Source organism: Pseudomonas sp. S2_A05 (assembly GCF_054668485.1).
Genome location: NZ_CP162775.1, coordinates 1 through 114,184, shown reverse-complemented (window position 1 = coordinate 114,184; position 114,184 = coordinate 1). Strand labels below are relative to the sequence as shown.

The following is a 114,184-nucleotide window of genomic DNA, read 5'->3' as shown; positions in this document are numbered from 1 at the left end:
TTTTCTCCTGAGGGATCGGCTTAAAACCGATTCAGGGAGTAAAGACCGGAGTTTTAATCTCCGCCAGCAATAGGCCACCGCTGTTTGCGACCGTGTTCAAAGGGGTTTGCCTCTTTGGGCGAAAACCGCCGCCACCGGGCGCTTTGCCGACGCGGTCTGGCAGGCTAGTCTTGGCGGTCTGACTGAGGAGCTTCGATGAACGTCGCCATTTCTTCGCGCACGCCACAACAGGCGTTGGCCGCTTTGCTGGATCGCTACGCCCCGGCCCGACTGCTGCTGATCGGCGCCAGCGAGTTTCCCGCCTTGAGCGCTTTCAAGGACGCGCATCCAGACACCGTGGTCGCTCATGCCGCGCCCGGCGCGTTGCCCGCCGAATTGGCTGCGCAACGCTTCGATCTGGCGCTGGTAGTCGATTGCCTGGAACATTTGCCCAAACGCGATGGCCTGAATCTGTTGGGCGGCATCCGCAATCTCAACGCCAGTCGCATCGCGGTGCTGGCGGATCTGGCCGCCAGTGGCTGGCAGGAAACCGATTTCTATTCGCTGGCACTGCAGGCCAGCGAGCGTTTTCAGCGCGACGCGCAGGTGCTGACCCTGTTCACCTACGATCTGCTTGACTACAAACAAGTCCCCGACTGGCTCAATTCACGCTTCTGGGCCAATCCGGAAAACTTCGGGAAATACTGGTGGTAATGCAATGAGTACAGCCATTTGCCCTTGCGGCAGCGGCAATCTGCTGGATGCCTGCTGCGGCCCTTATCATGACGGCCACCCGGCGCCGTGTGCCGAAGCCTTGATGCGTTCGCGCTACAGCGCTTATGTGCTGGGCCTGATCGACTATCTGGTGGCGACCACCCTGCCCGCGCAGCAGGCGGGGCTGAACCGACAATCGATCAGCGACTGGAGTGCGCAAAGCACCTGGCTTGGTCTTGAGGTGGAAAGCTCGGAAGTGTTCGGCGGCCAGCCGGAACACGCTTTTGTGACCTTCACCGCACGCTGGCATGACAGCCAGGGCGAGCACAGCCATCGCGAGCGCTCATCCTTTGTACAAAACGCCGGGCGCTGGTACTTCATCGATCCCACGGTGCAGATGAAGCTGGGGCGCAATGACGGCTGCCCGTGTGGCAGCGGCCAGAAGTTCAAGAAGTGTTGTTCGGGTTATTTCGGCGCTTGAGCTGAAGATCAAAAGATCGTCCGATCGCGGCCCGAGCCTTCGGCCGCTCCTACACGGGATTAGCCGAAGGCTGAAATCTTTTAAGGTCTAGACTGGGCACAAAGGGAGTCAATTTCATGCTCGGTCGTCGGCGCACATTACATTTCCTGCTGTTGATGCTGATCGTAAACCTCGGCGGCTGTGCCTCGTGGTTCAGCGATGACAGCGTCGAGCCTGCCGTGCATCTGGTGAAAGTCGAGGTGGTGCGGGCCAAACTGCTCGAGCAAAAATTCATCCTGCACTTTCGCGTCGACAATTCCAACGACAGCGATCTGACCGTGCGCGGCCTCGAATACCGGATTCACCTGGCGGACATGCTGCTCACCGAGGGCGAGCATGAGCACTGGTTTACCGTCGGGCCAAAGCGCAGCGCTTACTTCAAAGTGCCGATCCGCACCAACCTGTGGCCGAAGGTCAAACAGGTGGTGAAACTGCTGAAAAATCCGAACCAGCAGATTCCCTATCGATTGCAGGGGGAAATGGAAACCGGTTTATTCATCGCCCACTACGTGCACCTTGAGCGCAATGGCGTGATAATCCCCGCCGATCTAACTCCGGAGTGACCTCGATGACCCAGCAACCCCATGTCCATGGCCCTGACTGCAACCACGATCATGACCACCATCATGATCACGACCATGGCCATGTCCACGGCCCGAACTGCGGCCACGCCCACCAGGAACCGGTGCGCAACGCCCTGAAAGACGTCGGCCGCAACGACCCTTGCCCATGCGGCAACGGCAAGAAATTCAAGAAGTGCCACGGCGCTTGATGTCACGGGCGAAGATCTTCTTCGCCTGACACACCGCTTCGCGAGCAGGCTCGCTCCCACAGTGAATTGCATTCCTTCTGACGAAATGCGCTCGAATGTGGGAGCGAGCCTGCTCGCGAAGGCGGCGGCACATACGCTACAAAATTTCAGCCCGCCGCCAGAATCTGTGAAGAGCCGACCACCGTCGCATACTCCCCATGCAGATTGCCCAGCGACATCCCGTGCACCTCTTCAGCGGTACGCGGTTTGCCGAAATAATCGGCTTTGTCGAAGGTAAAGCACGCATCCTCTGCCACCCATGTGTCGAAACCCAGATTGCCCGCAGTGCGCGCCGTCGACTCAACAGAGTTATTGGTCGCCACACCAACGATGATCAGTTGCCCGATCCCGGCCTCACGCAACTGCGCCTCCAGCCCACTGGCACAAAACGCGTCCGGCACCTGTTTCTGGATCAGCCATTCCCCGCCCTGAGGGACAAAACGCTCTTGAAACTCGACTCCGTCCTGCTCCGGCCAGAACACCGAGTCAGGTGAGCGCGACAAATGCTGCACGTGAATCACCGGGCGCCCGCGCAGGCGCCACAGCGCCAATAACTCAAGCATTCGCTCTTCGGCCTGAGGATTATTCCGCCGCCCCAGACGCGGATGCAGAATGCCTTTCTGCTGGTCGATGATGATCAGCGCAGCGTTGCTTTGAAGCTCCATAGCGATCTTTCTCCTGACAGGTCTGGGGACTCATTCCGCAGTTCAACATCAGCGCTTTCCCACAAGCAACTGTCACGCCTCTGACCGATCAGCCGACAACTGCATAAATAACCACTCGCCCCGCTTGCGCGGCCCTCGCGCCGTCACTAACGTAGCGGCTTTATTGCGCCCCCAGCCTTATACCCCCGCAGGAGCTTCGCCATGGCCTCGCCAGCCCTTACACATTTTCTTCCCCGGTTCGGCGTTGCCGCAGCAGTGGCCGGTGTTCTCGGCCTGTCCGGTTGCCAGACCTGGAACGCCCAGGACAGCCTGCCGCCGACCTCCGGCGTACAACCGCTCAAGGGCCTGGCGCAGAGCGTGTCGGTGCGGCGCAATGCGATGGGCATGCCGTTGATCGAGAGCAACAGCTTCCATGACGCGCTGTTCAGCCTCGGCTATGTCCACGCCAGCGACCGCATCAACCAGATGGTCACCCTGCGCCTGTTGGCCCAGGGCCGGCTGGCGGAAATGTCCGGCGCGTCGATGCTCGATGCCGACCGCTACATGCGCGCGGTCAATCTGAAGAAGAGCGCCGGCGAGCTGTACAAGGCCTCGTCGCCACGGCTCAAGCGCTTCTTCGAAGTCTACGCACGAGGCGTCAACGCTTATCTGTTCCGCTATGCCGACAAGTTGCCGGGCGACCTCGCCGCCAGCGGTTACAAGCCCGAATACTGGAAACCGGAAGATTCGGCGCTGATTTTCGCCCTGCTGAATTTCAGCCAGTCGGCCAACCTGCCGGAGGAAATCCAGTCGCTGGTGCTCGCGCAAACCGTGACCACTGACAAACTCGCCTGGCTGAGCCCGTCGGCGCCTGATGAAAACCTGCCAGTGGCTGAAGCCGACAAGCTGCAAGGCCTCAAGCTCAATGGGCAGATTCCGGGGCTGACCGAACTGAGCAGCGCCAGCCAGCAACTGTCGGCGCTGAACCTGCTCGCCACGCCGACTGCGAACAACTGGGCAATCGCCCCGCAACGCAGCCGTAGCGGCAAGAGCCTGCTGGCCAGCGATGCGCACGGGCCGCTGGCAGCGCCGTCGTTGTGGAGTTTCGTGCAGATCCGCGCGCCGAAATATCAGGCAGCCGGCGTCACGGTTGCCGGTCTGCCGATGGTGCTCGGCGGCTTCAACGGCAAAGTGGCGTGGAGCATGACCAGCGTGCTCGGCGACAATCAGGACCTGTTCCTCGAGAAAATCCGCCGTCAGGGCAGCAGCCTCACTTATGAAGTCAACGGCAAATGGCAGCCGTTGGGCGTGCGCAACGAAACCTATTTCGTCAAAGGCCAGCGGCCGATTCGCGAAGCCGTGTACGAAACCCGCCACGGCGCGCTGCTCAACAGTGCCCAGGCAGCGGCGCAAGGCAACGGTTTCGGCCTCGCCTTGCAGACGCCAAGCTTCACTGACGACAAAACCCTGGATGCCTTCTTCGACCTGACCCGCGCGCAGAACGTCGAGCGCGCCTCGAGACGCCAGCCGTGAAATCCGCGCCATTACCCTGAATCTGGTCTTTGCCGATGCAAGCAATATCGGCTGGCAAGTCACCGGGCGCTTCCCCAACCGTCGCGAAGGTGAAGGCCTGCTGCCCTCGCCGGGTTGGGACGGTCGCTACGACTGGGACGGTTACGCCGACCCGATGCTGCACCCCTACGATCAGGACCCGGCACAAGGCTGGCTCGGCACCGCCAACCAGCGTGTAATTCCCGACGGCTACGGCATGCAGTTGTCGAAATCCTGGGCGGCACCGGAGCGCGGCGAGCGCCTGGCGGAAATGGCCGGCAGCGGCAAGCACGACAGCCGCAGCGTGATCGCCATGCAGTACGACCAGACCACCACGTTCGCCGCCAAGCTGAAAAAAGTCTTCGAAGCACCGGGGATGAAGCAACCGCTGAAACAGGCGATCGACGCCCTGCCGGACGCTGAGCGCAGCAAAGCCCGTGAAGCCTTCACGCGCTTGATGGCGTTCGACGGCAAGCTCAGCCCGACCTCGGCGGATGCGGCGATTTATGAACTGTTTCTGCAGGAAAGCATGAAGCAGATCTTCCTCGATGAACTGGGTCCTGAGTCGAGCCCGGCGTGGAAGGCCTTTGTCGCCAATGGCGATCTGTCCTACGCGGCGCAGGCCGATCATCTCTTGGGGCGTGAGGACAGTCCGTTCTGGGATGACCTGCGCACGCCGCAGAAGGAAGACAAATCCGTGATTCTCGCCCGTAGCCTCGCTGCGGCGATTACTGCCGGTGACAGCCAGTTGGGCGGCGATCATCGCGCCTGGCAGTGGGGCAAATTGCACAGCTATGCGTGGAAAAACAGCAACGGCCAGACCGTGCGCGGACCACTGGCAGCCGGTGGCGATCACACCACGCTGAACAACTCGGCGTTTGCCTGGGGCCAGGACTTCGTTACCACGCGCGCGCCGTCGATGCGTTTTATCGTCGACTTCGGCCAGAGCGAGCCACTGATGGCGCAGAACGGTACGGGGCAGTCGGGCAATCCACTGAGTCCGAACTACCTGAACGGGATCGATGCATGGCTGAAAGGTCAGTACATCGGCTTGCCGATGCAGCCGCAGAACTTTGATCGGGTGTATGGCAAGACCCGCTTGACCCTCACCCCCGGGAAATAGAGCAAAGATCAACAGCCCCTCACCCTAGCCCTCTCCCGGAGGGGAGAGGGGACTGATTGGGGGATGCTTGGGTCTTGCGCCGACCTGAAAGAGAGATGGTGAATCCAACATTGGATCAGGCTCAAGGCTGTGCCGGATCCATATTCAACTCGGCCCCCCAGGTCGATGTACCTCACCAGACACCTCGGTCGGCCCCTCTACAAAGCGAGGTGAATCCAACATTGGATCAGGTTCAAGGCTGTGCCGGATCCATATTCAACTCGGTCCCCCAGGTCGATGTACCTCACCAGACACCTCGGTCGGCCCCCTCTCCCTCTGGGAGAGGGCTGGGGTAAGGGTAGCGCTTCAAAGCCGATCGAACTTCCAGCCTCACGCCCGCCTCATAGCTAACAAGCCCCCCATTCCGGTCACGACATGGATCTTGTTATTGCCCGACCTGAAGGTCTCTACTGCCCCGCCGGAGATTTCTATATCGATCCGTGGCGGCCGGTCGAGCGTTCGGTGATCACCCATGCCCATGGCGATCACGCGCGCACCGGTAATCAGCACTACCTGTCGAGCAGCGCCAGCGCCGGGATTCTGCGCGCGCGTCTGGGTCAGGACATCCAGTTGCAAACACTCGACTACGGCCAGCGCCTGACCCATCACGGCGTGACCCTGAGCTTTCACCCCGCCGGGCATGTCCTCGGTTCGGCGCAGGTGCGCCTGGAATACGGCGGCGAAGTCTGGGTCGCGTCGGGGGATTACAAGGTCGAGCCGGATGGCACGTGCGCCCCATTCGAACCGGTGCGCTGCCACACCTTCATCACCGAATCGACCTTCGGCCTGCCTATCTACCGCTGGCAGCCGCAGGCGCAGATCTTCGCCGAGATCAATCGGTGGTGGGCGGCCAATATCGCCGCCGGCAAGGCCAGCGTGCTGTTCTGCTATTCCTTCGGCAAGGCCCAACGCATCCTCCACGGCATCGACGAAACCCTCGGGCCGATCCTCAGCCACGGCGCGGTCGAACCGTTGAACCGTGTGTACCGCGATGCCGGTGTGTACCTGCCGCCGACGATCTATGCGGGCGACGTGAAAAAAAGCGATCCGATCATGCGCCAGGCTTTGGTCATTGCTCCGCCGTCGGCGGGCGGCAGCACGTGGATGCGCCGTTTTGGCGACTTCAGCGATGCCTTCGCCAGCGGCTGGATGCGCTTGCGCGGGACCCGGCGGCGGCGCGGCGTCGATCGCGGTTTCGTCCTCTCCGATCACGCCGACTGGCCCGGCCTGCTCTGGGCGATCAACCAGACCGGCGCGGAGCGGGTGATGGTCACTCATGGCTCGATCGGCGTGCTCGTACGTCATCTGCGCGAACAGGGTCTTGATGCACAAGGCTTCACCACTGAATACGGCGATGACGAAGACGACAACATCGCCACCGAACCCACCGTTGCCGAGACGTCCCCATGAAAGCGTTCGCCGAGTTATATGCCGAACTCGACGCCACCACGTCGAGCAACGCCAAGCTGGCGGCGATGCAGGTGTACTTCGCGCAGGCCGCGCCGGAAGATGCCGCATGGGCGGTGTATTTCCTCTCCGGTGGTCGGCCTCGTCAACTGGTGCCGGTGCGCATCCTCCGTGAGCTGGCGGTAGAAGTTTCAGGGTTGGAGCCGTGGCTGTTCGAAGAAAGCTATCAGGCCGTCGGCGATCTGGCCGAGACCATTTCTCTGGTGCTGCCGGAAAATTCCCACAGCTCCGAGGCCGGTCTAGCCGAATGGATCGAAGACAAGCTGCTGCCACTTCGCGGTGAAACCCCGGAATATCTGGCGCGCCAACTGCCGATGTTGTGGGCGCAACTGGATCGGCCGAGCCTGATGCTGTGCATCAAGCTGATCACCGGCAGTTTCCGCGTCGGCGTGTCGAAGTTGCTGGTCACCCGCGCCCTGGCGTCGATGGCCGGCCTCGACAGCAAACGCGTCGCTCAGCGTCTGGTCGGTTACACCGATCTGTCGAACCGGCCCAACGCCGCGAGTTACCTGAAACTCATCGCCCCGGAATCCGCCGACGAACATGCCCAGCGCGGCGGCCAGCCCTACCCGTTCTTTCTTGCCCACGCCTTGGCGCAACCGGTCGAGGAATTCGAAGCCCTGCTCGGCCCCGCCAGCGACTGGCAGGTGGAATGGAAGTGGGACGGTATCCGCGCGCAAGTAGTCAAGCGCGACGGCAAGCTGTGGGTGTGGTCGCGCGGCGAGGAATTGGTGACCGAGCGCTTCCCCGAGTTCGATGTGCTGGTCCACGGCTTGCCCGACGGGACGGTGATCGACGGCGAAATCGTCGTGTGGAAGAGCACCCATCCGACTACGGAAGATGCCTTCGATCCGCAATCCGATGAGCCGCCGGCCGTGCAACCGTTCGCCCTGCTGCAACAACGCATCGGTCGCAAGACGCTCGACAAGAAAATTCTCGAAGAAGTGCCGGTGGTGGTGCTGGCCTACGACCTGCTGGAATGGCAGGGCGAAGACTGGCGCAACCAGCCGCAGGTCAAGCGTCGGGCGCAACTCGAGGAAGTCATCGCGCGCTGCAACAGCCCGGTACTGCTGCCCTCCCCCGTATTGACCGGCGAAGACTGGCTCGACCTCGGCCGCCAGCGCGAAGCGTCACGCAAACTCGGCGTCGAAGGCATGATGCTCAAGGCCCGCGAATCGCTTTATGGCGTCGGCCGGACCAAGGACATGGGCGTGTGGTGGAAGTGGAAGGTCGACCCGTTCAGCGTCGACGCGGTACTGATTTATGCCCAGCGCGGACACGGTCGTCGCGCCAGTCTGTACAGCGATTACACCTTCGCCGTGTGGGACGGCCCGCCGGAATCCAGTCAACGCTCGCTGGTGCCGTTCGCCAAGGCGTATTCGGGGCTGACCGATGAAGAGATGCGTCAGGTCGACAGCATCGTGCGCAAGACCACCGTGGAGAAATTCGGCCCGGTCAGCAGCGTGAAACCGAGCCTGGTGTTCGAACTGGGCTTCGAAGGCATCGCCCTGTCGCGCCGGCACAAGAGCGGCATCGCCGTGCGTTTCCCGCGCATGCTGCGCTGGCGCAAGGACAAGACCGTCGAAGAAGCGGACAGCCTCGCTACCCTTCAGGATCTGTTGGCCTAAACCCTTTTCACTGATCGTTCCCACGCTCTGCGTGGGAACGCAGCCCGGGACGCTCTGCGTCCCCCCCAGAGCCGAACGCGGAGCGTCCGTTGATGCATTCCCACGCAGGAGCGTGGGAACGATCAGTCATCGGGGACAATTCCTTTCCACAGTTTTCCCTGCTCTGAGCTACGCGTTTGAACCGAAACAGTGCATGCAAACAGCAATGCCCGTTTCCGTGCATTCAACTACCCTTGCCTCTCTCCGCTCAACCTTTTAAAACACCTGTTCGGCACTCTGGTTCGGAAATTGCTACTTTCTATAGGTCGTAAGCGTTGCAGTAACAATAATTCTGCGCCACAAGCGCTCATATTGGTTCTTAGGGATTGAATAATGAAAAAAGCATTGCTGACCCTTTCTGCACTGGCGTTGTGCATGGCCGCCGGCTCCGCGCTGGCCAAGGAATACAAAGAGCTGCGCTTTGGCGTTGACCCTTCGTACGCACCGTTCGAGTCGAAAGCGGCCGATGGCAGCCTGGTCGGGTTCGATATCGATCTGGGCAACGCGATCTGCGCCGAACTGAAGGTCAAGTGCAAATGGGTCGAAAGCGATTTCGACGGCATGATTCCGGGCCTCAAGGCCAACAAGTTCGACGGTGTGATCTCGTCGATGACCGTGACCCCGGCTCGCGAGAAGGTCATCGACTTCTCCAGCGAACTGTTTTCCGGCCCGACCGCTTACGTGTTCAAGAAAGGCTCCGGCATCACCGCCGACGTCACTTCACTCAAGGGCAAAACCGTCGGTTACGAGCAAGGCACCATTCAGGAAGCCTACGCCAAAGCCGTGCTGGACAAGGCTGGCGTGAAAACCCAGGCTTATCAGAACCAGGATCAGGTGTATTCCGACCTGACCTCCGGTCGTCTCGACGCCGGTATCCAGGACATGCTGCAAGCCGAACTGGGCTTTCTGGAAGTCGCCAAAAGGCGCTGATTATGAAATCAGCCAGCCGGTCGACAGCGAATTGCTGCCAGCCAAAACCGCTGTCGGTATCAAGAAAGGTAACACTGAGCTGAAAGCACTTTTGGATAAAGGTATCAAAGCGTTACACGACGACGGCAAATACGCCGAGATTCAAAAGAAACACTTTGGTGACCTGAATCTGTACAGCGGCAAATAATGCCCCGGCGCCCATCCTCGATGGGCGCCTTTTCCATCCGCTCAGGTTGCTGATTTATGTTTGAAACCCTCCTGCAAAATCTGGGGCTGGCCTCGTTCAGTCTGCAGGGCTTCGGCCCGTTGCTGCTGCAAGGCACCTGGATGACCATCAAATTATCGGCGATGTCGCTGCTGGTGGCCGTGTTGCTCGGCCTGCTCGGCGCCAGTGCCAAACTGTCGAAAGTCAAACTGGTGCGCCTGCCCGCGCAGCTCTACACCACGCTGATTCGCGGCGTGCCGGATCTCGTGCTGATGCTGTTGATCTTCTACAGCCTGCAAACCTGGCTGACGTCGCTGACCGACTATATGGAATGGGAATACATCGAAATCGACCCGTTCAGCGCCGGCGTGCTGACGCTGGGCTTCATTTATGGCGCGTATTTCACCGAGACCTTCCGTGGCGCCATCCTCGCGGTGCCGCGTGGTCAGGTCGAAGCCGCCACCGCGTATGGCCTCAAACGTGGCCAGCGCTTTCGCTTCGTGGTGTTTCCGCAAATGATGCGCTTCGCCCTGCCCGGCATCGGCAACAACTGGATGGTCATGCTCAAAGCCACCGCGCTGGTGTCGATCATTGGCCTGGCCGATCTGGTCAAGGCTGCCCAGGACGCCGGTAAAAGCACCTATCAACTGTTCTACTTTCTGGTCCTCGCCGCCTTGATCTATCTGCTGATCACCAGTGCTTCGAACTTCATCCTGCGCTGGCTCGAACGCCGCTACGCCGCTGGTGCCCGGGAGGCCGTACGATGATCGAACTCCTGCAGGAATACTGGAAAGCCTTCCTTTATACCGACGGCCAGAACATCACTGGGCTGGCGATGACGATGTGGCTGCTCACCGCGTCGATCGGCATCGGCTTCATCGTCTCGATTCCGCTGTCGATCGCCCGGGTTTCGCCGCACTTCTACATCCGCTGGCCGGTGCAGTTCTACACCTACCTGTTCCGGGGCACGCCGCTGTATATCCAGCTGCTGATCTGCTACACCGGTATCTACAGCCTCGCCGCCGTACGCGAGCAGCCGATCCTCGACAGCTTCTTTCGCGATGCGATGAACTGCACGATCCTCGCCTTCGCCCTCAACACCTGCGCGTACACCACGGAGATTTTCGCCGGGGCGATTCGCAGCATGAACCACGGCGAAGTCGAAGCGGCCAAGGCCTACGGTCTGACCGGCTGGAAGTTGTACGCCTACGTGATCATGCCGTCAGCCCTGCGCCGTTCGTTGCCTTACTACAGCAACGAAGTGATTCTGATGCTGCACTCGACCACGGTGGCGTTCACCGCGACCATTCCCGATATCCTGAAAGTCGCGCGGGACGCCAACTCGGCGACGTTCCTGACTTTCCAGTCGTTCGGCATCGCCGCGCTGATCTACCTGACCATTACTTTTGCGCTGGTCGGTCTGTTCCGCCTCGCCGAACGCCGCTGGCTGGCCTTCCTCGGGCCGACTCACTAGCACCGGTTTGAAAAAAAGAGATAACAATGCGCCACCAGATCCATGACTTGCTGGCCCCGCTGCCGGGGACCGCACGGCAGATTCACAGCTTCCACTTCGGCCCACCGCAGGCCAAGGGCAAGGTTTACATCCAGGCGTCGCTGCACGCTGACGAACTGCCGGGCATGCTGGTCGCCTGGCACCTGAAACAGCGTCTGGCCGAACTGGAAGCTGCCGGCCGCCTGCGCAGCGAAATCGTCCTGGTGCCGGTGGCCAACCCGGTCGGCCTCGAACAAGTGCTGATGGACGTGCCGCTGGGCCGTTACGACCTGGAGAGCGGGCAGAACTTCAATCGCTGGTTCGTCGACCTCAGCGAAGAAATCGGCAACGCCATCGAAGGCCAACTCAACGACGATGCGCAGCACAACCTCGAACTGATCCGTGCCAGCCTGCGCAACGCCCTCGACCGTCAGAAGCCGACCACACAACTGCAATCCCAGCGTCTGACCCTGCAACGCCTGGCCTGCGATGCCGACATGGTGCTGGACTTGCACTGCGACTTCGAATCGGTGGTGCACCTGTACACCACGCCCGAGGCGTGGCCACAGGTCGAGCCCTTGGCGCGCTACATGGAAGCGCAGGCCAGCCTGCTTGCTACAGACTCTGGCGGGCAGTCGTTCGACGAGTGCTTCACCCTGCTCTGGTGGCAACTACGCGAACGCTTCGGCGAACAGTTCGAGATTCCGCTGGGCAGCTTCTCGGTGACCGTCGAATTGCGCGGCCAGGGCGACGTCAATCACCCGCTGGCCAGCCGCGATTGTCAGGCGCTGATCGACTATCTGATCCAGTTCGATGCCATCGTCGGCGAGACCAAGCCGCAACCGCCACTGCCGTACCCTGCCACGCCGCTGGCCGGGGTCGAACCGGTGACCACACCAGTCGGCGGCCTGCTGGTGTACTGCGCCACGCCCGGCCAATACCTGGAAGCCGGCCAGCAGATCGCAGAAATCATCGACCCGGTCCACGACAAGGTCACCCCCATTCATTGCACCGCCCCCGGCCTGCTGTATGCGCGCTCGCTGCGGCGCATGGCCACTGCCGGCATGGTCATCGCCCACGTCGCGGGCGCCCAGGCCTATCGCAGCGGCTACCTACTTTCGCCTTGAGGATGCTCGTCCATGTACAAACTGACCGTTGAAGGCCTGCACAAAAGCTATGGCGATCATCAGGTGCTCAAAGGCGTTTCGCTCAAGGCCAAAACCGGCGACGTGATCAGCCTGATCGGCGCCAGCGGCTCGGGCAAAAGCACCTTTTTGCGCTGCATCAATTTCCTTGAACAACCGAATGACGGCGCCATGAGCCTTGATGGCCAGGCGATCCGCATGGTCACCGACCGCCACGGCATGCACGTTGCCGACGCCGATGAACTGCAACGCCTGCGCACGCGGCTGGCGATGGTGTTCCAGCATTTCAACCTGTGGAGCCACATGACCGTGCTGGAAAACATCACCATGGCCCCGCGCCGGGTGCTGGGCTGCAGCAAACAGGAAGCCGAGGATCGCGCCCGACGTTATCTGGACAAAGTCGGCTTGCCGGCGCGGGTCGCCGATCAATACCCGGCGTTTCTCTCCGGCGGTCAGCAACAGCGCGTGGCGATCGCCCGGGCACTGGCGATGGAGCCGGAAGTGATGCTGTTCGACGAACCGACCTCGGCACTCGACCCGGAACTGGTCGGCGAAGTGCTGAAAGTGATTCAGGGTCTGGCCGAGGAAGGCCGGACGATGATCATGGTCACCCACGAAATGAGTTTTGCGCGCAAGGTGTCGAATCAGGTGCTGTTTCTGCATCAGGGTCTGGTGGAAGAAGAAGGTGCGCCCGAAGAAGTGCTGGGCAATCCCAAGAGTGAACGCCTGAAGCAGTTCCTCAGCGGCAATCTTAAATAAGGTTGGCAACCCACCCCTCTGTGGGAGCGAGCCTGCTCGCGAAAGCGGTTTATCAGTCAACATCAATGTTGAATGTGCAATCGCATTCGCGAGCAGGCTCGCTCCCACAGGGGGAATCCATCGACCGACAAAGTTAAACTTGTCGCCCCGCTTCGCTGTCTCTGAAACAACACCTCCAGAGCGCACGCAGCCGGCATGGCGAAATCCCCCGACTTTGCAAAAACCTGGTTCAGCGCCCGCGACTGGAAGCCGTTCGCCTTTCAGAAACAGGTGTGGGCGGCGGTGAAAAACGGCGAATCCGGGTTGCTCCACGCCAGCACCGGCGCCGGCAAAACTTATGCGGTATGGTTTGCTGCGCTCAACCGCTTCGCCCGCCTGCAACCGCCCGTGGCTACACCGCGCAAACGCAAACCGCCGGCCGAACCGCTGACGGTGCTGTGGATCACGCCGATGCGCGCCCTCGCCGCCGATACCGCCCGCGCGTTGCAGATTCCGGTGGATGACTTACAGATTCCGTGGTCCATCGGCCTGCGCACCGGCGATACCAGCAGCAGCGAACGCGCGCGTCAGGGCCGGCGTTTGCCAACGACGCTGATCACCACCCCGGAAAGCCTCACTCTGCTACTAGCCCGCGCCGATGCGCGCACGGCGTTGTCGACCCTGCGCATGATCGTCGTGGATGAATGGCACGAATTGCTCGGCAACAAACGCGGCGTGCAATTGCAACTGGCCCTCGCCCGCCTGCGTCATTGGCAGCCGGAACTGATTGTCTGGGGGGTATCCGCCACCCTCGGCAATCAATCCCACGCGGAGCAAGTGCTGATCCCACAGGGCGGCGGCGTCAGCGTCCAAGGCAAAAGCGAAAAAACCCTGCAAGTCGACACCCTGCTGCCACCGGCCATCGAGCGTTTTCCCTGGGCCGGCCACATCGGTCTGAAGATGCTGCCGCAGGTGGTGGCCGAACTTGACGCCTGTGCCAGCAGCCTGGTGTTCACCAACACCCGCGCGCAATCGGAGATCTGGTATCAGGCACTGCTGGAAGCACGGCCGGACTGGGCCGGGTTGATCGCGCTGCACCACAGCTCACTGTCACGCGATACCCGCGACTGGGTCGAGCAGGCGTTGAAGAATGGCCAGTTGAAAGCGGTGGTGTGCACCTCGAGCCTGGATCTGGGCGTAGATTTCCTGCCGGTCGAACGCGTGCTGCAGATCGGCTCGGCCAAAGGCGTTGCGCGCTTGATGCAACGTGCCGGGCGCTCCGGCCACGCACCGGGGCGCACCTCGCGGGTGACGCTGGTGCCGACCCACAGCCTGGAACTGATCGAAGCGGTTGCCGCACGCGATGCCGTCGAGCAACGGCGCATCGAGCCGCGCCTGTCACCGCTCAAGCCGCTGGATGTGCTGGTCCAGCATTTGGTCAGCATGGCCCTTGGCGGTGGCTTTATTCCTGGAGACTTGTACGAAGAAGTCCGAGGCGCCTGGGCCTATCGCGACCTGACAGCGGCAGACTGGGCCTGGGCGCTGGCGTTCGTACGCCATGGCGGGATGTCTCTTACAGCGTATCCGGATTACCGCCGGGTCGAGCCGGACGAACACGGCGTCTGGCGTGTGCCGGATGCGCGTCTGGCGCGGCGCCATCGCATGAGCATTGGCACCATCGTCAGCGACGCGAGCATCAACCTGAAATTCTGGAGCAAGGGCGGCGGCGGCAAACAGCTGGGCAGCGTCGAGGAAGGCTTTATCGCGCGACTGAAACCCGGCGATGGTTTCCTCTTCGCCGGCCGCCTGCTGGAACTGGTGCGGGTGGAAAACATGACAGCCTACGTCAAACGCAGCACCGCGAAAAAGGCTGCCGTGCCGCGCTGGAATGGCGGACGCATGCCGTTATCCAACGAACTGGCCGAAGCGGTGGTCACGCGCTTCAGCGCCGCTGCTCAAGGTCAGTTCAAAGGCCCGGAAATGCACGCGCTGCGTCCGCTGCTGGAGACGCAGATACGCTGGTCCGGCTTGCCCACCACGGAAAATCTGCTCGCCGAGGTGCTGAAATCCCGCGAAGGCTGGCATCTTTTTCTCTATCCGTTCGCCGGGCGACAAGTGCATCTGGGACTGGCGAGCCTGTTGGCATGGCGCGTAAGTCAGCGCCAGCCGGTGACCTTCTCGATTGCCGTGAATGATTACGGCCTGGAACTGCTCAGCGCCACGCCGGTGGATTGGGCCACGCATCTGGACGCGCACCTGTTCAATGCCGATGACTTGTTGCTGGACGTGCTCGCCAGTCTCAATGCCGGTGAACTGGCGTTGCGCCGTTTCCGCGAAATCGCGCGGATCGCCGGGCTGGTGTTCGCCGGGTATCCGGGCGCACCAAAGAGTACCCGCCAGGTGCAGGCGTCGAGTGGCTTGTTTTTCCAGGTGTTCAAACAATACGACGCCGACAATCTGCTCTTGGCCCAGGCCGGGGAAGAAGTCCTACGCGAGGAACTGGATATTCGTCGTCTGGAACAGACACTGGAGCGCATCAATCAGATGAAACTGGACGTGCATCAGGTTAAACGTCCTACACCACTGGGTTTTCCGCTGCTGGTGGAGCGGATGCGCGAGAGCATGAGTTCGGAAAAACTGGCTGACAGGATCAGAAGAATGGTCGGTGACCTGGAAAAAACCGCTGATAACGGAAAATCGTCGTGAGTGCGTACCCGGTGCGTTTGGCCGGTGAGGAGTTATGGCTGCTGCCGGAGAAAGCCCTGTACTGGCCAGCGCAGGAAGCATTGCTGATCGCCGATGTGCATTTCGGTAAAGCGGCGGCCTATCGCAGCCTCGGCCAGCCGGTGCCGCATGGCACGACAGCGAGCAACATCGAGGTGATCGACGCATTGCTGGCGCGGCTGCCGTGTCGCCAGTTGATTTTTCTCGGGGATTTCCTGCATGGGCCTGGCTCACATGTCCCGACCACACTGAATGCGCTGGCAGAGTGGCGAGCGCGCCACGCTGACCTGCCGATGACGCTGATTCGCGGCAACCACGACAAACGCGCGGGCGACCCACCGGCATCGCTGAATATCCGCGTGGTGCCAGAGCCGCTGTTATTGGGGCCGTTTGCCTTGCAGCATGAGCCCGATGCGCATCCGGAACGGCACGTGCTCGCCGGCCACGTGCACCCGGTCTATCGGCTGCATGGCAAAGGTCGGCAGAGTCTGCGCCTGGCTTGTTTCAGACTCGGTGAGCGCATCAGCCTGATGCCGGCATTCGGTGCGTTTACCGGCGGCTATCAGGTCGAGCGCGACGACAGTTGCAAAGTCTTCGTGATCGGCGACAACGAAATATGGCCCGTCAGCTAGATCGCAAATCGATCAGACTGACGGGCCATATTCAGGACAGTGGGTCAGGCGACAGGTGCCGGAGGCGGCTCGTCCGGCAGCGTCGGTTCGCCTGGTTCGGTCGGTTGTTCGTTGGGAGTATCGGGATCGGGCTGGCCGGGCACGCCGCCGGACAGGCTCAAAGACGGATTCGCCAGTAACGACCAGGCCAGAACGCCTATCTGATTGGGCTCAAGCCTTGCCAGTTCAGCGCTGATTCGCGGGTCGATCTTCATAGGGCACTCCTCAGTGAAGGCCCGAATTTGTGTGTAACAAAAACGGGCAGTACACCCCATAGAGTGTCTGCCCGCCAAAGAATTCCCGACATCCGTCGGATGGTCGATCAGGTACGCGGCAAGGTTACGCCACGCTGGCCCTGATATTTGCCGCCACGATCCTTGTAGGAAACTTCACATTCTTCATCGGATTCGAGGAAGAGCATCTGCGCCACGCCTTCGTTGGCGTAGATTTTCGCCGGCAGGTTGGTGGTGTTGGAAAATTCCAGGGTCACATGACCTTCCCACTCAGGCTCGAGAGGAGTGACGTTGACGATGATGCCGCAGCGCGCGTAGGTGCTTTTACCCAGGCAGATGGTCAGCACGTTGCGCGGAATGCGGAAGTATTCGACGGTGCTAGCCAGCGCGAAGGAGTTCGGCGGAATGATGCAGACGTCGCTGTGGATGTCGACGAAGCTGCCGGCGTCGAAGTTCTTCGGGTCAACAATGGCCGAGTTGATGTTGGTGAACACCTTGAAGTGGTTGGTGCAACGCACGTCGTAGCCGTAGCTCGACACGCCGTAGGAAATCACCCGGCTGTCGTCGCTGCCGCGCATCTGGCGCTCGACGAACGGTTCGATCATGCCGTGTTCCTGCGCCATGCGGCGAATCCACTTGTCCGATTTGATGCTCATGGCGGGTTTGTCCTGAATAGCGAGGTGGAAAAATTCTGTCCGGCATCTTACCGGGCGCGTCGTCTCGTTCAAAGTGCGCAACGCAATTCTCGGCGAACACCCCGTATTTACGCGATGTGGCGACGAACCGTCGCACCGCCGATCCCTAAAACACAGAATCCTTTGCAAGAAACATTGGCACGTTCCGGAAAAAGGGTTAAGGTGGCGTCACTGTGTTGCTTGTGTCACTGAGAATCTCTACACGATATGTTGAATTTCGATCCAACCATCTACAAGAATTTTTCCTGCTCTTTGCACTCAGTCTCGGCCAGGGTTCTTCCTGAGTCGCAGTTATCTTTGTTCAAGGAGTTACACCATGTCTAATCGCCAAACCGGTACCGTTAAGTGGTTCAACGATGAAAAAGGCTTCGGCTTCATCACTCCACAATCCGGTGACGACCTGTTCGTTCACTTCAAAGCTATCCAATCCGACGGCTTCAAAAGCCTGAAAGAAGGCCAACAGGTTTCTTTCATCGCTACCCGCGGTCAGAAAGGCATGCAAGCTGAAGAAGTACAAGTTATCTAACTTGTAGCTTCTTTAGAAAAGAGCCCCGCCCTTAAAAGCGGGGCTTTTTTGTGGGCGCCTGTTTTGCGCTGGCAAAAAAAATCGCGACCCCTTGGGCCGCGATTTTTTGTTTCTGCCCTTACCAGGCGACGCCAAACCCTGCGGTATAACGGGTCTTGTTCAGATCCGCATCGTTGGTGCCACTGATGATGTCGCGCTCGGCCTTGAGGTTGAGCGATGCCCAGTCGGTGACCTTGTAGCGCAGGCCCAGCTCGGCATCCAGTGCGTAATCGGCAACACCCGACAGCGGCTTGCCGACTTCGCCATTGGTGAAGAACTCGACCTTCTTGCCGATCAGGTAGCGGTTGTAGTCCCACTTCATCGCGACGGAGTAGAAGTTGTCCTTGCTGCCATCGCGGTATTCATAGTCGGTGCGGTTGAGCAACGAGCCCAGCGAGAACGCACCCAGCTCATCGTCCCAGAACTGGTAACCCGGACCGGTACCGACCACACGCTGACGCGCCAGCTCTTCGATGTGATCACGCTTGTAGTTGATGCGCCCTTGCCAGAACCACTGATCGGTAAGGAAGCGGTCGAGGGAATATTCGGCGCGCCAGTTGTTGGTGGTGGTTTCCGTATCCTGCACTTCGCGGTTGTACTCGCCCTCGCCGGTATGGCGCCAGCGACCATGGCGAGCCGAAGTCTTGAAGGCTACGTCGTAATCGTCGGTGTCCTTTTCGGCGCGCTGATAGTCCAGCGCCAGATCGACGTTACCCTTCCATACCAGGTCGGTGACGATCGGCTTGGGCTTGAGGATCTGCTGAATGCTCGCCAATTCGACAGTCTTCGGCGCCTCGCCGTTAGCCAGGGTGACCTTGCCATCGTCGGCCGCGGTGAGCGACTTCGACACTTCGCCGGCATAGGCGTCCTGCTTGACCAGCAGATGCTGATCGCTGTCGAGGGTCTTGACCTCTTTCCAGTCAATCGCCACTGCGCCGGCGTATTTGGTCTGGATCAACAGCTTGCCGCCGTCGAAAACCATGATAGTGCCACTCAGCTTGTCGCCGTTTTTCAACCAGACGGTGTCGGCAAGCAGGGGCGTGGACGCGCTGAAAACAGCAAGGCACAACAGGGTTCTGGGGAACATAAGCAGATCGGGGGCTCAGAGTTGGCGAAAAGGGTCGGCATTATCCGTAGGATTTTGCCCATGACAAGGACTGACCGGACTATTTCAATTGAGTTCATTTCTCAACTGCGCCACGAGCGATTACCCTTGTCGCCATAATCACACCAATGCTCAGGAGCCGCGTACGTGAAAGACCCGCTCGACAGCGTCGAAAACGATGCGCAAATCCGACGCACGGCACTCTACTCGACGCTCGCACAAGTGCCCGAAGGCAAAGTCGTCAGTTATGGCCAGTTGGCCGAACTCGCCGGACTTGGCCGCGCCGCGCGCTGGGTCGGACGGACCTTGAGCCAGTTGCCCGGCGACACCAGGCTGCCCTGGCACCGCGTGCTCGGCGCCGGCGGACGCATCAGCCTGCCGGTCGGCAGCCCTTCCGGTGACGAACAACGTGCGCGATTGCGCATGGAAGGCATCACCGTCCAGAACAATCGTGTGGATATTCGGCGCCATGGCTGGCGTCCGGTAGAGCACAGCGGTTAGAGTGCGCGCTTTGTTTTCGCAATTTTGAGGCAGACTTCAGCCCATGCCCCGTAAAACCTGGCGCGCCGCGCTCGCCGCCTATGCCAGTCCTTCGACGCTCGTGCTGTTGTTGCTCGGTTTTGCCGCCGGCCTGCCGTACATGCTGGTGTTCTCGACGCTCTCCGTATGGCTGCGTGAAGCAGGCGTGGCCCGTGAAACCATTGGCTATGCCAGCCTGATCGGCCTGGCGTACGCGTTCAAATGGGTCTGGTCGCCGCTGCTCGATCAATGGCGCCTGCCCTTGCTGGGCAAACTCGGCCGCCGCCGTTCCTGGCTGGTGCTCTCCCAGGCACTGGTGATTCTCGGCCTGATCGGCATGGGTTTCTGTGATCCGCAGAAGCATTTATCCTGGCTGATCGCCATTGCCGTCGTGGTTGCCTTCGCCTCCGCCACGCAAGATATCGCGGTCGACGCCTATCGCCTGGAAATCGCCGATGACAGCCGCCAGGCCGCTCTCGCCGCCAGCTACATGTCCGGTTACCGCGTCGCCGCCCTGCTCGCCACCGCCGGCGCGCTATTCTTCGCCGAAGGTTTCGGCTCCACCGGCTTCAACTATAAGCACGCAGCTTGGACCGGCACCTATGTGCTGTTCGGCGCATTGATGGTGCCCGCGCTGCTGACCACGCTGTTCATGCGTGAACCACCCGTACCGCTGCGCACGCAGTTGCAGGCCGGGCGCTACACGTTCATGCATCAATTGATGTCGGTGTTCGTGCTGATCGTTCTGCTGGTTTCCGTACCGGCGATGTTCACCCAGCTATACAACACCGACTTCGCCGGCGTGCTGTTCGGCGACATGAGCCCACTCGATTTGCTGCTCGAAGACCGCGCCTTCCTGCGTGCCATCCTCTATACGTTGCTGACGGGGATGTGTCTGTCGGCCATGGGCCGGCGCGGACTGGCGCCGGTACTGACGCCGATCAATGACTTCATCCTGCGTTATCGCTGGCAGGCGCTGCTGCTGCTGGGCCTGATCGCCACTTACCGGATGTCCGACACGGTAATGGGCGTCATGGCCAACGTGTTTTATATTGACCAGGGTTTCACCAAGGATCAGATCGCCAGTGTCAGCAAGATTTTCGGCCTGATCATGACCCTCGTCGGCGCCGGCATGGGTGGCCTGTTGATCGTGCGTTTCGGCATTCTGCCGATTCTGTTTATCGGTGGTGTGTCTTCGGCAGCGACCAACCTGCTGTTCGTCATGCTCGCGGACATGGGCCCGAACCTGCAGATGCTGGTGGTGACCATTTCCCTCGACAACTTCAGCTCGGGCCTGGCGACATCGGCGTTCGTTGCCTACCTGTCGAGCCTGACCAACCTGAAGTTTTCCGCTACGCAATATGCCCTGCTCAGCTCGATCATGTTGCTGCTGCCGCGCCTGATGGGCGGCTATTCCGGCGTGCTGGTCGAGAAGTTCGGCTATCACAGCTTCTTCCTCATTACCGCCCTGCTCGGCGTGCCGACGCTGCTACTGATCGCGCTCCACTGGTTTCAGGAGCGCCGCCGCGAAGGACAAACACCGACGCCCGAGCCTGCACCGACGCCCGTCACCGAAGAATCGTAGGACGCTTCGCCAATGGCGGGAGGAATCCCGCCGCTGGCGCCTTCCGCCGGCCACACTTCTGTACGTCAGCAAAACTCGCCGGTACACTGCTCCGTCATTTCCAGTCATAGCAACCGACAACGGCCAACCATGCGCACCAGTCAATTTTTGCTCGCCACACAGAAAGAAACGCCTTCCGACGCGGTCGTGATCAGCCACCAGCTGATGCTGCGCGCCGGCATGATCCGCAAGCTTGCCTCGGGCCTGTACACCTGGCTGCCGATGGGCCTGCGGGTCATGCGCAAGGTCGAAGCCATCGTTCGCGAAGAGATGAACGCTGCCGGTTCTCTGGAAGTGTTGATGCCGAGCACCCAACCGGCCGAGCTGTGGCAGGAATCGGGGCGCTGGGAAGAATACGGCCCTGAGCTGCTGCGCATCAAAGACCGCCATGGTCGTGATTTCTGCGCGGGCCCGACTCACGAAGAAGTGATCACCGATCTGATGCGCAACGAGTTGAGCAGCTACAAACAGCTGCCAATCAACCTGTATCAGATCCAGACCAAATTCCGCGACGAAATCCGCCCACGCTTCGGTTTGATGCGCGGCCGCGAATTCATCATGAAGGACGCCTACTCCTTCCACGCTGATCAGGCGTCGCTGCAGGTCACCTACGACCGCATGCATGAAGCCTACTGCAACATCTTCACGCGCCTGGGCCTGAAATTCCGCCCGGTAGAAGCCGACAACGGTTCGATCGGTGGTGCCGGTTCCCACGAATTCCACGTGCTGGCCGAGTCCGGCGAAGACGATATCGTCTTCAGCAACGGCTCCGACTACGCGGCGAACATCGAAAAAGCCGAAGCGGTGCCACGGGAAACCTCGCGCCCTGCGCCAACCGAAGAGCTGCGTCTGGTCGACACACCGGACACGAAAACCATCGCCGCCCTGGTGGAAAAATTCAATCTGCCGATTGAAAAGACCATCAAGACCCTGATCGTCCATGCCGAAGAAGAAGGCAAGCTGATCGCGCTGGTGATTCGTGGCGACCACGAACTGAACGAGATCAAGGCTGCCAACCAGCCTGGCGTGGCCAGCCCGCTGGTGATGGCCTCCGATGCAGAACTGCGTGACGCGATTGGCGCCGGCGCCGGCTCGCTCGGCCCGCTGAACCTGCCGCTGCCGACCATCATCGACCGCTCGGTGGCGATGATGAGCGACTTCGGCATTGGCGCGAACATCGACGACAAGCACTATTTCGGCGTGAACTGGGAGCGTGATCTGCCGGTTCCGACCGTTGCCGACCTGCGCAACGTCGTCGCCGGCGACCCAAGCCCGGACGGCAAAGGCACGCTGGAAATCAAGCGCGGCATCGAAGTCGGACACATCTTCCAGCTGGGCAACAAGTACAGCAAGGCGATGAAGTGCGAAGTGCTGGGCGAAAACGGCAAGCCGGTGACTCTGGAAATGGGTTGCTACGGCATTGGCGTATCGCGCGTGGTGGCTGCTGCCATCGAGCAGAACAACGACGCCAACGGCATCATCTGGAGCGACACTCTGGCGCCATTCCAGATCGCGCTGGTACCGCTGCGCTATGAAACCGAACAGGTGCGCGAAGCCACCGACAAGCTCTATGCCGAACTGACGGCGGCCGGCTTCGAAGTGCTGCTGGACGATCGCGACAAGAAAACCAGCCCGGGCATCAAGTTCGCGGACATGGAGCTGATCGGCATTCCACACCGGATCGTGGTCAGCGACCGCGGCCTCGCCGAAGGCAACCTGGAATACAAGAGTCGTTCCGAAGCAGAGGCGCAAGCACTGCCGGTGGCCGATGTTGTGTCCTTCCTTCAGGCCCGTATCCGCCGCTGAAACCAGATAGAGACGTCATGTTCAAGCGAAACACCTTAGGCCTCGGTGGCGCCGCCCTGTGCGGCGCCCTGCTGGTCAGCGGCTGCGCCAATCACATGTCACAACGCAGCGAGCACGAAGAGCGGGTCGAGCGAAAGTTGCTCGATCACAGCCTGCAGATCGATGTCGGCGAGCCCAAGGTGCTCGAGCTGCCGCAGCGACGCGTGAAGATAAACGAGCAGAAGACTTTCGAAGTCACCGAGTTCGAGGTCACCCGTCGCTACGACCGCTACACGCCTTACCAACCCTGGCGCGAAGTCTACGAGATTCCGCTGGGCGCGGTGGCCGTGGTCGGTGGTGTCGGTGCCAATGTGGTCAACGTGTTTGCCCTCGGTAACCTGCCGGATAGCGTCACCCGGGATTGGCTGAGCTACGGTTTCGCCGGGCTCAACCCGTTCATGAACGTGCAGTCCAATGGTCGCGCGCAGCAAAACCTCGCGGGCATCGACGAAGTCCAGCGCGACAAGCGCACGGAGTATTCGAGCCTGCCGTGGAGCGAACGACCGGTGCAGGTCAAGGCCGGCAAGCAGACGTTCGACATGACCACTGATCGCAACGGTGTGCTGCGCTTGAATCTGCTCGATAGCCCTTTCGCCGAACATGACCTCAACCATGTCGGCCGCTTGCAGATCAGTGTCGAAGACGCCAAGGACGATGTGCATTCCGACTCGACCCTGATGCTCAGCGGCCACCTGCGCGGCAAGTTGATTGAGGCGCACGGGCTGATTTATGACGATCTGGAAGATGACGAGGTGAGCCAGTGGGTACACCGGGTTAAACGCCTGTCGGAGCTGGGTCTGGAAGAAGAAGCCAGTGAGCTGGAACAGAGCCTGATCGAACTGACGCGCAATGATCCTGAGTTGCAGGCTGAGTTTCTCAAGTCTTTGGCCAAGGATGCCGGGCGCCTGGTTGCAGATCCGGGACCGAATTAAAAGCTAAAGGCATCGCGGGCAAGCCCGCTCCCACAGGGTTTATGGGTGTTCACACAATATGTGTTTCACCATCGATCAATGTGGGAGCGGGCTTGCCCGCGATGATTATCTGAATACGCCGCGAATCTACCGCTCAAACAACTCCATCTGCTCAAACCCGCCGCGCAAATCCTCCAGCCTCACTCCCACCCCCAACAGCCGCACCGGCTTGCCGCCGCGATTGAACGCCTGCGTCAGCATCAACTGATAACTGCCAAGGTCGCGCCCTACCCCAGCCTGCTCCAGCGTGGTCTGGGTGAAATCATGAAATTTGACTTTGACGAACGGCTTGCCCGGTCGATAACTGCCGTCGATCCGGGCCATGCGGGTTTTCAGGGTATCGAGCAGCTCGGGCAATTTGTCCAGGCAACTGCGCAGGTCAGGCAGATCTACGTCGTAGGTGTTTTCCACGCTGATCGACTGACGGCGGCTGTCGTTGTGCACCAGACGGTCATCGATCCCACGAGCCAGATTCCACAAGCGCTCGCCGAAACTGCCGAATTCGCGCACCAGCGCCAGCCTGCCCCACTCGCGCAGATGCTGGCAGTCAACGATGCCGAGCTTGCCGAGCTTGTCGGCGGTGACCTTGCCGACGCCGTGCAGCTTGCTCACCGGCAGACCACTGACGAACTCCTCGACCTGATCCGGGGTGATCACGAACAAACCGTTGGGTTTTTCCAGTCGCTGGCGATCTTCGCCAGAAATTTGTTTGGCGCAACGCCAGCCGAGACGGTGATGTGCAATTGGTTGGAGACCCGGCGGCGAATGTCCTGGGCGATGCGCGTAGCGCTGCCGCCGAAATGCGCGCTGTCGGACACATCCAGATAGGCCTCGTCCAGCGACAGCGGCTCGATCAGATCGGTGTAGTCGGCGAAGATCGTATGAATTTCTTTCGAAGCTTCGCGATAAGCGTCCATGCGCGGCTTGACGATGGTCAGGTCCGGACACAGCTTTAATGCATGCCCGGAAGCCATGGCCGAGCGCACACCATAGGCGCGCGCTTCATAGTTGCAGGTGGCGATCACCCCGCGTCGATCCGCTGAACCACCCACCGCCAGTGGCTTGCCGGCCAGACGCGGGTCATCGCGCATCTCGATGGCGGCATAGAAACAGTCACAGTCGACGTGGATGATTTTTCGCTGGGTCATGTCGGAAAAAGACAACGTGGCAAGCCGGAGCGGCAGTATCTCATTGGTACCTGTATATAGCACCAGTGGTTGAATGTTCTTTTCCGACCGTAGGAGATTTCCGATGAATTTATTTTTTCAATCAAAGATCCGCGCGCAATAGAGCTGAAAGCCTTGCGCCACTTGCCCTGCGCGCCGCCCTCCCGCCGCGAAAATACGCTAAGCGCTTGAACCTCAACAGATTTATCCGGATCTACGGTTGACACGCTCGCGAACCTCTGTAGAATGCCGCCACACAGACGCGGGATGGAGCAGTCTGGTAGCTCGTCGGGCTCATAACCCGAAGGTCGTCGGTTCAAATCCGGCTCCCGCAACCAAACATCAGAAAAGGCTACTCGAAAGAGTGGCCTTTTTTGTGCGCGTCTGTTTTGCAAACGCGCGCCCTGCTCAATCGCCAGCGAAACGGCAATTTGTTGCATTTCCGAAACTTACGCATTACCTGCGACCGTTCGCCGCGATTTCGCAGTTATTTGGCCCATTCCAGGATTAGCGGTTGACACCTCGTCGTTCGCCTGTAGAATGCCGCCACACAGACGCGGGATGGAGCAGTCTGGTAGCTCGTCGGGCTCATAACCCGAAGGTCGTCGGTTCAAATCCGGCTCCCGCAACCAAACATCAAAAAAGGCTACTCGAAAGAGTGGCCTTTTTTGTATCTGTTGAAAAAGTCCTTTCGCAACAATGATCTGTCACTGTGCAGTGAACCGCTGGGGATCATCAGAACCACTGACTTGCGACTATGCTTGAGTCGCAGACAGGGTTTCTGCAATCCAGGAACTGCCCTCGCCGATGCCCGACGAGAGGCGTAGTATTTTGTGATTATTTTTTTCTACAGGGATTGGTAACTTGGCTGGATACCTCCATCCTGTCGCGCACAATCCAAGAGGTGATTGATGCGCGCCAACTCGTCTGATCCACAAGACACCGTTACAGCAGAACAACCGATCAAACCCGAGCGTTTGCGCTGGCTGGATCGATTAAGCAAATACCGTCAGCCGATCGGTCTGGCCGTCACGTTGCTGCTGTTTGCCATTGCCCTGATTGCCTGCCGCCATCTGCTCGCCGAGCTCGATCTCTATGCGTTGCATGACTCGATTCTCGACGTGCCGAAACCGGCCCTGCTCGGCGCCATCGGTGCGACCGTGGTCGGTTTCATCATTCTGCTCGGCTATGAATGGTCGGCCAGCCGCTACGCTGGCGTGAAACTGCCGCCGCGCACGCTCGCGCTCGGCGGCTTCACCGCATTTGCGATTGGCAATGCGATCGGCCTGTCGCTGCTGTCCGGCGGCTCGGTTCGTTATCGTTTATATGCGCGACTGGGCGTCGGTGCGTCGGAAGTTGCGCACATGACGCTATTTGCCAGCCTCTCGCTGGGCTGCGCCTTGCCGCCACTGGCAGCGCTGGCCACCCTGAGCAACCTGCCCGCCGCCTCGCAAGCGCTGGGGCTGTCCGAAATCTTGCTGGGCTCGGTCGCCGCTGCCGTATTGATCCTTGGTACGGTGCTGGCGATCGGCATCTATCGTCGTCGTCTGCCGGAACAACCCTACCCCGACAATCTGCTGGTCCGTGCCGGGCGGCGCACCCTGCGCCTGCCGGGTCGACGCCTGACCTTTCTGCAACTGGTGATCACCGCCCTCGATGTCGCGGCTGCCGCCACCGTTCTCTACTTGTTGCTGCCGGAAGCGCCGCCGTTTGCGCCGTTCCTGCTGGTGTATCTGCTGGCGCTGGCCGCCGGCGTGCTCAGTCATGTGCCGGGCGGCGTCGGTGTGTTCGAAGCGATTCTGCTTGCTGCATTTGCCGACAAGCTTGGCGCCGCGCCGCTGGCCGCTGCACTGCTGCTGTATCGCCTGATCTACGTGGTGCTGCCGCTGCTGGTCGCCTGCGTATTACTGCTGATCAACGAAGGCCAGCGCCTGTTTCAATCCCAGACCATGCGCGCGGCGTCCGGTCTGGCCGCGCCGGTTCTGGCGGTGTTGGTGTTCCTGTCTGGCGTGGTGCTGCTGTTTTCCGGCGCGACCCCGGAAATCGACACGCGCCTGGAGCACATCGGTTTTCTGATCCCGCATCGCCTGGTCGACGCCTCGCACTTCGGCGCCAGCCTGATCGGCGTCCTCTGTCTGTTGCTCGCCCAAGGTCTGCGTCGACGCCTGTCGGCGGCGTGGATGCTGACCACCATTCTGCTGCTGGTTGGCGCCCTGCTCTCGCTGCTCAAAGGCTTCGACTGGGAAGAAGCCACGCTGATGACGTTGACGGCCGCGCTGCTCGGCGTGTTCCGCCGCTCCTTCTACCGTCCGAGCCGTTTGACCGAACTGCCGTTTTCGCCGCTGTATCTGGTCGCCAGCCTGTGCGTACTGGGCGCTTCGGCCTGGTTGCTGCTGTTTGCCTATCAGGACGTACCCTACAGCCATCAGCTGTGGTGGCAGTTCACCCTCGACGCTGACGCGCCGCGCGGTCTGCGCTCGCTGCTCGGTGCGGCGGTGTTGCTGGTGATCATCTCGCTGACCTGGCTGCTGCGCACGGCGCGCCCGGTGATTCATTTGCCGACGCCGGACGAACTGGATCGCGCGGCGAAAATCCTCATGGCCTCGTCGCAACCCGACGGCGGCCTCGCGCTGACCGGTGACAAGGCGTTGCTGTTTCACCCCAACGATGAGGCGTTCCTGATGTACGCCCGCCGTGGCCGCAGTCTGGTGGCGCTGTACGACCCGATCGGGCCGAGCCAGCAACGCGCGGAAATGATCTGGCAGTTCCGCGATCTCTGCGACATCCATCACACCCGCCCCGTGTTCTATCAGGTGCGCGCGGAGAATCTGCCGTACTACATGGACATCGGCCTGACAGCGATCAAGCTCGGCGAAGAAGCCGGGGTCGATCTGCAACGCTTCGACCTGGAAGCCAAGGGCAAGGAGATGAAGGATCTGCGCTACACCTGGAACCGTGGCACTCGCGATGGTCTGTCGCTGGAAATCCATGAGCCGGGCCAGGCGCCGATGGACGAGCTGAAAGTGATTTCCGATGCCTGGCTGACCGGCAAGAACGTGCGCGAGAAAGGCTTCTCCCTCGGCCGTTTCAGCGACGATTACCTAAAGCATTTCCGCATTGCGGTGATTCGCTTCGAAGGCCGCCCGGTAGCATTCGCCAATCTGCTCGAGACCTACAGCCACGACCTGGCCAGTCTCGACCTGATGCGCGCGCACCCGGAAGCGCCGAAGCTGACCATGGAATTCATGATGGTCGGCCTGATTCAACACTATAAGTGTCACGGATACGCGCGCTTCAGCCTGGGCATGGTGCCGTTGTCGGGGCTGCAACCCCGGCGCGGCGCACCGCTGACCCAGCGCCTGGGTTCGATGGTTTTCCGCCGTGGTGAGCAGCTGTACAACTTCCAAGGCTTGCGCCGCTTCAAAGACAAGTTCCAGCCCGACTGGGAACCCCGTTATATGGCCGTGCCCGCCGGACTCGATCCGCTCGTGGCGCTGGCCGATACTGCTGCCCTGATCGCGGGCGGCTTGACTGGATTGGTGAAACGCTGATGATTCAACGCTCCCTGAAGTACATCCTGGCCGCCCTGCTGGTGCTGGCCGTGATTGCCGGCGGCGGTTACTGGTACCTCAAACGCCCGGCACCGGAACCGACCGTCGAACAGCTCAAACCCGCCGATGGCACGGTCATGACCCGCGTGATCCCCGGCAACAAGCCGAAGGCTCAGGTGCTGGTGGCCGTCACCGACGAACAGAAGCTTTCCGAGAAACAACTGACCACCCTCAGCCGCAGCGCTTCGGCGCAGATCGTTCAGGTGATTCTGCCCAAGGACTGCCTGCTGCAAAGCCGCGCCCTGCAATCGGGCCTGCGCGAACTGAATGGCCCGGCCACTCTGGTCAGCGGCATCGGCCCAGGCGCTGTGCTGGCGTGGCGCTGGCTGGCGGAACAGAAAGACGACAAGGCCCAGGCCGTCTCCGTCGATCTGGCCCTGGAAAAACCCGGCTGCACTCACCTGCTGCCGAAATCCGCCGCCCACGGCCACTGGCTGGTGGCGTGGAACGACAACCCGGACGACGCCAGCGCGGGCTTCGTGCGCGATCAGCCGAACGCCGAAACCAGCATCAGCGACTACGACATCAATCTGCCGCAAGTGCTGAACAACGAACTGCGCAAAATCCTCGTCGGCGGCGACAAGGCCAACGGCGGCCTGGCGATCCCGGTCGTGGAAGTGCCGGCCGGTCAGGCCAACGACACCGTGACCCTGTTCCTCTCCGGCGATGGCGGCTGGCGCGACCTCGACCGTGACGTGGCGGGCGAAATGGCCAAGATCGGCTACCCGGTCGTCGGCATCGACACCCTGCGCTACTACTGGCAGCACAAGAGCCCGGAGCAAAGCGCACTCGACCTCACCGAACTGATGCAGCACTACCGGCAGAAATGGGGCACCAAGCGCTTCATCCTCACCGGCTATTCGTTCGGCGCTGACGTCCTGCCGGCGATCTACAACCGCCTGCCAGAGAACGAACAGCAACGCGTCGACGCGATCATCCTGCTCGCCTTCGCCCGCACCGGCAGCTTCGAAATCGAAGTCGAAGGCTGGCTGGGCAACGCCGGCAAAGAAGCCGCGACCGGCCCGGAAATGGCCAAGCTGCCAGCGGCCAAGGTTGTGTGCATCTATGGCGAAGAAGAGACGGATGAAAGTGGCTGCACCGACAAGACTGCTGTCGGCGAAGCGGTGAAACTGCCCGGCGGGCATCACTTCGATGAGAACTATCCAGCGCTGGCCAAGCGTTTGGTGGACTTGATTCAGAAGCGCCAGAGCAAGGACTCGGTCGCCGAAGAGTGATCTGAAGCGCATCCACAAAAAAGCCCCCGCAACTTCACGGTTGCGGGGGCTTTTTACATCCCAACAGCCACCAAAATCCCTGTGGGAGCGAGCCTGCTCGCGAAAGCGGTGGGTCAGTTTACAGATTCGGCGACTGACACTACGCCTTCGCGAGCAGGCTCGCTCCCACAGAGAAAAAAGTGCCAAGTGTTTACTTTCGTTTACTTCCAGTCTCGCAATATCAGATGACGCCCACAGACCTTGTAGGCAAACTCCGAAACTCTTGTTGGGGCGCTGTGCCGCTCTATTGCGCTGTTTTTCGACGGGATACTCTCCGGAGGTCGCTGACCCATTCAGCGATCGGGTGTGGTAACCCGGAGAAACCATCGCAACAGCGCGCTCATCGAGTTATGGCGGCTGTGCGTGGGACGCCTTCTGGCGTGCCGGTTTCCTTGGTTCCCGGTTTACCACCCTGCGTACAGCTGCCTCCCTTTCGCGTGGTAACGAAAGTCTCGGCACTTCGAACCAAGGAGTAACACGATGACCGAAACTGATCTGCACGGACTCGCAAACGTTAAAACCATCGGCTTCACCCCTTTCCTCTACAACTCGGATCAAGCGTTCTTCAATGTCCGCTCCGGCGTCCCGATCATCAATGCCTTGTCCCAATCCTCCGACCTGCTGTCCCTTGCCAAATCCTTCGCAGAAGACGCCGCCTTCATCAGAGACACCGACCGCCATGCCTGGGCTGCGCATTACCTGACGGTGATGGGCAAAGCCTTGGTTGATGACGTGATCCAAGCGCTGATCCCACGACCTGCGCGGACGAAGACTGAATCTGAAGCTGATCTGTCTGAACGCACCTCTTGATTCAACCCAATACCCTGTGGGAGCGAGCCTGCTCGCGAATGCGGTGGTTCAGCCACCACATGCTTCGACTGACACTACGCCTTCGCGAGCAGGCTCGCTCCCACAGGGAATCAGCGGTGGTTTGAGGGATTGGGCACAGGCACAAAAAAGCCCCCGCCAACCACAAGGCTGACAGGGGCTTTTCAGTTGAGGTCAGGCTTACATCTCCACCTGCGTCCCCAACTCAATCACCCGGTTCAACGGCAAATTAAAGAACCGCAAATTGCCATTGGCATTCTTCAACATGAACGCAAACAACGCCTCACGCCAACGCGCCATGCCTTCCAGCTTCGAAGCAATCACCGTCTCGCGGCTGAGGAAGTAGGTGGTACGCATCGGACTGAAGTCCAGATCATCCAGATGACACAGCTTCAACGCCTGCGGCACGTCTGGCTCGTCGGTGAAACCGAAGTGCAGGATCACCCGGAAGAAGCCTTCGCCGTGCGCTTCGACCTCGAAGCGCCGCGATGGCGGTACGCGCGGGATGTCTTCGTAGACCACCGTCAGCAACACCACTTGCTCATGCAACACCTGGTTATGCAGCAGATTGTGCAACAACGCGTGCGGTACGGCGTCGGAGCGTGCGGTGAGGAACACCGCGGTGCCTTGCACCCGATGCGGCGGTTGCACGCGGATGCTGCTGATGAAGATCGGCAGCGGCAGCGCGCCTTCGTCGAGGCGTTCGACCAGCAGCTGTTTGCCGCGCTTCCAGGTGGTCATCAGCACGAACAGGGCGATACCGGCGATCACCGGGAAGGCGCCGCCCTGAACGATCTTCGGCACGTTGGCAGCGAAATACAGACCATCCACCAACAGGAAGCCGATCAACACCGGCACCGCAAGGATCGGTGGCCATTTCCACAGCAGCAGCATGACCGCCGACACCAGAATGGTGGTCATCAGCATAGTGCCGGTCACTGCGACGCCGTAGGCCGAGGCCAGTGCACCGGAGGATTCGAAGCCCAGCACCAACAGCACCACGCCGACCATCAGCGCCCAGTTCACCGCGCCGATGTAGATCTGGCCTTGTTCGTCGCTGGAGGTGTGCTGGATGTACATGCGCGGGATGTAACCGAGCTGGATCGCCTGACGGGTCAGGGAGAACGCGCCGGAAATCACCGCTTGCGAAGCGATCACCGTGGCCAGGGTCGACAGGCCGACCAGCGGAATCAGCGCCCAGCTCGGCGCCAGCAGATAGAACGGGTTGCGCGCGGCTTCCGGGTTTTCCAGCAGCAATGCGCCCTGGCCGAAGTAGTTGAGCACCAGCGCCGGCAGCACCAGCAGAAACCAGGCGCGGGCGATCGGCTTGCGACCGAAGTGGCCCATGTCGGCGTACAGCGCTTCCGCGCCGGTCAGCGCCAGCACTACCGCGCCGAGGATCGCTACGCCCATGCCTGGGTGCACGACGAAAAAATTCACCGCCCACATCGGGTTAAGCGCATGCAGCACTTCCGGCGTGTGGCTGATGCCGTACACACCGAGCGCGCCGAGGACGAGGAACCAGGTGACCATGATCGGCCCGAACAGAATGCCGATCCGCGCGGTGCCGTGGCGCTGAATCAGAAACAAGGCGACCAGCACCACCAGCGACAGCGGCACCACCCAGTGATCAATGCCGTCAAACGCCAGGCCAAGGCCTTCGATCGCCGACAGCACCGAAATGGCCGGGGTGATCATGCTGTCGCCATAGAACAGCGCCGCGCCGATCAGCCCGCACACCACCAACAGCGTGCGCAGGCGCTTGCGCCCCGCCGCTGCCCGCCGTGCCAGTGCGGTGAGGGCCATAATCCCACCCTCGCCCTGGTTGTCGGCGCGCAGGACGAACATCATGTACTTGATCGAGACCACCCAGATCAGCGACCAGAAGATCAACGACAGAATGCCCAGCACGCCGTCGTGATTGACCGCCACACCGTAACCGCCGGAAAACACTTCCTTGAGGGTGTACAACGGGCTCGTGCCGATGTCGCCATAAACCACCCCGACCGCCGCGACCAGCATGCTCAGCGGTCTGCTTGCCGAACCCTCGGCGCCCGCCGCATGACTACTTGCCTGACCCATCCAACACTCCTGATCTCGATACCGGCTTCTTTGATGGAAGCACTATGCTTTGAGTTGCAGCATGCGCTGTTTTACCTGTTGTTACAGACCAATGATTGACTGCACGAAATCGGTAAAGCTCAACGGCGCGAAGCATAGCGCAGCACTCGTCGTATTTCCCCGTATAAAGCTGGTCAAGTGCGTTGCCCGCCGCTAGAATTGCGCACTTTTTGATCAGAGGCGCGCCCTAAGCGCCCATCCGTCGGCTTGCGCACCAAGCAAGCGACGTCACAAAACACCGAGGTTAGACATGTCCACCACTCCTGCGCCGGCCAATCCAAAGGTTGGCTTTGTATCTCTGGGTTGCCCGAAAGCACTGGTCGACTCCGAGCGCATCCTGACCCAGCTGCGCATGGAAGGCTATGACGTGGTGTCCACCTATCAGGACGCCGACGTCGTGGTGGTCAACACCTGCGGTTTCATCGATTCGGCCAAGGCCGAGTCGCTGGAAGTGATCGGCGAAGCGATCAAGGAAAACGGCAAGGTCATCGTTACCGGCTGCATGGGCGTGGAAGAAGGCAACATCCGCGACGTACACCCGAGCGTGCTGGCCGTGACCGGCCCGCAGCAGTACGAGCAAGTGGTCAACGCCGTGCACGAAGTGGTGCCGCCGCGTCAGGATCACAACCCGCTGATCGACCTGGTGCCGCCGCAAGGCATCAAACTGACCCCGCGCCACTACGCGTACCTGAAGATTTCCGAAGGCTGCAACCACAGCTGCTCGTTCTGCATCATCCCGTCGATGCGCGGCAAACTGGTCAGCCGTCCGGTCGGTGATGTGCTCGACGAGGCGCAGCGCCTGGTCAAATCCGGCGTCAAAGAGCTGCTGGTGATCTCGCAAGACACCAGCGCCTACGGCGTCGACGTGAAATACCGCACCGGCTTCTGGAACGGCGCGCCGGTGAAAACCCGCATGACCGAACTGTGCGAAGCGCTGAGCACGCTGGGCGTCTGGGTCCGCCTGCACTACGTTTACCCGTACCCGCACGTCGACGAGCTGATCCCGCTGATGGCCGCCGGCAAGATCCTGCCGTACCTGGATATCCCGTTCCAGCACGCCAGCCCGAAAGTGTTGAAGTCGATGAAACGCCCGGCGTTCGAAGACAAGACCCTGGCGCGGATCAAGAACTGGCGCGAAATCTGCCCGGACCTGATCATCCGTTCGACCTTCATCGTCGGCTTCCCGGGCGAAACCGAAGAAGACTTCCAGTACCTGCTCAACTGGCTGACCGAGGCCCAGCTCGACCGCGTCGGCTGCTTCCAGTACTCGCCGGTGGATGGCGCACCGGCCAACGATCTGGATCTGGAAGTGGTCCCGGACGACGTCAAGCAAGACCGTTGGGAACGCTTCATGGCGCACCAGCAGGCGATCAGCTCGGCACGTCTGCAGATGCGCATTGGTCGTGAGATTGAAGTGCTGGTGGATGAGGTGGACGAGCAAGGCGCGGTCGGCCGTTGCTTCTTCGACGCCCCGGAAATCGATGGCAACGTGTTTATCGACAACGGCAGCAATCTGAAGCCGGGCGACAAGGTCTGGTGCAAGGTGACTGACGCTGACGAATATGATCTGTGGGCTGAGCAGATCTGATCTGAAGATCAAAAGCCCCTCACCCCAGCCCTCTCCCAGAGGGAGAGGGGAGCTGACCGTGTTGTTCTTTCTAGGTACATCGACCTGAGCTATCCGGTCGAACTCAGGTTTGAAAAGCACGAAGTTCAGCTCCCTTCCCCCTCGCCCCCTCTGGGGAGAGGGTTGGGGTGAGGGGGAGAGATCTTGCTGGCGACAGAAATAGCCAGCCAGACACCGCAACAAATCCAAAAAGCCCCGCTCTTTTCCGAGATACGGGGCTTTTTTGCGGCTATCGTTTAGCGGGGGACGGACTCCCTTGAACCGCACAAGAGGCACACGCACATGCGTCAGCATTCGGTCATCCACACACCGAAACTCAGCGATTACCAGGAACTGACCCGGGTCTGGGAGGCCTCGGTTCGCGCGACACATGATTTTCTGCCGGACAGCTATATCGAGCTGCTGCGCAATCTGGTGCTCACCCGCTATCTCGATGCGGTAATGCTGATCTGCACCAAGGACCGCCAGCAGCGCATCACCGGGTTTGCCGGTGTCGCGGCGGGCAAGATTGAAATGCTGTTCATCGATCCCGACCATCGTGGTCAGGGACTGGGCAAGCAGTTGCTGCGCTATGCGATCGAACGGCTCAACGCCGATGAACTCGACGTCAACGAACAGAATCCGCAAGCCTTGGGTTTTTACGAGAAACAGGGCTTCGAGGTGATCGGCCGCTCCGACGTCGATGGCATGGGCCAGCCGTATCCGCTGCTGCATATGCGCTTGCGGCAGTCCCAACAGCGCGCGAACCATGCCTGACACAACCTGGAACCCTGTGGGAGCTGGCTTGCCAGCGATGCAGACGCCGCGGTGTACGAGAAATACCGAGTTGATACCATCGCAGGCAAGCCAGCTCCCACAGGGAATACCAACACCCTGCAAATGGAACCGGGCTTAACCGCTTCCACACAGGTACAATGCCCACCCCTTTTTTGTTACGGCCCCGTCATGACTGACCCGATCCGCCTCTCCAAACGCCTCATCGAACTGGTCGGTTGCTCCCGCCGGGAGGCCGAGCTGTTCATCGAGGGCGGCTGGGTCACCGTGGACGGCGAAGTCATCGATGAGCCGCAATTCAAGGTCGGCGAGCAAAAGGTCGAGCTCGACAAGGACGCCAAGGCCACCGCGCCGGAGCCGGTGACCATCCTGCTTAACGCGCCCGCCGGCATGGATGTCGACAGCGCCATGCAATCGCTCAGCGCCGAAACCCTCAGCGAAGAGCATCGCTACGGCAAGCGTCCGTTGCGCGGGCATTTCCTGCGCCTGACCGCCAGCGCCGACCTGCAGCCCAAGGCCAGCGGCCTGCTGGTGTTCACCCAAGACTGGAAAATCCTGCGCAAACTCACCGCCGACGCGGCGAAGATCGAGCAGGAATACATCGTCGAAGTCGAAGGTGAGATGGCTGCCCACGGCCTCAACCGCCTGCAACATGGCCTGACGCACAAGGGCAAGGAGCTGCCGCCGGTCAAGGCCAGTTGGCAGAACGAAAACCGTCTGCGCTTCGCCATGAAAAATCCGCAGCCGGGGATCATCGCGCAGTTCTGCGAAGCGGTCGGCCTGAAGGTCATCGGCATCCGCCGCATCCGCATCGGCGGCGTCTCGATCGGCAAGGTCCCGCTCGGTCAGTGGCGCTACCTGTCCGGCAAAGAGAAGTTCTAGAACTTCCACTGCCGCCACACATTTCGGCAGTGCTTACGAGCGCTGCCCACAACGCATCAGGAATACCGACATGGTTCATAACGACGTACTGCGCAGCGTGCGCTACATGCTCGACATCAGCGACAAGAAGGTTGTCGAGATCATCAAACTGGGCGGCATGGACGTCACGCTCGCCGATGTCATCACCTGGCTCGACAAGAAAGAAGAAGACGAAGAAGGCTTCGTACGCTGCCCGGACGAAGTCATCGCGCACTTCCTCGACGGCCTGGTGATCTTCAAGCGCGGCAAGGACGAAAGCCGTCCGCCACAGCCGATCGAAGTGCCGGTGACCAACAACATCATCCTGAAAAAACTGCGCGTGGCCTTCGAACTGAAAGAAGACGACATGCACGCGATCCTCAAAGCCGCCGAGTTTCCGGTATCCAAACCCGAACTGAGCGCGCTGTTCCGCAAGGTCGGCCACACCAACTACCGTCCTTGTGGCGACCAGTTGCTGCGTAACTTCCTCAAAGGGCTCACGCTGCGCGTGAGAGCGTAAAGCAGCTGCAAGCTGCAAGCTGCAAGTTAGCCCCTGCTTTAACTTGCCGCTTGTGGCTTGCAACTCGAAGCTGGCCGCATGGCCCCTCATTCCCTGCAAAAATAGTGGCTCCGCTTTTCGCGGCTGACGACTAGGGTGTATCGATCCCTAATCTTCAGGACTCGCCATGCATCCCTACTTCTCCCTGCAAGGCCGCACCGCTCTGGTGACTGGCGGTACTCGTGGTATCGGCAAGATGATCGCCAAGGCGTTCGTCGAGGCCGGCGCCCATGTCTACGTGTGCTCGCGCGACGTCGAAGCCTGCCAGCAAACCGCCGAAGAACTTGGCGCGCTGGGCAGTTGCCACGGCGTGGCGGCGAATCTGGCGACCGAAGAAGGCGTGCGGGAACTGGCCACGCGCCTGGGTGAGCAGATCACTCATCTGGACATTCTGGTGAACAACGCCGGCACCACGTGGGGCGCGCCGCTGGAGAGTTATCCGGTCAAGGGCTGGGAAAAGGTCATGCAGCTCAACGTGACGTCGGTGTTCAGTTGCATCCAGCAGTTTCTGCCGTTGCTGCGCAGGGCTGGCTCGGCGGCGAATCCGGCGCGGATCATCAATATCGGTTCTGTGGCGGGGATTTCTTCGTTTGGCGAGCAGGCGTATGCCTATGGGCCGAGCAAAGCGGCACTGCATCAGTTATCGCGCATTCTGGCGCGGGAACTGGTGAGCCAGCACATCAACGTCAACGTGATTGCGCCGGGTCGCTTTCCGAGCAAGATGACCCACCATATTGGTAATGATGAACAGGCATTGGCTGAGGATACTGCGCTGATTCCGATGAAGCGCTGGGGGCGTGAGGAAGAGATGGCGGCGCTGGCGATCAGCCTGGCGAGTACGGCGGGGGCTTATATGACCGGGAATATCATTCCTCTTGATGGTGGGTTCAGCCTCTGACATCGGCGGTGTGACTATCGCTGGCAAGCCAGCTCCCACAGGGTTCTTGGGTGTTTGAACAATCCGGGTTCACTCAAAAACCTGTGGGAGCTGGCTTGCCAGCGATGGCGTCCGCCCTGTCACCACCAGACTTGAAGCGAGCCGGGTTATCATGCCCGCCCTACCCGCTTCGATCCCAGACCATGACTTACAGCGTCTCCCCCATCGGCTTCGTGCGCTCCTGCTTCAAGGAGAAGTTCGCCATCCCCCGCCAGCCACAACTGGCCCCGGCCGCCCGTGGCGTGCTGGAACTGGTCGCGCCGTTCGACCAGGGTGACGCCGTGCAGGGGCTGGAGCAGGTCAGCCATGTGTGGCTGTTGTTTCTGTTCCACCAAGCCCTGGAAGACAAACCGCGACTGAAAGTGCGCCCGCCACGCCTGGGCGGCAACAAGTCGATGGGCGTGTTCGCCACCCGCGCCACGCACCGGCCGAACGGCATTGGCCAGTCGGTGGTGAAGCTGGACAGGGTCGAAGGTAATCGGCTGTTTATCTCCGGGATCGATCTGCTCGACGGCACGCCGGTGCTGGATATCAAACCGTACGTGCCGTACGCCGACATCATCCCCGGGGCAACCAATGACATCGCCAGCGCGGCGCCGCAGTTGATCGACGTCCAGTGGGCGGAGTCAGCCTTGAAACAAGCGCACACCCACGCTCAGCGGCTTGAAGAGCCATTGGTTGAGCTGATTGAACAGTGCCTGGCTCAGGATCCGCGCCCGGCGTATCAGACACCGGCAGCGGAACGTGAATATGGTGCGCAGTTCTGGGATCTGGACGTGCGCTGGCATTACCCGACGCCCGAACAGATCCGCGTGCTGGAAGTCATCCCGGCCACAGCCTGAAACCGCGCCCAGTGTAGGAGCTGCCGAAGGCTGCGATCTTTTGATCTTGATTTTAAAAAGCAAGATCAAAAGATCGCAGCCTTCGGCAGCTCCTTGGATCGTGGCAGGCATGAAGGAAATGCTTCGGGCATAAAAAAGCCCCCATTGCCTGCCAAGGCAATGGGGGCTCTCTGTGGCGCTTACTTCTCTACGAACGCACGCTCGATCAGGTAATCACCCGGCTCGCGCATCCGCGCCGAGATTTTCAGGCCGAAGCTGTCGAGCACTTCGCTGGTCTCGTCGAGCATGCTCGGGCTGCCGCAGATCATCGCGCGATCGTCCTGCGGGTTGATCGGTGGCAGGCCGATGTCGCTGAACAGCTTGCCGCTGCGCATCAGGTCAGTCAGGCGTCCCTGATTCTCGAACGGCTCGCGGGTCACGGTCGGGTAGTAGATCAGCTTGTCACGCAGCGCTTCGCCGAAGAACTCGTTCTGCGGCAGGTGCTCAGTGATGAATTCGCGGTAAGCGACTTCGTTGACGTAGCGCACACCGTGAACCAGGATCACTTTCTCAAAGCGCTCGTAGGTTTCCGGGTCCTGAATCACGCTCATGAAAGGCGCCAGACCGGTGCCGGTGCTCAGCAGGTACAGGTGCTTGCCCGGGTTCAGGTCATCAAGAACCAGCGTGCCGGTAGGCTTCTTCGAGATGATGATCTCGTCGCCTTCCTTCAAGTGCTGCAATTGGGAGGTCAGCGGACCGTCCTGCACTTTGATGCTGAAGAACTCGAGATGCTCTTCCCAGTTCGGGCTGGCGATCGAGTAAGCGCGCATAAGCGGGCGGCCATTGGGCTGTTGCAGGCCGATCATCACGAACTGACCGTTCTCGAAGCGCAGGCCCGGATCGCGGGTGCACTTGAAGCTGAACAGAGTGTCGTTCCAGTGATGAACACTGAGGACACGCTCGTGGTTCATGTTGCTCATGTACGTTTGACTCCTGGAGATTGGTCTGCGCGGCTCAATGAGGCTTAACGTGCGCAATTGCATCGCATTCTAATAGCGACGACAATATCTGTTAACTGGATTATTAAGATAAGGGTTATCGGTTATATCGATATGCGATTTACTCTCCGTCAACTGCAAGTCTTCGTTGCCGTCGCCCAGCAGGAAAGCGTATCCCGTGCTGCGGGTCTGCTCAACCTCTCGCAATCGGCGGCCAGCACTTCGATCACCGAGCTCGAGCGCCAGTCCAGCTGCCAGCTGTTCGACCGCGCCGGCAAACGCCTGAGCCTCAACGCCCTCGGCAAACAGCTGTTGCCGCAAGCGGTGGCCCTGCTCGACCAGGCCAAGGAAATCGAAGACCTGCTTAATGGCAAATCCGGTTTCGGCTCGTTATCAGTGGGGGCGACGCTGACCATTGGCAACTATCTGGCCACCCTGCTGATCGGCAGCTTCATGCAGCGCCACCCGGAAAGTCAGGTCAAGCTGCACGTGCAGAACACTGCCAATATCGTGCAGCAGGTCGCCCACTACGAAATTGATCTAGGTCTAATCGAAGGCGATTGCAGCCACCCTGACATCGAAGTGCAGAGTTGGGTCGAGGATGAGCTGGTGGTGTTTTGCGCGCCGCAGCATCCGTTGGCCAAACGCGGCAGTGCGACGATGGAAGAGCTGACCCATGAGGCATGGATTCTGCGGGAACAGGGTTCCGGCACGCGGCTGACCTTCGACCAGGCCATGCGTCACCATCGCAGCGCGCTGAATATTCGTCTCGAGCTGGAACACACCGAAGCGATCAAACGTGCAGTGGAATCTGGCTTGGGGATTGGCTGCATTTCGCGGCTGGCGCTGCGCGATGCCTTCCGGCGCGGCAGTCTGGTGCCGGTGGAGACGCCGGATCTGGACCTGGCCCGGCAGTTCTATTTCATCTGGCACAAACAGAAGTACCAGACTTCAGCGATGCGCGAGTTTCTCGAGCTGTGCCGAGCATTCACCGCCGGGGTGCAGCGCAGCGACGAGATCGTCTTGCCGACCATCGCTTAAAGCAGAATCACCGCCCACACCAGTCCGATCATGCTCAGCGCCACGAACTGCGCGGCGCTGCCCATGTCCTTGGCGTTCTTCGACAGCGGATGCAATTCCAGCGAGATGCGGTCAATGGCCGCTTCCACCGCCGAATTGAGCAGCTCGACAATCAGCGCCAGCAAGCAAACCGCGATCAACACCGCCTGCTCGACCCGGCTGACATTGAGGAAGAATGTCAGCGGAATCAGCACCACGTTGAGCAGCACCAGTTGGCGGAATGCCGCTTCGCCAGTGAAGGCGGCGCGCAGGCCATCGAGCGAATAGCCGGACGCGTTGAGGATGCGTTTCAGGCCGGTCTGGCCCTTGAAAGGTGACATAAGAAAGAAACCAGCCAAAAAGGTGTGGGGAAGCTAGATCAACGAAAGTCAAAAAAGCGTGAAACCGCCAGCCATCACTGGCTCGGAATTGACTCAAGTTGTTGCAGCAGTAAAGCCGCTTGCGTGCGAGTGCGCACGTTCAATTTGCGAAAGATCGCCGTGACGTGGGCCTTGATGGTCGCTTCCGACACGCTCAGCTCATAAGCGATCTGCTTGTTCAGCAGACCTTCGCAGACCATGGTCAGCACCCGGAACTGTTGCGGCGTCAGGCTGGCGAGGCCATCACTGGCAGCTTTGGCCTCATCCGACACGCTGACTGCTTCGAACGCTTGCGGCGGCCAGAACACGTCGCCATCGAGCACCTTGCGCACCGCTACCTGAATCACGCTCAGATCGCTGGACTTGGGAATGAAACCACTGGCGCCGAACTCGCGGGATTTGACCATCACCGAGGCTTCTTCCTGGGCAGAGACCATCACCACCGGAATCTGCGGATACTGCCCGCGCAGCAGCACCAGCCCGGAAAAACCGTAGGCGCCGGGCATATTCAGATCCAGCAGGACCAGATCCCAGTCAGCCTTTTCAGTCAGGCGAGCTTCCAGTTCGGCAATGCTCGCCACCTCCACCAGTCGCACGTCCGGGCCAAGGCCCAGCGTCACCGCTTGGTGCAGGGCGCTGCGAAACAGGGGGTGATCATCGGCAATCAGGATGTCGTATGTGGCCATTTTTCAAATGATCCTGTTTTTGATGGCAGACGCGGTAGATTCCGGTCTGGCCAAAGCAACTCGAGACAACGCTTGGAAGCGATATCCACAGGGGCACGTTCGACGCCAATCAACAGCAAACACGGCGTCTCAAACCTTGGCCGCACCCTAATCGGCGCCAAGCATGCCCAGCGCAGCCGGGGTGGTCAAGCAAGATGGCCAGCGCTGTCGACAGTATGGGCCACTATCGGGCCAACTCCGGCTGCGGCTTTCGTATATAGGGCAGCAGCTCGGCATGGGCGGGCGTTGATTCATTCATGTCCAGTTGCTGCTTGGCACCGAGGTAATGCTGGCTGAACACATCGAAATAGGCGTCCAGCGCCGAAGCGGCATCGCTGTCACCGGCCAGCTCCAGGCACAACGCCGCAACTTCAGCGGTGCACAGGTGCTCGCTGCGGGTCGAACGGCGCAAGCGATAGCGCGAGAGTTTGTCGGGCAGCAGGCTGAGGATTGGCAAGCGGTCGAAATACGGACTCTTGCGAAAGATCTTGCGCGCCTCCGTCCAGGTCGCATCGAGCAGAATGAACAGCGGGCGCTTGCTGCTATCGACTGCCACCGTGTTGGTCACCCGCGACGGTTCGACATACTCGCCCGGAAACACCAGGTACGGCTGCCATTGCGGATCGTTGAGCAGTGCAAGCATCTGCGGGTCGGGCTCGGTGCGTGACCAGATGAACGCATGGTTGTCGCGCACCACATCGGCAATCAGCCAACCGGTGTTGCTTGGCTTGAACACTTCCTTGCCGGTCATGATCAGGCACACGCCGGAACGGGTGTCGACGCTTGGCCGCCACGCGCACAGGCAATGACTGATGATGACCCGGCAATCGCGGCAACGCTCGGAGCGAAAGCCGCGCGCCTGAATCGGCTTGATGCCTTCGTCCTCGCGCTGATCGCGCAGGCGGGCCACGGCGTTGGGGGCATGGTTCATCGCAGGCAACACCGGCAGACAGGGAAACTCGACACGAACGACACTCGGCAGGGCAATAAAGGCCGGCAGTTTACCAGAGCGACGGCCACAAGCCTGTACCGTCCAGACCGGCTCCCCTATAATTCGCCGCCACTGAACGCACCGCCCCGTGACGGGTCGAACCACCAGTCACCGAATCAGGAGAGTTTCATGCTGCGCCTTATCGTTCCCACCGCTGCCATTCTGCTGGCGTCGTCCTTTACCGCTCAGGCTGCGTCCCTGAGTGAGCAGAATCTGAACCGAGAGCTGCGCAACGTCGCCGCCCAAAGCAGCGTCGGCACGCCACGGGCGATCAATGAAGACATTCTTGATCAAGGCTACACCGTCGAAGGCACGCAGCTGATCAACCATCTGAGCGTGCAAAAGAGCCACGCCGACAAGATGCGCGCCGATCCCAAGGCTGTGTATTTCCAGTTGGGCGCGTCGGTGTGCAACAACCCGTCGTACCGCAAGCTGATGGCCAAGGGCGCGATCATGCGTTACGACTTCACCGAAGTGAAAACCAACAAAGCGATCGGCTCGGCCAGTTACCAGGAATCCGATTGCCCGAAAGCCGCGCCAGCGAAGAAGAAGTAATCAGCGCGAAGCCTTGGCGCGCCGCTGCTCATCCTCGGCGCGCAATTCCGCCACTAGCGCCTGCAGATAGCGCGAGCGACGCTCGCCGCCGGCCAATCGTCGGCAGCACTCTTCTTCGAGACTCAATTGATGCGTCTCGGCCGACTCCTGCAACATTCGATACAGCTGCGTATCGATCTCCAGAACCACTCTGACCATGCATCCCGCCTCCTTGCCACCCACGAATCCTTGAATTGCTTTGCCTTGCGCAAGCGCAAGGTTGTCTTGCGACGTCTGTATTTGAGTAAATCAGAGTGATGGCCCTTTGCGATACGTTCAGACGAGCGGCGGGGCTTTGGCGCAAATCAGTAAGCGGTTGCCAGACAAAACGTTACAGCGCACTGTTCAAGTCAGCGCGAATGCGTGCGAGGGTCTAGATTGAGAGTATTCCCGATCATTTGTTAACGGCAGAAATGGAACTGCCGGCCCTGTGTGTTTTTGCAGTGCGACCCGGACGCTGGTTGTCCGGGCTACCCGCCCTGTACAGAAGGAGACGTTGAATGCCTTATCAACCGAATGACCTCTTGAGCCGTCATTTTCAGGAAAGCGGCGACCTTGTCAGCCAGGTCGAAGCCCAACTCAGTCATATTTCCACCAACAGCCCGAACATCCCCATCTACCGTGACATGATCCTGACCGTGCTGCGCATGGCTCAGGAAGACCACAACCGCTGGAACGCCAAGATCACCCTGCAAGCCCTGCGTGAACTGGAGCAAGCATTTCGTGTACTCGAGCAATTCAAGGGGCGGCGCAAAGTTACCGTGTTCGGCTCGGCACGTACGCCAGTGGAGCATCCGCTGTATGCAATGGCCCGCGAACTCGGCGCAGCACTGACACGCGCAGAGATGATGGTCATCACCGGCGCCGGCGGCGGCATCATGGCCGCCGCCCACGAAGGAGCCGGACGTGACCACAGCCTGGGTTTCAATATCACCCTGCCCTTCGAGCAACATGCCAATCCCACCGTCGACGGCACCGACAATCTGTTGCCCTTCCACTTTTTCTTCACCCGAAAACTGTTCTTCGTCAAAGAGGCTGACGCGCTGGTGCTGTGCCCGGGCGGGTTTGGCACCCTTGATGAAGCGCTGGAAGTGCTGACGCTGATTCAGACCGGCAAAAGCCCATTGGTGCCGGTGGTGTTGCTGGATGTTCCGGGCGGGACGTTCTGGCAAGGCGCGCTGGACTTCATCCGCAATCAGCTGGAAGAAAACCGCTACATCCTGCCGACCGATATGAAGCTGATGCGACTGGTCTACAGCGTTGAAGAAGCGGTGGAAGAGATCAATCAGTTCTACAGCAACTTCCACTCCAGCCGCTGGCTCAAGCGGCAATTTGTGATTCGCATGAACCACAAGCTCAGCGACCACGCACTGGCGCGGATGCAGGAGGAGTTTGCTGATCTGTGCCTGAGCGACCAGTTCCACCAACATGCCTACAGCGGCGAAGAACACGACGATGCGCAGTTCAGCCATCTGGCACGGCTGGCCTTTGCCTTCAATGGCCGTACCCATGGTCGTCTGAGGGAGTTGGTGGACTTTATCAATCTGCCGGAAAACTGGGCCGATTCAAAACCGCCCACTGCACAACGCTCACGCGAGCCTTTCAACGTGATTTGAAGGCAAAAAAAAGGCCCGCTATTTTCTAAAAAATAGCGGGCCTTTTTTGTTGAATCGGTCTAATCGTCCATCCCTCGACCGCTGAACAAGCGGTTGATCATCTCCATCGAGAACCCCCGATACGCCAGAAACCGGCCTTGCCTGGCCCGTTCTTTCGCATCAATCGGTAAATGTCCGGAGAACTTGCGTTGCCACGTATCCTGAAGCTGCGCCTGCCAATTGATACCACTTTCGCGCAGGGCGATTTCGATATCGGTACGTTGCAAACCCCGCTGGCTGAGCTCCTCGCGAATTCGCAGGGGGCCATAGCCAGAACGGGCACGGTAGGAGACAAAACTTTCAAGGTAACGGGCTTCGGAAAGCAGACCCTCTTCCGTCAAACGGTCGAGGGCTGTTTCGATCAGCTCCGCCTCGGCGCCGCGCTGACGCAGTTTACGCGTCAACTCGACTCGACCATGCTCGCGACGTGCGAGCAGGTCCATGGCGGTTCGCCGCACCGCGACGAGGGTATCCAGTACGGCGGTGGTCATCGCTGGTATCAGAGATCAGCATCGGCCAGGTCGTCTTCGGTCTCTTTGACCGCCGAGGCCTTGGAATCCGCGATCACCGCTGGCGACAGCAGCTTGTCACGCAGCTGCTTCTCGAGCTTCGCGGCGATTTCCGGGTTGTCCGCCAGGAACTTGGCCGAGTTGGCCTTGCCCTGACCGATCTTGGTGCCTTCGTAGGCGTACCAGGCGCCGGACTTCTCGACGAAACCGTGCAGCACACCCAGGTCGATCATCTCGCCGTTGAGGTAGATGCCTTTGCCGTAAAGAATCTGGAACTCGGCCTGACGGAACGGCGAAGCCACCTTGTTCTTCACAACCTTGACGCGGGTTTCGCTGCCGACCACTTCGTCGCCTTCCTTCACCGCGCCGGTACGGCGGATGTCGAGACGAACCGAAGCGTAGAACTTCAACGCGTTACCACCGGTGGTGGTTTCCGGGCTGCCGAACATCACGCCGATTTTCATACGGATCTGGTTGATGAAGATGACCAGGCAGTTGGCGTTCTTGATGTTACCGGTGATTTTACGCAGCGCCTGAGACATCAGACGTGCTTGCAGGCCGACGTGCATGTCGCCCATTTCACCTTCGATTTCAGCCTTCGGCACCAGTGCGGCCACGGAGTCGACGATGATCACGTCAACGGCGTTGGAGCGCACCAGCATGTCGGTGATTTCCAGGGCCTGTTCGCCGGTGTCCGGCTGGGAAACCAGCAGGTCGTCAACGTTGACGCCCAGCTTGCCGGCGTACTCTGGATCGAGCGCGTGCTCGGCGTCGACGAATGCGCAGGTCGCGCCGGCTTTTTGCGCCTGGGCGATCACGGACAAGGTCAGTGTGGTTTTACCGGAGGATTCAGGACCGTAGATTTCAACAATACGGCCTTTTGGCAGACCGCCGATGCCGAGTGCGATGTCCAGACCCAGAGAGCCAGTAGAGATGGCCGGGATCGCCTGACGGTCCTGATCGCCCATACGCATTACGGCACCCTTGCCGAATTGACGTTCGATCTGACCCAGGGCCGCAGCCAAGGCTTTCTTCTTGTTGTCGTCCATTAAAGTCCTCACGTAATCAATAAGGCCTGACGGCCAACACCTGTATAAGTAGCCAGTATTATTCCACAGCGTTCGAAGATCGCCTACCCCTGATTTTCGATTTCTCGTGCCGCTAGTCGCACAAGCCCCTCTAGCGCGGCCTTCACCGTTTGTCGGCGGACTTCATCACGGCCGCCGGGGAAGTGCTGAACTTCAGTGTAAACCTCATCGCCCACACCCCAGGCCAGCCACACCGTGCCCACCGGTTTGTTCGGCGTGCCGCCGTCGGGACCGGCTACACCGCTGACCGCCACGGCAAAATGCGCCAGGCTGTGCCGCTGCGCCCCGCGCACCATGGCCTCGACCACTTCACGACTGACCGCCCCTACCGTCTCGAACAAATCGCCTGGCACATCCAGCTGCCGGGTTTTCTGCCGATTGGAGTAAGTCACGTAACCCGCTTCAAACCAGGCCGAACTGCCCGGAATCCGCGTAATCGCTTCGGCGATACCGCCACCGGTACAGGACTCGGCGGTAGTGACATGAGCATTGAGCACTTGCAGACGTCGGCCCAGTTCTGCGGCCAGTTGGGTGGTCTCTTTCACGGCGAGCTCCGGATCGTGTGGAATGCCTCCACCGTACACGAGCCGGACGCGCTTTCAATACACAGAATCATTCAAGATGTTCGGGCGCCAGCGCTCTGACATAGGCCTGACAGGCCTGCAACGCAATCAATCCACGGTCGCCGGTGTCGGTGATGGCGATAATTCGTTGAGCATGCGCCGGGTCAAGTCGGGCGCGTACGGTTGCAGAATCCACGCCGCCGGTGCCGGCGGCGGCTGGCACCGCACAGCCGTGGGCAACGTCGCCGGCATCGAGAAGGACTGACAGCCGCACATCGGCAGTAGCAAGGCGATCGCGCAAGCGATCCTGATCACGTTGGGCATCGCTCAGCGCTCGATAATGGGTTTGCTCACTGGCCGCGAGCCGCTGCTCCAGTGCCAGGCGTCTATCCTGCTCGGCCTGTTGCGCGGCGGCGGCGGTCTGCGTCAGTTGATTGAGGGTTTCGGCGTTTAACCGCGCCTGCTCGGCCAATTGCCGCTCGTAGCGCCAGTCCTGAAACTGCCATGCCGCTGCAAACGCCCCGGCCACCAGCAGCAACAGACCCATCACGCGCCAGGAGCCGGACATAGCACCGCCCTCGCCCGCGCCCAAATCTCGAGGCGATCCTGCAAGCCGTTCAACCCGCCGTTGATGCGCCGGGTGATGGTGTTGAACTGGTCCGCGTCGGCCAGTTCATTCAAGCCCTTCTGCCCCCAGAACCACGCCGCCGATTCGGCCGCCCATTGCGGTTGCTCGAGCAATTCGGGCAACGACAAAAGACGCTCATCGCCAAACAAGCCGTGGCTGCACTGACGATAATTTGCCCGGCCGGTGATCTGAATCAGTCCACGCCCGCGATACTTTTGCCCGTCGCCGTCGGCTTCCGGAGTATTGCCCAGACGCAGCGCCAGCGTGCCGGTGTCGTATTTGCTCAGGTACTGGTTGTTGCCCAGTTCGCGCACGTAACGCAATTGGCCCGACTCGTGACCGACCTGTGCCAGAAAAGCCGCGATACGTCTTGGCGTATCGATGCGATGCCTGGCCATCGCGGCGTTGAGTGGTGAAACAAAAACGCCCGCTTGGGAGCGGGCGTTGGGCATGATGTCGATAAGGTGTTTTTCAGTTAATTGCATGATGCTTGATCCTCCCTGGATGTTGTCCCGATTGAATCACGGCTGGCGGTTGATGCTTGCCAGCCATTGTTTTCCGGAGTTTTCCGCGAAAGTATTCGTGAAGTGACGCTGGGTCAGAGCGCCGCTACCAACCAGCGCGGCGCCACCGGGCGATGTTCGCTGAAGGGAAAAGAGGACCCTTGCGGCCAATCGCGTAATTCACGTCGATAGGCTTGCAGTTCAGCATATTGTTCAGTAGTCAGCGTCGTGCCACCGCCATCCTCCAGTTCATCGCGATCGCGTGCAACCATGCCATCGGTGGCTGCCAATTGCGCATCACGCCATAGACGCTCCATGTCCTCGACTTCTTTTGCCGAGGGTGGAGGTGGATCAACCAGAATCGGGTAGCCGTTGTCCGCACGCACCCCGATCATTTTCGCGCTGACCGCCAGTTGCTGCAGCAGCGAGATCCAGTAGCCCTGAGGAATTTCGATGACGTCGTCGGGGATGTCCGTCGAGTTGATGCCGGGTACGTAAACACCCCGGGTGGTGGCGCTGAATAAAACGTTGAAGTTGTCCATTCAATAGCCCTTTACAAAATAGTTGACGGTGCAATTGGCAGCCAACTGCGCATTCGCGTCGCGAATTTTCAAGGTGCAGCCCTGCTGATTGGCGGCATTCAGCACGATCATTGCGGTGTCACCTCCCGCATGTGTGGCCACGAGCGAGAAATAGGCCCTCGGAAACGAGATTGGGAATGTCACGTAGACCAGTCCCGCAGCATTCGACAGACCTGAGCCCCATTGATCGATATTGCCGCTGGCATGTTTTTGATATCCCTGGGCACTCGTCAATCCGGAAAAAAGCGAGGCATATTTCAGACTCGCCGTCCCGTGTACCGCCCAGGCTCCACTTTCCCTCACGATGGTGGCGCTCTCGCCACTGTTGATCACGATCGAGCTCAACAAGACGCCTTGCGGGCTTATTTTTGCGGCACCCGGGTGAGCAATCGTGACAGGAGCATTGCTGCGGCAGTGAAAGACGATGGCGGCGCCCATAGGAACCTTGTCAATTTCCGGCAGGGTCACGGTGTAAGGCGAGTTACCACCCAGACCTAACGACCAGCCCAAGTCAGCGAGCGTCAGTTGCGTAGTAGCAAGGATGTCACGCGCCCCCGCGTAGCTGCCAAGAGCTCGCTGAACAAACTCGCAAGTCGCCGCCGAACGGCTGACATCAAAAGGTGCTGCGGTCTTGAACAACTGAGCGCCGCGCAGTGCGCCTAGCAATTGCGCGTTGGACGCCTCACTCGGCGTCAACCCGCCGGCTTGAACGACGCTCAGGATTTCCTGGGTAACACCATTGCCCCAACTTGCCGGAATCAGCGATCCCGGTCTGCCGTTCAGCGGGTCTTCATCAACAAAGCTACCGTCCACCAACCCTGCGCTGGGGACGCTTTTTGGGTAATCCATTACTGTTCTCCTGTTTTGATAGCGAGCCATGCGGGTGCCAGAGGGCGGGCATCCAACGCCGGGAAAAGCGCTGAGTCAGGCCAGTCGCGCAATGCCTGTCGGTACTCAAGCAGTTCCAGATACTGCGTGGGCTTGAGCGATGTGCCGCGTCCCATATCCTGTTCATCGCGATGCCGCGTGACTAACCATTCGGTCGTGGCCAGAGAGGCTTGGCGCCAGACAAGTGCGGCCGCAGGTTCCTCTTCCGCAACAATGGGAGCCTGAGCTACCACACGGCTCTGCTGTGCAGGCAGTTCTTCGGCGCCTGTCGGAAGCCCGGTGATCGGCGCACCGATCTCGACCTCTTGACCCTCCGGCACGCGAACCATCGTCTCGACGAAGGATGGAGCAAACAGCTCGCAGATGGCGTACTCACCGGCGTCGATCCGTTCGACGACCACGCCGTTCTCGACCCGTGCATAAATGGCCATTATTCATACTCCCAGATTTCACAGAATGCGTTGCCGCCGGCGCCACTGAGTACGGCAGCCGAAGCGTTGGTCGAACAGGAGCCGCTGCCGCCGGAACCGCGTCCGCCGGTGATGCCAATCCCGTTGACCCCCACTCGGGTACCACCGCCGTCATACGGGCTGGCACCGCCCGCACCCGAGAGGACGCCCCAATTGGCGTTGTACATTGCGTATTCGCCGGGTGCGCCCCGAGCATTCGCAAGATTGCCGCCTGTGACTGCTTGCCCTCCTGCACCGCCCTGAACGAAACCAACTGTTGTGGCTGTTACGGCGACGGTAAGGACCTGCCCGCCTCCACCGCCCGCAGCGCTCATGTAGGTGCCGAACGAAGCACCTCCGCCGGCCAGCCCCATCACATTACTCGCAGCGCCACCGCCACCCAGCGTAACGGGCACGCCTGCAAGTATTTCCGGGGTCACGTCGTACAGGCTTTGAGCAAAGGCCCCAGAGCCTCCGCCACCACCAATACCCTGATAACCGGCGGCAACGGGCGAACACCCACCACCGCTCCCCCCCGCGCCGACCAGCCGCACATGGATCCTCTTGGCTTTGGGGTTTGGCTTGTAAAGCGTAATCCCGACCTTCTCGAACTGCCTGACCGCCAACAGCCGCCCCACCGCATCGGTGATGCCGTAACCGGCCAATGTGGTCGGGGTATTTTTCAGTTTGGTGAAATCGACCAGTGCACCGATCGCACTGGCGAGTTGATCCGTTTTGGCCTCATCGGGTGTCAACCCGGCCGCCTTGATCACGTTGAGAATCTCTTGTGTAACGCTGTTGCCCCACACCGCCGGAATCAACGAACCCGGTGTCCCCGCCACCGGGTTTTCATCGACGAAGCGGCCATCGACCAGTCCGACGCTGGGTACGCTTTTTGGATAATCCATAAGATGTTCGCTCCTTTGAAATGACAAATGACCGGCATCGGCATCGGCAAAACGTTCTTCGCCTACCTGTTCACGGTCTGTTTTCAGAAATAAAAAAGCCCACATCGAAGTGGGCTTGGGTGACGCAGAACTGAGGTTTTTGATTTAGCTGGATGGACCGTTGACCAGTTCGCGAATGGCGACAAATGCTTCGTCAGCAGAGCTGCGCGCCAGATCCATGTTGCCCTTGGCAGCTTGGGCGCGAATCTGCGCTTTGGCCTTCAGGCGCAGGGTACGCAGCGCCAACAGATGGTCGGTCAGTTGATCGGCCATGCTCAGAATCTGCTCGGTGGCCTGTTTGGCGCTGCGGCCTTTGACAACCCACGCGGCGACCGACAGCGGCACTTCTTTTTTTGGGTAACCGGCGTCCTGATAAGCATGCGCGTCGGCGGCGGCCTGGGCGTATTCCATGGCTTTGAGCGGGTCGCCGGCCAGCACCGAGCGGACGTTATCAGCAGCGGCGTCGATCATGCCGCAGAGGCGTTCGGCTTCCAGCAGTTCCAGTTCGGCGACCCTGCCCGCATTGAGCTGCCATGCTTCACCGACCCACTCATGGGCAGGAGAAGGCTGTGCAGCACGCAAACCGTCCTCGAACTGATGCATTTCTTGAATGATGATCATCGGATCAACTCCCAGGAAAGATTGATATTCACCGCTGCTGTAAAATTGATCGCAATACCGTTGGAGTAGTCGCTTGGAAGGATATTTTTAATACCCATGCTCAACAGCAATTCGTCACTTGTTCCGCTATCAGCACCGAAGGCGTGTTCGGCTTGATAGGTCTGCCACAGGGAACGCAACATGCTGTGGTCGAAGCTGGCGGTCAATGTCGAAACGGTTGTGTCATTCACCTCGTTGTTGGTAATAACCCGCACCGTCTCACCCGCATTGGCCCAGCCGTCCCAGTTGCTCGACGTGGCAACCTTCGGGTTGAGAAAACAGTAGTTGGCGCCCAGCCATCCGGGTGTAGCAAAATTCACAGCTGTGACTTGCGTCGGATGCGGCGTCGCGTTGCCCACCACCAGACGAGCGGCACGAGCATGCGGGTCAAGTGGCAGGTACACCACACCATTACCGCTGATTGTTTGCGTCCACGACAAGCGACTGCGGTTATAAATCGGCCGGACAATTGGTACCGAGCCGGGACCAGCCGTCACCACCCATGCCAGACAAAGATCCAGCGTCGTCGATTGGAAACCGCCTCCCGCCGCTCCATTGTTCGTGCCCTTCAAACCCTCCGGTGTAGCGTCATAAATCGTGCCGCGCTGCATGTAGAAGGTCAGCAGGCCCGCAACCACTTGCGCACGCAGAAAGTAACCAGAGTTGGGCAAAAGATCGGCACTGCTCCACGCTTGTGTCGTAAATGTGCGCGGACGACCCAACTGACCTGCCAGCACTTCTTGGCCCAGGCTGATCAGTACGCCGGGCAGAATAGATAACCGACCGCCACTGGTAGCAAACGCGGTCGGTGTGATTGGCAATCGCCCGTCCGCCGTAGCGACGGTGGCGGTTGGCAAGGCGCCAATCGGCAACGCCGAATCCAAATTCCAGCCCTTGGCCGAAACGCTCTGAATCGCCTGCAACAACTGATCGTATTTCTTCTCGTCAGGCGTCAGGTCCGCCGCCTTGATCACGTTGAGAATTTCCTGCGTAACTCCGTTACCCCAGTCCGCCGGGATCAACGATCCCGGCGTCCCCGTCATGGGGTTCTCATCCACAAATTTGCCATTCACCAGCCCGGCGCTGGGCACGCTATTCGGATAGTCCATCTGCTCATCCCTCCCTAGTCATAATTGATGTGCACCTTGGTATGCGCCGGCGCGCTGCGGTGGATCAGGCATTCCAGCGCCGAGCCCGGGTTGACGCCGAAGCGCTCGCCCCAGTAGCTCGCGCCGTAACGGCGGCCGAGCAGCAGGCGGCCGCCGGTGTTGAGCGTCCACATGAACTGCGCTTCCCAAGTGCCCCAATGCGCCGAGCCGAAGCGGGCGCGGCCCATGCGTGGGGCTTCGTGTTCGGTGATGCTGGCGTTGGGGTAACCCTGGCTTTTGGCGATGTCGAGGTAGTAGCCGACAGCCTGGCTGCCGACCGCGAGCAAGCGGCGGCGTACGGCGAGGCGGCGGTCGTCGAACAGTGGCGTGGCGCCCAGGCACGGGTCGGGCAGGTTCATCACCCGCTCCCAGTCCGGCACCAGTTCGCTGACGCCGGCCGGGTCCATCTCGTTGAGCAGGTCGGCGGCGCGGGCGTCGAGGCGGGCCAGTTCGACGGCGACGCCTTGCAACACTTCCTCAAGCTCGGGCACCCGCTCCGGATCCCATGCCGGGCCACTGGGCAGCAAGGCGCGCAACTGCGCCTGGTATTGCGCGGCGGTTCTTATGCCCCCCATACGCAGCCTCCGAAGGTGAGCAGTTCGCTCTGCCCGGCCGGCACGTCAGCGGCCGGAGCAGTGAGCGTGTGATCGTATTCGCCGCCGGCGCTGCTGATGGCTTCGCGGATATGGCTGATCAGCAACGGCACGCCGAGGTCAGCCTCGCGGTTGTGCAGATCGCGCAACTGCGCTTCAACGGCGGCGCGCACGGCGGTAGTGTCCGGATTGACGCTCTTGAAGCGATACACCACCGGCACCTGAACCGGTCGCTGCACGTGCACTTCCGCGGTCACCGGACGCAGCGGTTCGATGTACTCCTGAACCTCCGCCAACTGCTCATCGTTCGGCACCGGTTGCGGGTCTTCATCACGCATGATGAACACCGTCACCGTGCCCGGCCCGAGCAGGCCGCCCCGGCACCACGCCCGCGTCACACCCGGCACTTCCAGCGCCCAGGTTTCGTAGTCGCTGGCCGCGCCACCGTGGGGAATCACGCGGTAGGAACGGATGACCCGCGAGCGCAGCGATTCGAGGCTTTCCCGCGCCACACCGCCGCTGAGGCCCGGCGCCAGCACCACGAAGCTGTTGCCGACAATCCCGGCAATCGGCTGCACCTGGGTCAGCGTCAAACCCGCATCAGCGTTGCCCAGACTGCCGGCCTCCAGCGCCGCAATCGTGGTGCTGTTGCTGCCATTGACCGTGGTGCGCGCCGTGGTGACTTTGTAGGTGCGGCCATCGTTCGCTTGCAGCAGAGTGTCGACGTCGAGCACGGCGCCGGGAGTGGCGGTAAAACTGACGCTGCCGGTAGCCACCTGCGCGGCTTTGCGCGGCTGATTCAGGCGCAGCGCGGCGATGCGTTCCAGGGTTGACTCATCGGCTTTGTCGGGCAGGATCTGCTCGGCAATCCAGTCGAGATAACCGTACAAGCCATAAGCGGCGCCGCCGAGGGTGCGGGCGAGCACTTGCGCATCGGACTGGCGCAGCGAATCGCCGGCCAGGTCGCTTTGGGTGCGCTTGATCAGCACCGGCAGCGAAGGGGTTTCAAACGGCATAGATCACCTGCCAACTGTTATCGGGGTTGATGTCCAGACGTTCGCCGTCGGCCAGCGTGAGGATCGTGCGCAGGTTGAGGCGCTGGGCGTCGAGGCGTTCGCTGATGATGTCGATGGCGCTGCAGTGGCCGTCGTCGAGCAGCCATTGCAGGGCTTCGCGGGCATAAAATTCGGCGTCCATTTGCGTCTGCCGGGTCAGCTTGACCCGGCGCAGCAGCCACAGCCGCGAGCCGATGCGATCGTCGGCAACCGTGGGAAAACTGTCGCCCCACCAGCCGAAGCGTTCTTCGTCATCGAGGGCGTCGTCATCAGCGGCGCGACGCCAGGTGAACAGACTGATGAGCACGGCGCGGGTCAGCGCGGCGTGGAGGTTCTGGCTGATGAACATCACTGGCCTCCTGCCGGCGCGCCGGTCTGACCGTTGCCGGCCTGCACGCCAACATGCACGTGTTTGATCTGGCTGATGCCGCCAGCCAGTTGATCACCGGTGGAAACGATCTTGCCGGTCTGGTTTATCACCGGCGTTTCGAAGTTCACCGCGCTGCTGGCGCGGATGTTCAGCGTGGCGGTTTCGATGTCGATGATCCGCCCGCGCTTGAAATGAATTTTGTCGCCCTCGTCGGTGTAGATCGCCACTTCACCGGCAGCGAGCGCTTGCAGGCGATAGCGACGGTCGGCGATGACCAGGGCGATGGCGTGGGAACGGTCGCCGCCGATGAAGGTGACGACCCCTTCAGCGCCAGCCAGCGGATGGCTGGTGAAACCGTAGGGTTCGAAGTGTTCGAGGTCGTCGTTGACTTCACCGGCGGTGAGGCGCATTTGCAGCGATTGCAGCTTGGTTGCCGAATTGGCGAGCACGACAGTGCCGCGCGCCAGCAGGCGTGTCAGTAGGCTCATGGGTTTCCTTAGACTTTTTCGACACAAACCCTGTGGGAGCGGGCTTGCCCGCGATGGCGGTGTGTCAGGGAAAAAATGTATTTGTTGTCACGACCGCTATCGCGGGCAAGCCCGCTCCCACAGGGGCCATTGTCGCCAGCAGGATCCTGCGTCAGGCCTGGGATTGCTTCGGGGGCGTCGGATCAGGATCAAAGGTATGCGGCGGGGCAACTTGCAGCGTGGTCACCGAACCTTGCGCCGACAACGAATAAGTGACCTTGGAAATCAGCATGTCACCATCGAAATCGAGCACCGGATCCTTGACCTTCACTAGCGTGTTATGGCGCCACAAATCGCCATTGCTCTGCCGCCAGCCCTGCACCTGATAGGTGGTGGTCTGCGCACGGCCCATGCGAGTCGCGCTTTCCCATTGGGCACGCTGCTGCGCCAACTCAAAGGTCAGTTGCGTGCCTTCGTTGATCACCGTGGTGCGCCGCCGTTTGAAACTCAGGTCGGCCGCCGTCGACTCGACTTCGCTGACCGCCGCGCCGCTTTTCGCATCCGAGCCTTTCTGCTGGCCGATCACCCGATACTCGGAGAACACCTGGCTGAAATCCATTGGCGCATTGGCCGACAGGATGTTCTTGCCCAACTCCAGCGCATCGCTGGCGCGGCCACCGCTGCCGGGTTTGGCCAACACCAACTGGCCCAGCTCGTTGTCGGTGGAAAACACCCGCAGCAGCGACAGCAATCGGTCGATCGACTGGAATGCCGTTTCACCCGGCACGATGGTGTGTTTGGTCAGGCGTGTGGTGTCGCTGATTTCATTGACGACCCACAGTCCATATTCGCTCGCCAGATCGCGGACGATAGTCAGCAAGGGTTGTTGCTGCCATTGGCTGGGCAGATTACGGGCGGCGCAATCGACCAGATCCTGGGTTTTCGAACTGCCTTCGATGGTCAGGCTGACCTGCCGCCCGTCATAGCGGATCGGCGCCTTGAACACGTAGCCGGTAAGCACCAGATCCTTGCCGATTTTCACTTCACAGGGGTCACCGGGTTTAATCGGTTTGCTCACCGCCTGCCCCGGCCATTGCCAGGTAATGTCGAGCTTGAAGGTGCGGAACTGACGCTCGAGATCGGCGGTGATTTCGACGCTTTTCCAGCCGCCGTATTCCATGTTGTTGACCGTCAGCGTGACGTGATTGTCCATCTCGTTCATGGCGTCACTCCCGCGAGACTTTCACATCGTTGGGCGAGAAACCGGGATGGGTAATCGCGTTGCGCTGAGTCACTTCTTCGACTCGCGTGGCGTCGCCGAACTGCTTGTAGGCCACGACCACTGCCGGAAAGCTTTCCTGAAACGATTTGCTGACTTGCCGCACGCCAGAAGACGCCACCGCTTTGAGATGAGCCACCAGCGCTTCCTTTACATCGTTGATGGCCTGGAAGTGCGCAGGTCCGGCTTTCGCCAGCATCGGGTCGATGGCTGCAGTCACCGCCGTGCGCAGCGCTTGCATGTCATCGCTGACGGGGACTTCCTGACGACTCACCGGCGACGTCGACTGTTGAGCCAGCGACGGTGTCGACGCCAGTTTCACCGGCGTGGTCGCCACTGGCATCGACGCGACCCACTGCGCGACTTTGACCAGCATCGTGTCTTGCACCAGATCGGCCATCGCCTGCGCTGCGGCATTGGTGTCCTTGCCGGTAGTGATCTTCGGCGCATCGGCCTTGCGAATCGCTTCGAGTTGCTGCGACACGTCGGCGATCACGCCCCGGTAGCCTTCCTTGGCGAACGCCTTCAGCTCCTTGATATCGCCGAGCAAACCCTTGAATTCCGCCGCCACTTCCTTGGGCAACTCCTTCACGGCCTTGACCAGTTCAGTGATCTGCCGGTACTGCTCGATCAAAGGTTTCAGTTGCTCCTTGATCACTTCATATACGCCGGTAAGGCTGTTGCGCAGGTTGGTGATGCCGATCCGCGCGGCCTTGATCAGCGTCATCGCCTGTTCGAAACGCGCCACCGCCGAACCCAGCAGCCCGTCGGCCTTGGCCAGCAGCACTTTCTGCGTGCTGACCGTGGCGGTCGGAAACGGCAGGGGTTGGTCGGGATAGAACTTCAAGGCGAACGTCACCAGCCCACCGTCCTGGCGGGTGTGAGTCATGTCGCATTCGCCGACCTTGACCTGCAGGCGTCCAAGCCACGGATGCACCAGTTCGCCACGGCCCTGCTCCAGCGCCTTGAGCAGCTTGTCGCGCTGCTCAAGGCAATCGGGGCCGATGATGAACGCGGTCAGATCGTGAGTCTTGGCCTGCTGGCCGAGGTCCTCGAAAAACGGCAGGTCGCGTTGCGGGTATTCATGCAACTGCCCTTTGCGACCGACCGGGGTTTTCGCCTGGTCGATCCAGAAACCGACACCGCGAAAGGATGCCGGCAATAAACGGTCACGCCAGTTCATTGGGAACCTCCCATCGACAGTGAGCGATAGCCGATACGTGAAGACACGGCCAGGCCCGGTTGATTGGTTTGCGGTTGTTCGGTGCGCAGGCCCGCCGGCGCATTTTCGAAGCGCACGGTCAGACCGCCTTCGAGTTGCGTACGGTTGTTGGCGGCACTTTGCTGGATCAGCGCGCTGGAGGTTTGTGGCAACGAACCGCTTTGCAGTGCGCCGTTGCCAGCAGGCGCCGGACTGGCAGCGAAGAACGCCGGTGCCAGTTCGCCTTTGCCTTCGGCATTGGTCTCGCGTTGCGCTTGGGTCAGCGTTTCGACCTTGCCGGTGACCTTGGCGATCAGTCCGGCGAAGCCACCCTCGAACAACTCCTTGATCGGCGCAATGACGGTTTGCAGCTTTTGCCACAACTCGCCGAACCACTCAGTGATCGGCCCCCAACTCTCGATGATCTGATCCAGAGGTTTCCATTCGAACAGACTGTGCAGAAAATCCACGACCGGCGCGGAAAGCGCCAACACGACGCCCCAGATCGCCGAAAAGACCTCACCGATCGGCTGCCAATACTGAGCAATCTGCTCCAGCGGCGACCACTCGAACAGGCTGGTGAAAAAGCCTCTGACCCGCTGCACAGAAGTTTGCAGCGCCATCCAGATCGGTTCGAAAAACCCGACAACCCCACCCCAGGCGCTGGTGAGCATTTGCATCGGGAAAAAATCGAACAGTGCCCGCAAAGTATCCCGGGTGCTTTGCACAGCCGATTGCAGCGTCGTCAATATCGGCTGGAAATACGCAACAATGCCTCCCCAGGCGCTGGTGATCATCTGCATTGGCGAGAAGTCGAACAGCGACACGAGGAGTTCTTTAGCCGGTAGCGCGACTTCTCGCAGGCCGCTGAACATCGGTTCGAAGAACGCGACAACACCACCCCACGCATCGGTAAGCATCTGCATCGGCGAGAAATCGAACAGGTTTCTAAGAAATGCCATCACCGGCACACTCAAGGCCTTGAGCAATTCCCAGATCGCCGAGAACAGGCCGGTCAGCGGCCCCCAGTTTTCAATGATCATCCCCGCAGGCGACCACGAGAAAACCGACTTGAAGAAGTCGATCACTGGCGCCGTCACGACCGTGACCTTGTCCCAGATAGCCGAGAAATATCCCGTGACCGGTTCCCACAACGCCGCCAGTGCCGCCAAAGGTCGCCAGTCGAGTACCGAGCGCAACGTCGCCATCGCACTCGCCCCGATGTTTTTCACGCCCTCCCACATCCCTGTGAAGAACGCGCTGATCGGCGTCCAGTTGGCCACGATCAAACCGGCCGCCACGGCAATGCCCATGGCGATCAGCATGATCGGGTTGGTCTTGAGCACCATGCTCATGACGTCCATCACCTGCGTCATACCGGTGACCGCGGTTTGCATAGCGGAGAAGGCAATTGCCCCCGCCGCCAGGCCTTCAACCAGTTTCGGATTGTCGGCGAGCAGACTGCCGACCTGCGTCAGCATCGGTTCCAGCCCGACCACCAAGGCCCCCACCGCCGGCACCAGCGCGGCGTCCACCGCCGCCGAAACCTTCTGCATCGACGCACTGAACACGTTCATGTTCTGCGTCGCTGCTGTCGGCGCGGCGGGCAGATCGACGGTTTTCGCCGTGTCGCTGACTTCGCTCAATTTGCCCTGGAACGCTGCGGCCGATTTGATGCCGTCTACAAACGGCGTGATCACGCTGCCGCCGTTGAACAGACCACTGATGTCCAGTTTGCCGAGGCCGGTCTGCTCGAGATTATTTTTAAAACTCTCAACCTTCATGCGCAGGGCGCCCAGTTTGGGCGAGAGTTCATCGATGCCGGTGATCAGCACCGGTTTCGGGGTTTTCTTCTCTTCGTCTGCCATCACTGCACCTGCTGCATCGCATTGATCCGTTGCGCGTGCTCCAGCGATTCGCGAAGCACATCCAGTGGCCTGGCCATCATCTGTTCGGGGTCAACCTTCCAGAACCAGGCCAGGTCATAGGCGACGGCGATCAGGTCGGTGATGGCGCCGACGCCGCACTCATGAAAAAACTCGCAACAGCCCAGCTCAGCGCATTGAGGTCAGCCAGATCCAACTGGTTGACCGACGACGGCGGGATGCCCGCGCACACAGCGATGTATTTGGCCGCCACGTCCATGTCGAGGCTGACTTCTTCGCTCTTGTCGATCTTGTACGGCAGCGCCTTGATCGCTCGCACTTCCTGCACCGTCGGGCGGCGCAGAACGAGTTCGGTCAGAGGCTCGCCGTGGGCTTCGATCGCTACCTGAAGCTTCACGGCGCCGCTCATTGCCGGTCCCCTTGATGCCTTCGAACTTCAGTTCGATGGTGGCGTCGTCGCCCTTGGAAACTGGCTCCTCGACCAGATAGGCGCCGGCCAGCACGTAGACTTTGCCGTTGCTGAATTCGCAGGTGACGGTGATATCAGTGCCTTCGATCAGCTTCTTCAGCGGGAAGTCGGCGGTGTGCAGCGCGGTCACTTTGAACGACGGTGCGATGTCGGTTTCCTTGTAGAAACCGGGCACGACGGTTTCACGTTTGACGGCCATCAGCGGGGCTTCGCAGCCGCCATTGATGGTCAGTTGTGCGCCGTCGACCTTGACGTAGCAGGTGCCTGCAATCAGTTGACCCATGGTGTTTCTCCCTTCAAATAAAAAGCCCACGCGAGGTGGGCTGAATGCTTAGCGCCGACTGCGCGGATCAGGCCGCGTCGTCGTACTGCAGACGGAACTGGTTGAGCAGTGCGAACACGCGCAGGCCGTTGATGTAATCCGGCGGGAACAGCACGTTCACGCGGCTCGGGTCCTGCACGTCGCGCTCGACGATCAGGTGTTCGGCGAACAGCTCGGCGTTCTCCACATGGCCTTCCAGCTCTAGCTTGGCGTACTGCGCAATCAGCTCGCCGCGAATGGTCGCAGGCGTGACGATCGGCTGACCGGCGCCGAAACGGGTACCGTCGGAGGCCAGTTTGTGGCGTCCGTATTTGCTGGTGATCACGCTTTGCAGACGACGCACGATGAACGCCGACTGGTGCATGGTTTCGCTGTCCAGATAGGAGTTGTCGGCCTGGCCGTAGGCGTTCTTCTGGTAGGTGGTGATCGAACGCTGGATGCGCACGTAACCGCCTTCGTAGTACGCAGTAGCGATGCCGTAGTTGAGAAGCGACTGACGCTCGGTCAGGGTGAAGCGCTCGCTGGCCGGCGCCGGGTCAACACCCGGCAGGCTGCCGCTTTGCGTCGGACGGCTGGCATCGGCGGAGATGAACACCGCCGTGCGCGCAGCCAGTGCCGCCGCTTGTACCCAGAACGGTTGCGGTACGCCCGGCTCCAGCGCCTGGATGGTCATGTGCTGATCGTTGCGCGCCTGGCCGGCAGCGACCAGCGTACCGACCGTGCCGCGTTTGGCGCTGTAGACGTGACCGAACAATTGCTTGGCCCACGACCAGCGCCCGGTGCTGTCATCCATCACCGCTTGCCAGGTGTTGAGGGTGGCCAGGTCGGACCACGGCAAGGCGATGAATTCGAATGGCTCATCGCCTAGAGCCGCGACGGCGGCGATCTGATCCGGCACACCGGCGCCGCCGGTCATGGCGGTGATTGCGCTGGTCAGACCGGCCGGAGTTTCTTCGCCGTTGCTCTTGCCCAGGCGATTGAATTGCAGGCTGATGTCATTGCCGCTGTCGCCGGTCCATTTGGCGGTCAGGGTGACCACGCCTTCGGCAGTGGCTGCGCTGACTGGCAGGTCGGCAGTGGCGTTGATTTTCTGCGCCAGTGCCGTGGCCGCTTGAGCGGCGGTGGCGCCATTGACCACGGTGGCCTGCACGCGCACGCCGCCGACATATAGATTGAGCATGCCCGCTTGAGTCGCGGTACCGGTCAGGGTCAACACACCCTTGGCGATGGCGCCTTCGGTGTTGTGCAGCGGCAGGCACCAGATCTCGCCGATCGGGTCAGCCTTGCGGAAGGTCTCGTACATCGAAGCGAGCATCGAGCCCTGGCCGCCGATGCTTTTCGCCAGCGCCACGCTGGAAACCAGCACCAGTTTGCCGACCTCAGTCGGGGCAATATTGTCGTTGACCTGCGCGACGATCAAACGGCGCATGGCCGAGGTCGCGCTGTTGGCGGCCGAGTTGTCCATTTCGGCATAGAACAGCGGCACACGAATGTCCGCCGGGATGTTGCTGAATCCGATCGCCATTATTTGGCTCCCTGTGGTTTAGCCGCTTTTGCGGTTTTGAGTGTGATATCGCCGTCGGCCAGACGCCGGCGCCACCAGGCGCTGTCCAGCACTTCACGGCCTGCGGCCGGCAGCAAGTCGCCGGCCTCCGGGTCAGGTACGACACGGCCAGCGGCCGGCACTACGGTGATGCGGTTGCTCATGGGGTTACGTCTCCAGAGAAAGTCATTTCCACCCGGCCATCCGGACCCGGGCGTTGCAGATTGGGGTCGGCCGGATCGATCGCATCGACCCGCACCGTCATCCCGGTAAAGGACGACAAAGCGTCCAGTTCGCGCTCGTGCCAACTCTCCGCAGGCTGACTTGGCAGATTGCGGCCGAGCTGGAACTCGGCATAAAAACGCAGCCGATAGAAGGCGCGGCTGCTGTTGATCGAGACCATCTCGCCGCCGTCGTAGACGATGGCGCTGTAGTCGGAATCGGGTTTGAACCCCACCAGCGCGCGCCACAGTTCGGCGCGCAGGTCGTGCAACCCATCCAGCGCTTTTGTCGCGTCGGTAGCGTCAAGCACCAGAACGATTTCGAAGCGCTCGCGGATCGGTTGGGTGGTGAGGTTTTGGGTGGTGCCAGGACTGGCCAGATCGGCCAGCGGCAGTACGTGAGCCGAGGGCGTCGGTAGATCGGGGTTGCCTTGCAGCAACGCCAGATCGACACCCACCGAAATATGATTGGCAAGGCCAGGGCATTGCCCACGCAGTTGCGTGAGGATCGGGGTGATCTTCATGGGGGTGTTCCGAAGTAAGAGAAATTACAGTGAACGCCGCAGTCCCTGTGGGAGCGAGCCTGCTCGCGAAAGCGGTCGATCAGTCACATCGATACTGAAGCTGACGTCCCTTTCGCGAGCAGGCTCGCTCGCATAGGGCTATGCGTAAAGAGTTAAGGCTGGTCGCGCGGCGGCACTTCGCAGACGCCGATACGCTTGGCCGCCCAGCGTTCGTAAAGACCTATAGCGACATCAGCGCCGGCCATCGCCGTCAGGCAGCCAAACGCGCCAGCGGCCCAGATCGACATGCCGGCGGCATACAGCAGCATGATCGCTGACACGCCGCAGATCATGCAGGCGCCGGAACGCAGAGCCAGACGCCGCACAAGTGACCAGCCGCGGGCGCCCTCCTTGTCGGCGCGCCACATTTCGCCGGACACCCCGCCGACGACAGCGAGGAGGATGACCAGCCAGATCGGCATGTCCGCCAACGCTTGTTGCTCGTTTGTCATGTCACGCCTCCGTGGGTGATTGATGAGTGATGGGTTGGGTTCAAACGGTTTCTCTTGAGGCAGGCATTCCAAAAAGCCCGGCGCTTGCACACCGGGCTTTTCAGTAATGCGCTCCTTCGCCTTCCTTCCAATCCTGTGTTCGAGAAGGAAGCTGACTTTTCGGCGCTACTGGCGCGGTACGAGTCCATTCAGATTGTTTTTCCGACCGCGGTCCCTGCCCGCCGGATAACTGCTTCTGGTGCTTTACGCTGCACACCCGGGTCAGTTGCCAACCCTCTGAACCGTTGAGGCCGGTTCATCGCTGCCTGTTCTTGTGGAACTAAAGAGCTTGTCTTGCCAGCCGCTTTGTCGAGCGGCTTGGTGGCAAGAATATGCATGGATGCATATACAGTCAATGCGTAAATGCATTTATTTATGCATTAAATTTGCGCATATGCATGAAACCCAAGCGGGCCAAGGGGTGGGGAGATTTCTGCAGGCGAAAAAAACCTGCCGAGGGGCAGGTTTCAGTTGGATGAACAAGAGTCAGCGGGCGTACATGCCCCACCAGAAGACGTGACCGAGGATGACGATCTGCTCTTCCTGGATTTCCTGGAAGCTGTAGTCCTCATCTGGATGCTCGTCTCGATTGAAGCTGCGCAGACGGATGCCGGTGGGCAGGCGATAGAGTTGCTTCACGCGCAATTGGCCGTTGTGATTGATCGCATACAGGTCGCCATCGATGATGTCGCCGATGCCGCACTTGCCGGCATTGACGCCGACGGTGGCGCCATCGCGCAGAACCGGCAACATGCTGTTGCCGCGCACCGTCACGCATTTGGCCTGGTCGAACTGCACACCGTTGTGGCGCAGGCTGCGTTTGCCGAAGCGCAGGCTGGAGCGCTCGCTCTCTTCGATGACGAATCTTCCTGATCCAGCAGCCAATTCAACCTCACGTAGAAAGGGCACCGACACCTCGTCGTCATCGACGGGGGTGTCGTCGTCCCACAGGCTTATGTCCTTGAGTTCCGCATGCACGTCAGCGCGCGTGCCGGCCGCCGTTGGTGCGACATCCGCGCGCCCGCGCAACTGATCGGTGCTGACGTTGAAATATTCAGCGATCTTCGAGATGTGTTTATCCGAAGGATCGACAATCTTCCCGCTGAGAATCCGCGAGAGCGTTGATTGAGGCACGCCGGTGCGACGGTGGAGCTCCGTGGGGGAGATCCCGTGCTGGTCGAGCAGTGCTCTTAAAACGGAGGAAACGTTGCGTTTTTGCATAACGCGCATAGTGCTTGAAGTTTTTCGTGAAGACAAATGCTGATTTGCATAAATCGTGCATAGATCAACTTTTCCCTGCCAATAAATGCTCACCCGACCGCAGCGCCTGCGTCGGGCAGACTGGCCATGGTAACCTTGCGCCCATCGCGGAAAAGCCCGGCCACTGCCCGCGCTTTGCCCTACATCTTTTAACGAGTTGCCCGACAATCCGATGAATAAAGCCGTCTCCGACCTGTCCTCCCACACTCCGATGATGCAGCAATACTGGCGCCTGAAGAATCAGCACCCGGACCAGCTGATGTTCTATCGCATGGGCGATTTCTACGAAATCTTCTACGAAGATGCGAAGAAAGCCGCCAAATTGCTGGACATCACCCTGACCGCGCGCGGGCAGTCGGCGGGCCAGGCGATTCCGATGTGTGGGATTCCCTACCATGCGGCGGAAGGTTACCTGGCGAAACTGGTCAAGCTCGGCGAATCGGTAGTGATTTGCGAGCAAGTCGGCGACCCGGCCACCAGCAAAGGCCCGGTGGAGCGCCAGGTCGTACGGATCATCACGCCGGGGACGGTCAGTGACGAGGCGCTGCTGGATGAACGCCGCGATAACCTGATCGCAGCGGTGTTGGGCGACGAGCGACTATTCGGTCTGGCGGTGCTGGACATCACCAGCGGCAACTTCACCGTGCTCGAGATCAAAGGCTGGGAAAACCTGCTCGCCGAACTGGAGCGGGTCAACCCGGTGGAATTGCTGATTCCGGATGACTGGCCGAAAGACCTGCCGGCGGAAAAACGCCGTGGCGTACGCCGTCGCGCGCCGTGGGATTTCGAGCGCGATTCGGCGCTGAAAAGTCTCTGCCAGCAGTTTTCCACCCAAGACCTGAAAGGCTTCGGCTGCGAGAACCTGACCCTGGCCATTGGCGCTGCCGGTTGCCTGTTGGCCTACGCCAAGGAAACCCAGCGCACTGCCCTGCCCCATTTGCGTAGCCTGCGTCACGAACGTCTCGATGACACCGTGGTGCTCGACGGCGCCAGCCGGCGCAATCTGGAACTCGACACCAATCTGGCCGGTGGCCGCGACAACACGCTGCAATCGGTGGTCGATCGCTGCCAGACCGCCATGGGCAGCCGTTTACTGACCCGCTGGCTGAACCGGCCGTTGCGCGACCTCACCGTGCTGCTGGCACGCCAGACTTCGATCCGCTGCCTGCTCGACGGCTATCGCTTCGAAAAGCTGCAACCGCAGCTCAAGGAAATCGGCGACATCGAGCGGATTCTGGCGCGTATCGGTCTGCGCAATGCACGACCACGTGACCTTGCGCGTCTGCGTGACGCTCTCGGTGCACTGCCCGAACTGCAAGTGGCGATGACCGATCTGGAAGCGCCGCACCTGCAGCATCTGGCGGCCACCACCAGCACCTATCCGGAACTGGCCGCATTGCTGGAAAAAGCCATCATCGACAATCCGCCAGCGGTGATCCGTGACGGCGGCGTGCTGAAAACCGGTTACGACAGCGAACTCGACGAACTGCAATCACTGAGCGAAAACGCCGGCCAGTTCCTCATCGATCTCGAAGCCCGGGAGAAAGCCCGTACTGGTCTGGCCAACCTCAAAGTCGGCTACAACCGTATCCACGGCTACTTCATCGAATTGCCGAGCAAGCAGGCTGAATCGGCGCCGGCCGACTATATCCGCCGGCAGACGCTCAAAGGCGCCGAGCGCTTCATCACGCCCGAGCTGAAAGAATTCGAAGACAAGGCACTGTCCGCCAAGAGTCGCGCGCTGGCCCGGGAAAAAATGCTTTACGAGGCGCTGCTCGAAGACTTGATCAGCCAGCTGCCACCGCTGCAGGACACCGCCGGCGCATTGGCCGAACTGGATGTGCTGAGCAACCTTGCCGAGCGTGCGCTGAATCTCGACCTCAATTGCCCGCGTTTCGTCAGCGAGCCGTGCATGCGCATCACCCGGGGTCGTCACCCTGTGGTTGAGCAAGTGCTGACCACGCCGTTCGTGGCCAACGATCTGAGCCTGGACGACAATACGCGCATGCTGGTCATCACCGGCCCGAACATGGGCGGTAAATCCACTTACATGCGGCAAACCGCGTTGATCGTGTTGCTAGCGCATATTGGCAGTTTCGTGCCGGCCGCCAGTTGCGAGCTGTCGCTGGTCGACCGCATCTTCACCCGTATCGGCTCAAGCGATGATCTGGCCGGCGGTCGCTCGACCTTCATGGTCGAGATGAGCGAAACCGCCAACATCCTGCATAACGCGACCGAGCGCAGTCTGGTCCTGATGGACGAAGTCGGGCGCGGTACCAGCACCTTTGACGGTCTGTCGCTGGCGTGGGCGGCGGCCGAGCGCTTGGCCCATTTGCGCGCCTACACCCTGTTTGCTACGCACTATTTTGAGCTGACCGTGCTGCCGGAAGCCGAACCTCTTGTCGCTAACGTGCATCTCAATGCCACCGAGCACAACGAACGGATCGTGTTCCTGCACCATGTTCTGCCTGGGCCTGCCAGTCAGAGCTATGGCTTGGCAGTCGCACAACTGGCCGGCGTGCCGAGCGAGGTGATTCTGCGAGCGCGCGAGCATCTGAGTCGCCTGGAAGACACTGCCCTGCCCCACGAGGCGCCGAAACCGGCGGCCAAGGGCAAGCCGTCGACACCGCAGCAAAGCGACATGTTCGCCTCACTGCCACATCCGGTGCTCGATGAATTGGCGAAAGTGGATCTGGACGACATGACGCCACGCCGTGCGCTGGAAATGCTCTATGCACTGAAGAACCGGATATAAGCACTGAAGAAGCGGATATAACGCAATTCGCTTCAAGCTGTTAGAATCTCGCGCGGTTCGGGATGCTGCTGGCTCATAGCCTGGTCAGCAGGTATCGCTCCCGAACCTGGCGACCCCAACCGTGAAGGGGCAACGCTGCCGCCGCCTGAGGAGAAAATTAGAAATGACCTTCGTCGTCACCGACAACTGCATCAAGTGCAAGTACACCGACTGCGTAGAAGTCTGTCCGGTGGACTGCTTTTACGAAGGCCCGAACTTCCTGGTGATTCACCCGGACGAGTGCATCGACTGCGCGCTGTGTGAACCAGAATGCCCGGCTGTGGCGATCTTCTCGGAAGACGAGATCCCAAGCGGCATGGAAAACTTCATCGAGCTCAATGCCGAGCTGGCGGATATCTGGCCGAACATCACCGAGAAAAAAGAATCGCTGCCGGATGCCGAAGAGTGGGATGGCCAGCCGAACAAGATCAAACACCTCGAACGCTGATCTACCCCGAGCTCGACTGAAAGGCCCCTTGCGGGCCTTTTTGCTTTTGCAGGTTTTACTTTTCTGCAGACGAAAAAAGGGGCGGTATGACCCGCCCACATTTTTTCCCTATTCCCTGTAGTCCTTTTCATCGTCCTGATGAATCGCCTCCTGCGATGTCCGTTCCCCTCTTCCGTGAAGGGCGTGTCTGTCCGTCGACACAGTTGAGATATTAGAGAGTTTCTGGAGACGAGCAATTGGCCCACGGCGTACGCGCGCTCTGTCACAAGGACATAACATTTACGAAATAATTAACAAAATCAAAAAGTTGCTCACTGAGAGTGAGCGCGATCGCCTTCCACCGAAGTGTAAAAATAACGAACACTTACGACACAGTAAGCAAAGGCTTACAGCGCGAGACTACAAATTCAGAAATTGACGACCGCTTGTCTGGTGGCTGCCGAAAGCCCGATTTGCTGCACGCGAAAAACAAAAAAGCCCCGACTGATCGAATCAGCCGGGGCTTTTGCGGGCGGAGGATAAGGCGCTTATTGAAACAGCGACTCGCTCGACAGGCCGTTCTTTTCAAGGATCTCGCGAAGGCGCTTGAGCCCTTCCACCTGAATCTGCCGTACCCGCTCGCGGGTCAGGCCGATCTCCAGGCCGACATCTTCCAGCGTGCTGCTTTCGTGACCACGCAGGCCGAAGCGGCGAATCACCACCTCGCGCTGCTTGTCGGTCAGCTCCGACAGCCATTGATCGATGCTCTGCGACAGGTCATCGTCCTGCAGCAGTTCGCACGGATCGGTCGGACGATCGTCAGTGAGTGTGTCCAGCAGGGTTTTATCCGAATCCGGACCCAGCGAGACGTCGACCGAAGAAACCCTTTCGTTGAGGCCCAGCATGCGCTTGACCTCCCCCACCGGTTTTTCCAGCAGGTTGGCGATTTCTTCGGGTGAAGGTTCGTGGTCGAGCTTTTGCGTCAGCTCCCGTGCGGCCCGCAGGTACACGTTGAGCTCCTTGACCACGTGAATCGGCAACCGGATGGTCCGGGTCTGATTCATGATCGCGCGTTCGATGGTCTGACGGATCCACCACGTGGCGTAGGTCGAGAAGCGGAAGCCGCGCTCGGGATCGAACTTTTCCACCGCGCGGATCAATCCGAGGTTGCCCTCTTCGATCAGATCCAGCAGCGACAGCCCCCGATTGACGTAACGCCGGGCGATCTTGACCACCAGCCGCAGGTTACTTTCGATCATGCGCTTGCGCCCGGCCGGATCGCCACTTTGCGACAAGCGCGCAAAATGAACTTCTTCTTCCGGGGAGAGCAGAGGGGAAAAGCCGATTTCGTTGAGATACAGCTGCGTGGCATCAAGTGCCCGAGTGTAGTCGATGTATTTATGTTGTTTGAGTGTGGCGGAGTGTCTGGATTTGGAACGAACGGAAGGTGGAGCAGCCCCTTCATCATTCAACATCGAATCCGAATCGATGCCGGTCTCCATAAGGAGAACCTCATCGTCGATGTCAAACTCCGGCACTTCTTTACTGAGAGCCATTGTTATAGTCCTTTGGTGAGTTCGACCCCAAGCTCAAGCGACGCCTTTATCCTTGGCAACGCTGGAGCCTGTCCCCTCTACGCGACGGAACAGGCTGGCCTTCAAATCAACGTCTTGGCAGGAACTGCAGCGGATCCACAGGTTTACCTTGGCGGCGAATCTCAAAATGCAGTTTCACCCGGTCTGTACCCGTTGACCCCATTTCGGCAATTGTCTGTCCGACCTTGACCTGCTGCCCCTCCCGAACCAACAGCCTGCGGTTATGTCCGTAAGCACTGACGTAGGTTTCGCTGTGTTTGATGATGACCAATTCGCCGTAGCCCCTTAAGCCACTCCCGGCGTATACGACCGTCCCATCAGACGCAGCTAAAACAGGCTGTCCCAAATCTCCGGCGATATCAATTCCTTTATTCAAACTACCGTTTGAAGAGAATTTTCCAATCAGAACGCCATTAGATGGCCATCCCCAGCCGGTCGGGGCCGGGCCTGCCGGAGGCAGTGGAACGGGTGCAGGTTTGCTCGCGACGGACGGTACAACCCCTTTGGAACCGGTGGTTGTAGTGGTTGTGGTGCCATTCGCCTGGCGCCGGATTACCGTGGTTTTACTCGACGAAGAAGGCGAGGAACTGGAGTTGCTCACCACCGCTGTCGGCGTTGAACCGCTGCGCCCGTCGAAGCGAATTGTCTGACCCGGATGGATCGTATACGGCGTAGGAATATTGTTCCGTGCGGCGAGGGTTTTGTAGTCCCAGCCGTAACGAAAGGCGATCGAAAACAAGGTATCGCCGGGACGGACTACATACTGCCCGGTGGTAACGGTAGGACGTTGCGCCACCGCATTGTTGCGATCAACAACGCGCACGTTGCTCGATTTGGTGCTGGAGCAACCGACCAGCAAGGTGCTCAAGACAAGGCCAGTCACCAGGCGCTGAAAGCTCGTGTTACCCATACGCTGCGCAATGACTGTGAGACTCACCCGCCGCTCCCTTTGTGGTGGCTGAAAAATTCTGAATGCCGCATTGCGGCATGAGGTGTCGCAAGTATAACGGGCCGAACCGGCTTTACCTTTAATGAAGCGAAATCACCGGACGCACACGTTTGCCAGGGGCAAGTACGCTGCGTTTAAACTCTGGCTGCCGGTGTAAGACCGGCGCCGTTGAAAGGAATTCAGCCCTGTTTGCAAATGCTCAGGCCAGTGGCCCGTTGAGCAACGGCACGAAACGCACAGCGCCCAGAACGTGTCGGGAAAAGCCATGTTCCTCGCGCACGATCAGCATCAGTTGTTGCACTTCACCCGAGCCAACCGGAATTACCATGCGCCCACCGGGGGCCAGTTGATCCAGCAAAGCCTGCGGTACATCGGTGGCAACGGCGGTGACGATGATGCCGTTGTATGGTGCCAGCGCCGGCCAGCCTTCCCAGCCATCGCCCCAGCGAAACACCACGTTGCGCAGGTTCAGCTCGACCAGGCGCTCCTTGGCGCGGTCCTGCAGCACCTTGATGCGTTCGACCGAAAACACCCGTTCGACCAGTTGCGACAACACCGCCGTCTGGTAGCCGGAACCGGTGCCGATCTCCAACACTTTATCCAGCGGGCCGGCCTCTAGCAGCAGCTCGCTCATGCGCGCCACCATATAAGGCTGGGAAATGGTCTGGTTGTTGCCGATCGGCAGCGCGGTGTCTTCATAAGCGCGATGCGCCAGCGCCTCGTCGACAAACAGATGACGCGGCGTGCGGCGGATCACTTCCAGCACCTTGGCGTTCGACACGCCTTCTTCATATAGACGCTGGATCAGGCGCTCGCGCGTACGTTGGGAGGTCATGCCTATGCCGCTGCGCAGGCGGTCGTCGTGTTCGCGCATCAGCTCAGCCCTCCCAGCCAGCCATCCAGACTTCTGAAGGCATCATTGAAAGTGCGATCGAGCTGCAACGGCGTGATGGACACATAGCCCTGCATCACGGCATGAAAATCGGTGCCCGGGCCGCCGTCTTCAGCGTCGCCGGCAGCGGCAATCCAGTAACCGGCCTTGCCGCGCGGATCGACCACTTTCATCGGCGCCGCCGCGCGGGCGCGATGACCGAGGCGGGTCAACTGAATGCCACGGATGTGATCGATGGGCAGATTGGGGATGTTCACGTTGAGCACCGTGCGCGGTGGCAGATCCAGCCCGGCGTGGGCCTCGACCAGTTTGCGCGCAAAGTAGGCCGCAGTCGGCAGATTGTCCACCTGACGCGAAACCAGTGAGAAGGCAAAAGATGGGCGCTCGAGAAATCGTCCTTCCAGCGCTGCCGCCACGGTTCCGGAATACAGCACGTCGTCACCAAGATTGGCGCCCAGATTAATGCCGGATACCACCATGTCCGCTTCGCGCTCAAGCAAGCCGTTAAGGCCCAGGTGAATGCAATCGGTCGGTGTGCCGTTGAGGCTGATAAAGCCGTTCGCCAGGTATTGCGGGTGCAGCGGACGGTCGAGCGTCAGCGAACTGCTGGCGCCGCTTTTGTCCTGCTCCGGGGCGATAACCACGCATTCGGTGTAATCCGCCAGCGCAGCATAAAGCGCGGCGAGACCGGGCGCGGTTACCCCATCGTCGTTAGAAATCAGAATACGCATGGGCTGTCCGTCTGCCCCACCGGCACCAGATCAACGAGCTCGCGCACCAATACGGTGGCAAAGCATCCGGCCGGGAGGACGAATTCCAGTTGCAGAATGTCAGGTTGGGGATAATGCCACGTCAACCCGCCAATGGGCAGCCGCAGGATGCGACGTTCATGGCTCATGCCGGCGTGGATCAACCAGTCGCGCAGATCCGCTTCGCGGGCGGCGATCGCCTGCTCCAGTTCATGGACTGCGCCAGCGGTGGGCGAGTCACCTTCGCCCCACTGCGGACCGGTCGGGTGCAGGTCGAGAATTGCCAGACGCGGGTCGCTGCATTCGGCTTCGCCGGCCGGGAAAAAGCTGCGGCTGTCGGTGAAGGCCAGCAGATCGCCAACCAGCGCGGTGTTCCAGGTGCCTTCGGCGACGCGCGCCGCGAGCACCTGGTTGAACAGAAAGCTACGCGCCGTCGACAGCAACCGCGAACGCACATTGCGCTGTTCCGGCAAAGCCTTGCGCGCCGCCCACGCCCGGGCATCGACAACGTTGCCGCCGTCATGGCCGAAGCGCTGGGCGCCGAAATAATTGGGGATGCCTTGTTTGGCGATCAGTTGCAGCCGCTGTTCAATCGCATCTTTGTCGCCATTGAATTGCGTCAGGCGCAGGGTGAAACCGTTGGCCGAATGCGCACCGCGTTGCAGCTTGCGCTTGTGGCGCGTGGTCTTGAGGATCTTCAGCGTGTCGTTTTCCGCGGCCGACAGATCCGGATCGGCCTTGCCCGGCAACTGCACGCTGAACCACTGTCGGGTCAGGGCCTGACGGTCCTTCAGCCCGGCATAGCTGACGGTACGCAACGGCACGCCGGCTGCCTTGGCAATACGCCGCGCCGCTTCTTCGGTATTGAGGCCGCGCTTTTCCACCCAGATCCACAGGTGTTCGCCGTCACCGCTGAACGGAATATCCAGCACTTCATCGACCTGGAAATCTTCGGCGATGGCTTTCAGTACCGCTGTGCCGAGGGGTTCGCCATAGGCCCGTGAGCCGAGTAATTGCAGTTCATTCATGCGCGCAGCAACAAGGCAACGGAGTGCACGGCGATGCCTTCTTCGCGACCGACAAAGCCAAGCTTTTCGGTGGTGGTAGCTTTGACGTTCACTTGATCCAACTCAACTTGAAGATCCGCCGCGATCAGCGCGCGCATCGATTCGATATGCGGCGCCATTTTTGGCGCCTGGGCAACGATGGTGTTGTCGACGTTGCCGACTTTCCAGCCCTTGGCGTGGATCAGACTGACCACATGACGCAACAGCACACGGCTGTCGGCGCCCTTGAATTGCGGATCGGTGTCCGGGAAGTGTTTGCCGATATCACCCAGCGCCGCCGCGCCGAGCAAGGCATCGCTCAAGGCGTGCAGCAGGACGTCACCGTCGGAATGAGCGAGCAGCCCGAAGCTGTGTGCAATCTGCACGCCGCCCAGAGTAATGAAATCGCCTTCAGCGAAACGGTGCACATCGTAGCCGTGGCCAATACGCATAAAAAAACGCCCCGATTTTTGTCAGGGCGTGATTCTACCTGCATTAACCGCGCAGAGCGCGTGCGTGATGCTGCAAGTGGTCGTCAATGAAGCTTGAGATGAAGAAATAGCTGTGGTCGTAGCCCGGTTGCAGGCGCAGCTCCAGCGGATGCCCCGCTTGTTTTGCGGCGTGTTGCAGGGCTTCGGGTTTCAGCTGGGTGGCGAGGAAATCGTCACGATCACCTTGATCGACCAGCAACGGCAACTTCTCCGTCGCCTCTGCGATCAGCACACAGGCGTCCCACTCCTTCCACTTCGAACGGTCTTCGCCCAAATAGTTGGAAAAGGCCTTCTGACCCCACGGGCAATCGATTGGATGGGTAATCGGCGAGAACGCCGACACTGACTGATAACGCCCGGGATTGCGCAGCGCGCAGACCAATGCGCCGTGGCCGCCCATGGAGTGACCGCTGATACTGCGTTTGTCGGAAGCGGGGAAATGCGCTTCGACCAGAGCAGGCAGTTCCTGCACGACATAGTCATGCATCTGATAGTGCCGCGCCCACGGTTCCTGCGTGGCGTTCAGATAAAACCCGGCGCCGAGACCGAAATCCCAAGCTTTGTCGGCATCATCCGGGACATCCGCGCCACGCGGACTGGTATCCGGGGCGACGATGATCAACCCGAGCTCGGCAGCCATGCGCATCGCACCGGCCTTCTGCATGAAGTTCTCATCGGTGCAGGTCAGGCCTGACAACCAGTACAACACCGGCAGCTTGCCGCCCTGCTCCGCTTGTGGCGGCAGGTACACGGCAAAGACCATGTCGCAATCAAGCACTTCGGAGCGATGGCGATAACGCTTGTGCCAGCCACCAAAACTCTTCTGACAGGAAATGTTTTCCAGATTCATAGCACTTCAGCCGCAAGATGCGAGCTTCAAGCTGCAAGAGGGAATTGCGCCTGCTTGCAGCTTGTGGCTTGTAGCTTGCCGCTGCTCCTTAGAAATGAATGACTGTGCGGATGCTCTTGCCTTCGTGCATCAGGTCGAACGCCTTGTTGATATCTTCCAGGCCCATGGTGTGGGTGATGAAGGTATCCAGCGGGATTTCGCCGCTCTGGGCCATGTCGACGTAGCTTGGCAATTCAGTACGGCCACGCACGCCGCCGAACGCCGAACCGCGCCAGACGCGACCGGTGACCAATTGGAATGGACGGGTAGCGATTTCCTGGCCGGCACCGGCGACACCGATGATGACCGACTCGCCCCAGCCTTTGTGGCAGCACTCAAGCGCAGCGCGCATCAGTTGCACATTGCCGATGCACTCGAAGGAGAAGTCGACGCCACCATCGGTCATGTCGACGATCACTTCCTGGATCGGACGATCGTAATCTTTCGGGTTCACGCAATCGGTGGCACCGAGTTGTTTGGCGATTTCGAACTTGGCTGGATTGATGTCGATGGCGATGATCCGCGCAGCCTTGGCTTTCACCGCGCCGATCACGGCCGACAAGCCAATACCGCCGAGACCGAAGATGGCTACGGTGTCACCCGGTTTGACCTTGGCGGTGTTGAGCACGGCACCGATACCGGTGGTGACGCCGCAACCGAGCAGGCAAACCTTCTCCAGCGGCGCGTCTTTGGAGATCTTCGCTACGGAAATTTCCGGCAGTACGGTGTACTCCGAGAACGTCGAAGTGCCCATGTAGTGGAAAATCGTTTCGCCCTTGTAGGAAAAGCGCGAAGTGCCATCCGGCATCAGGCCCTTGCCTTGGGTGGCGCGAATCGCCTGGCAGAGGTTGGTCTTGCCCGACTTGCAGAATTTGCACTGGCCGCATTCCGGGGTGTACAGCGGAATGACGTGATCGCCGACGGCAACCGAGGTCACGCCCTCGCCGATCGCTTCAACGATGGCGCCACCTTCGTGGCCAAGGATCGACGGGAAGATGCCTTCCGGGTCAGCACCGGACAACGTGTAGGCATCGGTGTGGCAAACCCCGGAAGCGACGACGCGCAGCAATACTTCACCGGCCTTGGGCATGGCGACATCGACTTCTACGATTTCCAGCGGCTTCTTGGCCTCGAAGGCAACGGCGGCGCGCGACTTGATCATGCTGACTCTCCAATGAATCCAGTAAATAAAAAAGCAGACAGACAGTGTAGTTCAGCGCGTCCTGAGGAATAATCCGGACCAAAGCAAAACATTATTGCCATACAGGGATAATCCAAGTGTCGGAAAACCGCTGGGAAGGCATCGATGAGTTCGTTGCCGTCGCCGAATGCAATCAATTCACCGCCGCTGCCGAGCGTCTTGGGGTTTCTTCCTCACACATCAGTCGACAAATCGTACGGCTCGAAGAGCGTTTGCAGACGCGGCTGCTCTACCGCAGCACCCGGCGGGTGACGCTGACAGAGGCCGGGCAGACTTTCCTGCAACATTGCCAGCGCCTGCAGGACGGCCGCGAAGAAGCGTTGCGCGCGGTGGGCGATCTGACCAGTGAACCGAAAGGCATGCTGCGCATGACCTGCGCGGTGGCCTATGGCGAACGCTTTATCGTGCCGCTGGTGACTCGTTTCATGGGGCTTTACCCGCAGCTGCGTATCGATATCGAGCTGAGCAATCGCCAACTGGATCTGGTGCATGAAGGGCTGGATCTGGCGATCCGTCTGGGACGGTTACAAGATTCGCGCTTGGTCGCGACACGTCTGGCACCACGGAGAATGTACCTGTGCGCATCGCCGTCCTACCTGGAACGGCACGGGCGCCCACACAGCTTGTCGGAATTGAGTCGGCACAATTGCCTGATTGGCAGTTCGGATATCTGGCAACTGGAACAGAACGGGCGGGAATTTTCCCAACGGGTGCAGGGCAACTGGCGTTGCAACAGTGGGCAAGCGGTGCTGGATGCGGCGCTTCAGGGCGTCGGGTTGTGTCAGTTGCCGGACTATTACGTGCTCGAGCATCTGCACAGTGGCGCGCTGATTTCCTTGCTGGAGGCGCATCAGCCGCCGAATACGGCGGTGTGGGCGTTGTATCCGCAGCAGCGGCATCTGTCGCCGAAGGTGCGCAAGTTGGTGGATTATTTGAAGGTGGGACTGGCTGAAAGGCCGGAGTACAAACTTTGAGTTATTGGTTGCCTGTGCGACCGTTTTCGCGAGCAGGCTCGCTCCCACAATTGACCGAGTTCGACAGCTGAATGCATTCCCTCTGTGGGAGCGAGCCTGCTCGCGAAGGCAATGCCACAGCGACCCCAAATCTCAGCGGCGATTCGCCCAACGCTGGCGCAACCACTCCAGATCTTCCGGCCGGGTCACCTTGAGGTTATCCGCCCGCCCTTCGATCAGACGCGGTGCCAGACCGGCCCATTCCATCGCAGAAGCTTCATCGGTAATCACGGCATCCGCAACCAGGCTGTCGGCCAACGCCCGATGCAACGCGCCGAGGCGAAACATCTGCGGCGTATACGCCTGCCAGATCACACTGCGATCCACCGTTTCAACCACACGACCGTTTTTATCAACGAGTTTGAGCGTGTCGCGAGCGGGCACCGCCAACAGACCACCGACCGGGTCATCCGCCAGTTCGGCAAGCAACTTGTCGAGATCATCGCGACTCAGATTCGGCCGGGCCGCATCGTGCACCAGCACCCAATCGTCATCGTCGGCACCTTGCGCATGCAGATGCAGCAAGGCATTGAGCACCGAAGCAGAACGCTCCGCCCCGCCGCCGACCCGCTGAATGCGTGGATCGCTGACGCAAGCCAGATTCGGCCAATAGGGATCGTCAACAGCAAGACTGACCACCAGGCCCTTGAGGCTCGGGTGATCGAGGAAACAGCCGAGGCTGTGTTCGAGAATTGTGCGCCCGCCCAGTTGCAGATATTGCTTGGGACGGTCCGCGGCCATTCGGGCACCGACGCCCGCGGCAGGAATCACGGCCCAGAAGGCCGGCAGGGAATCGATCATTGGGCCAACTGGTAAAGGGTTTCGCCGTCCTTGACCATGCCCAGTTCGTGACGAGCCCGCTCTTCAACGGTCTCCATGCCTTTTTTCAGTTCGCTGACTTCAGCGTCCATCACTCGGTTGCGCTCCAGCAGGCCTTCGTTCTCGGCATGTTGCTCGGCGATCTGCTGTTTCAGCTCGGCGACCTGCGCCAGACTGCCATTGCCCACCCACAGGCGGTACTGCAGACCGGCCAGCAGCAAGAGCAAAACGAGAAACAACCAGTAAGGACTGCGCATCGAATATCAGGTATCCAGTGAAAAAAGACAGCCACGCATAATGTTGCAGCATCTGATAGCACGAAGCCTGGAAAGATCCAGGCTTGTGCTTAAGGCATCAGATTAGTGGCAAATCCATCGCTGTCACGACTTTTCCGACACAATCCGGTGTCCTTTGATCAGGTTGCGCTTAACCGCGGAACTCGGCACGGCCGTTGTACTTGGCCTTGCCGTTCAACTGCTCTTCGATACGCAGCAGTTGGTTGTACTTGGAAACGCGGTCGGAGCGGCACAGCGAACCGGTCTTGATCTGGCCAGCCGAGGTGCCCACAGCCAGGTCGGCAATGGTCGAATCTTCGGTTTCGCCAGAGCGGTGCGAGATCACGGCGGTGTAGCCGGCAGCCTTGGCCATCTGGATGGCTTCCAGGGTTTCGGTCAGGGTGCCGATCTGGTTGAACTTGATCAGGATCGAGTTGGCGATCTTTTTATCGATGCCTTCTTTCAGGATCTTGGTATTGGTCACGAACAGGTCGTCGCCCACCAGTTGGGTCTTCTCGCCGATCTTGTCGGTGAGGATTTTCCAGCCGGCCCAGTCGGACTCGTCCAGACCGTCTTCGATGGAGATGATCGGGTAACGCTCGGTCAGACCTTTGAGGTAGTCGGCGAAACCTTCAGCAGTGAACACCGGCCTTCGCCGGACAGGTTGTACTTGCCGTCTTCGTAGAACTCGCTCGCGGCGCAGTCCAGCGCCAGGGTCACGTCGGTGCCCAGCTTGTAACCGGCGTTGGCCACGGCTTCGGAGATCACTTTCAGCGCGTCTTCGTTGGAAGCCAGGTTCGGTGCGAAACCGCCTTCGTCACCAACGGCGGTGCTCAGGCCACGGGCCTTCAGCACAGCTTTCAAGTGATGGAAAATCTCGGTGCCCATGCGCAGACCTTCCGAGAACGACTTGGCGCCGACCGGCTGCACCATGAATTCCTGGATGTCGACGTTGTTATCGGCGTGCTCGCCACCGTTGATGATGTTCATCATCGGGACCGGCATCGAGTACACACCCGGGGTGCCGTTGAGGTTGGCGATGTGTGCGTACAGCGGCAGATCCTGATCCTGCGCAGCCGCCTTGGCCGCAGCCAGGGACACGGCGAGGATGGCGTTGGCGCCCAGGGTCGCCTTGTTTTCGGTACCGTCGAGCTTGATCATCGCTTGGTCGAGGGCTTTCTGGTCGCTCGGGTCGGTGCCCAGCAGCAGATCGCGGATCGGACCGTTGATGTTGGCTACCGCCTTGAGCACGCCCTTGCCCAGGTAACGGCTCTTGTCGCCATCACGCAGCTCGAGCGCTTCACGCGAGCCAGTGGATGCACCGGACGGCGCGCAGGCGCTGCCGATGATGCCGTTGTCGAGAAGCACGTCCGCTTCCACGGTGGGATTGCCACGGGAGTCGAGAACTTCACGACCTTTGATGTCGACGATTTTTGCCATTGTTGTAAACACTCCAAAGTTGACGAAAACGACGCAGCTAGAGGAAATCTTTATCGTCGGCAAGCGAAGTACAGCGGGCAGACTTGCAGACGACAACGCTCACGCCCGAGGGCATGAGCGACAAATCGTGCGGTACTTTACCGGAGAATCGAGCGTTACGCGGTTTCTACCGTCGGAAAACTCTTCACCAGTTCGTCCAGAGCCTTGAGCTGGGCCAGGAATGGCTCCAGTTTGTCCAGACGCAAGGCGCAAGGGCCGTCGCATTTGGCGTTGTCCGGATCCGGATGCGCTTCGAGAAACAGACCCGCCAGCGACTGGCTCATGCCGGCCTTGGCCAGATCGGTGACCTGCGCGCGGCGACCGCCGGCGGAGTCGGAACGACCGCCAGGCATTTGCAACGAGTGGGTCACGTCGAAGAACACCGGGTATTCGAACTGCTTCATGATGCCGAAGCCGAGCATGTCGACCACGAGGTTGTTGTAGCCGAAGCTCGAACCACGCTCGCAGAGGATCAACTGATCGTTACCGGCTTCCACGCACTTGTTCAGGATGTGTTTCATTTCCTGAGGCGCGAGGAACTGGGCTTTCTTGATGTTGATCACGGCATTGGTCTTGGCCATCGCGACAACCAGATCGGTCTGGCGCGACAGGAAGGCCGGCAGTTGAATGATGTCGCAGACCTCAGCGACGACCGCGGCCTGATGCGGCTCGTGGACGTCGGTGATGATCGGCACGCCGAAGGCTTGTTTGATGTCCTGGAAGATGCGCATGCCCTCTTCCAGGCCAGGACCGCGATACGAGGTCACAGAAGAACGGTTGGCCTTGTCGAAGCTGGCCTTGAACACGTAAGGGATACCGAGTTTTTCGGTGACCTTCACGTACTCTTCGCAAACCTGCATGGCCATGTCACGGCTTTCCAGCACGTTCATGCCGCCGAACAGCACCATGGGTTTGTCGTTGGCAATCTCGATGTCGCCGACGCGGATGATCTTCTGTGCCATCGGGTTACGCCTTCTTCTGGTGTTGAGCCAACGCGGCTTTGACAAAACCGCTGAACAGCGGATGGCCGTCGCGTGGGGTCGAGGTGAACTCAGGGTGGAACTGGCAGGCGACGAACCATGGATGATCCGGCGCTTCAACCACTTCGACCAGCGCAGCATCGGCGGAGCGACCGGAAATCTTCAGGCCGGCTTCGATGATCTGCGGCAGCAGGTTGTTGTTCACTTCGTACCGGTGACGGTGACGCTCGACAATCACGTCCTTGCCGTAGCAATCATGGACTTTGGAGCCCGGCTCGAGCAGGCATTCCTGCGCGCCGAGACGCATGGTGCCGCCCAGATCGGACGCTTCGGTACGTACTTCGACAGCGCCGGTGGCGTCTTCCCACTCGGTGATCAGACCGACAACCGGATGGCCGCTGGCACGATCGAACTCGGTGGAGTTGGCGTCTTTCCAGCCCAGTACGTTACGGGCGAATTCGATGACCGCCACTTGCATGCCCAGGCAGATGCCGAGGTACGGAACCTTGTTTTCGCGAGCGTACTGAACAGCGGTGATCTTGCCTTCAACGCCACGCAGACCGAAGCCGCCCGGCACCAGAATCGCGTCGACACCTTCGAGCAGCGCAGTGCCCTGGTTCTCGATGTCTTCGGAATCGATGTAGCGCAGGTTGACCTTGGTGCGGTTGCTGATGCCGGCATGACTCATCGCTTCGATCAGCGACTTGTAGGCGTCGAGCAGTTCCATGTACTTGCCGACCATGGCGATGGTCACTTCGTGTTCCGGGTTCAGCTTGGCATCGACCACTGCGTCCCACTCGGACAGATCGGCGCTGCCGCACTGCAGACCGAAACGCTCGACGACGAAATCGTCCAGGCCCTGCGAGTGCAGGATGCCCGGGATCTTGTAGATGGTATCGGCGTCTTCCAGCGCGATTACCGCACGCTCTTCAACGTTGGTGAATTGCGCGATCTTGCGACGCGAGGACACATCGATCGGGTGATCGGAGCGGCACACCAGCACGTCTGGCTGCAGACCGATCGAGCGCAGTTCCTTGACGGAGTGCTGGGTCGGTTTGGTCTTGGTTTCGCCAGCGGTGGCGATGTACGGCACCAGCGTCAGGTGCATCAGCATCGCGCGCTTGGCGCCGACTTCGAAACGCAACTGGCGGATGGCTTCGAGGAATGGTTGCGACTCGATGTCACCGACGGTGCCACCGATTTCAACCATCGCCACGTCAGCGTCACCGGCACCTTTGATGATGCGACGTTTGATTTCGTCGGTGATGTGCGGGATCACCTGGATGGTTGCACCCAGGTAGTCGCCACGGCGCTCTTTGCGCAGCACGTGCTCGTAGACACGGCCGGTGGTGAAGTTGTTGTTCTGGGTCATGGTCGTGCGGATGAACCGCTCGTAGTGCCCCAGATCCAGATCGGTCTCGGCGCCGTCGTGGGTGACGAACACTTCACCGTGCTGGAACGGACTCATGGTGCCTGGATCGACGTTGATGTACGGATCCAGCTTCAGCATGGTGACCTTAAGCCCCCGCGCCTCCAGGATAGCCGCCAATGAAGCCGAGGCAATGCCTTTCCCCAATGAAGAAACAACACCGCCCGTGACGAATATGTAGCGCGTCATGAAAAACCCTAGAAGTCTGCGTTAAAGCGGAACGAGCCGCCGGGGAAAGCGAAGGAAGGCCGAAGCCCCCGATCACCTGCATTAATCACAGTGCACCTTTCGAAAAAACCGCCGCGTTGTGACAGACCGGCAGATGAAACACCGGTACGTTGCTCGCTACACATTTTTTGGAATCGCCCAGCAAAGACTGCTTGGTAATCGGCAACTCCTGCAATTCAGGCGAATCCACAGAAGTTGTATCAAGAAGGGAGCGTAGTCTACCGGAATGCTCCTTTCAGCTCAAACCTTGATCTTCGTCTGTTGGCTGCCAGTGCAATGTCCAGCCTTCGTCCATCTGACCAGCAAGACCCGGCAGGTTCGCCACGGCGAGCAATTCTTCGCCACGAAACAGCAGCGGCAATCTGCCACGCACGAAGGCCGGGACCGCGCGCTCGTTGAGCAGACGCTTGAGATCACGACTGCCGCGCTCGGCCAGTTGCATGACCTCACCGCCTTGCCGATAGGCAATACGCAAAGGCCCGGATGGAGCTTGCCCGTGGAGCATTACGCGTCCGTTATCCGGCAAGCGTAGCGCTGAAGTCGGGGTCTGCCAGTCGGCGCCGATCACTGGCGCGCCCAACCAATTGCCGCTCAGCCACCAGACGCGACGGCCGCTGCGGTGCAGCTCTCCGTCGGCCAGACGCCAGATCGGAGAAGCGTCGGCGCCGGCATTGCACAGTGTTGTCCAACCCGACCAATGGTCAGCATCTGGCAGCCGGGTCAATGGTTCGAGCCAGTGGCTGAGGGCATTTCGCTGGCGCGCGTCAGACAATGCCCTCAATGATGTCAGCTCCAGGGATGGCACACCCAGCCAAGCGAATTCATGGACCGTTTCGGCTTGTGCGAGATCGATCTGCGCCAGCTCATCGAGCAAGCCCTGCGCCTCACGCAGATGCGCAGCCGTGCGCGCCATGCTGGCCTGCGCTTGCGGCCAGCGTTCGGTGAGGACCGGCATGACTTGATGGCGCAGATAGTTGCGCGAAAACTGCCGGTCCTGGTTCGACGGGTCTTCGATCCAGCGCAACTGATGCGCCTGTGCATAACCTTCCAGCTCAGCACGGCTGACATCCAGCAACGGTCGAACCAGCGTGCCCTGCCCCACTGGGCGCCGCTGCGGCATCGCCCCGAGCCCGCGTACACCGGCACCGCGCAACAGCCGAAAAAGCAGCGTTTCCGCTTGGTCATCGCGGTGCTGGCCAGTCAGCAACACGTCATTGGTCTGCGTCAGCGAACTGAACGCGGCATAACGCGCATCCCGCGCCGCCCGCTCCAGGCTCGCCCCGCCCTTTACGGTCACCCGCTTCACTTGCAACGGCACGCCCAGCGCATTACAAACGGCCTGGCAATGTTGCGGCCATGCATCGGCCGCAGCCTGAAGGCCGTGGTGGATATGAATGGCGCTGAGCGCAGGGAGGGATTCGGTGTTCGCCAGAGTGGCGAGCAGATGCAGGAGGACGGTGGAATCGAGGCCACCGGAGAAGGCGATGCGCCAGTGAGCGGCGTGGCGCCAAGGCTCAAGATTCAGCAGAAGACGGGATGGCAAATCAATCGGGGACTGGCCCATATCTGCACCTTTGCCTAACCCTCTGTGGGAGCGAGCCTGCTCGCGAAAGCGATTTAACATTCAACAATTTCGTCGACTGTCATACCGGTTTCGCGAGCAGGCTCGCTCCCACAGGGATAATGCGCGTCTGACTTAGAGACCGTAGCTCATCAGGCGATCGTAACGGCGCTTGAGCAGCGCTTCGTTATCGAACTGCTTGAGCATTGCCAGTTGCGAGCTCAGTTCGGCGCGGATCGAAGCGGCGGCAGCAGCCGGGTCACGATGGGCGCCGCCCAGTGGCTCGCTGATCACTTTGTCGACGATACCCAGGCCTTTCAAACGCTCAGCGGTGATGCCCATTGCTTCAGCGGCATCCGGTGCTTTCTCGGCGGTCTTCCACAGGATCGATGCGCAACCTTCCGGCGAGATCACCGCGTAGGTCGAATATTGCAGCATGTTCAATTGATCGCAGACGCCGATGGCCAGTGCGCCGCCGGAACCACCTTCACCAATTACAGTGGCGATGATCGGAGTCTTCAGACGCGCCATCACACGCAGGTTCCAGGCAATCGCTTCGCTCTGGTTGCGCTCTTCAGCGTCGATGCCAGGATAAGCGCCCGGGGTATCGATGAAGGTCAGGATCGGCATCTTGAAGCGCTCGGCCATCTCCATCAGACGGCAGGCCTTGCGGTAGCCTTCCGGACGCGGCATACCGAAGTTGCGGCGAACTTTCTCACGCACTTCACGGCCCTTCTGGTGGCCGATGATCATCACCGGCTGGTCTTCCAGACGGGCGATACCGCCAACGATGGCAGCGTCGTCGGAGAAGTGACGGTCGCCGTGCAGCTCGTCGAACTCGGTGAAGATGTGCTCGATGTAATCGAGGGTGTAAGGGCGTTTCGGGTGACGCGCCAGGCGTGCGATCTGCCAGCTGGTCAGCTTGCCGAAGATGTCTTCGGTCAGCGTCTTGCTCTTGTCCTGCAGGCGGGAGATCTCATCGCCGATATTCAGCGAATTGTCATTACCGACCAAGCGCAACTCTTCGATCTTGGCTTGCAGGTCGGCGATCGGCTGTTCGAAATCTAGAAAATTCGGGTTCATAGGCGTCCGTCTTGGGTCGTGTCCCAAGTGAGCTTGGGCCGGCCGGTTGTCTATTCGCGCCCTACCTTAAGGGAGAGGCGCGCTGAGGTCGAGATTAAAAATTCAGGTTGCGGGCAAGCGCCATGATGGCACTTGCCGGTCAACGGTATTGGAGGAAGACGTTGTCTCGCCCGAACTGGTCACGCAGGGCTTGAATCAAGGTATCCGCCGGGTCGATCCGCCAGGTCTCGCCGAACTGCAGCAAGGTCTTCGCATCCGGGCTGGTGTACTCCATGGTCACCGGGCACGCGCCGCGATGACGCTTGAGCAGTTCGCCCAACCAGCGTAGCTGATCGCCTTTCAGATCCTGGGTGTGCAGCTTCAGGCGCAGGCTCTCGGCCAGATTGGTCCGCGCATCTTCCATGCTCATCACGCGCTTGACCCGCAGGCGCAGACCGCCAGAGAAGTCGTCATTGCTGACCTCGCCTTCGACCACCACCATCGCGTCGGTCTGCAGCAGCGACTGCGCCGAATGGAACGCATCGGCAAACAGCGACGCTTCGATCCGTCCGGAGCGGTCGTCGAGGGTGATGAAGCCCATCTTGTCGCCCTTCTTGTTCTTCATCACCCGCAGGGCAATGATCATCCCCGCCACCGTCTGCGTATCGCGCGCCGGTTTCAGGTCGATGATGCGCTGACGGGCGAAGCGGCGGATTTCGCCTTCGTATTCGTCGATCGGGTGACCGGTCAGGTACAGGCCCAGGGTGTCTTTTTCACCCTTGAGGCGTTCCTTGAGGGTCAGTTCCTTGGCTTTGCGATGAGACGCGTAAACGTCGGCGTCTTCTTCGACGAACAAGCCGCCAAACAGGTCGGCGTGGCCACTGTCGTGGGTTCGCGCGGTCTGCTCGGCCGCCTTGATCGCCTCTTCCATCGCCGCCAGCAATACCGCGCGGTTACGGTCGATGTTGGCCTGATAGGCCTTTTGTTCGTCGTGGAAATACGGGCCGAGGCGATCCAGCGCACCGCTGCGGATCAGTCCATCGAGGGTGCGCTTGTTGATGCGCTTGAGGTCGACCCGCGCGCAGAAATCGAACAGATCCTTGAACGGACCGGCCTGTCGCGCTTCGGTGATCGCTTCCACCGGACCTTCACCGACACCCTTGATCGCGCCGAGGCCATAAACGATACGGCCGTCGTCGTTCACCGTGAACTTGAACTCCGAAGTGTTCACGTCCGGCGCGTCGAGACGCAGCTTCATCGTCCGCACTTCCTCGATCAAGGTCACGACCTTGTCGGTGTTGTGCATATCCGCCGAAAGTACCGCGGCCATGAACGGCGCCGGGTAGTGAGCTTTCAGCCAAGCGGTCTGGTATGACACCAGGCCGTAAGCGGCGGAGTGGGACTTGTTGAAGCCGTAACCGGCGAATTTTTCCACCAGGTCGAAAATGTTACCGGCAAGATCCGCGTCGATCCCGTTGGTCGCGCAGCCCTCGATGAAGCCGCCGCGCTGCTTGGCCATTTCTTCGGGCTTTTTCTTACCCATCGCCCGACGCAGCATGTCCGCACCGCCGAGGGTGTAACCGGCCATGACCTGGGCAATCTGCATCACCTGTTCCTGATACAGGATGATGCCGTAAGTCGGCGCCAGTACCGGCTTGAGACCGTCGTACTGGTAGTCCGAGTGCGGATAGGCCAGTTCGGCGCGACCGTGCTTACGGTTGATGAAGTCGTCCACCATGCCCGATTGCAGCGGACCGGGACGGAACAGTGCAACGAGTGCGATCAAGTCTTCCAGGCAGTCGGGCTTGAGCTTTTTGATCAGCTCTTTCATGCCCCGGGATTCAAGCTGGAACACCGCCGTGGTTTCGGCTTTTTGCAGCAACTGATAGGTCGGCTTGTCGTCGAGCGGGATAAAGGCGATATCCAGCGGCGGCTCGTTGACCTTGGCGCGGTCACGGTTGATGGTCTTGAGCGCCCAGTCGATGATCGTCAGGGTACGCAGGCCGAGGAAGTCGAACTTCACCAGACCGGCGGCCTCAACGTCGTCCTTGTCGAACTGGGTCACCAGACCGTCACCGGCCTCGTCGCAATAGATCGGCGAGAAATCGGTCAATTTGGTCGGCGCGATCACCACACCACCGGCGTGCTTGCCGACGTTACGCACCACGCCCTCAAGCTTGCGCGCCATCTCCCAGATTTCCGCCGCTTCTTCATCGACCTTGATGAAGTCGCGCAGGATCTCTTCCTGCTCGTAGGCTTTTTCCAGGGTCATGCCGACTTCGAACGGAATCATCTTCGACAGACGATCCGCCAGGCCATAGGACTTGCCCTGCACCCGCGCCACGTCACGGACCACAGCCTTGGCGGCCATGGAACCGAAGGTGATGATCTGGCTCACCGCGTTGCGGCCATATTTCTCGGCCACGTAATCGATCACCCGGTCACGACCGTCCATGCAGAAGTCGACGTCGAAGTCGGGCATGGAGACCCGTTCCGGGTTGAGGAAACGTTCGAACAGCAGGTCATATTCCAGCGGGTCGAGGTCGGTGATCTTCTGTACGTAAGCCACCAGCGAACCGGCACCCGACCCACGGCCCGGACCTACCGGCACGCCGTTGTTCTTGGCCCACTGGATAAAGTCCATCACGATCAGGAAGTAACCGGGGAAGCCCATCTGGATGATGATATCCAGCTCGAAATTCAAGCGGTCGACGTAGACCTGACGCTTGGCTTCGTAGTCTTCAGTAGTGTCTTTGGGCAGCAGCACAGCCAAGCGTTCTTCGAGACCTTCGAAGGAGACCTTGCGGAAATATTCGTCGATGGTCATGCCATCGGGAATCGGGAAGTTGGGCAGGAAGTGTGTGCCCAGCTTCACTTCGATGTTGCAGCGCTTGGCGATCTCGACGGTGTTTTCGATGGCGTCGGGAATATCGCTGAACAGCTCGAGCATTTCCTCGGCGCTTTTCAGGTATTGCTGATCGCTGTAATTCTTCGAACGACGCGGGTCATCGAGGGCGCGGCCCTCACCGATGCACACACGAGTTTCGTGGGCGGCGAAGTCTTCCTGCTTGATGAAACGCACATCGTTGGTCGCCACCAGCGGTGCGCCAAGCTTGTCGGCCAGTGCCACGGCGCCGTGCAGCTGTTCTTCATCGTTGGGGCGGTTGGTGCGCTGGATTTCCAGATAGAAGCGATCCGGGAACACCGCCATCCACTCGCGCGCCAGCGCTTCGGCTTCCGCCGGGTTGCCACCGATCATGGCCATGCCGATCTCGCCTTCTTTGGCGGCGGACAGCATGATCAAACCTTCGTTGGCCTCGGCCACCCACTCGCGCTCGACGATGACCATGCCGTTGCGCTGGCCTTCGATGAAGCCACGCGAGATCAGTTCGGTGAGATTGCGATAACCCTGAGCGTTCATCACCAGCAGGCTGAGGCGGCTCAGCGGTGCATCCGGGTCCTTGTTCGCCAGCCACAGGTCTGCGCCGCAGATCGGCTTGATGCCGGCGCCCATGGCGTTTTTATAGAACTTGACCAGGGAACACATGTTGTTCTGGTCGGTGACCGCGACCGCCGGCATGTTCATGGCGGTCAGCGCCTTGACCAGCGGCTTGATCCGCACCAGCCCGTCGACCAGGGAGTATTCAGTGTGCAGGCGTAGATGAACGAATGAAGCCGGCATAGTGATCCTGTCCAGTTACATAGAGACAACGAGGCCCGGATTGTACCGGGCCTCGATAAAACATCAGCCTTGCGCCTAAACCTGCGTCAGGCTTTCCCGCGCCTCGTAAGCCAGGCGTACCGGGGCGAACGAGCGGCGGTGAATCGGCGTCGGGCCGAGCCGCGCCAGCGCTTCCAGATGAACGGGCGTCGGATAGCCTTTATGGCCACCGATGCCGTAGCCCGGGTAGATCAATTCGAATGCCGCCATTTCGCGGTCACGGCTGACCTTGGCCAGAATCGACGCCGCCGCGATCGCCGGTACCTTGCCGTCGCCCTGGATCACAGCCTCGGCACGCATCGGCAAATGCGGGCAGCGGTTACCGTCGATCATCGCCAGTTTCGGCTGAATGTGCAGACCGGCAACCGCGCGCTGCATGGCCAGCATGGTTGCGTGGAGGATATTCAGATCGTCGATTTCTTCGACTTCGGCGCGAGCGATGCACCAGCTCAGCGCCTTTTCGCAGATCTCGTCGTAGAGCTTTTCGCGCTTGGCTTCGGTGAGTTTTTTCGAATCGTCGAGGCCGAGGATCGGCCGTTTCGGATCGAGAATCACTGCCGCCGTCACCACCGCACCGCACAACGGACCACGACCGACTTCATCAACACCGGCGACCAGTTCTTCGACTTCGGCGACCAGGGTGAAATCCAGGCCCATTTGCATGCTTGTCTTGCTCATTGTGGTTTGCCGATCAGGTCAAGGACGGCTTGCGCCGCCTGATTGGAAGCATCGCGCCGCAGCGTGCGGTGGATCTCGTCGAAGCCGCGGGTCTGTTCATCACCGCCATCGATCAAGGGCGACAGCGTCTGCGCCAACGCCTCGACAGTCGCATCATCCTGCAACAACTCCGGCACCAGCAAGCGCTGGGCGAGCAAGTTGGGCAGCGACACGTACGGGCTCTTGACCATGCGTTTGAGAATCCAGAACGTCAGCGGCGCCAACCGATATGCCACCACCATCGGTCGCTTGTACAGCAGCGCTTCAAGGGTAGCAGTGCCGGAGGCGATCAACACGGCGTTGCACGCGGCGAGGGCCAGATGGGATTTACCGTCGAGCAATGTCACCGGCAAATCCCGGCCAGCAAGCAAGGCCTCAAGTTGCACCCGGCGTTCCGGGTTTGCACAAGGCATGACAAAGCGCACGCCCGGACGCATGGCGCGCAGACGTTCGGCGGTGTCGAGGAACAGCGCACCGAGGCGACTGACTTCCCCGCCACGGCTGCCCGGCATCAGCGCTACCAGCGGGCCGTCGGCCAATCCCAGTTCGGTGCGTGCAGCGGCGCGGTCGGCTTGCAGCGGAATGGTATCGGCCAAGGTGTGACCGACGAAACGCACCGGCACGCCTTTCTCTTCGTAGAATTTCGCCTCGAACGGCAACAGGGTCAGCATCAGATCGCAACCTTCGCGGATCTTCAGCACCCGCTTCTGCCGCCACGCCCAGACCGACGGGCTGACGTAATGCACGGTCTTGATCCCGGCCTGACGCAGCTTGAGTTCGATATTGAGGTTGAAATCCGGCGCATCGATGCCGATGAACACGTCCGGCTTGGCGGCGATCAGTGTGGCAATCAGCTCTTTGCGGCGTTTGAGTAACTCACGCAGCCGACCGAGGACCTCCACCAGCCCCATGACCGACAAGCGCTCCATGGGAAAGTACGAGGTCAGGCCTTCGGCCTGCATCAGCGGACCGCCGACGCCGATGAACTCGACTGCCGGGTGCTGTGCCTTGAGCGCGCGCATGAGGCCGGCGCCGAGAATGTCACCGGAAGCCTCACCCGCCACCAGCGCGATACGCAGACTGGCCATGATCAGCGGGTGATGCCGCGAGTCGACGCCTGGATCGAATCGCGGAACACGGCGACTTCAGGGAACTGCGCAGACGGCTCGGCCAGCTCGGCCAGCGCCTGCTCGACCGTCAGGCCCTGCCGATAGACCGTCTTGTAAGCACGACGCAAGGCGTGGATCGCGTCTTCGCTGAAACCGCGACGGCGCATGCCTTCGAAGTTCATGCTGCGCGCTTCGGCCGGGTTGCCGAATACGGTGACGAACGCCGGAACGTCCTTGCCGATCGCCGTGCCCATGCCGGAAAAGCTGTGGGCGCCAATGTGGCAGTACTGATGCACCAGGGTGAAACCGGAGAGGATCGCCCAGTCGTCAACGTGTACATGCCCGGCCAACGCAGTGTTGTTGACCAGAATGCAGTGATTGCCGATGACGCTGTCATGGCCGATGTGGGCATAGGCCATGATCAGGTTGTGATCACCCAGTGTGGTTTCCGAACGGTCCTGCACGGTGCCACGGTGAATGGTCACGCCTTCACGAATAACGTTGTGGTCGCCGATCACCAGGCGGGTTTCCTCGCCTTTGTACTTCAGATCCGGGGTGTCTTCGCCTACCGAAGAAAACTGGTAGATGCGATTGTGTTTACCAATGCGGGTCGGCCCCTTGAGGATCACATGCGGCCCGATCACGGTACCCTCGCCGATTTCCACACCTGCGCCGATGATCGACCACGGGCCGACCTCGACGCCGTCAGCCAGAACGGCGGACGGATCGATGATTGCGCGAGGGTCAATCAAACTCATACTTTCTGTTCCGCGCAGATGATTTCTGCCGAGCAGACCGGCTTGCCGTCCACCGAAGCCTGGCATTCGAACTTCCAGATCTTGCGCTTGCAGCTGATGAAAGTCGCTTCAAGGATCAACTGATCGCCCGGCTTGACTGGCTGGCGGAAGCGCAGCTTGTCGGAACCGACGAAGTAATACAGGGTGCCGTCGGCCGGTTTGACGTCGAGCATCTTGAAACCGAGGATCCCGGCAGCCTGAGCCATCGCCTCGATGATCAGCACGCCCGGCATGATTGGATGCGCAGGGAAGTGACCATTGAAGAACGGTTCATTGATGCTGACATTCTTGTAGGCGCGAATTCGCTTGCCTTCAGTGTCCAGTTCCACCACCCGGTCCACCAGCAGGAACGGGTAACGGTGAGGCAGGTATTCGCGAATCTCGTTGATGTCCATCATTTCAGGGGAAAGCCTATGTAAAGATTGGGAGCGCGACTGACGCGCACTCCTCTAGCAAATCAAGGAGGCAGTCCAGAGGCTGTGCACACTTGATATGGAAATGGTATCAGCCATCAGATGAAGCATTGCCGTCAGGGGTCACTTCCCCAACGCGCTTTTCCAGCTGTTTCAACCGTCGCGCGATGTCATCGAGCTGACGGATTCGGGCCGCGCTTTTGCGCCATTCGGCCGCCGGTTGCATGGCTGTGCCGGAAGAATAGGCGCCCGGCTCGGTAATCGAGTGAGTCACCATAGTCATCCCGGTCAGGAAAACGTTGTCGCAAATATCAATGTGGCCGACCAGACCAACACCGCCGGCGAGCATGCAGTGCTTGCCGATCTTGGTGCTGCCGGAAATGCCAACGCATGCAGCCATGGCGGTGTGATCACCGACCTGGACGTTGTGCGCGATCTGAATCTGGTTGTCGAGCTTCACACCGTTGCCGATCACAGTATCGGCCAGAGCGCCGCGGTCGATGGCGGTGTTCACGCCAATCTCGACATCGTCGCCGATGGTCACGCCACCGATCTGGGCGATTTTCTGCCAGACACCTTTTTCGTTGGCGAAGCCGAAGCCCTCACCGCCGATCACTGCGCCGGACTGAATAACCACACGCTTGCCGATGCGCACATCGTGATAGAGCGTGACGCGCGGAGCCAGCCAGCCGCCTTCACCGATTTCGCTGCGCGCGCCGACTACGCAATGCGCGCCCAGCGTGACCTGTGCAGCGATGCGTGCACCGGCTTCGATCACCACGAACGGACCGATGCTGGCACTTGGATCAACCACTGCGTCCGCCGCGATCACCGCTGTCGGATGAATCCCGCCAGCCGCTTTTGGCTTTGGATCGAACAGATGCGAGATGCGTGCATAGGCCAGGTAAGGGTCCGGCACCACCAGGGCATTACCGGCAAAACCCTCAGCGTCGGCCTCCTTGAGCAGCAGTGCAGCTGCCTGAGAACCGGCCAGGTATTTGCGGTATTGGGGATTTGCCAGAAAGCTCAACTGAGCTGGGCCAGCCTCTTGCAAAGTGGCTAGCCCAGTAATTTGCGTCTCGGGGTCGCCACGCAGGGTGGCGCCGAGGTGCTCGGCCAACTGGCCGAGCCTGATAGTCACGGTCATGGGTTACTTCAGCTGATTCATGCGCTCGATAACCTGGCGCGTGATGTCGTACTGAGGTTTGACATCGATGACTGCGCCACGCTCGAACACCAGGTCAAAACCACCTTTCTTGATGACTTCTTCCACGGCACTGTCCAGTTTCGGCTTCAGTTGCTTGAGCATTTCACGGTCGGCAACGGCTTTGGCTTCATTCAGTTCCTTGGACTGGAACTGGAAGTCACGAGCCTTTTGCTTGAATTCCAGCTCCAGACGCTCACGCTCGCCCTGCTGCATTTTGTCGCCACCGGCCATCAGACGGTCCTGAATGCCTTTGGCGCTGCTTTCCAGGGTTTTCAGCTTGGTCAGTTGCGGACCGAACTTCTTCTCTGCATCCACCGCGTACTTCTTCGCCGCGTCGGATTCCAGCAGTGCCATCTGATAGTTCAGCACGGCAATTTTCATGTCGGCGAACGCCGGGCCTGCCACCAGTACGGAGGCCAGGAGAACCAATTGAGTCAACTTACGCACGATGCACTCCTACAAAATCCATTGTCGTTATCTTGGGTCAGACGCTTAGAACGTCTGGCCGAGGGAGAATTGGAACACTTGAGTTTCAGCGTCATCCGGTTTCTTGATCGGCATCGCCAGGGCGAAGCTCAACGGCCCCAGTGCGGTGACCCAGGTCACGCCGACACCGACGGAACTGGCCATGTTGCTCAGACTGATGTCGTTGCACTTGGTGTTGGACGACGAACCATTGGCGTTCGTAGTGTCCTTGCACTGCGAGTCAAACACGTTACCGACATCCCAGAAGACCGAAGTCCGCAGGGAACGCTGATCCTTGACGAATGGCAGCGGGAACAGGACTTCCACGCCACCCTGGATCAGGACGTTACCACCGAACGGCAGCGGATCCTGGTCCGGGTCTGCAATAGTGCCCGGGTTGTTACCACGGCTCGGCGTACTACGCGGGCCGAGGGTGCTGTCCTTGAAGCCACGAACCGAGTTGAAACCACCGGCATAGTAGTTTTCATAGAACGGCAGACCATCGGTCGAACCGTAACCATCGCCATAACCGAGTTCGGAGTGCAGGCGCAGTGTGTAGTTTTCGGTGATCGGCTGGAACAGCTGACCACGGTAGTCAAGTTTGAAGAACGACAGGTCGCTGCCAGGAATGGTGGTTTCCAGGGTCAGGCTCTGGGAACGACCACGGGTCGGCAACACGCCTTTGTTCAGGGTCGACTCGGACCAACCGGCCGAGGCCTTGAAGTTCAGGTAGTTGTCGCCTTCCTTCTCGACGAAATCGAAAATCTCGTCAACGGTATAGCGACCGGTGTTGATCTTGTCCTGCTGGGCAGACAGACCGAACGTCAGACGCGAAGTCTCACTGATCGGGTAGCCAACGTTCACGCCCGCACCGAGGCTGTCTACCGCATAGCTGGAAATATCGGCATCGAGTTCATCGTAGTCGGTGGTGCGATAGAACGCGTTGTAACCCAGGCTCACGCCATCAGCGGTCCAGTAGGGGTCAACGTAGCCGAAGTTGTAGCGGCTCTGGTATTCGCTGCGGGTCAGGCCGATGCTGACGCGGTTACCGGTACCGAGGAAGTTGTTCTGGGTGATCGAGCCACCGAGGATCAGACCGGCGCTCTGGGCGAAACCGACGCTGGCGGTGATCGAACCGGAAGCCTGTTCTTCAACGGCGTAGTTCACATCAACCTGGTCGTCGACACCTGGCACAGCCGGGGTTTCAACGTTGACTTCCTTGAAGAAGCCCAGACGCTCAAGACGGGTCTTGGACTGGTCGATCAGGTAGGTCGAAGCCCAGCCACCTTCCATCTGACGCATTTCACGACGCAGCACTTCGTCCTCGGACTTGGTGTTGCCACGGAAATTGATGCGGTTTACGTAGGCACGCTTGCCCGGATCGACAGCGAAGAGGATGTCCACAGTGTGGTCATCATCATGCGGCTGAGGCACGCCGTTGACGTTGGCGAAGGTGTAGCCCTCGTTACCCAGACGACGGGTGATCAGCTCGGAGGTGGTGGTCATCAGCTTGCGCGAGAACACCTGGCCCTTCTGCACGAGCAACAGCGACTTGATCTGGTCTTCAGGGACTTTCAGGTCACCGCTGAGCTTGACGTCACGAACGGTGTACTTCTCGCCTTCGGTGACGTTGACAGTAATGTAGACGTGCTTCTTGTCCGGGGTAATCGATACCTGGGTCGAAGCGATGTCCATGTTGATATAGCCGCGGTCCAGATAGTAGGAACGCAGACGCTCCAGGTCACCGGAAAGTTTTTCACGGGCATATTTGTCATCGTTCTTGAAGAACGACAGCCAGTTGGTGGTTTTCAGTTCGAACAGGTCGGTCAGGTCTTCCTCAGGGAAAACCGTATTGCCTACCACGTTGATGTGCTGAATGGCGGCAACGGTACCTTCGTTGATCTTCACCTTCAGACCCACGCGGTTACGCGGCTGCGAAACCACTTCGGTGTCAACGGTTGCCGAGTAGCGACCCTGGGCGACGTACTGACGTTGCAGTTCGTTACGCACACCCTCGAGGGTGGCGCGCTGGAAGATTTCGCCTTCGGCCAGACCGGATTGCTTGAGGCCTTTCATCAGGTCTTCAGTGGAAATCGCCTTGTTGCCTTCGATTTCGATACTGGCGACCGATGGACGCTCGACCACGGTGATGACCAGAACGTTGCCTTCGCGGCCCAGCTGGATATCTTGAAAGAAACCGGTTTTGAACAACGCACGAGTGGATTCCACCAGGCGACGATCATCCGCCTGCTCGCCGACGTTCAACGGCAAGGCACCAAAGACGCTACCCGCGGAGACCCGCTGGAGGCCATTGACGCGAATATCAGAGATAGTGAAGGACTCGGCGTGAACTTCGGCGATCATCAATACGGTGAGAACCGCAGTTAGCAGCAGACGTTTCATGAAGTCCTTTCTTATTCCAACTGGCAATAAACAAACTGCCGCAAAATGCGGCAGATTCGCAATTCAGCGAAGCGTTACAGTCGACCCAGATCGTTGACCAGAGCAAGCAACATCACCCCGACCACCAAACTGATACCGATCTGTATCCCCCAACCTTGCACCCGATCCGACAAGGGGCGACCACGCACCCACTCGATCAGATAAAACAACAAATGCCCCCCATCCAGTACAGGAATGGGCAGCAAATTCAGAACGCCCAGGCTAATACTCAGATAAGCAAGGAAATTCAGGAAATCAGCGACGCCCGACTGGGCAGAAGCGCCCGCCACTTTAGCAATGGTTATCGGTCCACTCAAGTTTTTTACCGAGAGCTCGCCGAACAGCATTTTCTTCAGTGAATCCAGCGTCAGAATGCTCATGGTCCAAGTGCGACGGGCACCCTCGCCAATCGCGGCCAGCGGGCCATAGCTGACTTCGCGGATCATTTCCGGTGGCCAGTCGATGGCTTTGACGCCAGCGCCCAGATAACCGCTTGGCGATTTGCTTTCACCGCGCGCCGCCAGGGTCACAGGGACGTCGATTTGAGCATTGTCGCGCTCGATGCGCAGCATGATTTTGGTATCAGGACGCGTACGAACGGTATCAACCACCTGCTGCCAGTCACTCAGCGGTTGACCATCAAGAGCCAGCAAGCGATCGCCGGTTTTCAGCCCGGCGGCCTGGGCCGGACCTTTCGGGTCCAGCTCGGCAAGCACCGGTGGCAAGGCCGGACGCCAAGGACGAATGCCCAGCGAGCGGATCGGATCCGGCTCGTCGGCACCTTTTAGCCAGTTATCCAGTGCCAGCGTGCGCGGTGATTCTGCCGTCGAACCCTGCTCGCGCACCAGCAATTGAATCGCACCGCTTTCACCGAGACGACGCACCAGTTGCAAATTGACCGCAGCCCAACCGGACGTTGGCTCGCCATCGATCGAGACGATCTCCTGACCCGCGTTCAGACCCGCCTTGGCGGCAATGCTGCCAGACTCGACCGCGCCGATGACCGGACGCACCTGCTCGCTGCCGAGCATCGCCAGCACCCAGAAAAACACCAGCGCCAGCAGGAAGTTGGCAATCGGGCCGGCAGCAACAATGGCGATACGCTGACGTACCGATTTGCGATTGAACGACTGATCAAGTTGATCAACCGGCACTTCGCCTTCGCGCTCGTCGAGCATCTTGACGTAGCCGCCCAGCGGAATCGCGGCGACCACGAACTCAGTGCCCTGCTTGTCATGCCAGCGCAGCAGCGGCATGCCGAAGCCCACGGAAAAACGCAGAACCTTGACGCCACAGCGACGCGCGACCCAGAAATGGCCGAATTCGTGGAAGGTGACCAGCACACCCAGGGCGATCAGGGTGCCGGCAATCATATAGAGCGCGCTCATCTACTTTCTCCGCAATCCTGTTCAGTGTCGCGTGTCGCCGTTGTGTTGCAAAAACTATCGGCCGTGCCGACTCAACCATTGCTCGGCCAGCAATCGCGCTTTCGCGTCCGCCGTAAATACGGCATCCAGATCGTTCAGCGCCACCACCGGCTCCAGATTCAAGACTTCCTCGATGATACTCGCGATTTCCAGGTAGCGAACCCGTCCGTCGAGAAACGCTGCAACCGCCACTTCATTGGCCGCGTTAAGCATCGCCGGCGCGCTGTCGCCAGCTTCGGCCGCCTGACGGGCCAAACGCAGGCAGGGGAAACGGCTTTCATCGGGCGCTTCGAAATCCAGTCGTGCAATGGCGAACAGATCAAGTGGCGCTACGCCGGAATCGATACGCTCCGGCCAGGCCAGGGCATTGGCGATCGGGGTGCGCATGTCGGGGTTGCCCAATTGCGCCAGCACCGAGCCATCGACGTAATCCACCAGAGAATGGATCACGCTCTGCGGATGGATCACTACTTCGACCTGAGCCGGCCTGGCGTCGAACAACCAGCAGGCTTCGATCAGTTCCAGGCCCTTGTTCATCATGCTCGCTGAATCCACGGAGATCTTGCGCCCCATGGACCAGTTCGGATGTGCACACGCCTGCTCAGGCGAAACATTCGCCAGCTCGGACATCGGTGTCTGCCGGAAAGGCCCGCCAGAGGCTGTCAGCAAAATCCGCCGCACACCCACCGAGCTCAAGCCGCGGGCGAAATCCGCTGGCATGCATTGAAAAATCGCATTGTGTTCGCTGTCGATCGGCAGCAGTACCGAACCGCTTTTGCGCACGGCCTGCATGAACAGAGCGCCGGACATCACCAGCGCTTCTTTATTGGCCAGCAGAATCTTCTTGCCCGCCTCGACCGCCGCCAGTGTCGGACGCAGCCCGGCCGCACCGACGATGGCCGCCATTACTGCATCGACTTCGGGCGCGGAGGCAACCTGACACAGGCCCTCCTCGCCTACCAGGACGCGAGTCGGCAAACCGGCTGCACGCAAGTCATCCTGCAAACCGCGCGCTGCGGCCACTTCAGGCACCACGGCAAACTGCGGCACATGACGCACGCACAACGCGAACAACTCAGTGAGGCGCGTGAAACCACTCAATGCGAAAACCTGATAACGCTCAGGATGACGCGCAATCACATCAAGGGTGCTCAGACCGATCGAACCGGTCGCACCCAACACCGTAATCTGCTGGGGACGACTCACGGTGCGGCCATCCAGAGCAATACGGCGAACACCGGAATGGCTGCGGTCAGGCTGTCGATGCGATCCAGCACGCCACCATGCCCGGGCAGCAGATTACTGCTGTCCTTGATGCCGGATTGGCGCTTGAACATGCTTTCGGTAAGGTCACCGACCACGGAAATAAAGACGATCACTGCAGCGCCGATCAGGCCTTTGAGCAGCTCGGCTACGGTCCAGTCGCGCACCAGCCCGACGATCGCAGTGATCACCAGACTCAGCGCCAGACCACCGTACACGCCTTCCCAGCTCTTGCCCGGGCTGACCTGCGGCGCGAGCTTGCGCTTGCCGAACTTGCGCCCGGAAAAGTAAGCGCCGATGTCCGCGCCCCAGACCAACACCATCACCGCCATGATCAACCAGTTACCCAGCGGGTACTGCTTGATCTGCACCAGACCCTGCCACGCAGGCAGCAGGATCAGCAGACCAATCAGCAGTTTGGTTGCCGCAGTGGACCAGTGCGCGCTGGAGCGTGGATACGTCAGCACCAGATAAGTCGCAATCGCCCACCAGATCACCGATGCACCGAGCACCCAAGGCGCAAGGCCCGGTAGCACATACATGACGAACAGCATCAGGGCGACCACAGCGGCAAAGCCGACGCGGAACGATTGTGCGGTGAAGCCGGCCAGACGCGCCCATTCCCACGCACCGAGACTGACTACCAGACCGATGAACAGCGCGAAGCCTGCACCTTTGAGCAGGAAAAACCCGCACAAGGCGATCGGCAGCAGGATCAGTGCAGTGATGATTCGTTGTTTAAGCATTAAACCCGGGCTCCAGCTTCGACCTGTTCGCTCGTTTTACCGAAACGACGCTGGCGCGAAGCGAAATCGGCCAGCGCAGTGCGCATGGCGTCGTGTTTGAAGTCCGGCCAGAACAGGTCGGAGAAGTACAGCTCGGCGTAGGCCAGCTGCCACAGCAGGAAGTTGCTGATGCGATGCTCGCCACCGGTGCGGATGCATAGGTCAGGCAACGGCAGATCGCCGGTGGCCAGACAAGTCTGCAGCAGATCCGGGGTAATGTCCTCCGGGCGCAAATGCCCGGCCTGGACTTCACGCGCCAGACGCTGCGCGGCCTGAGCGATATCCCACTGGCCGCCATAGTTGGCGGCGATCTGCAGGACAAAGCGGTTGGCACCGACCGTCATGGCCTCGGCCTCGCGCATCGCCGCCTGAAGCTCAGGGTGGAAGCGCGAGCGATCGCCAATGATGCGCAGGCTGATGTTGTTGTCGTTGAGACGCTTGGCCTCGCGACGCAGAGCCTTGAAGAATAGATCCATCAAGGCACTGACTTCATCGGCCGGGCGCTGCCAGTTTTCACTGGAGAAGGCGAACAGGGTCAGGACTTCGACCTTGGCCTCAGCGCACACCTCGATCACCGCCCGCACAGCATCCACGCCCGCTTTATGCCCGGCGACACCCGGCATAAAGCGTTTTTTCGCCCAGCGATTATTGCCATCCATGATGATCGCGACATGGCGCGGCACCGCGGACGGCGCAGTCTGCTTGGTCTTGTCCATTTAAAGCTCGACCCTTATACGGCCATCAGGTCTTTTTCTTTCTCGTCCGTGGCCTTGGTGATCTGGGCCTCGGATTCTTTGGTCAGCTTATCGATATCAGCGATGGCACGACGTTCTTCGTCTTCGCTGATTTCCTTGTCCTTGACCAGTTTCTTCAGCTCGCCCAAGGCATCACGACGGATGTTGCGCACAGCAACGCGCGCGTCTTCCGCTGCGCTGCGCGCCTGCTTGGTGAAACCTTTGCGCGTTTCCTCGGTGAGGGCCGGCATCGGGATCAGCAGCAACTCGCCCAGGTTGGTCGGGTTGAGGTTCAGCCCAGCGCTCTGGATCGCCTTGTCGACGGCAGCGAGCATGTTGCGCTCGAAGGCCACGACCTGCAGGGTGCGCGAATCTTTCACGGTGACGTTGGCAACGCCGCTCAGCGGAGTGTCAGTGCCGTAGTAAGGCACCATGACGCTGCCGAGGATGCTCGGGTGAGCCTTGCCGGTACGAATCTGGCCGAACGCGTGGTTCAGAGATTCCAGGGATTTCTGCATACGCGCTTGGGCGTCTTTCTTGATTTCGTTGATCATTGTTGGCCTTCCTCGATCAAAGTCCCTTCAGCGCCGCCGTGCACGATGTTCAGCAGGGCGCCGGGCTTGTTCATGTTGAATACGCGCAGCGGCATCTTGTGATCGCGGCACAGGCAGATGGCAGTCAGATCCATTACGCCCAGCTTGCGATCCAGTACTTCATCATAAGTCAGATGATCGAACTTCTCGGCATGCGGGTCTTTGAACGGGTCTGCGGTGTACACGCCATCAACCTTGGTGGCCTTGAGCACAACGTCGGCGTCGATTTCGATTGCACGCAGGCAGGCTGCCGAATCCGTGGTGAAGAACGGATTGCCGGTACCGGCCGCGAAGATCACGACGTCTTTGGAGTTCAGGTGGCGCATGGCTTTGCGGCGATCGTAATGATCGGTCACACCGACCATGGAGATGGCGGACATGACGATGGCCGAGATATTGGCACGTTCCAGCGCATCGCGCATGGCCAAGGCGTTCATCACAGTGGCCAGCATGCCCATGTGGTCGCCCGTGACCCGATCCATCCCGGCCTTGCTCAGGGCTTCGCCACGGAACAGGTTGCCACCGCCGATGACCAGACCGACCTGGACGCCGATGCCGACCAGCTGGCCGACTTCCAGCGCCATGCGATCCAGTACCTTCGGATCGATCCCGAACTCTTCCGAGCCCATCAGGGCCTCGCCGCTAAGCTTGAGTAGAATGCGTTTATAGCGAGCCTGATAACCACTGCCCTGCTGAGCCATTGCGAATCTCTCCTGCGGCGTATTTAAAATTCTTTGCGAGCTGTTTACAGCTGGCGTTCACTCTAGCTTGGCGCTGCTGCAGCGCCATCGGAACATGGCTTTGTAAGTCAGTTCCGGGTGGAAACCAAATAAAAAATTGGTACCCCATCTGAAAAGAGGCTGCGCGCGTTAGCGGGCAGCCTCTTTCGGGCGACAGTTGAAAAACCGTCTTATTGCTTGGCGGCAGCCAGCTGGGCAGCAACTTCTTCAGCGAAGTTGTCGACCGGCTTCTCGATGCCTTCGCCTACTTTGAAGTAAGTGAAGGAAACGATTTCAGCGCCGGCTTTCTTGGCCAGCTCGCCAACCTTGACTTCAGGGTTCTTGACGAACGCCTGCTCGACCAGGCTCGCTTCTGCCAGGAACTTGCTGATACGGCCTTTGACCATGTTCTCAACAATGTTTTCTGGCTTGCCTTTGATCTTTTCTTCGTTCAGCTGCAGGAACACAGCTTTCTCACGCTCGATCGCTTCGTCGGAGACTTGCGAAGGCAGCAGGAACTCAGGGTTGCTTGCAGCAACGTGCATAGCGATGTCTTTGGCCAGCTCGACGTCACCGCCTTTCAGGACAACAGCAACACCGATCTTGTTACCGTGCAGGTAGGTGCCGACAACGTCACCTTCTACGCGTACCAGACGACGGATGTTGACGTTCTCGCCGACTTTGGCAACCAGCGCTTCACGAGCCGTTTCCTGAGCGGCGATCAGCGGAGCTGCGTCGGTCAGTTTTTCGTCGAAAGCTTTTTCTACGCTGGCAGCAACGAAGTTCTTGAAATCGTCTTGCAGGGCCAGGAAGTCGGTCTGCGAGTTGACTTCCAGCAGCACGGCTGCCTTGTCATTCGATTTGATGGCGATTGCGCCTTCAGCGGCAACGTTGCCAGCTTTTTTCGCAGCCTTGATGGCGCCCGAAGCACGCATGTCATCAATGGCTTTTTCGATGTCGCCGTCAGCCTTTTCCAGGGCTTTCTTGCAATCCATCATGCCTTCGCCGGTACGCTCGCGCAGTTCTTTGACCAACGCTGCAGTAATTGCTGCCATTTTCAAATTCCTCTTGGATAGGTTTTCAACCATTCCACCCGATCGAACGGGCGTTCAATTCTTCCCGAACCACCCATGTTGGCTGCCGCACATGACAAATACAGACGTGGGCGCCGACAAATGGTTTTCGAGGTGGCAAAAAGGGGGCCAAGCCCCCTTTTTGCTTACTGAGTCAACGCCAGGGGCGTCGATTACTCAGCTGCAGCCTGAGTTTCTTCAGCTGCGAATTCAACAGTACCGCCAGCAACGTTGTTGCGACCGCGGATAACTGCGTCAGCCATCGAACCCATGTACAGCTGGATAGCGCGGATGGCGTCATCGTTGCCTGGGATGATGTAGTCAACGCCTTCCGGGCTGCTGTTGGTATCGACAACACCGATGACCGGGATGCCCAGCTTGTTGGCTTCGGTGATCGCGATGCGCTCGTGGTCAACGTCGATCACGAACAGTGCGTCTGGCAGACCGCCCATGTCCTTGATGCCGCCCAGCGAACGATCCAGCTTCTCAAGATCACGGGAGCGCATCAGCGCTTCTTTCTTGGTCAGCTTGGCGAAAGTACCGTCTTCGGCTTGAACTTCAAGGTCACGCAGACGCTTGATGGAAGCACGAATGGTCTTGAAGTTGGTCAGCATGCCGCCCAGCCAGCGGTGATCGACGTACGGCGAACCGCAACGTGCTGCTTCTTCAGCAACGATCTTGCCAGCGGAACGCTTGGTGCCGACGAACAGAATCTTGTTTTTGCCCTGGGCCAGACGCTCTACGAAAGTCAGAGCTTCGTTGAACATTGGCAGGGTTTTTTCAAGGTTGATGATGTGAATCTTGTTACGCGCGCCGAAAATGTACTTACCCATTTTCGGATTCCAGTAACGGGTTTGGTGACCGAAGTGCACACCGGCCTTCAGCATATCGCGCATGTTGACTTGGGACATGATAGTTCCTTGATAAGTCGGGTTTGGCCTCCACGTATCCCAATGACCAACCAGAGGCATAAAGCCCAAGGCACCCAGGTCATCGTGTCGACACGTGTGTGGATTTAAGCTTTTCGGGGCATCCCCGGAAAGCGGCGCATTTTATACCACAGGGTGCGCAGAAACGGAACCCGGAATCTGTATTCGCACCAGTGACATGGGCGCAGCCCCCTTGGAATCGGCTCGATGGGCACCATTGTATAGATAGAAGCTGGACATGCAGGCGCGGATTTGCGCCTCCCGTCTGGTAGAATCGCGTTTTTCAGGGTCGCAAAATGTACGCTTGCCACCCAATTCGTATCCGTAAGCGCCGCCGAGCGCAGAGAGAGCCTGTATGACCGTCAACCTCAAAACCCCCGAGGACATCGCTGGCATGCGTGTCGCCGGCAAACTGGCCGCCGATGTGCTGGAAATGATTGCCGAACATGTCAAACCGGGCGTGACCACTGATCAGCTCAACCAGATCTGCCATGACTACATCGTCAACGTGCAGCAGGCCATCCCTGCCCCGCTCAACTACAAGGGCTACCCGAAGTCGATCTGCACTTCGATCAACCATGTGGTCTGCCACGGCATCCCGAACGACAAACCGCTGAAAAACGGCGACACCCTGAACATCGACGTCACGGTGATCAAGGACGGCTACCACGGCGATACCAGCCGCATGTTCCACGTCGGCGAAGTGCCGGTCTGGGCCGAGCGCCTGTCGCAGGTCACCCAGGAATGCATGTACAAGGCCATCGAGATCGTCAAGCCCGGCTGCCGCCTCGGCGACATCGGTGAAGTGATCCAGAAGCACGCGGAAAAGAACGGTTTCTCGGTGGTGCGCGAGTTCTGCGGCCACGGCATCGGCAAGGTCTTCCACGAAGAGCCGCAGATCCTGCACTACGGTCGCGCCGGCACCGGCATGGAACTGAAGGCTGGCATGACCTTCACCATCGAGCCGATGATCAACCAGGGCAAGGCCGACACCAAGGTGCTCGGCGACGGCTGGACCGCGATCACCAAGGACCGCAAGCTGTCGGCACAGTGGGAACACACCCTGCTGGTCACCGACACCGGCTACGAGATTTTCACTTTGCGCAGCGATGACACCATCCCGCGTATCTCGGCCTGACACCCAGAACGCTCCCAGCCTATAGAAGGAAAGCCAATCGATGCCGCAGGTGGATCCCGAACTCTTCGACCGCGGCCAGTTCCAGGCTGAACTGGCCCTTAAAGCGAGTCCGATCGCGGCGTTCAAGAAGGCGATCCGCCAGGCTCGCGAGGTCCTTGACACGCGTTTTCGCAATGGCCGCGACATCCGCCGGCTGATCGAAGACCGCGCCTGGTTTGTCGACAATATCCTGCAAAAGGCCTGGGAGCAGTTCAACTGGAGCGAAGACGCCGACATCGCCCTTGTGGCAGTGGGCGGCTACGGTCGCGGCGAGCTGCATCCCTATTCCGACATTGATCTGCTGATCCTGCTCGACAGTGCCGACCACGAAGTTTTCCGCGATTCCATCGAGCGTTTTCTGACGCTGTTGTGGGACATCGGTCTGGAAGTCGGCCAGAGCGTGCGCTCGGTCGACGAATGCGCAGAAGAGGCCCGCGCCGATCTGACCGTCGTCACCAACCTGATGGAAAGCCGCACCATCTGCGGCCCCGAGCGTTTGCGCCAGCGCATGCTCGACGTCACCAGCACCGCGCACATGTGGCCGGCCAAGGAGTTCTTCCTGGCCAAGCGTGCCGAGCAAAAGGCCCGTCACCACAAATACAACGACACCGAATACAACCTCGAACCCAACGTCAAAGGCTCGCCCGGCGGTCTGCGTGACATCCAGACGATCCTCTGGGTCGCCCGCAGACAGTACGGCACCCTGAACCTGCGCGCCCTCGCCGGCGAAGGCTTTCTGGTCGAAAGCGAAAACGCCCTGCTCGCCTCGTCCCGGGAATTCCTGTGGAAAGTGCGCTACGCCCTGCACATGCTCGCCGGCCGCTCCGAAGACCGCTTGCTGTTCGATCATCAACGCACCATTGCCGGCCTGCTTGGCTTTGAAGGAGACGACGCCAAACAGGCGGTCGAAAACTTCATGCAGCAGTATTTCCGCACCGTGATGAGCATCGCCCAACTGAGCGATCTGATCATCCAGCACTTCGAGGAAGTCATCCTCGCCCCGGAAGACGAAGCGCCGCCGCAACCGATCAATTCGCGCTTCCAGTTGCATGACGGTTACATCGAAGCGCGCAATGACAACGTGTTCCGCCGCACGCCGTTCGCCATGCTGGAGATTTTCGTGCTGATGGCCCAGCAGCCGGAAATCAAAGGCGTGCGCGCCGACACCATTCGTCTGCTGCGCGAACATCGTCATCTGATCGATGACAACTTCCGTAACGATATCCGCAACACCAGCCTGTTCATCGAGCTGTTCAAGTGCAAGATCGGCATCCATCGCAATCTGCGGCGAATGAACCGCTACGGCATTCTCGGCCGTTATCTGCCAGAGTTCGGCTTTATCGTCGGGCAGATGCAGCACGACCTGTTCCACATCTATACGGTCGATGCGCACACGCTGAACTTGATCAAGCACCTGCGCAAACTGCAGTACACCCAGGTCTCGGAGAAATTTCCGCTGGCCGCCAAGCTCATGGCCAAGTTGCCCAAACCTGAGCTGATCTACATGGCCGGCCTGTACCACGACATCGGCAAGGGCCGGCATGGCGATCACTCGGAGATTGGCGCGGTCGATGCCGAGGCGTTCTGCCAGCGCCATCAGTTGCCGGTGTGGGACAGCCGCCTGATCGTCTGGCTGGTGCAGAACCACCTGGTGATGTCCACCACTGCGCAGCGCAAGGATCTGTCCGACCCGCAGGTGATCCACGATTTCGCCCAGGCGGTCGGCGACGAAACGCGCCTCGACTACCTCTACGTGCTGACCGTGGCCGACATCAACGCGACCAATCCGACGCTGTGGAATTCATGGCGCGCCAGCCTGTTGCGCCAGCTCTACACCGAGACCAAACGAGCCCTGCGCCGGGGTCTGGAAAATCCGGTGGATCGCGAAGAGCAGATCCGCCAGACGCAGAGCGCCGCGCTGGACATTCTGGTGCGCGGCGGCACTGACCCGGACGACGTCGAGCAACTGTGGGCGCAATTGGGCGATGACTATTTCCTGCGCCACACCGCCGGCGACGTCGCCTGGCACAGCGATGCGATCCTGCAGCAACCGGTCGATGGCGGGCCTCTGGTGCTGATCAAGGAAACCACCCAGCGCGAGTTCGAGGGCGGCACGCAGATCTTCATTTATGCACCGGACCAGCACGACTTCTTCGCCGTGACCGTGGCGGCGATGGACCAGCTCAACCTGAACATTCACGACGCCCGGGTCATCACCTCGAGCAGCCAGTTCACCCTCGACACCTACATCGTGCTCGACAACGAAGGCGAATCGATCGGCGACAACCCGGCGCGGATCAAGCAGATCCGCGAAGGCCTGACCGAAGCGCTGCGCAACCCGGACGACTACCCAACGATCATCCAGCGCCGTGTGCCGCGCCAGCTCAAACACTTCGCCTTCGCCCCGCAAGTAACGATCCACAACGACGCCCAACGTCCAGTGACCGTGCTGGAGCTGACCGCGCCTGACCGGCCGGGCCTGCTGGCGCGGGTCGGAGGGATTTTCCTCGAGTTCGACCTGTCGCTGCAGAACGCCAAGATTGCGACCCTGGGCGAGCGCGTGGAAGACGTGTTCTTCATCACCGACGCGCACAACCAGCCGCTGTCCGATCCGCTGCTGTGCAGCCGTCTGCAAGATGCGATCGTCGAACAACTGAGCGTCAATCAGGAACCGGATATCAAACTTTCGCGGATCAGTATCTGAATCACCCGTTTATCCCTGTGAATGCAGCCCATGCTTTCCTCCGGTACATACAATCCCCTGTGGCGAGGGGATTTATCCCCGTTCGGCTGCGAAGCAGTCGTAAAACCTGTGTATGCGGACATTCAGTTGAACCGCAGTGATGGTTTTGGGGCCGCTGCGCAGCCCAACGGGGATAAAGCCCCTCGCCACAGAAAGCTCTTGAGCATTTAAAAGAGGCCCCAATGAACAACGCTCTGAACCAGCTCCAGCCGTACCCGTTCGAAAAACTCCGCGCCCTGCTCGGCAGCGTTACGCCGAACCCGGACAAGCGCCCGATCGCCCTGTCGATCGGCGAGCCGAAACACCGTTCGCCGAGTTTTGTCGCCGAAGCGCTGGCGAACAATCTGGATCAGATGGCGGTGTACCCGACTACCCTCGGCATTCCGGCCCTGCGCGAAGCCATCGCCGGCTGGTGCGAGCGTCGTTTTGGCGTGCCGAACGGCTGGATCGATCCGGCGCGAAATGTGCTGCCGGTCAACGGCACCCGTGAAGCGCTGTTCGCCTTCACCCAGACCGTGGTCAATCGTGGTGACGATGCGCTGGTGGTCAGCCCCAACCCGTTCTATCAGATCTACGAAGGCGCGGCGTTCCTCGCCGGGGCCAAGCCGCATTACCTGCCATGCCTGGATGAAAACGGCTTCAACCCGGACTTCGACGCCGTTTCGTCAGACATCTGGCAGCGCTGCCAGATCCTGTTCCTGTGCTCGCCGGGCAACCCGACCGGCGCGCTGATTCCGGTTGAGACCCTGAAGAAGCTGATCGCCCTGGCTGATCAATACGACTTCGTGATTGCCGCCGACGAGTGCTACAGCGAACTGTACTTCGACGAACAGACGCCGCCGCCGGGCCTGCTGAGTGCTTGCGTCGAACTCGGCCGGAATGACTTCAAGCGCTGCGTGGTCTTTCACAGCCTGTCCAAGCGCTCCAACCTGCCAGGCCTGCGTTCAGGCTTCGTTGCCGGCGATGCCGACATCCTCAAGGGTTTCCTGCTCTATCGCACTTACCACGGCTGTGCGATGCCAGTGCAAACCCAACTGGCCAGCGTTGCCGCGTGGAATGACGAAGTGCATGTGCGCGCCAACCGTGCGCTGTATCGCGAGAAGTTCGATGCGGTGCTGAACATCCTCAGCCCGGTGCTGGACGTACAGCGCCCGGACGGCAGCTTCTATCTGTGGCCGAATGTGCAGGGCGATGATGCGGCGTTCTGCCGCGATCTGTTCGAGCAGGAACACGTGACCGTGGTGCCGGGCTCGTATCTCTCACGCGATGTCGATGGCGTCAATCCTGGCGCCGGCCGTGTGCGTATGGCACTGGTTGCGCCGCTGGCGGAATGCGTCGAAGCCGCCGAACGGATTCGTGACTTCATCACCCGCCAGAAGTGATCACAGAGCGCTTGCGGCAGTCCCCTGCTGCAAGCGCTCAACCGGCTATTTGACCTGGCCCAGATTGGCCTCGCTCAAGTCCAGTTCGCCGAGCACTTCTCGCAACACGTCATCACCGATCTGGTGCTGACGACTGAGGCTGTAGAGTTCCAGGCGTTGCGCGCGCAGCGCTTTCAAACGCAGGCGACGCTCAAGCAGATCCATCTGGAATGCCAGCGCCTGAGCCTCGGCAGAATCATTGAACACATCAAGTTGATGGCGATATTCGGACATGATCCGCGCCTTGAGCTCCGCCGCCAGCGCTGCTTGAGCGGCATCCTGTGGGACGACTTCTTCGGTTTCCAGCGAGTGAATCGCCGCTTCGGCCGTCTTGCGCCAGGCGTCGCGCACTTCCTGACGACGCTTGTCGTCGGGACTTTTGTCGATGCCGCGCAGCAGCAAGGGCAGCGCGATACAGGCCGAGATCAGCGACAGCAGAATCACCCCGGCAGCAATGAAGATCAGCAAGTCACGCTCAGGAAAAGCCTCGGCGCCGATCAGCATCGGCACCGACATCACGCCTGCCAGCGTCACCGCCCCGCGCACACCGCCCACCGTCAGCAACCAGCATGAACGCGCCGTCGGCACTTGGGTCAGCTCGCCCTTGCCGCGCAGTCGGCGCAGCAACACCGACAAGCGCCAGATGCTTTGCACCCAGATGAACCGCAGCAGCACCAGCGCGACGAAAATCGCCAGCACATCGAGGCAGCGATAGAACAACGTTGGCCACAGCGTCGGCTCATGGCTGACCACGGCCTTGATGATGTCTGGCAATTGCAGACCAAGCAGCAGGAAGATCAAGCCATTGAACGCAAATTCGAGCAGCGCCCAAACGCTGCGGTTGAGCAGCCGCGTGCTGGTCTGGCGCGGCAGCAGGTCGAGCCAGCTTTGCATCATCCCCGCTGCCACCGCCGAGAGAATGCCCGAAGCGCCCAGACGTTCAGCCAGTACGTAAGCGGCGAACGGCAGCAGCAACATGAACACCACGTGAGTGGCCGGATCGTCCCAGCCCCGGGCGATCATCCACGCGCGCAGGCGCCCGACCAGCCAGCTCAACGCTACACCCACAGCCAGGCCACCGAGCGCCACCGCGACGAAGGTCAGACTGGCATTGGTCAACGAGAACACGCCCGTGACCGCTGCAGCGAGGGCGAATTTGAAGGTCACCAGGCCTGAGGCGTCATTCATCAGCGCCTCGCCCTGAAGGATGTGCATCAGCGGCGTGGGGAGACGGTTCTGCGAAATCGCTGAAACCGCTACGGCGTCTGTCGGTGACAAAACCGCTGCAAGGGCGAAGGCCACCGGCAGCGGAATCGTCGGCAACAGCCAATGAATGAAATAGCCGGCACCGACCACGGTGAACAGAACAAGGCCGACGGCCAGGGTCAGGATCGGTCCGCGCAATTGCCAGAAGGCGCGTTTGGGCATGCGCCAGCCATCGGAAAACAGCAGCGGCGGCAGGAACAGAAACAGGAACAATTCCGGGTCGAGGGCGACGTGCAGCCCCAGGGTCGGCCAGGCGAGCAAGGCACCGGCGGCGATTTGCACCAGCGGCAATGGCAGCGGGATAACCCGCCCGACCAGTCGCGAGACGCTGACCAGCATCAGCAGGATCAGGACGGTGTAAGCAGTTTGCATAAAACGGAAATCTCAGGCGATCGACAGCGTTGAACTGCCATATTAGCGCCTTAGGCTGTGGCTGACCGTTGCACCTATGTCGCACGACCGCAAGCGACACCCTTGTGGGAGCGAGCCTGCTCGCGAAAGCGGTCGTTCAGCACACAGAGATATTGATTGATGTGGCCTCTTCGCGAGCAGGCTCGCTCCCACAGGTTTTACAGCGTTACGACAACCGTGGCCGACGAAACCGTCCGGTCATGGCATAATCCGTCACCATTTTTTTCCAGCACCTGTAAAGGGGGCGATTCCTTGGCCGTTTCAAGTAAAACGTTGCACCTTTTCGGCATCAAAGCCTGCGACACCATGAAAAAGGCGCGCACCTGGCTCGATGAACACGCTGTCAGCTATGACTTTCACGATTACAAGACCGCCGGCATTGACCGTGAGCACCTGACCCAATGGTGCGACGAGCACGGCTGGCAAACCGTGCTGAACCGCGCCGGCACGACCTTTCGCAAACTCGACGACGAACGCAAAGCCGATCTCGACCAAGCGAAAGCCATCGAACTGATGCTCGCGCAACCCTCGATGATCAAGCGCCCGGTGCTCGATCTCGGTGACCGAACCCTGATTGGCTTCAAGCCAGATATCTACGCGGCCGCTCTGAAGTAAGCAGCCCGTCACTCTTTGTAGAGGTATTCACATGTCCAATTCCCTGTTCAGCATCGCCTTTGGTGTCGGCACCCAGAACCGTCAAGGCGCATGGCTGGAAGTGTTCTACGCACAACCACTGCTCAATCCTTCGGCCGAACTGGTCGCAGCGGTCGCGCCGATCCTCGGTTACACCGAAGGCAACCAGGCCATCACCTTCACCACCGCCCAGGCCGCGCAACTGGCTGAAGCCGTGAAAGGCATCGACGCTGTGCAAGGCAAGCTGCTGACTCGCCTGGCTGAAAGCCACAAGCCGTTGGTTGCCACGCTGCTGGCCGAAGACGCGCAACTGACCTCCACGCCTGAGGCCTACCTCAAGCTGCATCTGCTCTCGCACCGTCTGGTCAAGCCGCACGGCGTCAGCCTCGCCGGTATCTTCCCGCTGCTGCCGAACGTGGCGTGGACCAGCCAGGGCGCGATCGACCTGAGCGAACTGGCGGAAATGCAACTCGAAGCGCGTCTGCGCGGCGAACTGCTGGAAGTGTTCTCCGTGGACAAGTTCCCGAAGATGACCGACTACGTGGTACCGGCCGGCGTGCGTATCGCTGATGCCGCACGTCTGCGTCTGGGCGCCTACGTCGGCGAAGGCACCACCGTCATGCACGAAGGTTTCATCAACTTCAACGCCGGCACCGAAGGCCCGGGCATGATCGAAGGCCGCGTTTCCGCTGGCGTATTCGTCGGCAAGGGTTCGGACCTGGGCGGCGGTTGCTCGACCATGGGTACCCTGTCGGGCGGCGGCAACATCGTGATCAAGGTCGGTGAAGGCTGCCTGATCGGCGCCAACGCCGGTATCGGTATTCCATTGGGCGACCGCAACACTGTCGAGTCGGGCCTGTACGTGACCGCCGGCACCAAGGTTGCGCTGCTGGACGAGCACAACAATCTGGTCAAGGTTGTGAAGGCGCGCGAGCTGGCTGGTCAGACTGACCTGCTGTTCCGTCGTAATTCGGAAACCGGTGCTGTGGAATGCAAGACCCACAAATCGGCGATCGAACTGAACGAAGCGCTGCACGCTCACAACTAAGCAGCACATCGACCTCCTGTGGGAGCGAGCCTGCTCGCGAAGCTTTTGGCGTATCCAAGAAACGCCTTCGCGAGCAGGCTCGCTCCCACAAGGTTTGGCGTACACCCCGCCCAATTTCACAGGGCTGAACCCATGATGATCCCCTCCCCGTGGCGCGCCGATTTCCCGGCCATCGCCGCGCTGCAACGGCAAGACCAGACCTATCTGGACAACGCCGCCACCACGCAAAAACCCCGTGCCCTGCTCGACGCACTGACGCATTACTACGCCAACGGCGCGGCCAATGTGCATCGTGCGCAACACCTGCCCGGTGCCCACGCGACACAAGCGTTCGAAGACAGCCGGCGCAAGGTTGGCCAGTGGCTGAATGCCGGTGACAGCGGGCAGATAATTTTCACGCACGGCGCCACCAGTGCCTTGAACCTGCTGGCTTACGGTCTTGAACATTTGTTCGAGCCGGGCGATGAGATTGTCATCAGCGCTCTGGAGCATCACGCCAACCTGTTGCCGTGGCAGCAACTGGCGCAACGCCGCAACCTGAAACTGGTGATCCTGCCGCTGGATGCCGACGGCCTGATCGACCTCGCCGCTGCCGTGCATCTGCTCGGCCCGCGCACGCGTTTGCTGGCGGTCAGTCAGCTGTCCAACGTCCTTGGTGCCTGGCAACCGCTGACCGCTTTGCTCGGCATGGCCAAGGCGCAGAACGCGCTGACGGTAGTCGATGGCGCGCAAGGCGTGGTGCACGGCCGGCATGATGTGCAGGCGCTGGGTTGCGACTTCTATGTGTTTTCCAGCCACAAACTCTACGGCCCTGAGGGACTGGGCCTGCTGTTCGGACGCAACGCTGCGCTGGAGCAATTGCAGCCATGGCAGTTCGGCGGCGAGATGGTGCTGGACGCCAACTATCAGGATTCGCGCTTCCGCCCGGCGCCGTTGGGGTTCGAGGCGGGCACACCGCCAATCGCCAGTGTCATCGGCCTCGGAGCGACCCTCGACTACTTGGCCGGTTTGGATCAGGACGCCGTATCTGCCCATGAAGCGGCGCTGCACGACTATCTGTTGCGCGGCCTCGCCGCCCGCAATGGCATTCGCTTGCTCGGCAAGCCGCAACTGGCGCTGGCCAGTTTTGTCGTCGAAGGCGTGCACAACGCTGATCTGGCGCATCTGCTCACCGAACAAGGCATCGCCGTGCGCGCCGGGCATCACTGCGCCATGCCGCTGATGAAAAGCTTCGAACTGGCTGGCGCGATTCGCGTGTCGCTGGCGCTGTATAACGACTCGGAAGATCTGGAGCGCTTTTTCGAGGCGCTGGATCAGGCGCTGGAGTTGTTGCGATGAGCCTGCCGGTGGAAGCGGCCGAAGCGCTGCAGACGTTTCAGACTGCGGCGGGCTGGGAACAGCGCGCGCGGCTGCTGATGCAGTTTGGCGATCGCTTGCCGGCGCTGGATGACGCGCAAAAGTGCGAGGCCAATCGGGTGCATGGTTGTGAGAGCCAGGTGTGGCTGGTCGGGGATTTGCGCGACGGGCACTGGCAGTTCAAGGCAAGCAGCGATGCGCGGATGATTCGCGGGTTGGTGGCGTTGCTGCTGTTGCGGGTCAATGGCTTGTCGGCGGTGGAGTTGCAGCAGGTGGATCTGCCGCAGTGGTTCAATCAGCTGGGACTGTCGCGGCAGTTGTCGCCTTCGCGCAGTAATGGCCTGAATGCGGTGCTCCAGCGGATGAATGAGTTGGCGCGCTAATCGCCTGCTCGCGAAGAGGCCCTCATTAATACCTTCAGGCTTGAGGCTTGACCCGGTCCGCCGGGCGCCGAACACCAGCGACAATCTTGTCCACAGCCTTGGTCGCTGCGACCATGCCAAATGTCGCGGTAACCATCATCACCGCGCCAAACCCGCCGGCGCAGTCGAGCTTCACGCCGTCGCCGACAAAACTCTTCTGCAGACAAATGCTGCCATCCGGTTTCGGGTAGCGCAGCTGTTCGGTGGAAAACACACACGGCACGCTGTAGTGACGGGTCACGGTGCGGGAGAAGCCGTAGTCCCGGCGCAACGTCGAACGGACTTTCGAGGCCAGCGGATCGTTGAAGGTGCGGTTCAAGTCGCAAACCTGAATCAGCGTCGGGTCGATCTGCCCGCCCGCGCCGCCGGTGGTGATGATCTGGATCTTGCGGCGTTTGCACCAGGCGATCAGCGCCGCTTTGGCGTTCACCGCATCGATGCAGTCGATCACGCAGTCGATGTTCGGCGTGATGTATTCGGCCATGGTGTCGCGGGTGACGAAATCGGCCACGGCGTGCACCGTGCAATCGGGGTTGATCCCGCGCAGGCGCTCGGCCATCACCTCGACCTTGGGTTTGCCGACAGTGCTGTCCAAGGCGTGCAACTGACGGTTGGCATTACTGACGCAGACGTCGTCGAGGTCGAACAACGAAATCTCGCCAACTCCGCAACGGGCCATGGCTTCCGCCGCCCAGGAACCGACGCCACCAACGCCGACGATCGCCACATGGGCGGCGCGCAAGCGTTCCAGCC

The 114,184-nt window shown here is 60.2% G+C and carries 105 protein-coding genes, 2 tRNA genes and 5 pseudogenes; 43 read left to right on the top strand and 69 right to left on the bottom strand.

Going from position 1 to position 114,184, the window contains the following annotated elements:
- The first annotated feature begins 195 nt into the window (after window positions 1-195).
- From AB4O12_RS00560 to AB4O12_RS00545, 4 genes are all read left to right on the top strand, one after another.
- On the top strand, window positions 196-693 hold the full coding sequence (locus AB4O12_RS00560; RefSeq protein WP_056783350.1) for a DUF6231 family protein: 498 nt from the start codon (window positions 196-198) through the stop codon (window positions 691-693).
- Window positions 694-697: 4 nt separating this feature from the next.
- Entirely contained in the window at window positions 698-1,174 is a 477-nt protein-coding gene (locus tag AB4O12_RS00555) for a YchJ family protein (RefSeq protein WP_324175037.1), read from the top strand.
- A 116-nt stretch (window positions 1,175-1,290) separates the two neighbouring features.
- Window positions 1,291-1,776 (top strand): LEA/WHy family protein, encoded by a 486-nt coding sequence (locus AB4O12_RS00550; RefSeq protein WP_406228403.1) that lies wholly within the window; start codon window positions 1,291-1,293, stop codon window positions 1,774-1,776.
- Between the two features lie 5 nt (window positions 1,777-1,781).
- The gene (locus tag AB4O12_RS00545; RefSeq protein ID WP_003198420.1) at window positions 1,782-1,985 is read left to right on the top strand and encodes an SEC-C metal-binding domain-containing protein; all 204 of its coding nucleotides are present in this window, start codon (window positions 1,782-1,784) and stop codon (window positions 1,983-1,985) included.
- Window positions 1,986-2,131: 146 nt separating this feature from the next.
- Here AB4O12_RS00545 and AB4O12_RS00540 read toward each other — a convergent pair whose 3' ends face one another.
- The gene (locus AB4O12_RS00540; RefSeq protein WP_305382340.1) at window positions 2,132-2,689 is read right to left on the bottom strand and encodes a cysteine hydrolase family protein; all 558 of its coding nucleotides are present in this window, start codon (window positions 2,687-2,689) and stop codon (window positions 2,132-2,134) included.
- Window positions 2,690-2,890: 201 nt separating this feature from the next.
- On the opposite strand from AB4O12_RS00540, the pseudogene AB4O12_RS00535 reads away from it, so the two are divergent.
- The 10 genes and pseudogenes from AB4O12_RS00535 (at window position 2,891) to pdeM (ending at window position 16,381) form a co-directional block, all read left to right on the top strand.
- Window positions 2,891-5,342: pseudogene (locus tag AB4O12_RS00535) on the top strand (penicillin acylase family protein).
- Window positions 5,343-5,756: 414 nt separating this feature from the next.
- A complete protein-coding gene (locus AB4O12_RS00530) occupies window positions 5,757-6,791 on the top strand; it encodes a ligase-associated DNA damage response exonuclease (RefSeq protein WP_236168029.1) in 1,035 nt (344 codons plus the stop codon).
- Window positions 6,788-8,476 carry an ATP-dependent DNA ligase gene (locus AB4O12_RS00525; protein WP_252877599.1) on the top strand — a complete coding sequence of 563 codons (1,689 nt, stop codon included), beginning with the start codon at window positions 6,788-6,790 and terminating at the stop codon, window positions 8,474-8,476. Before AB4O12_RS00530 ends, AB4O12_RS00525 begins: the two co-directional genes overlap by 4 nt.
- Before the next feature lie 372 nt (window positions 8,477-8,848).
- Window positions 8,849-9,632 (top strand): annotated as a pseudogene (locus AB4O12_RS00520) (transporter substrate-binding domain-containing protein).
- A 56-nt stretch (window positions 9,633-9,688) separates the two neighbouring features.
- Window positions 9,689-10,417 (top strand): ABC transporter permease, encoded by a 729-nt coding sequence (locus AB4O12_RS00515; RefSeq protein WP_016771383.1) that lies wholly within the window; start codon window positions 9,689-9,691, stop codon window positions 10,415-10,417.
- Window positions 10,414-11,124, top strand: coding sequence for an ABC transporter permease (locus AB4O12_RS00510; protein ID WP_042608233.1), 711 nt, complete (start codon window positions 10,414-10,416; stop codon window positions 11,122-11,124). Before AB4O12_RS00515 ends, AB4O12_RS00510 begins: the two co-directional genes overlap by 4 nt.
- A 26-nt stretch (window positions 11,125-11,150) precedes the next feature.
- Window positions 11,151-12,269, top strand: a complete 1,119-nt coding sequence (locus AB4O12_RS00505; protein WP_353188892.1) for a succinylglutamate desuccinylase/aspartoacylase family protein — start codon at window positions 11,151-11,153, stop codon at window positions 12,267-12,269.
- A gap of 12 nt (window positions 12,270-12,281) precedes the next feature.
- Window positions 12,282-13,046, top strand: coding sequence for an ABC transporter ATP-binding protein (locus AB4O12_RS00500; protein WP_056783337.1), 765 nt, complete (start codon window positions 12,282-12,284; stop codon window positions 13,044-13,046).
- Between the two features lie 195 nt (window positions 13,047-13,241).
- The gene (locus tag AB4O12_RS00495; protein ID WP_460060083.1) at window positions 13,242-15,731 is read left to right on the top strand and encodes a ligase-associated DNA damage response DEXH box helicase; all 2,490 of its coding nucleotides are present in this window, start codon (window positions 13,242-13,244) and stop codon (window positions 15,729-15,731) included.
- Window positions 15,728-16,381, top strand: coding sequence for a ligase-associated DNA damage response endonuclease PdeM (pdeM, locus tag AB4O12_RS00490; RefSeq protein WP_016771388.1), 654 nt, complete (start codon window positions 15,728-15,730; stop codon window positions 16,379-16,381). Before AB4O12_RS00495 ends, pdeM begins: the two co-directional genes overlap by 4 nt.
- Before the next feature lie 44 nt (window positions 16,382-16,425).
- Here pdeM and AB4O12_RS00485 read toward each other — a convergent pair whose 3' ends face one another.
- The gene (locus AB4O12_RS00485; protein WP_016771389.1) at window positions 16,426-16,635 is read right to left on the bottom strand and encodes a hypothetical protein; all 210 of its coding nucleotides are present in this window, start codon (window positions 16,633-16,635) and stop codon (window positions 16,426-16,428) included.
- Window positions 16,636-16,742: 107 nt separating this feature from the next.
- On the bottom strand, window positions 16,743-17,309 hold the full coding sequence (gene dcd, locus AB4O12_RS00480; protein WP_007940589.1) for a dCTP deaminase: 567 nt from the start codon (window positions 17,307-17,309) through the stop codon (window positions 16,743-16,745).
- 355 nt (window positions 17,310-17,664) lie between these two features.
- Between dcd and AB4O12_RS00475 the strand changes: the two genes are divergently transcribed.
- Window positions 17,665-17,874 carry a cold-shock protein gene (locus AB4O12_RS00475; RefSeq protein ID WP_002554837.1) on the top strand — a complete coding sequence of 70 codons (210 nt, stop codon included), beginning with the start codon at window positions 17,665-17,667 and terminating at the stop codon, window positions 17,872-17,874.
- Between the two features lie 118 nt (window positions 17,875-17,992).
- Here AB4O12_RS00475 and AB4O12_RS00470 read toward each other — a convergent pair whose 3' ends face one another.
- Window positions 17,993-19,000, bottom strand: a complete 1,008-nt coding sequence (locus AB4O12_RS00470) for a DUF481 domain-containing protein (RefSeq protein WP_375123203.1) — start codon at window positions 18,998-19,000, stop codon at window positions 17,993-17,995.
- A gap of 165 nt (window positions 19,001-19,165) precedes the next feature.
- Here AB4O12_RS00470 and AB4O12_RS00465 point away from each other — a divergent pair, with 165 nt between their 5' ends.
- The 4 genes from AB4O12_RS00465 (at window position 19,166) to AB4O12_RS00450 (ending at window position 23,938) form a co-directional block, all read left to right on the top strand.
- The gene (locus AB4O12_RS00465) at window positions 19,166-19,519 is read left to right on the top strand and encodes an MGMT family protein (RefSeq protein ID WP_071174585.1); all 354 of its coding nucleotides are present in this window, start codon (window positions 19,166-19,168) and stop codon (window positions 19,517-19,519) included.
- 43 nt (window positions 19,520-19,562) lie between these two features.
- The gene (locus tag AB4O12_RS00460) at window positions 19,563-21,122 is read left to right on the top strand and encodes an AmpG family muropeptide MFS transporter (protein WP_041478070.1); all 1,560 of its coding nucleotides are present in this window, start codon (window positions 19,563-19,565) and stop codon (window positions 21,120-21,122) included.
- A 129-nt stretch (window positions 21,123-21,251) separates the two neighbouring features.
- Complete coding sequence (locus AB4O12_RS00455) at window positions 21,252-22,967, top strand: proline--tRNA ligase (protein WP_460060081.1); 1,716 nt, start codon at window positions 21,252-21,254, stop codon at window positions 22,965-22,967.
- Window positions 22,968-22,984: 17 nt separating this feature from the next.
- Complete coding sequence (locus AB4O12_RS00450) at window positions 22,985-23,938, top strand: hypothetical protein (RefSeq protein ID WP_056783330.1); 954 nt, start codon at window positions 22,985-22,987, stop codon at window positions 23,936-23,938.
- Window positions 23,939-24,064: 126 nt separating this feature from the next.
- Here AB4O12_RS00450 and dinB read toward each other — a convergent pair.
- Window positions 24,065-25,125 (bottom strand): annotated as a pseudogene (dinB, locus tag AB4O12_RS00445) (DNA polymerase IV).
- A 279-nt stretch (window positions 25,126-25,404) separates the two neighbouring features.
- Here dinB and AB4O12_RS00440 point away from each other — a divergent pair.
- The 5 genes from AB4O12_RS00440 (at window position 25,405) to AB4O12_RS00420 (ending at window position 30,838) form a co-directional block, all read left to right on the top strand.
- A tRNA-Met gene (locus AB4O12_RS00440) sits at window positions 25,405-25,481 on the top strand.
- Between the two features lie 217 nt (window positions 25,482-25,698).
- Window positions 25,699-25,775, top strand: a tRNA-Met gene (locus tag AB4O12_RS00435).
- Between the two features lie 279 nt (window positions 25,776-26,054).
- Window positions 26,055-28,694: a bifunctional lysylphosphatidylglycerol flippase/synthetase MprF gene (mprF, locus tag AB4O12_RS00430; protein WP_460060078.1), complete on the top strand. Its 2,640-nt coding sequence runs from the start codon at window positions 26,055-26,057 to the stop codon at window positions 28,692-28,694.
- Entirely contained in the window at window positions 28,694-29,989 is a 1,296-nt protein-coding gene (locus tag AB4O12_RS00425) for a virulence factor family protein (protein ID WP_252877594.1), read from the top strand. The genes mprF and AB4O12_RS00425 overlap by 1 nt, the downstream gene beginning before the upstream one ends.
- A gap of 519 nt (window positions 29,990-30,508) precedes the next feature.
- A complete protein-coding gene (locus AB4O12_RS00420; RefSeq protein WP_460060077.1) occupies window positions 30,509-30,838 on the top strand; it encodes a DUF3077 domain-containing protein in 330 nt (109 codons plus the stop codon).
- Between the two features lie 198 nt (window positions 30,839-31,036).
- Here the strand turns inward: AB4O12_RS00420 and AB4O12_RS00415 are convergent, their stop codons facing one another.
- Window positions 31,037-32,878: a potassium transporter Kup gene (locus AB4O12_RS00415; protein ID WP_460062520.1), complete on the bottom strand. Its 1,842-nt coding sequence runs from the start codon at window positions 32,876-32,878 to the stop codon at window positions 31,037-31,039.
- A 349-nt stretch (window positions 32,879-33,227) separates the two neighbouring features.
- Between AB4O12_RS00415 and rimO the strand changes: the two genes are divergently transcribed.
- The 6 genes from rimO (at window position 33,228) to tsaA (ending at window position 38,616) form a co-directional block, all read left to right on the top strand.
- Window positions 33,228-34,565: a 30S ribosomal protein S12 methylthiotransferase RimO gene (gene rimO, locus AB4O12_RS00410; RefSeq protein ID WP_024011887.1), complete on the top strand. Its 1,338-nt coding sequence runs from the start codon at window positions 33,228-33,230 to the stop codon at window positions 34,563-34,565.
- A 321-nt stretch (window positions 34,566-34,886) separates the two neighbouring features.
- Complete coding sequence (locus AB4O12_RS00405; RefSeq protein ID WP_056783318.1) at window positions 34,887-35,360, top strand: GNAT family N-acetyltransferase; 474 nt, start codon at window positions 34,887-34,889, stop codon at window positions 35,358-35,360.
- A 189-nt stretch (window positions 35,361-35,549) separates the two neighbouring features.
- Entirely contained in the window at window positions 35,550-36,260 is a 711-nt protein-coding gene (locus AB4O12_RS00400; protein ID WP_039762586.1) for an rRNA pseudouridine synthase, read from the top strand.
- A 70-nt stretch (window positions 36,261-36,330) separates the two neighbouring features.
- On the top strand, window positions 36,331-36,798 hold the full coding sequence (locus tag AB4O12_RS00395; RefSeq protein WP_016771408.1) for a YehS family protein: 468 nt from the start codon (window positions 36,331-36,333) through the stop codon (window positions 36,796-36,798).
- Between the two features lie 166 nt (window positions 36,799-36,964).
- Window positions 36,965-37,735 (top strand): SDR family oxidoreductase, encoded by a 771-nt coding sequence (locus AB4O12_RS00390; protein ID WP_460060075.1) that lies wholly within the window; start codon window positions 36,965-36,967, stop codon window positions 37,733-37,735.
- Between the two features lie 182 nt (window positions 37,736-37,917).
- Window positions 37,918-38,616 (top strand): tRNA (N6-threonylcarbamoyladenosine(37)-N6)-methyltransferase TrmO, encoded by a 699-nt coding sequence (gene tsaA, locus AB4O12_RS00385; RefSeq protein ID WP_460060073.1) that lies wholly within the window; start codon window positions 37,918-37,920, stop codon window positions 38,614-38,616.
- 179 nt (window positions 38,617-38,795) lie between these two features.
- On the opposite strand, the gene fpr is transcribed toward tsaA, so the two are convergent.
- Window positions 38,796-39,575, bottom strand: coding sequence for a ferredoxin-NADP reductase (gene fpr / locus AB4O12_RS00380; protein WP_007908723.1), 780 nt, complete (start codon window positions 39,573-39,575; stop codon window positions 38,796-38,798).
- Between the two features lie 132 nt (window positions 39,576-39,707).
- On the opposite strand from fpr, the gene AB4O12_RS00375 reads away from it, so the two are divergent.
- Window positions 39,708-40,634 carry a LysR family transcriptional regulator gene (locus AB4O12_RS00375; protein ID WP_024011881.1) on the top strand — a complete coding sequence of 309 codons (927 nt, stop codon included), beginning with the start codon at window positions 39,708-39,710 and terminating at the stop codon, window positions 40,632-40,634.
- Here AB4O12_RS00375 and AB4O12_RS00370 read toward each other — a convergent pair.
- From AB4O12_RS00370 to AB4O12_RS00360, 3 genes are all read right to left on the bottom strand, one after another.
- Window positions 40,631-40,993, bottom strand: coding sequence for a diacylglycerol kinase (locus AB4O12_RS00370; RefSeq protein ID WP_016771411.1), 363 nt, complete (start codon window positions 40,991-40,993; stop codon window positions 40,631-40,633). The two genes, AB4O12_RS00375 and AB4O12_RS00370, sit on opposite strands and share 4 nt — an antisense overlap.
- A 74-nt stretch (window positions 40,994-41,067) precedes the next feature.
- Entirely contained in the window at window positions 41,068-41,718 is a 651-nt protein-coding gene (gene erdR / locus AB4O12_RS00365; RefSeq protein WP_460060070.1) for a response regulator transcription factor ErdR, read from the bottom strand.
- 223 nt (window positions 41,719-41,941) lie between these two features.
- Complete coding sequence (locus AB4O12_RS00360) at window positions 41,942-42,688, bottom strand: tRNA-uridine aminocarboxypropyltransferase (protein ID WP_460060068.1); 747 nt, start codon at window positions 42,686-42,688, stop codon at window positions 41,942-41,944.
- Between the two features lie 189 nt (window positions 42,689-42,877).
- Between AB4O12_RS00360 and AB4O12_RS00355 the strand changes: the two genes are divergently transcribed.
- Window positions 42,878-43,303 carry a PA3611 family quorum-sensing-regulated virulence factor gene (locus AB4O12_RS00355; RefSeq protein ID WP_007908738.1) on the top strand — a complete coding sequence of 142 codons (426 nt, stop codon included), beginning with the start codon at window positions 42,878-42,880 and terminating at the stop codon, window positions 43,301-43,303.
- Here the strand turns inward: AB4O12_RS00355 and AB4O12_RS00350 are convergent, their stop codons facing one another.
- Entirely contained in the window at window positions 43,304-43,501 is a 198-nt protein-coding gene (locus tag AB4O12_RS00350) for a hypothetical protein (RefSeq protein ID WP_016770569.1), read from the bottom strand.
- 341 nt (window positions 43,502-43,842) lie between these two features.
- On the opposite strand from AB4O12_RS00350, the gene AB4O12_RS00345 reads away from it, so the two are divergent.
- On the top strand, window positions 43,843-44,958 hold the full coding sequence (locus AB4O12_RS00345; RefSeq protein WP_460060067.1) for an LOG family protein: 1,116 nt from the start codon (window positions 43,843-43,845) through the stop codon (window positions 44,956-44,958).
- A 59-nt stretch (window positions 44,959-45,017) separates the two neighbouring features.
- On the opposite strand, the gene recX is transcribed toward AB4O12_RS00345, so the two are convergent.
- The 25 genes and pseudogenes from recX to AB4O12_RS00220 all read right to left on the bottom strand — a co-directional run bounded on the left by recX (window position 45,018) and on the right by AB4O12_RS00220 (window position 64,651).
- Window positions 45,018-45,488, bottom strand: a complete 471-nt coding sequence (recX, locus tag AB4O12_RS00340) for a recombination regulator RecX (RefSeq protein ID WP_041478085.1) — start codon at window positions 45,486-45,488, stop codon at window positions 45,018-45,020.
- Window positions 45,489-45,496: 8 nt separating this feature from the next.
- Entirely contained in the window at window positions 45,497-46,555 is a 1,059-nt protein-coding gene (recA, locus tag AB4O12_RS00335) for a recombinase RecA (RefSeq protein ID WP_024011876.1), read from the bottom strand.
- Between the two features lie 83 nt (window positions 46,556-46,638).
- Entirely contained in the window at window positions 46,639-47,139 is a 501-nt protein-coding gene (locus AB4O12_RS00330) for a CinA family protein (RefSeq protein ID WP_150743337.1), read from the bottom strand.
- Between the two features lie 67 nt (window positions 47,140-47,206).
- Window positions 47,207-47,725, bottom strand: a complete 519-nt coding sequence (locus AB4O12_RS00325) for a lysis system i-spanin subunit Rz (protein WP_460060065.1) — start codon at window positions 47,723-47,725, stop codon at window positions 47,207-47,209.
- Window positions 47,704-48,270 (bottom strand): glycoside hydrolase family 19 protein, encoded by a 567-nt coding sequence (locus AB4O12_RS00320; protein WP_236168042.1) that lies wholly within the window; start codon window positions 48,268-48,270, stop codon window positions 47,704-47,706. The genes AB4O12_RS00325 and AB4O12_RS00320 overlap by 22 nt, the downstream gene beginning before the upstream one ends.
- Window positions 48,271-48,383: 113 nt before the next feature.
- Window positions 48,384-48,830 (bottom strand): phage tail assembly chaperone, encoded by a 447-nt coding sequence (locus tag AB4O12_RS00315; RefSeq protein ID WP_236168043.1) that lies wholly within the window; start codon window positions 48,828-48,830, stop codon window positions 48,384-48,386.
- The gene (locus AB4O12_RS00310) at window positions 48,831-49,718 is read right to left on the bottom strand and encodes a gp53-like domain-containing protein (protein ID WP_056783294.1); all 888 of its coding nucleotides are present in this window, start codon (window positions 49,716-49,718) and stop codon (window positions 48,831-48,833) included.
- Window positions 49,718-50,188, bottom strand: a complete 471-nt coding sequence (locus AB4O12_RS00305; protein ID WP_236168044.1) for a phage tail assembly chaperone — start codon at window positions 50,186-50,188, stop codon at window positions 49,718-49,720. Before AB4O12_RS00305 ends, AB4O12_RS00310 begins: the two co-directional genes overlap by 1 nt.
- Window positions 50,188-51,114 (bottom strand): glycine-rich domain-containing protein, encoded by a 927-nt coding sequence (locus AB4O12_RS00300; RefSeq protein WP_056783289.1) that lies wholly within the window; start codon window positions 51,112-51,114, stop codon window positions 50,188-50,190. The genes AB4O12_RS00305 and AB4O12_RS00300 overlap by 1 nt, the downstream gene beginning before the upstream one ends.
- Window positions 51,115-51,258: 144 nt before the next feature.
- On the bottom strand, window positions 51,259-51,774 hold the full coding sequence (locus AB4O12_RS00295) for a phage tail protein (protein WP_236168045.1): 516 nt from the start codon (window positions 51,772-51,774) through the stop codon (window positions 51,259-51,261).
- Window positions 51,771-52,922, bottom strand: a complete 1,152-nt coding sequence (locus AB4O12_RS00290; protein ID WP_460060064.1) for a phage tail protein — start codon at window positions 52,920-52,922, stop codon at window positions 51,771-51,773. The genes AB4O12_RS00295 and AB4O12_RS00290 overlap by 4 nt, the downstream gene beginning before the upstream one ends.
- A 14-nt stretch (window positions 52,923-52,936) precedes the next feature.
- Window positions 52,937-53,536: a YmfQ family protein gene (locus tag AB4O12_RS00285; RefSeq protein ID WP_041478090.1), complete on the bottom strand. Its 600-nt coding sequence runs from the start codon at window positions 53,534-53,536 to the stop codon at window positions 52,937-52,939.
- A complete protein-coding gene (locus AB4O12_RS00280) occupies window positions 53,524-54,570 on the bottom strand; it encodes a baseplate J/gp47 family protein (RefSeq protein ID WP_056783281.1) in 1,047 nt (348 codons plus the stop codon). The genes AB4O12_RS00285 and AB4O12_RS00280 overlap by 13 nt, the downstream gene beginning before the upstream one ends.
- On the bottom strand, window positions 54,560-54,958 hold the full coding sequence (locus tag AB4O12_RS00275) for a phage GP46 family protein (protein WP_041478092.1): 399 nt from the start codon (window positions 54,956-54,958) through the stop codon (window positions 54,560-54,562). Before AB4O12_RS00275 ends, AB4O12_RS00280 begins: the two co-directional genes overlap by 11 nt.
- Window positions 54,958-55,467, bottom strand: coding sequence for a phage baseplate assembly protein V (locus tag AB4O12_RS00270; protein WP_460060061.1), 510 nt, complete (start codon window positions 55,465-55,467; stop codon window positions 54,958-54,960). Before AB4O12_RS00270 ends, AB4O12_RS00275 begins: the two co-directional genes overlap by 1 nt.
- Window positions 55,468-55,618: 151 nt before the next feature.
- Window positions 55,619-56,668 carry a phage baseplate assembly protein gene (locus AB4O12_RS00265; RefSeq protein ID WP_375123197.1) on the bottom strand — a complete coding sequence of 350 codons (1,050 nt, stop codon included), beginning with the start codon at window positions 56,666-56,668 and terminating at the stop codon, window positions 55,619-55,621.
- 4 nt (window positions 56,669-56,672) lie between these two features.
- Entirely contained in the window at window positions 56,673-57,908 is a 1,236-nt protein-coding gene (locus AB4O12_RS00260; RefSeq protein ID WP_136492063.1) for a DNA circularization protein, read from the bottom strand.
- Window positions 57,905-59,794, bottom strand: coding sequence for a phage tail protein (locus tag AB4O12_RS00255; RefSeq protein ID WP_460060059.1), 1,890 nt, complete (start codon window positions 59,792-59,794; stop codon window positions 57,905-57,907). The genes AB4O12_RS00260 and AB4O12_RS00255 overlap by 4 nt, the downstream gene beginning before the upstream one ends.
- Window positions 59,795-59,924: 130 nt before the next feature.
- Window positions 59,925-60,221, bottom strand: coding sequence for a phage tail assembly protein (locus AB4O12_RS00250; RefSeq protein WP_007908778.1), 297 nt, complete (start codon window positions 60,219-60,221; stop codon window positions 59,925-59,927).
- Between the two features lie 4 nt (window positions 60,222-60,225).
- A pseudogene (locus AB4O12_RS00245) lies at window positions 60,226-60,564 on the bottom strand (phage tail tube protein); the annotation flags it as partial.
- Window positions 60,565-60,631: 67 nt separating this feature from the next.
- On the bottom strand, window positions 60,632-62,128 hold the full coding sequence (locus AB4O12_RS00240) for a phage tail sheath subtilisin-like domain-containing protein (protein ID WP_305382324.1): 1,497 nt from the start codon (window positions 62,126-62,128) through the stop codon (window positions 60,632-60,634).
- The gene (locus AB4O12_RS00235) at window positions 62,128-62,310 is read right to left on the bottom strand and encodes a DUF2635 domain-containing protein (RefSeq protein ID WP_024011856.1); all 183 of its coding nucleotides are present in this window, start codon (window positions 62,308-62,310) and stop codon (window positions 62,128-62,130) included. The genes AB4O12_RS00240 and AB4O12_RS00235 overlap by 1 nt, the downstream gene beginning before the upstream one ends.
- Entirely contained in the window at window positions 62,307-62,891 is a 585-nt protein-coding gene (locus AB4O12_RS00230; protein ID WP_041478098.1) for a phage tail terminator protein, read from the bottom strand. The genes AB4O12_RS00235 and AB4O12_RS00230 overlap by 4 nt, the downstream gene beginning before the upstream one ends.
- A 152-nt stretch (window positions 62,892-63,043) precedes the next feature.
- Window positions 63,044-63,382, bottom strand: a complete 339-nt coding sequence (locus AB4O12_RS00225) for a phage holin family protein (RefSeq protein WP_024011844.1) — start codon at window positions 63,380-63,382, stop codon at window positions 63,044-63,046.
- Between the two features lie 525 nt (window positions 63,383-63,907).
- Window positions 63,908-64,651: a LexA family transcriptional regulator gene (locus tag AB4O12_RS00220; RefSeq protein WP_056783238.1), complete on the bottom strand. Its 744-nt coding sequence runs from the start codon at window positions 64,649-64,651 to the stop codon at window positions 63,908-63,910.
- Between the two features lie 202 nt (window positions 64,652-64,853).
- Here AB4O12_RS00220 and mutS point away from each other — a divergent pair, with 202 nt between their 5' ends.
- Both mutS and fdxA read left to right on the top strand, forming a co-directional pair.
- Window positions 64,854-67,436 carry a DNA mismatch repair protein MutS gene (mutS, locus tag AB4O12_RS00215; protein WP_460060056.1) on the top strand — a complete coding sequence of 861 codons (2,583 nt, stop codon included), beginning with the start codon at window positions 64,854-64,856 and terminating at the stop codon, window positions 67,434-67,436.
- A 163-nt stretch (window positions 67,437-67,599) separates the two neighbouring features.
- On the top strand, window positions 67,600-67,923 hold the full coding sequence (gene fdxA / locus AB4O12_RS00210; RefSeq protein ID WP_056783233.1) for a ferredoxin FdxA: 324 nt from the start codon (window positions 67,600-67,602) through the stop codon (window positions 67,921-67,923).
- Window positions 67,924-68,450: 527 nt separating this feature from the next.
- Here fdxA and rpoS read toward each other — a convergent pair.
- The 8 genes from rpoS to AB4O12_RS00170 all read right to left on the bottom strand — a co-directional run bounded on the left by rpoS (window position 68,451) and on the right by AB4O12_RS00170 (window position 75,675).
- Window positions 68,451-69,458, bottom strand: a complete 1,008-nt coding sequence (gene rpoS / locus AB4O12_RS00205) for an RNA polymerase sigma factor RpoS (RefSeq protein WP_016771451.1) — start codon at window positions 69,456-69,458, stop codon at window positions 68,451-68,453.
- 106 nt (window positions 69,459-69,564) lie between these two features.
- Window positions 69,565-70,434: a peptidoglycan DD-metalloendopeptidase family protein gene (locus AB4O12_RS00200; RefSeq protein WP_460060055.1), complete on the bottom strand. Its 870-nt coding sequence runs from the start codon at window positions 70,432-70,434 to the stop codon at window positions 69,565-69,567.
- A gap of 211 nt (window positions 70,435-70,645) precedes the next feature.
- Window positions 70,646-71,281 (bottom strand): protein-L-isoaspartate(D-aspartate) O-methyltransferase, encoded by a 636-nt coding sequence (locus AB4O12_RS00195; RefSeq protein ID WP_160768345.1) that lies wholly within the window; start codon window positions 71,279-71,281, stop codon window positions 70,646-70,648.
- Between the two features lie 38 nt (window positions 71,282-71,319).
- Window positions 71,320-72,069, bottom strand: a complete 750-nt coding sequence (gene surE / locus AB4O12_RS00190) for a 5'/3'-nucleotidase SurE (RefSeq protein WP_024011837.1) — start codon at window positions 72,067-72,069, stop codon at window positions 71,320-71,322.
- Entirely contained in the window at window positions 72,057-73,115 is a 1,059-nt protein-coding gene (truD, locus tag AB4O12_RS00185; protein WP_375123193.1) for a tRNA pseudouridine(13) synthase TruD, read from the bottom strand. The genes surE and truD overlap by 13 nt, the downstream gene beginning before the upstream one ends.
- Window positions 73,112-73,585, bottom strand: coding sequence for a 2-C-methyl-D-erythritol 2,4-cyclodiphosphate synthase (gene ispF / locus AB4O12_RS00180; RefSeq protein ID WP_016771456.1), 474 nt, complete (start codon window positions 73,583-73,585; stop codon window positions 73,112-73,114). The genes truD and ispF overlap by 4 nt, the downstream gene beginning before the upstream one ends.
- 43 nt (window positions 73,586-73,628) lie before the next feature.
- A complete protein-coding gene (gene fghA / locus AB4O12_RS00175) occupies window positions 73,629-74,474 on the bottom strand; it encodes an S-formylglutathione hydrolase (RefSeq protein ID WP_056783229.1) in 846 nt (281 codons plus the stop codon).
- An 88-nt stretch (window positions 74,475-74,562) separates the two neighbouring features.
- Window positions 74,563-75,675 carry an S-(hydroxymethyl)glutathione dehydrogenase/class III alcohol dehydrogenase gene (locus tag AB4O12_RS00170; RefSeq protein WP_110600129.1) on the bottom strand — a complete coding sequence of 371 codons (1,113 nt, stop codon included), beginning with the start codon at window positions 75,673-75,675 and terminating at the stop codon, window positions 74,563-74,565.
- Between the two features lie 116 nt (window positions 75,676-75,791).
- On the opposite strand from AB4O12_RS00170, the gene AB4O12_RS00165 reads away from it, so the two are divergent.
- The gene (locus AB4O12_RS00165) at window positions 75,792-76,688 is read left to right on the top strand and encodes a LysR substrate-binding domain-containing protein (protein WP_460060053.1); all 897 of its coding nucleotides are present in this window, start codon (window positions 75,792-75,794) and stop codon (window positions 76,686-76,688) included.
- Window positions 76,689-76,820: 132 nt separating this feature from the next.
- On the opposite strand, the gene ispD is transcribed toward AB4O12_RS00165, so the two are convergent.
- The 23 genes and pseudogenes from ispD to rpsB all read right to left on the bottom strand — a co-directional run bounded on the left by ispD (window position 76,821) and on the right by rpsB (window position 102,936).
- Entirely contained in the window at window positions 76,821-77,528 is a 708-nt protein-coding gene (gene ispD / locus AB4O12_RS00160; RefSeq protein ID WP_460060052.1) for a 2-C-methyl-D-erythritol 4-phosphate cytidylyltransferase, read from the bottom strand.
- The gene (gene ftsB / locus AB4O12_RS00155; protein ID WP_016771460.1) at window positions 77,525-77,803 is read right to left on the bottom strand and encodes a cell division protein FtsB; all 279 of its coding nucleotides are present in this window, start codon (window positions 77,801-77,803) and stop codon (window positions 77,525-77,527) included. Before ftsB ends, ispD begins: the two co-directional genes overlap by 4 nt.
- Window positions 77,804-77,972: 169 nt before the next feature.
- Window positions 77,973-79,261 (bottom strand): annotated as a pseudogene (gene eno / locus AB4O12_RS00150) (phosphopyruvate hydratase).
- A gap of 155 nt (window positions 79,262-79,416) precedes the next feature.
- A complete protein-coding gene (gene kdsA / locus AB4O12_RS00145; RefSeq protein WP_041478122.1) occupies window positions 79,417-80,262 on the bottom strand; it encodes a 3-deoxy-8-phosphooctulonate synthase in 846 nt (281 codons plus the stop codon).
- Window positions 80,263-80,266: 4 nt separating this feature from the next.
- Complete coding sequence (locus AB4O12_RS00140) at window positions 80,267-81,898, bottom strand: CTP synthase (protein ID WP_076566135.1); 1,632 nt, start codon at window positions 81,896-81,898, stop codon at window positions 80,267-80,269.
- A 274-nt stretch (window positions 81,899-82,172) separates the two neighbouring features.
- Window positions 82,173-83,501 (bottom strand): tRNA lysidine(34) synthetase TilS, encoded by a 1,329-nt coding sequence (tilS, locus tag AB4O12_RS00135; protein ID WP_252877524.1) that lies wholly within the window; start codon window positions 83,499-83,501, stop codon window positions 82,173-82,175.
- Window positions 83,502-83,633: 132 nt separating this feature from the next.
- Window positions 83,634-84,581, bottom strand: coding sequence for an acetyl-CoA carboxylase carboxyltransferase subunit alpha (locus tag AB4O12_RS00130; RefSeq protein ID WP_016771465.1), 948 nt, complete (start codon window positions 84,579-84,581; stop codon window positions 83,634-83,636).
- 139 nt (window positions 84,582-84,720) lie between these two features.
- A complete protein-coding gene (gene dnaE / locus AB4O12_RS00125) occupies window positions 84,721-88,242 on the bottom strand; it encodes a DNA polymerase III subunit alpha (RefSeq protein WP_122747625.1) in 3,522 nt (1,173 codons plus the stop codon).
- A gap of 75 nt (window positions 88,243-88,317) precedes the next feature.
- A complete protein-coding gene (gene rnhB / locus AB4O12_RS00120; RefSeq protein ID WP_315435760.1) occupies window positions 88,318-88,944 on the bottom strand; it encodes a ribonuclease HII in 627 nt (208 codons plus the stop codon).
- 11 nt (window positions 88,945-88,955) lie between these two features.
- Window positions 88,956-90,086, bottom strand: coding sequence for a lipid-A-disaccharide synthase (lpxB, locus tag AB4O12_RS00115; protein WP_460060049.1), 1,131 nt, complete (start codon window positions 90,084-90,086; stop codon window positions 88,956-88,958).
- A gap of 2 nt (window positions 90,087-90,088) precedes the next feature.
- Entirely contained in the window at window positions 90,089-90,865 is a 777-nt protein-coding gene (gene lpxA / locus AB4O12_RS00110; protein WP_016771468.1) for an acyl-ACP--UDP-N-acetylglucosamine O-acyltransferase, read from the bottom strand.
- The gene (fabZ, locus tag AB4O12_RS00105) at window positions 90,862-91,302 is read right to left on the bottom strand and encodes a 3-hydroxyacyl-ACP dehydratase FabZ (protein WP_016771469.1); all 441 of its coding nucleotides are present in this window, start codon (window positions 91,300-91,302) and stop codon (window positions 90,862-90,864) included. Before fabZ ends, lpxA begins: the two co-directional genes overlap by 4 nt.
- A 106-nt stretch (window positions 91,303-91,408) precedes the next feature.
- The gene (gene lpxD / locus AB4O12_RS00100; RefSeq protein WP_056783213.1) at window positions 91,409-92,464 is read right to left on the bottom strand and encodes a UDP-3-O-(3-hydroxymyristoyl)glucosamine N-acyltransferase; all 1,056 of its coding nucleotides are present in this window, start codon (window positions 92,462-92,464) and stop codon (window positions 91,409-91,411) included.
- A 3-nt stretch (window positions 92,465-92,467) separates the two neighbouring features.
- A complete protein-coding gene (locus AB4O12_RS00095; protein WP_003222140.1) occupies window positions 92,468-92,971 on the bottom strand; it encodes an OmpH/Skp family outer membrane protein in 504 nt (167 codons plus the stop codon).
- A gap of 45 nt (window positions 92,972-93,016) precedes the next feature.
- Entirely contained in the window at window positions 93,017-95,392 is a 2,376-nt protein-coding gene (gene bamA / locus AB4O12_RS00090; protein ID WP_041478127.1) for an outer membrane protein assembly factor BamA, read from the bottom strand.
- A gap of 74 nt (window positions 95,393-95,466) precedes the next feature.
- Window positions 95,467-96,819, bottom strand: coding sequence for a sigma E protease regulator RseP (gene rseP / locus AB4O12_RS00085; RefSeq protein WP_056783211.1), 1,353 nt, complete (start codon window positions 96,817-96,819; stop codon window positions 95,467-95,469).
- A 54-nt stretch (window positions 96,820-96,873) separates the two neighbouring features.
- Entirely contained in the window at window positions 96,874-98,064 is a 1,191-nt protein-coding gene (ispC, locus tag AB4O12_RS00080; protein WP_217852627.1) for a 1-deoxy-D-xylulose-5-phosphate reductoisomerase, read from the bottom strand.
- A complete protein-coding gene (locus AB4O12_RS00075; RefSeq protein ID WP_016771474.1) occupies window positions 98,061-98,867 on the bottom strand; it encodes a phosphatidate cytidylyltransferase in 807 nt (268 codons plus the stop codon). Before AB4O12_RS00075 ends, ispC begins: the two co-directional genes overlap by 4 nt.
- On the bottom strand, window positions 98,867-99,622 hold the full coding sequence (gene uppS, locus AB4O12_RS00070; protein ID WP_016771475.1) for a polyprenyl diphosphate synthase: 756 nt from the start codon (window positions 99,620-99,622) through the stop codon (window positions 98,867-98,869). The genes AB4O12_RS00075 and uppS overlap by 1 nt, the downstream gene beginning before the upstream one ends.
- A gap of 14 nt (window positions 99,623-99,636) precedes the next feature.
- On the bottom strand, window positions 99,637-100,194 hold the full coding sequence (gene frr / locus AB4O12_RS00065) for a ribosome recycling factor (RefSeq protein WP_007954771.1): 558 nt from the start codon (window positions 100,192-100,194) through the stop codon (window positions 99,637-99,639).
- Complete coding sequence (gene pyrH / locus AB4O12_RS00060; protein WP_003222124.1) at window positions 100,191-100,934, bottom strand: UMP kinase; 744 nt, start codon at window positions 100,932-100,934, stop codon at window positions 100,191-100,193. The genes frr and pyrH overlap by 4 nt, the downstream gene beginning before the upstream one ends.
- A gap of 209 nt (window positions 100,935-101,143) precedes the next feature.
- Window positions 101,144-102,007, bottom strand: a complete 864-nt coding sequence (gene tsf / locus AB4O12_RS00055; RefSeq protein WP_095180487.1) for a translation elongation factor Ts — start codon at window positions 102,005-102,007, stop codon at window positions 101,144-101,146.
- A 191-nt stretch (window positions 102,008-102,198) separates the two neighbouring features.
- The gene (gene rpsB, locus AB4O12_RS00050; RefSeq protein WP_003222119.1) at window positions 102,199-102,936 is read right to left on the bottom strand and encodes a 30S ribosomal protein S2; all 738 of its coding nucleotides are present in this window, start codon (window positions 102,934-102,936) and stop codon (window positions 102,199-102,201) included.
- Window positions 102,937-103,309: 373 nt separating this feature from the next.
- Here rpsB and map point away from each other — a divergent pair, with 373 nt between their 5' ends.
- From map to dapC, 3 genes are all read left to right on the top strand, one after another.
- Window positions 103,310-104,092: a type I methionyl aminopeptidase gene (map, locus tag AB4O12_RS00045; protein WP_024011828.1), complete on the top strand. Its 783-nt coding sequence runs from the start codon at window positions 103,310-103,312 to the stop codon at window positions 104,090-104,092.
- A 40-nt stretch (window positions 104,093-104,132) separates the two neighbouring features.
- Window positions 104,133-106,835, top strand: coding sequence for a [protein-PII] uridylyltransferase (locus AB4O12_RS00040; protein ID WP_460060040.1), 2,703 nt, complete (start codon window positions 104,133-104,135; stop codon window positions 106,833-106,835).
- A 221-nt stretch (window positions 106,836-107,056) separates the two neighbouring features.
- Window positions 107,057-108,256 (top strand): succinyldiaminopimelate transaminase, encoded by a 1,200-nt coding sequence (gene dapC, locus AB4O12_RS00035; protein WP_095180485.1) that lies wholly within the window; start codon window positions 107,057-107,059, stop codon window positions 108,254-108,256.
- Window positions 108,257-108,301: 45 nt separating this feature from the next.
- On the opposite strand, the gene AB4O12_RS00030 is transcribed toward dapC, so the two are convergent.
- Window positions 108,302-109,933, bottom strand: coding sequence for a Na+/H+ antiporter (locus tag AB4O12_RS00030; protein ID WP_150636311.1), 1,632 nt, complete (start codon window positions 109,931-109,933; stop codon window positions 108,302-108,304).
- Between the two features lie 345 nt (window positions 109,934-110,278).
- On the opposite strand from AB4O12_RS00030, the gene AB4O12_RS00025 reads away from it, so the two are divergent.
- From AB4O12_RS00025 to AB4O12_RS00010, 4 genes are all read left to right on the top strand, one after another.
- Window positions 110,279-110,587 carry an arsenate reductase gene (locus AB4O12_RS00025; protein ID WP_050977860.1) on the top strand — a complete coding sequence of 103 codons (309 nt, stop codon included), beginning with the start codon at window positions 110,279-110,281 and terminating at the stop codon, window positions 110,585-110,587.
- A 31-nt stretch (window positions 110,588-110,618) separates the two neighbouring features.
- Window positions 110,619-111,653, top strand: coding sequence for a 2,3,4,5-tetrahydropyridine-2,6-dicarboxylate N-succinyltransferase (gene dapD / locus AB4O12_RS00020; protein WP_003222105.1), 1,035 nt, complete (start codon window positions 110,619-110,621; stop codon window positions 111,651-111,653).
- A 132-nt stretch (window positions 111,654-111,785) separates the two neighbouring features.
- Entirely contained in the window at window positions 111,786-112,991 is a 1,206-nt protein-coding gene (locus AB4O12_RS00015) for an aminotransferase class V-fold PLP-dependent enzyme (protein WP_460060037.1), read from the top strand.
- Window positions 112,988-113,392: a SufE family protein gene (locus tag AB4O12_RS00010; protein WP_095180483.1), complete on the top strand. Its 405-nt coding sequence runs from the start codon at window positions 112,988-112,990 to the stop codon at window positions 113,390-113,392. Before AB4O12_RS00015 ends, AB4O12_RS00010 begins: the two co-directional genes overlap by 4 nt.
- A 34-nt stretch (window positions 113,393-113,426) precedes the next feature.
- On the opposite strand, the gene tcdA is transcribed toward AB4O12_RS00010, so the two are convergent.
- The gene (gene tcdA, locus AB4O12_RS00005) at window positions 113,427-114,182 is read right to left on the bottom strand and encodes a tRNA cyclic N6-threonylcarbamoyladenosine(37) synthase TcdA (protein ID WP_460060034.1); all 756 of its coding nucleotides are present in this window, start codon (window positions 114,180-114,182) and stop codon (window positions 113,427-113,429) included.
- Window positions 114,183-114,184: the final 2 nt, after the last annotated feature.

Bases quoted from the DNA above. Each gene is read 5' to 3' on its own strand.
- ftsB (WP_016771460.1), bottom strand. From the start codon at position 77,803: ATGCGCAGTCCTTACTGGTTGTTTCTCGTTTTGCTCTTGCTGCTGGCC.
- AB4O12_RS00250 (WP_007908778.1), bottom strand. From the start codon at position 60,221: ATGAGCGGCGCCGTGAAGCTTCAGGTAGCGATCGAAGCCCACGGCGAG.
- AB4O12_RS00030 (WP_150636311.1), bottom strand. From the start codon at position 109,933: ATGCAAACTGCTTACACCGTCCTGATCCTGCTGATGCTGGTCAGCGTC.
- AB4O12_RS00515 (WP_016771383.1), top strand. From the start codon at position 9,689: ATGTTTGAAACCCTCCTGCAAAATCTGGGGCTGGCCTCGTTCAGTCTG.
- AB4O12_RS00485 (WP_016771389.1), bottom strand. From the start codon at position 16,635: ATGAAGATCGACCCGCGAATCAGCGCTGAACTGGCAAGGCTTGAGCCC.
- bamA (WP_041478127.1), bottom strand. From the start codon at position 95,392: ATGAAACGTCTGCTGCTAACTGCGGTTCTCACCGTATTGATGATCGCC.
- AB4O12_RS00545 (WP_003198420.1), top strand. From the start codon at position 1,782: ATGACCCAGCAACCCCATGTCCATGGCCCTGACTGCAACCACGATCAT.
- AB4O12_RS00285 (WP_041478090.1), bottom strand. From the start codon at position 53,536: ATGGGGGGCATAAGAACCGCCGCGCAATACCAGGCGCAGTTGCGCGCC.
- AB4O12_RS00025 (WP_050977860.1), top strand. From the start codon at position 110,279: ATGAAAAAGGCGCGCACCTGGCTCGATGAACACGCTGTCAGCTATGAC.
- AB4O12_RS00560 (WP_056783350.1), top strand. From the start codon at position 196: ATGAACGTCGCCATTTCTTCGCGCACGCCACAACAGGCGTTGGCCGCT.
- AB4O12_RS00415 (WP_460062520.1), bottom strand. From the start codon at position 32,878: ATGCTGGTCGCGGCGGTCGGGGTGGTTTATGGCGACATCGGCACGAGC.
- rseP (WP_056783211.1), bottom strand. From the start codon at position 96,819: ATGAGCGCGCTCTATATGATTGCCGGCACCCTGATCGCCCTGGGTGTG.
- dapC (WP_095180485.1), top strand. From the start codon at position 107,057: ATGAACAACGCTCTGAACCAGCTCCAGCCGTACCCGTTCGAAAAACTC.
- AB4O12_RS00315 (WP_236168043.1), bottom strand. From the start codon at position 48,830: ATGGACAACTTCAACGTTTTATTCAGCGCCACCACCCGGGGTGTTTAC.
- fabZ (WP_016771469.1), bottom strand. From the start codon at position 91,302: ATGATGGACATCAACGAGATTCGCGAATACCTGCCTCACCGTTACCCG.
- AB4O12_RS00320 (WP_236168042.1), bottom strand. From the start codon at position 48,270: ATGCAATTAACTGAAAAACACCTTATCGACATCATGCCCAACGCCCGC.
- AB4O12_RS00325 (WP_460060065.1), bottom strand. From the start codon at position 47,725: ATGTCCGGCTCCTGGCGCGTGATGGGTCTGTTGCTGCTGGTGGCCGGG.
- tsf (WP_095180487.1), bottom strand. From the start codon at position 102,007: ATGGCAGCAATTACTGCAGCGTTGGTCAAAGAACTGCGCGAGCGTACC.
- recX (WP_041478085.1), bottom strand. From the start codon at position 45,488: ATGACCACCGCCGTACTGGATACCCTCGTCGCGGTGCGGCGAACCGCC.
- AB4O12_RS00355 (WP_007908738.1), top strand. From the start codon at position 42,878: ATGCTGCGCCTTATCGTTCCCACCGCTGCCATTCTGCTGGCGTCGTCC.
- pyrH (WP_003222124.1), bottom strand. From the start codon at position 100,934: ATGGCTCAGCAGGGCAGTGGTTATCAGGCTCGCTATAAACGCATTCTA.
- AB4O12_RS00305 (WP_236168044.1), bottom strand. From the start codon at position 50,188: ATGGCCATTTATGCACGGGTCGAGAACGGCGTGGTCGTCGAACGGATC.
- AB4O12_RS00265 (WP_375123197.1), bottom strand. From the start codon at position 56,668: ATGAACGAGATGGACAATCACGTCACGCTGACGGTCAACAACATGGAA.
- AB4O12_RS00550 (WP_406228403.1), top strand. From the start codon at position 1,291: ATGCTCGGTCGTCGGCGCACATTACATTTCCTGCTGTTGATGCTGATC.
- lpxA (WP_016771468.1), bottom strand. From the start codon at position 90,865: ATGAGTTTGATTGACCCTCGCGCAATCATCGATCCGTCCGCCGTTCTG.
- AB4O12_RS00270 (WP_460060061.1), bottom strand. From the start codon at position 55,467: ATGAGCCTACTGACACGCCTGCTGGCGCGCGGCACTGTCGTGCTCGCC.
- AB4O12_RS00195 (WP_160768345.1), bottom strand. From the start codon at position 71,281: ATGACCTCCCAACGTACGCGCGAGCGCCTGATCCAGCGTCTATATGAA.
- AB4O12_RS00275 (WP_041478092.1), bottom strand. From the start codon at position 54,958: ATGTTCATCAGCCAGAACCTCCACGCCGCGCTGACCCGCGCCGTGCTC.
- AB4O12_RS00040 (WP_460060040.1), top strand. From the start codon at position 104,133: ATGCCGCAGGTGGATCCCGAACTCTTCGACCGCGGCCAGTTCCAGGCT.
- dnaE (WP_122747625.1), bottom strand. From the start codon at position 88,242: ATGCCGGCTTCATTCGTTCATCTACGCCTGCACACTGAATACTCCCTG.
- AB4O12_RS00235 (WP_024011856.1), bottom strand. From the start codon at position 62,310: ATGAGCAACCGCATCACCGTAGTGCCGGCCGCTGGCCGTGTCGTACCT.
- AB4O12_RS00300 (WP_056783289.1), bottom strand. From the start codon at position 51,114: ATGGATTATCCAAAAAGCGTACCCAGCGTCGGACTGGTCGATGGCCGC.
- AB4O12_RS00280 (WP_056783281.1), bottom strand. From the start codon at position 54,570: ATGCCGTTTGAAACCCCTTCGCTGCCGGTGCTGATCAAGCGCACCCAA.
- AB4O12_RS00425 (WP_252877594.1), top strand. From the start codon at position 28,694: ATGATTCAACGCTCCCTGAAGTACATCCTGGCCGCCCTGCTGGTGCTG.
- AB4O12_RS00260 (WP_136492063.1), bottom strand. From the start codon at position 57,908: ATGAACTGGCGTGACCGTTTATTGCCGGCATCCTTTCGCGGTGTCGGT.
- truD (WP_375123193.1), bottom strand. From the start codon at position 73,115: ATGAATGAACTGCAATTACTCGGCTCACGGGCCTATGGCGAACCCCTC.
- AB4O12_RS00475 (WP_002554837.1), top strand. From the start codon at position 17,665: ATGTCTAATCGCCAAACCGGTACCGTTAAGTGGTTCAACGATGAAAAA.
- rpoS (WP_016771451.1), bottom strand. From the start codon at position 69,458: ATGGCTCTCAGTAAAGAAGTGCCGGAGTTTGACATCGACGATGAGGTT.
- AB4O12_RS00130 (WP_016771465.1), bottom strand. From the start codon at position 84,581: ATGAACCCGAATTTTCTAGATTTCGAACAGCCGATCGCCGACCTGCAA.
- uppS (WP_016771475.1), bottom strand. From the start codon at position 99,622: ATGGACAAGACCAAGCAGACTGCGCCGTCCGCGGTGCCGCGCCATGTC.
- AB4O12_RS00400 (WP_039762586.1), top strand. From the start codon at position 35,550: ATGACTGACCCGATCCGCCTCTCCAAACGCCTCATCGAACTGGTCGGT.
- recA (WP_024011876.1), bottom strand. From the start codon at position 46,555: ATGGACGACAACAAGAAGAAAGCCTTGGCTGCGGCCCTGGGTCAGATC.
- AB4O12_RS00360 (WP_460060068.1), bottom strand. From the start codon at position 42,688: ATGAACCATGCCCCCAACGCCGTGGCCCGCCTGCGCGATCAGCGCGAG.
- rnhB (WP_315435760.1), bottom strand. From the start codon at position 88,944: ATGCAAATGGGCCTGGATTTCACCCTGGTCGCCGAAGTCGAAGAACTG.
- AB4O12_RS00540 (WP_305382340.1), bottom strand. From the start codon at position 2,689: ATGGAGCTTCAAAGCAACGCTGCGCTGATCATCATCGACCAGCAGAAA.
- rimO (WP_024011887.1), top strand. From the start codon at position 33,228: ATGTCCACCACTCCTGCGCCGGCCAATCCAAAGGTTGGCTTTGTATCT.
- AB4O12_RS00220 (WP_056783238.1), bottom strand. From the start codon at position 64,651: ATGCGCGTTATGCAAAAACGCAACGTTTCCTCCGTTTTAAGAGCACTG.
- AB4O12_RS00450 (WP_056783330.1), top strand. From the start codon at position 22,985: ATGTTCAAGCGAAACACCTTAGGCCTCGGTGGCGCCGCCCTGTGCGGC.
- AB4O12_RS00170 (WP_110600129.1), bottom strand. From the start codon at position 75,675: ATGATCAAGTCGCGCGCCGCCGTTGCCTTCGAGGCCAAGAAGCCGCTG.
- fdxA (WP_056783233.1), top strand. From the start codon at position 67,600: ATGACCTTCGTCGTCACCGACAACTGCATCAAGTGCAAGTACACCGAC.
- tsaA (WP_460060073.1), top strand. From the start codon at position 37,918: ATGACTTACAGCGTCTCCCCCATCGGCTTCGTGCGCTCCTGCTTCAAG.
- rpsB (WP_003222119.1), bottom strand. From the start codon at position 102,936: ATGTCCCAAGTCAACATGCGCGATATGCTGAAGGCCGGTGTGCACTTC.
- AB4O12_RS00345 (WP_460060067.1), top strand. From the start codon at position 43,843: ATGCCTTATCAACCGAATGACCTCTTGAGCCGTCATTTTCAGGAAAGC.
- AB4O12_RS00500 (WP_056783337.1), top strand. From the start codon at position 12,282: ATGTACAAACTGACCGTTGAAGGCCTGCACAAAAGCTATGGCGATCAT.
- lpxB (WP_460060049.1), bottom strand. From the start codon at position 90,086: ATGGCCAGTCTGCGTATCGCGCTGGTGGCGGGTGAGGCTTCCGGTGAC.
- AB4O12_RS00470 (WP_375123203.1), bottom strand. From the start codon at position 19,000: ATGTTCCCCAGAACCCTGTTGTGCCTTGCTGTTTTCAGCGCGTCCACG.
- fpr (WP_007908723.1), bottom strand. From the start codon at position 39,575: ATGAGCAACATGAACCACGAGCGTGTCCTCAGTGTTCATCACTGGAAC.
- erdR (WP_460060070.1), bottom strand. From the start codon at position 41,718: ATGGCCACATACGACATCCTGATTGCCGATGATCACCCCCTGTTTCGC.
- lpxD (WP_056783213.1), bottom strand. From the start codon at position 92,464: ATGACCGTGACTATCAGGCTCGGCCAGTTGGCCGAGCACCTCGGCGCC.
- kdsA (WP_041478122.1), bottom strand. From the start codon at position 80,262: ATGGCACAGAAGATCATCCGCGTCGGCGACATCGAGATTGCCAACGAC.
- AB4O12_RS00555 (WP_324175037.1), top strand. From the start codon at position 698: ATGAGTACAGCCATTTGCCCTTGCGGCAGCGGCAATCTGCTGGATGCC.
- AB4O12_RS00140 (WP_076566135.1), bottom strand. From the start codon at position 81,898: ATGACGCGCTACATATTCGTCACGGGCGGTGTTGTTTCTTCATTGGGG.
- AB4O12_RS00390 (WP_460060075.1), top strand. From the start codon at position 36,965: ATGCATCCCTACTTCTCCCTGCAAGGCCGCACCGCTCTGGTGACTGGC.
- AB4O12_RS00295 (WP_236168045.1), bottom strand. From the start codon at position 51,774: ATGATCATCATTCAAGAAATGCATCAGTTCGAGGACGGTTTGCGTGCT.
- dapD (WP_003222105.1), top strand. From the start codon at position 110,619: ATGTCCAATTCCCTGTTCAGCATCGCCTTTGGTGTCGGCACCCAGAAC.
- AB4O12_RS00255 (WP_460060059.1), bottom strand. From the start codon at position 59,794: ATGGCAGACGAAGAGAAGAAAACCCCGAAACCGGTGCTGATCACCGGC.
- AB4O12_RS00530 (WP_236168029.1), top strand. From the start codon at position 5,757: ATGGATCTTGTTATTGCCCGACCTGAAGGTCTCTACTGCCCCGCCGGA.
- AB4O12_RS00075 (WP_016771474.1), bottom strand. From the start codon at position 98,867: ATGCTTAAACAACGAATCATCACTGCACTGATCCTGCTGCCGATCGCC.
- AB4O12_RS00455 (WP_460060081.1), top strand. From the start codon at position 21,252: ATGCGCACCAGTCAATTTTTGCTCGCCACACAGAAAGAAACGCCTTCC.
- ispD (WP_460060052.1), bottom strand. From the start codon at position 77,528: ATGATCGATTCCCTGCCGGCCTTCTGGGCCGTGATTCCTGCCGCGGGC.
- fghA (WP_056783229.1), bottom strand. From the start codon at position 74,474: ATGAATCTGGAAAACATTTCCTGTCAGAAGAGTTTTGGTGGCTGGCAC.
- AB4O12_RS00495 (WP_460060083.1), top strand. From the start codon at position 13,242: ATGGCGAAATCCCCCGACTTTGCAAAAACCTGGTTCAGCGCCCGCGAC.
- mprF (WP_460060078.1), top strand. From the start codon at position 26,055: ATGCGCGCCAACTCGTCTGATCCACAAGACACCGTTACAGCAGAACAA.
- AB4O12_RS00350 (WP_016770569.1), bottom strand. From the start codon at position 43,501: ATGGTCAGAGTGGTTCTGGAGATCGATACGCAGCTGTATCGAATGTTG.
- AB4O12_RS00460 (WP_041478070.1), top strand. From the start codon at position 19,563: ATGCCCCGTAAAACCTGGCGCGCCGCGCTCGCCGCCTATGCCAGTCCT.
- AB4O12_RS00420 (WP_460060077.1), top strand. From the start codon at position 30,509: ATGACCGAAACTGATCTGCACGGACTCGCAAACGTTAAAACCATCGGC.
- AB4O12_RS00405 (WP_056783318.1), top strand. From the start codon at position 34,887: ATGCGTCAGCATTCGGTCATCCACACACCGAAACTCAGCGATTACCAG.
- AB4O12_RS00525 (WP_252877599.1), top strand. From the start codon at position 6,788: ATGAAAGCGTTCGCCGAGTTATATGCCGAACTCGACGCCACCACGTCG.
- AB4O12_RS00505 (WP_353188892.1), top strand. From the start codon at position 11,151: ATGCGCCACCAGATCCATGACTTGCTGGCCCCGCTGCCGGGGACCGCA.
- dcd (WP_007940589.1), bottom strand. From the start codon at position 17,309: ATGAGCATCAAATCGGACAAGTGGATTCGCCGCATGGCGCAGGAACAC.
- surE (WP_024011837.1), bottom strand. From the start codon at position 72,069: ATGCGTATTCTGATTTCTAACGACGATGGGGTAACCGCGCCCGGTCTC.
- AB4O12_RS00310 (WP_056783294.1), bottom strand. From the start codon at position 49,718: ATGGATTACCCAAAAAGCGTCCCCAGCGCAGGGTTGGTGGACGGTAGC.
- ispF (WP_016771456.1), bottom strand. From the start codon at position 73,585: ATGCGTATTGGCCACGGCTACGATGTGCACCGTTTCGCTGAAGGCGAT.
- AB4O12_RS00015 (WP_460060037.1), top strand. From the start codon at position 111,786: ATGATGATCCCCTCCCCGTGGCGCGCCGATTTCCCGGCCATCGCCGCG.
- AB4O12_RS00230 (WP_041478098.1), bottom strand. From the start codon at position 62,891: ATGAAGATCACCCCGATCCTCACGCAACTGCGTGGGCAATGCCCTGGC.
- AB4O12_RS00510 (WP_042608233.1), top strand. From the start codon at position 10,414: ATGATCGAACTCCTGCAGGAATACTGGAAAGCCTTCCTTTATACCGAC.
- AB4O12_RS00290 (WP_460060064.1), bottom strand. From the start codon at position 52,922: ATGGACTATCCGAATAGCGTGCCCAGCGCCGGGCTGGTGAATGGCAAA.
- AB4O12_RS00375 (WP_024011881.1), top strand. From the start codon at position 39,708: ATGCGATTTACTCTCCGTCAACTGCAAGTCTTCGTTGCCGTCGCCCAG.
- AB4O12_RS00395 (WP_016771408.1), top strand. From the start codon at position 36,331: ATGGTTCATAACGACGTACTGCGCAGCGTGCGCTACATGCTCGACATC.
- AB4O12_RS00370 (WP_016771411.1), bottom strand. From the start codon at position 40,993: ATGTCACCTTTCAAGGGCCAGACCGGCCTGAAACGCATCCTCAACGCG.
- mutS (WP_460060056.1), top strand. From the start codon at position 64,854: ATGAATAAAGCCGTCTCCGACCTGTCCTCCCACACTCCGATGATGCAG.
- map (WP_024011828.1), top strand. From the start codon at position 103,310: ATGACCGTCAACCTCAAAACCCCCGAGGACATCGCTGGCATGCGTGTC.
- AB4O12_RS00010 (WP_095180483.1), top strand. From the start codon at position 112,988: ATGAGCCTGCCGGTGGAAGCGGCCGAAGCGCTGCAGACGTTTCAGACT.
- frr (WP_007954771.1), bottom strand. From the start codon at position 100,194: ATGATCAACGAAATCAAGAAAGACGCCCAAGCGCGTATGCAGAAATCC.
- AB4O12_RS00240 (WP_305382324.1), bottom strand. From the start codon at position 62,128: ATGGCGATCGGATTCAGCAACATCCCGGCGGACATTCGTGTGCCGCTG.
- tilS (WP_252877524.1), bottom strand. From the start codon at position 83,501: ATGGGCCAGTCCCCGATTGATTTGCCATCCCGTCTTCTGCTGAATCTT.
- AB4O12_RS00225 (WP_024011844.1), bottom strand. From the start codon at position 63,382: ATGACAAACGAGCAACAAGCGTTGGCGGACATGCCGATCTGGCTGGTC.